Raw genomic sequence first — 114,016 nt, 5'->3', positions numbered from 1 at the left:
GATGGACACGATCTGGATTCCGCCGGACCGGACGATCTGGATCGAGTCATGAGCATTCCACGCCGACTCGTCGGCCATCACCGGCGCGTCGATGCGACGACCGACCTCGGCAATGCGCTCGATTCCCATGACCGGCTGCTCGACATATTTCAGCCGGTTCTTCTCCATCCGCCGAACGACCTGCACCGCCTCTCCCGGCGTCTTGTAGCCTTCGTTTGCATCGACGCAGATTTCGACGGCGTCGCCAGCGACCTCTCGCACGGCGTTGACCATGGCGACATCCCGGTCGGGCTCGACCCCGATCTTCACCTTGATGGTGCGCACCCCCTCCTTCACGAGCTTTGCGACCTCGAGACGGGCCTCTTCGATCGAGATCAACCCGATGGAATGCGTCACCGGCACACGATCGCGCGCCTGTCCGCCGAGCAGGGTGGAGACGGGAACACCGAGCCAGCGACCAGCCAGATCGTAGGCGGCGAATTCGACGGCGGCCTTGGAATAGGGATACCCCCTGATGATGGCATCCATCCGCGCATGCAGCTCGGCAATATTGCCGAGCTCGACGCCGACAACGGCTGGCGCGAGATAGGTGTCGATCACGGTGCGGGTGATGAGCGCGGATTCGCCAAAGTAGCGCCCGAATTCGCCGCCCCAGTCCTTAAGTGCCGGCGCTTCGCCCCAACCGACCCTGCCGTCGCTGTCCACCATCTTGACGATGACGTATCGGCCGATCACCTCGGTCAGCCCCGCCCATTTGTGCTCGCGCCGCGTCGGCAGTTGAACAATCAATGTTTCGATGGATTTGATCGTGGGCAAACCGGCCTGCCTTTATCTGTTGTCGCTGCGAATTAGGCTCGATACACTGGCATTGCGATCTCTTAGTGTGATCACACTTTATGATCATGTAAATGGAAGATCAAGTGCCGCAGCACCGAATTCTCGCCCGACATGGTGCTGCGCTGCGAAGTCGCGGCCAGAGGGGGAACGAATTGACCATCGTCGAAACAACCAACTATTTCGCCAAAGACGGCCAAGCGCCGGTGGTGCTCCAACAACGACGAAGAGCGACAGCGATCAGGCGCGCGCTCGGCCTCGAGCCCGGAGACATTTTCGTTCTGCGCGAGGGCAACGGGCCCGATGTCCGATGGGAATGCAGATTTCCGTCTCGCGAAGCCTATGAGGCCGATCTTGCCGTCCGGGGCGGCTCCGAGGCATTTGCGGAAGCGCGCCAGACGATGCATACGCTGCTCGAACGGTTCGAGCGACACGTCTACGAGATGGACGATGGTCGCTGAACTGGAGCGCCGGCGACAACTGCATGCCGTTGTCATGGGAGTGGCCGTTCTCAAACGAACGCGCGGCCTTGGCTCGCCCGGCGAACTATCGGAGATCCAGATAGTTCGCATTGAGAATGCTGATTTTTAAAACCTTTCCAACAATGGGACTTTTGCCCACCGCGTTCAACAGGCGGAGCAAAAGAGGAGCCCATGCCGTTCATTCAAAACACCTGGTACGCAGCCGCATGGTCGACTGAAGTGACCCGCAATCTGCTGGCCCGAAAGATTGCCAACGAGAACATCGTCTTCTATCGCACCGAAGCCGGCAACGTCGTCGGCCTTACCGACCGCTGCCCGCACCGCTTTGTTCCGCTGCATCTCGGACGGCTCAAAGGCGATAGCGTTGAATGCGGCTACCACGGCCTTTGCTTCGACCAGACCGGCGCGTGCACGCTCAACCCGCATGGCGACGGACAGATCCCCCGGGCGGCCAAAGTCAAGAGCTACAAGATCGCCGAGAAGCATGGCGTCGTGTGGCTCTGGCTTGGAGAAGCGAGCAAGGCCGACGAATCCACAATTGCGGACTTCAGTGTCCTGACGAACCCGAAGTTTCGCACGGTTTGCAGCTATCTTCACGTCCAGGCGAACTACCAGCTCATTTCCGACAACCTGCTCGATCTGAGCCACGGACAATACGTCCACCCGATGTTCAAGAACGCGGAGGGGCCGCCACGGTTCGAAGCCGAAAAGGATGCGCAATCCAACGAGGTCTGGGCGAAATTCTCGCGCCCCAATCAACTGCCCAACAAGTATTTTCAGATGCTCGGATATCCCGGGGATCAACGAGGAGACCATCGCAACTTCATGCGGTGGAACCCACCGTCTCTCCTCCTGCTCGACGTGGGCATGACGGGCGTCAACAGACCAGTCGAGGAAGGAATTTCGATCCCGACCTCGCACCTGCTGACGCCGGAAACCGAAACGTCGTCGCACTACTTCTGGGCGATGTCCCGTGACTTTCGCCAGAACGAAGACGACCTCAGCCAGGAATTGCTGCGGGTCGGCGTCGCCGTTTTCGATGATGAGGACAAGCCGGTCATCGAGGCTCAGCAGCGCGCGGTGAATACGAGCGAGCTCATGTCGTTGAAGCCGGTCCTTCTGCACACCGATGGACCTGCCGTCAGGGCGCGGCGGATCGTGGAAGCCCAACTCCAGGCTGAACAGAGTTAGTCGTCCCGCTGCCGCTTCGCGACAGGAAGAACTCCGGTCGCGGATGCGGTCGTCCGATTTCCTCCCAGACTTGGCCGCCACGTCTTGCTGGCGGCCACTTTTTGGGCCGCGGGTCGGCTGTCGCCAGCGCGCCCACTCTGGAGGCTCGCTGCTGGATCGGGGATTCCAACGCGAGAGTGGACTGTGCTAGATTTCGAGGACTATCTCGTCGGACAGCGAGCGTGAGCAGCAGATGGCAATCCGATCATTCGTGAGCTTCTCGGCGGCCGTTTGGAAGCTATCCCTGTGCTCAGGCTGACCTTTAAGCACTCTTGTCAGACACGTTCCGCATATTCCCTGCTCGCACGACAGATCGACGCTTATTCCATTTTCTTCGAGAACCGTCGCGATGGATTTGTCACCGGGCACCGTCAGCCTCCGGCCGCTTCGTGAAGCAACGACAGTGAACGAGTGTCCGCCTTTGACATCGCCACCTGAAAAACTTTCGGTATGCAGCCTTTCGTCCGGACAACCTGCTCTTCTCGCACCGGACACGGCAAAGTCCATAAAGCCCTTGGGACCGCAGACGTAGACTCTTGCCTGCGAAGAACCGAACTGGATATCTCTCTCGGGCAGAAAGCACTGGTCTGCCGGCCCGTTGTCGACATGTAATCGGAACTTGCTCGCAAATGGCGTCGCCGCGATTTCGTCGAGGAATGGCGCGCGATCCAAGGTACGGACGCACAAGTGAAGATCGAATTCTGCGCCAAGTGTCTGCAATCTGTACGCCATCGACAGCAGCGGAGTAATCCCGATCCCTCCCGCAAGAAGGATCGCACGTCCGCCGTCTTCAATGAGCTCGAAATTATTGCGGGGTTGCCCGATCTTCAGGCTCATTCCCTCACGAAACGTCTCGTGAACCGCCCTGGATCCTCCTCTCGAGTTCGCATCCTTCAGGATTGCAAGTCTGTAGTAGCTTGATTCAGATGGATCATTGCAAAGCGAATACTGACGCACGATCCCGTCCGATACGTGAACGTCAACGTGCGCACCAGCAGAAAAGGCCGGCAATACGCTGGAGGTTGCCGACTCGAGCTCGACGCTCACAATGTCGGTCGCGATGTGATGTACTTCTCGAATCCTCACATCCATCGTATTTCTCGAATCGACCATCGCCATAACAGCCAGATTTTGTGAAAGATCAGCTCGGCGGCCAACTGGTCGCTTGCTGACGGCGAAGGTTATTCAATTCGACTCGATGGCGGAAATTGGTTTATTGGAGCCGAACTATCGACCTGATCGATAGCTCGTGTGTTCAGGGGACGGAGGGCAGCCTACTTCTTCAGCAAATCATTGGTGTAGAAATCGGCAAGCGGCTTGGCCGACTCGAGATGCTCCGTCGCCGACAACAGACTTAGCGCATCCGATATCGTCTTGTCCTTGATCCAGCCAACGGGCTTGCCTTGCCCCGACGCCATCGTTTCCGAAGTTGCAACGATCTGAGCCTTTATCAATTCGTCGGAAGGAGCCGCACTCCAGGCCTTCTTCAGGGCGGCGGCCGCCATCGCGGGCTCCGACCTCGTCAACTCGATTGCCTCCGCAGTCGCAGCGAGAAAGCGCCTGAGCAGATCCGCCTTCTCAGTAATTCCCTTATTGCTGGCAACGACGGCCAGTCCAGGAACACCGAGGCCAAATTTCGGCAGGTCCAACACGGCAAACTTCTTGCCGGTCCGCTCTTCGACCAGAGGAAGGTCGACGTTTGTATAGACGGAGATGAGATCCACGCGCCTTTGGATGAACTGCGCGAACCTGAGCTGTGGATCGAGTTGAACCTTGTTGATCTTGTCGCAGCTAATCTTGTTCAAGGCGCAAAAAACATCGAGGTAGGTTGTGGCTGGATCCCCGACCGACACGGCGACCGACCTCCCCTCCAATTGCGCCGGTGTCGTCACCTGCTTGTCGGGCCAGGAGATGAAGGCCATTGGGGCTCGCTCCTGGTATATCGCGGCTAGCTTGACCGGCATGCCTTTCTCGATCGCCGAAATGGCGAAGATCGCCGGCACGATCACGACATCTTCGTTGTCGCGGACAAGTCCACCGAGCGCGGCTTGCGCACCCGCGCCTTCTCCGAGGACCACGTCGATTCCGTTTTTCTGGTAAAGGCCCTTCTCCTTACCGAGATAAAAGAACCCGTATTCTCCCTTCAGCTTCCAGCTAAACCTGACGTTCACCGTGTCCAACGCGCGCGCCGCCGTCGTGAAGGACGACACGGCGATTGAAGCTGCGACAAGAAGCTTGAACAGTCTCGGCATGGGTGCCTTCCTCTTTGCGGACCAGCGCGCCGGATCGCTGAACATCCCGTTGCAATCACAAACTTGATCTAATATTGTGATCACATTTAGTTCGTGTCAAGCGGTTGCGTGCCGCCGCAAGCGGAAAAGCTCAATAGCCATCCGCGTGTCGGATACATTCATGCCCGGGATGGGAGGCCAGACCTCCTTATAGTGCCATGGAAACCCCAAAGAGGACCCCCATGCGATTCCGGCACCTGGATATGAACCTGCTCGTCGCACTGGATACGATCTTGACCCACCAGAACATATCGCGGGCCGCCGAGCGATTGTTTCTGAGCCAGTCCGCCACCAGCGGAATCCTGTCCAGACTGCGGGAACATTTCGAGGACGAGTTGCTCGTGCGTCGCGGTCGCCAAATGGCTCTGACTCCTCTCGCCGAAGAACTGACCGGCCCGCTTAGGGCCATTCTGACCGAAACGGAAAAGCTCCTGGCGATGCGAAGCTCCTTTGATCCCGCGACGTCCGAGCGGCAGTTTACGATCGCGTGCTCCGACTACGTATGGGCAACGCTTATTGTCGATATCCTGGCTGAACTGCGTACGACGGCGCCTTCGGTGGACATCTTCTACCAGGGTCCAAGCACCCGTTTCTTTCGGACAGAAATCGATTTCCTGATCGTTCCCGATCGCTTCATGTTGGAGGACTGTCCATTCACTGCTCTCCCCGCAACAAGTTACGTGTGCATCGTGTGGCAGGGCAACGAGACTGTCGGGGACAGCCTGACGCTCGATCAGTTCCTCGAGATGCGCCATGCACAAGCCTATAGCGAACGGACGACGTTCATCGAGACCTGGTTCTTCAAGCAATTCGGTCGCGCTCCCCGAGCCGGGATAACCGCGCCAAGCTTCACGCTCATTCCGGAGGCCATCATCGGGACACGCTTCCTGGCGCTGATACCCGCAGACCTGGCAGAGCGCGCAGCGACCACCTTACCTATTAGGAAAGTGGAATCTCCCATATCGCTTCCGCTCATGACGGACGTCCTTCAGTGGCGCATCTCCCACGAGAGAGACCCCGGGCTGCAATGGTTACGATCTCTCATTCAAGATGTCGCGCAGCGACGACACCAGCGCCTGATTGCACGCTCGTAGAGGGACGCGCTCGGATACTGCCCCGGTATGTGCGGTGTTTCGAGCCGCATGCAAGAAGAACGCGGCTGGCTATTGTCGAGGAGTGTAGAAATCGACAATCGCGGTCACCGTTGAGTACAAAAATGGCCTCGGCGGCTGAGCTTAGTTTGAACAATTTGAACCGGGCCGCCGCTAGTCGCAATTTGCTCCTGAGCGGACAGCGAGGCACCAAGAACATCCAAACTATCTGATATTCTTTGCAGGCAATTTGCTTGCAAAACTGAGAATCGCCGAAGCGATTTTTTCCGGTTGCTCTGGTAGCATCGCGTGGCCTGCGCCATCGATATCGACCAATACGACGCGATCACCCATTGCTTCTTTCATCATATGACCATTTTCGGGCGGCGCTACAGCATCCTGCAGTCCCTGGATCACCAAGAGCGACATAGTTGAGCCAGCATTCCACCAACCTTCGACTGGAGTTGCTTTCAACGCGGACATTTGTGCTCTTGATACCTCAGGATACCAACCATCGCGCCATGCGTTCTGGTCATTGCCGGGAGCGAAGAACGCGAACTTCACATCTTGCATCCGTTTCTCAACGGGTTGGTCAAGCCGAAAGCTTCCCGCTAGAGCTTCCTGAGCACCTGGCTTAAGCGGCGCCTTGCCACCTGCGGCGATCATAATCACGGCTCGGACCAGATCCGGGCGATCAGATGCAAGGGTCCGTGCAACACGCTGCCCAAAAGCATGGCCAATTACAATGACCGGCTTAGCGGGAAGCGACTCGATGACCGCTGCGGCATCCGCGGCCAGATCATGCAATGTGATGTCATTCATCGGCCCCGTGCTCTTCCCAACCCCACGCGGCTCCGGACGAACAGTGGTAAAACCCGCATCGACCAATCGGCGTGACAGGCCGTCGAAATCGGTGGCGCCGCGCCCGAGCGATGCGATCATCAATACTGCTGGCCCGCTGCCGTCGATCTGAAATTCGACCTGCCCGCCGGTTTTGGTTGAGATAACCCGGTCGTCAGCGTGCGCGGACGTGAGCGCACTCATCGTCAGGGCTGCGAAACCAATCGCGATCAACGGCGCAACATTCTTCATGCAGCTATCTTCCAGAGCACAGTGTGACGAACCGCAGCAATGCACGAGACTCTCGAATGGGAGCGCAATTGTAGAACGATGTCGAGGATTTTCTTCCGATCGCCGAAGCTATCGATCGTCAATGTCCTCACGCGCGAGGTTCGCCAGGGACGTTTCGCCCACCGCGCGACCCATCCAACCTTGCCCGGGTCGCTGACAGCCCTCGCGGCGGCAACCGCCTGGTTGGCGCGCCCTTGCCGCCAAACAGTTACTAGTAGCCGCGAGGCGTGAAAGCTCGTTATTCAACTAGCTATGACTCAGCCACATCCATTTTGCCGCGATCATCTCAATTCGCGTCCCATAGTAGCGCAGCTCCCTAAACGCAATTCGTCGCTCCGAGCCTGGAGGAAGGCGAACGACCGAATCCGCTAATGCTCGAAATTGCTCAAACAAATTCACTAGCTCCTGCTCCCGATGCCAGCGGAAATCGGCGTCGATCATCGGGCAATTCCAAGCAGTGTGCCCCTTCTTTCCACCACTTGTCGACCTCAATGCCCACGCCCCTTCATCCGAAAAGCGAAACTTGGACTAGCCGCGCAACGCGCATTAGCGCTAAACTTGACATCTAGCCGATTACCGAACCGGCAATGCATGTGGTCAAGTCATCTCTTCAAGACGGCGCAATCATGCGCCGCTTGCCAGTGGACGAACACGACGTACGTTCGAGCAAAGCAATTCTCCGCTGTTATGAACGTTCATCGAGTTAGTTGGGCTGTTAGGATGCCATAGACCATATTAGCTCTGAACTTTCGCTCAGCGTTCGGTCCTTCGAAAAGGAGCAAGGCTCGCGTTAGAATCGGTAGCGAGCCCCCACCGTCGCATTGAAATTCGAAGTGTGAGTGTAGCCGTTGGAGAACCCACCGTTCACCCAAGTGTGAGACAGGCCGGCATACCAGTCCAGCCGCTGCGTCATCTGATAATCAATCGTTCCAGAGAGCCAATTGAGTTTGCCTGCACATTGAGCCAGCGTCGCGGTTCCGGCTCCAGGATTGGTGCAGGCTGCTCCGGCGCGCACATAGCTATTCTGGTCCACGGTGTACCACGCTCCCGCAACCACCCACTTCGGGGTGATCTGCCAACGAGCGCCAAGCCAATAGACATCCAGCTCCCTCGCCGTCGTAAAGGACGTGAAGGTGGTGGGAGTGAAGTTTAACCGGTAGCCACCGATCGTTCGGTAACCGGCCGGAAGCACGCTCGAAGGATTCGTCATCGAGATGTTTTCATAGCCGCCCATGGCGGTAACACCCGGAAGGCCGAGCGTCTTGAAATTGTAGAGCGCCATGATCGACCACGCGGTGTTGTCCGAAACCGTGGCGTTCAGGACGTCAAGATACTGACAATCAGCAAGGCTCACGCCCAGCGACTGGCAGCTCCCGGCCGCTTTGGCTGTCGAATTTGTCAGGGATGACGCAACGATGCCATCGTTAAAATGCCCCCATGTCGCGCTGAGCTTGGCTCCATCGAACAGGCCCCAACCATCGACTCCCGCACGAAGAGCCCACGCTGTACCGCCTTGATCAGCGCCCGCAAACCGATACTGAGCTGCGAAATTGAACTGGCCGATCGTTTCCTTGTACTTAAGCGAGTTGTTCCAGTGCTTGTCCTCTGTCGCACCGAAGCCTCCCGCGTATGTGCCCGACGTGCCAAAGAGCGAATTGGCAAATGACAATTTCTGCGGGTCAAAGACCGCGAAGTCATCAAACATCAAGCTGTTCTGACGTCCGAAACGAAGCTCTCCAAGAGTCGTATGCTTGAAACCGGCCCATGCTTCTCCATTGAAGATCTGCCCACAACGACTGCTGTCTGAGTTCGCGGTCGTGCCGGGAACGTTGCCGGTGCCGTTAGCACGAACGAGCGATTTGCAGGAATCCTGAATGGCCATGAACGCTGGATTGAAGCCGCTTTGCAGGTCCGAGACGAAAGACCATCCCTGAAGGCTCGGCGTCGAGAACAGTTCGTCAAGCTTCTGCTCCGTCCGAATGCCGAGTAGCGACTGGCTCATGGCATTGTTGGTGAACGCGAACCGCGGCCCATCGCTGTTCTTGGCAACGAGGTACTGTCCGTTCATGTATGGGCTCGGCGGGACGCCGTGGTCCTGGTACGATCCCGTCAGATCGAAAATTCCATAAACCGTAATACCGGCATACGACAACTTTCCAGGTTCACCGTCGAATATCGTTGAAGCGATCGAAGCCGGCGCCGTACGGGCTTCCTTGGTGGCCATATCGCCCGCATTGGCCGGACCGGCCGAGCAGGCGCCAGCCGAAAGCAGGACGGCTCCCATCAACGCGCGCCGAATCGTTGTATTTCGAGTCAATGTTATCCCCCCACGCGTAGAGATCCGTACAGATCTTTTCGCCCCGAATTCGATTCCTTGACTTTGTGCCCAGCAGTCCAATGGGTTTCAATCTCGCGGAAAGGCATAACAGTTATAGCCGGATCCCCTTGGCTCACTGTGGCAACGCACGCGCACGACCTAACGGCGTTACACTTCGGGATGAGCAGTGCGCGCGAGCCCCCAGACGAGAAACGCCGCGCACACCGCGCAAGTAGAGAGCCCATCAGCGCTTCCTGACTTCAGAGCACATGTGCTCTCTCACCAAGTTGGGCAGCCATAATAGGGCATCGATCTGGCCCGCCTTGATCAGGCACACCTCTGTACTCGTCAGCAGAGCTGAGCGAATGGTCGGAAACCGCCGGGAAACGCTGACGAATGGCCGACAAGACCGCTTTCGTTGCAATAGTCTGGGGCCTTTGCATGGATGTTGCGACAAACAGTCTGGGCACGGGAAGTGGGCCCGTTAGCCGTCGGAAATCCAGCGAGCCGTCTTGGGCCTGTGTGCGCACGACATTGAACGGCAGGATGGTGAAGACGATCTTCTCGCGCACCAACTCCAGCAGGCTTCCGGTGCCAATCACTTCCAGGCTGATCGTTAGGTCGATGCCTGATTCACGCGCCGTAGTATCCAGCGCGTTTCTGAGGCGATGGGGCCTCGGCGCGAGAGCCAGCGGCAAGTCCTTGACATGCTCCAGCGAGATATCGTCACCAAAATGAGATAGGCTGCCTGGTGCTCCTACCAGGACGAAATGGTCATCCATCAAATGGTCGATATTGAGCGTACTTGTGTTGGGTGAGTTATAGAGAACCGCAATGTCGACAACCCCGTTGGTCAACATCTCGATGGCCGTTGCGGAATATGCTTCGATAAGATTTAGGACGATATCCCGGTACTCTTGCCTGCAACGCTTGATCAAGTCGATCGTCAGCACGCTACCCGACAGAGGCGGCAGCGCAACGATCACATTTCCAGACCGCGCTCCGCTGAGTGCTCGCAATTCGTCCTGCGCATGTGAAAGGCTGCGTAGGATCGACGTCGCATGCATCAGCAGTTGATCGCCGGCTCTGGTTAGCGAAATTCCCCGGCCGTTCCGGTTGAAGAGCTGAACGCCGTGAAATTGTTCCAGACACCTTATTTCCCTGCTGAGGATCGATTGACTGATGGAAAGAGCGTACGCCGCCTTTGAAAAGCTTCCCGCTTCCGCGACCCGCACGAAAAAATAGTAGGGCTTCAGATCGAGCGCGGCTCGTTGTTTAGGAGGCAAAATCATGTGATAGACTTCACCATTTTCGGGTTGGAGTCGAACTGGAGGGAGGCATCTTAGAAGGAGGTCGGCGCTCCAGTTCTTCACTGGATAGGCCTTTCCAGAAAAGCGACGATCGTCGTTCGATTGGCTAGGGAGACAACTCCTCCAATGCTCTTCCCTTGGTCTCAATTCCACCCAGCGCGGTAATCGCGGCACCTGCCAGCAGAACGCAGGCAAAGACACCAAAGACGTACTGGATTCCAAAACTCGCGATGATCCATCCCACTACAATCGGACCGGCAGAGGAGCCGAGACGAAGCCAGGCGCTCCCGAACCCCGTTCCGATTGCGCGCAGCCGGGTTGGATAGAGCTCGGACGAGTAGAGATAGAGTGAGAATGTGATCGTCTGGACGATGGCGTAGGCGAGACCCGCAAGGACCAGGACCTGGGTCGCACCGCCGGCTCCGAGCAGGGCGAGCAAGGCCAACGGTATGGGCGCGAGCAAGAAGGCTACGACATACCAACGTTTGCGCCCCACCCGGTCGATCAATAAGGCGCATGCAACGGCAGCGACCACGCCTGCCACCGACGTCAGCAGGCCATAGCGCAGGCTGGTCTCGAGCGGCAGATTGAAGGTCTGACGGTACAGCGTCGGCAGCCAAGTGATGATGCCGTTTGCAACGAGGTATGACGAGAACCACATGCCCCAGATCGTCAACGTCCGCGCGCGGTAGATTCCCTGAAAGAGTTCACGCCAGTCGGTTACCGATTTGGTGGGCGCGCCGACTGAAGGCTGCGGGTCGACAAGAATGTGGCCGCTCGCGACCGCACTGCGCTCCAAGGCTGAGACGATGCGGTCGGCCTCGACATAGCGTCCGCGCCCAGCGAGCCAGCGCGGGGACTCCTTCATGAAGAAGCGCAGAGGGATGAGGATCGCGGCCGGGATCAGTCCGACAACAAACATCGCCTGCCAGCCGAAGCGTGGCACCAGCACGCTACCGATCAGGCCAGCTCCGACGAGGCCAAACAGGAACATGACTTCATACAACAGGAAGAAGCGGCCACGCCCCTTGGAGCTGATGAACTCGTTGATATAGGCACTTGCAACCGGCACCTCGCCGCCGGTTCCGATGCCCTGCACAAGGCGAAAGAGCATCATGGACAGGGCACCCCCGGCGAACAGGCACGCCACGTCCATGCTGACAAAGAGCAGGATCGTGCACAGCAAGATCTTGAGGCGTCCGAAGCGCTCGGCAAGGGAGCCAAAAAGAACAGCTCCAAAGACCTGCCCCAAATATCCCACCGAAAGGATCAGGCCGGTCTGTTGCGGATTAAGGCTCCATTGCTGAACCAGAACCGGCATTGCGTAAGCAATGGCAATGACGGTGTAACCATCGAAGAATGTTGCGGCCCCGATCACGTTACGGGTCCAGAAGACCGGTCGGGTCACCGGAAGCCGCTCAATTCTGGCACCAATTTCTTGTCTACCGTCCAACTGCGTGGTGGCCGAAGTCGGCACGCCGGCCTGCGCCGTCATGAGCATGATCTCCTCCGTTTTTCGGCTTTTTGCCGCTATATCTTTGCTTGGCCACGTCGTTGGCCGATCGGCGGCGGTTACCCGCCGCCGATGTTCGTCTTCGTCGCCGCGGGGAGATCAGGCAGCTTTGGCGGCACCTGGAATGAGGCCGGCCTGCGCCAACGCATCGCGGATTTCCTTTTCCGCACCGCCAGCGAGCGGCATCAGAGGCGAGCGCACCGTCGCATGATCGAGCTTGCCGCGCGCCACAAGGCCAAGCTTCAGAGCGCAAGTGCCTTCCATGTGCGAACCGCGATGATAGACCGCCTTCGTCACGGGGAGCAGCCGGTCGTGATAGGCGCGCGCAGCGTTGTAGTCGCGCGCCTTAGCGGCGGCGAGGTACTCCACGAGCGGCTCCGGTGCGAGACCGCCATAACCGACCAGCAGGCCGTCGACGTCAAACATGGTCGGCAACAGCCACTCGTCGTGACACGTCAGGATCTGCAACTCGGGAAATTCCTTCCGCAGCACCGGAATCTCAGTGTCCCAGCGCTTCATGTCGCGAACGCCATTCTTGGTGGCAACGACGCCGGGCTGTGCGGCAATCTCGACCTGGGTCTGAAGATCGTAGGAAGCCTTGGTCGCGTTCGGATACTGGAACAGGATGCATCGCAGTCCTGACGCCTCGTGGATTGCCTTGTAACGATCCTGCGGTGCGCCCTTCTGGAACCCGAAGCGAAGCCAACCGTGGTTCGGATAGACCAGTGCGCCTATCGCGCCTGCGTCGGCAGCCCGTTTGGCTTCCAGCGCGGCGACCTTCGTGCCTTCGCCGGTGATACCGGCAATGATCGGAACTTGCTTTCCGACCGCATCGACGTAAGTCCTGATCAGGTCGAGCTGCTCTTCCGAGGTCAGGAAGGTGCCTTCACCGGCATGACCGAGGATGACGAGGCTCTTCACTCCCTTCACGGAGACAAGCCAGCGCGCCAGATCTGCATTGGCCTTGTGGTCAACTGCACCATCGCGAGTAAAGGCGGTAACGGGGGCAGGGTTCAGCCCCCTGAGATCCATCACAGGCATATTCAACTCCCTTGAGTTTAGGCGGTTTTGCGAACGCTCCCTCGCTCGACTTTCATGCGGGAACGATGTCAGGATCGATCTCGGGAACGTTCCCACGTTATAATTGAGGTGCCCTTGTGTCAATCGTTAAATTTGGACTACCTGCGGGGACGCAGAATCTAAAGGCGAATCAGATGGATCGCGGTGATGAAGCCCCCGAACGGCCGGAGCGGGTGACCCTGCTCGACGTGGCCGAGGCTGCGGGCGTGTCGAAATCGACGGTGTCCCGCATCCTGGACGAGCGCCTGCCGCGATCCGAGAGCGAGACCGCGAAGCGCGTCCGCCAGATTGCCGCCAAGCTCGGCTATCTCCGAGACGTCTCGGCAAGCAGCCTGCGGCGTGGCAACACGATGACGATCGGAATGATCGTTCCCCGCCTGACCGACACCGTCATGGCAATGCTGTATGAGTCCTTTACGCACGCATGCACCCGGTCCGGACGATTCGCCATCGTAGCGACAACAGGCGACGAACCGCGTGCCGACCGTGACGCAGCGCAGACATTGTTGCAGCGTGGCGTCGACGGACTCGTGATGTCCACGGCCCGCATCGGCGATGATTTTCCCGAACAACTCGCAGCGCGGGGCGTGCCCTGCGTTCTGGCCTTGCGCACTGACGGACGCACTCTCTCCTCGGTCGCCGACGATCGTCTCGGCGGATACCTTGCAACACGACACTTGCTGGATCTTGGTCATCGACGTATCGGCCTTATCGCCGGCCCCTCCTACGCTTCAAGTAGCATCGGCCGAACCAAAGGCTATCAACAGGCGATGATAGAAGCCGGCATCGACCCGGATTCCGGCTGGATCGTCGAGTCGACATTCGGCATCGATTCAGGTGCTGACGCAACAGAAACTCTGATGCGCTGCTCGCCTGCACCAACCGCAATCTTTGCCGTCAACGACAATACGGCGATTGGCGCCCTCTCAGCCCTACAAAGGCTCGGGCTATCGGTACCGGGCGATGTATCCATCGTTGGATATAATGACATCCCAATCGTGAGCCGGCTGCCAACGCCACTGACAACGGTCCGCGTTCCCTTTGACCAGATTGCAAACGCTGCATTGGACCTTGTTGCCCATGGTCCTTCGAACGAGCAGGATCGCATTCGTGTTGCGACACCGACGCTTATTCCTCGACAATCTACGGGCAGGCCCAGATCCGCGGCTGGCTCGCCGTAACGAGGTAGTCGGTCTCCGCGTGTGGCACCTCACTCCTCCGGGCTACTAGAAGTTCGCTGCGAGACCGGAACGAGCGTTTATGGCGACAGCAAGCATGGGGACCTTCACACATCGTGCCCATCCATCACTCTCGACAGAAAAGTAAAGCGCCGTGGTCGCATGGCTCGCTTCTACCAGAGCGGTTCAAGGCATCCGTAGTACGTCCGGATGAATCAGCGGTGCGTCCTTCACCCAGAGCCTAGCCCCGCGCGGACCGGCGACCGCACGCAACGCATCACCCGCTGGCAAGCGGATCCAGCCTTGCGTCGTTAGAGTCCGATCGCCGATCGTCAGATCGCCATCGAGAACGAGCGCCTCTAACCCCCGTTGGTTCTCGATTATCGTCGCGGCGCCTGTTGCGAGAGTTTCGAATCGGACATTCTCGGATCCGTCGTTAAAGAGTTCGATCGCGCCAGGCGCAGATCGAGCCTGTAAGGGCTGGCGGACGATCTGCTGATGGTCCCCTTCTCGGAATTGCCACAGCCGCACAAAGATCGTGCAGCCCTCCGCCGAAGCGGGCACGTGAGAAGTGCCCGGCGGGTTGCGGAAATAGCTGCCGGTAGGATAGTCGCCATGCTCGTCCTGAAACACGCCTTCTAGGACGACGATCTCCTCGCCGCCACCGTGTGTATGCCGGGGAAATGCACTCCGCGGTGCGTAACGCACGATCGATGTGGCGCGAGCGACCTCGTCGCCGATGCGGAACAGCATTCGCCGATCCACGCCGGCGGCAGGGCTCGCCATCCATGGGAGCTCCGAGGCTTGGATGATCACGGGGATCGTCAGATCGTCATTGATGCGCATGGTTTGCCTCCGTCATGGTGAGTACCATCCTGAAATTCGCCTGGCCGGACCTCATCCGCGCGACCGCCTCGCCCGCCTTCTCCAGCGGCATGATTTCGATGCGGGGTCGCACTGCGGCCAGCACGCTGAAGTCCAGCGTCTTCTCGTTCTCGAAGGGCGTGCCGGTGATCGATCCAAGGATGCTGCGCTCGCCGACGACGATGTGTCCTGGGGACACCGGCAGAGGATCCTTTCCGGCTCCCAGTAGGACCAACCTCCCCTGCGGCGCGAGAGCGCCCGTCAACGCGGCAACAGCCTGGACGTCGCCGATGGTCGTTATAATGGCCTTGGCACCGCCGAGTCCTTGCAAACGTGCGACGGGGTCTTCCTTCTTCGAGTCGATGTAGACGTGCGCTCCGAGGGTGATAGCGTCGGTCGAGATATCGGCCCCGCGCCCCACGGCGACGACGCGGAAGCCCATCCGTCTCGCGTACTGGAGTGCGAGATGCCCCAGCCCGCCGATGCCCTGCACGACGACCGTGTCTCCGGCTTCCGCGCCGCACTTCTTCAGCGCATTGAATGTCGCGATGCCTGCGCAGAGCAGCGGCGCCGCCTCCTCCGACCTCAGCTCATCGGGAATCGAGACCAGCCCGGTAGCCCGGGCGATCATCATCTCGGCGTAGCCGCCGTCGCACGTCGACCCGACGAACGGCTGGTTCATGCAGAGCTGAAACTCTCCGCGGCGGCACTGGGCGCATTGGTTGCAGTGTCCGCCGAGCCTTCCGATACCGACCCTCTGACCGATCTTCCAGATCGAGGGCACGCCGGCGCCGAGCGTCGCGATGCGGCCAACGACTTCGTGACCAGGCACGCGAGCGGGGAACATCTTCGGATCGGCCCGGTCGATGTCGCCCGCGTCGGCGCCGCAGATCCCGCAGGCCTCGACCGCGATCAGAACGTCTCCCGCGCCGGGTGACGGCGTCTCGCGTTCGGCGATTTCGAGTTCGCCGGGTTTCGAAACCTGCGCGACGCGATGGGAACGCCTCATTTCATTACCTCCGATGGAGTTCCACTTCAGCCGTTCGCTGCCGACGACAGCGGATTGCTCTGCGCAAGCTTACGCCCGCGCGCGATCACGAATGCCGCGGCGCGCTCCGCCGCGTCGACGGCGCCGGGGTTGCCGCGCGGATCCGTCGATCCGATGCGCCCTTGTCCGGGGTCTCTGGCGTGCGGATGGTCCACCGTCGGAAATCCAATTCAATTGACGTCCCGGCTTCAGGCCGCAACGCTTTCTCTGGATGGCTTCGGCGACGCCACGAAAAGCGCGGCCACGGCAAACAGCAGAGGCGGAAACGAGAGCCAGAGCACCGTGTCCCAACCGTAAGCCGAGAGCAGTCCACCTGACAGGAAGGAGCCGAACGTCATCGTGCCAAACACCACGAAGTCGTTGAGCGATTGGACTCGCGCCTTTTCTTCCGGCCTATGACACTCGAGAACCATCGCAGAGGCACCGACGAAGCCGAAGTTCCAACCGACGCCCAGAAGGATCAACGTCGCCCAGAAGTGCGCGACCTGGATGCCGAGGAGTCCGACCGCGGACGAAGCAGCTGTAAGCAGCAGACCCGTCGCAACCACCTTCGAGGCGCCGAACCGGGTGATCAGACGGCCGGTCCAGAAGCTCGGCCCGTACATCGCGATGACGTGCCACTGGAGGCCGAGGTTCGCGGATTGCTGCGGCAGGTTGCAGAACTTCATCGCAAGCGGCGCAGCCGTCATGAGGAAGTTCATCAGAAGGTACGAAACCACGCCGCAAACGACCGCACCGATAAGCCGCGGCTGCCGCGCAATAATGGCCAAGGGACGCCCCTTGCCAGCATCTGTCGCCGTCGGCGCCGGCAGACGCACGCCGGCGAGGACCAGGAGCGAAATGGCCGCGACGGCAGCTTGTCCGAGATACGTCGCAGCGAACAGGTACGGCTGCCAAAGATCCATCGTGTAGGTGACGAGCTGCGGCCCAATCACGCCAGCGAAGACGCCGCCCGCCATCACGGCCGACAGTGCCCGCGGTCGCCGTTCGGGCGCAGCGCAGTCGGCGGCGGCAAAGCGAAAGGAGAGCACCACCGCGGCATAGACGCCCCCGAAGAACGTCGCGAGACAGAACAGCCAGAACGAGGCCTGAAGCACGGCCAGCGTTCCGATCAGACCACCCGCGACGCCGCAGCCGGTGCCGATCATGAAGGCGGCACGACGCCCGTGACGCTGGGCGATCGCGCCAGCCGGCAACGTGCACGCGGCCATCCCGACGACGAAAACCGAGATCGGAAGCGTAGCAAGCGCCTTTGTCGGCGCCAGCATGTCTCCGATCACAGCGCCGGTGGCGTAGATGACGGTCGAGTTCGCGCCGGCCAGCGCCTGCGCGATCGACAACCTCACTACGTTGGCGCGCTCGAACCGGGTGGTCGGCACTGCGTCTTCCAGATCTTCCACCACAACTTGGGTCATTTAGGCCTCGATTTGATGACGCCAGCGCGTGTCGCGCTGCGATGGACGGCGATGAAGACGGCGATCCAGCAGATCGCGCGCTTTGGCGGACTGCCCACTGCGCATCATCGCGAGCAGCAGCATGTCCTCGAGAATCTCCCGCTGGGCGCCGCTACCGCCGACCCGAGCGAAGTCCCTCGTCAACGGTTCGAGAATTCGTACGCACTCGGCGTAGTCGGCATTCGCGAAAGCGACGGCCGCTGAGCCAACCGCCGGGACGACGGGTCCGGCCGGCAACGCCCCGTCCGCGATACGCCGCGAGTTCGCATCGATGCGGTCGATCGCGGCGACGTGCCGTCCGGTTGTTGCCGAAAGAAGTCCCATGTGGACCTCGACGAACGCGAGTCCGGGGTTCGCGTACTTCGCGCCGGCATAGCGTTCGGCCTCGTCCCACAGACCGACCGGCACTTCGTGTCCGTACGCCTGCAACCGCCACAGCAGCGAGACCGCATCGCTTACGACGTTGATCGGAAGTCCCAGCGAGACCGAAGGACGCACATGCTTTGAATAGATCGCAAGCGCGTGCTGCGGATCGTCACGCTCAAGCGCGGACAGAGCGGCATGCCACGCCAGGTGCCCATGCAGCATGCCCGCCCGGTCGTAATCAGGAAGCCAGCCTTCAATCAGAGTCTCGGCTTCCTGCGCCGCGCCCTGCTCGAACATGGCGTGCGCGACGGCATGGGCGGCGTTGGCGTTGGCGCGCCGGCGCTCGAAACCGCGCTGCGCCAGATCGCGGCCCTTGGTGACCGCGCCGTTCTCGGCGTGCGACCAACCGCGGTAGGTCAGAAACCACCAGTCGTCCGATTCGTAGCGATCCGCCAACTTCTCGCACAGATCGACCCGTGCCTGGTCGTGATCGGCCCTTCCCGAGAAGGCAAATAGACCGAACGCGCCCAGCGGAAGCGAGAGGATCAGGACATCGCGGGGCCATTGATCGAGATGGGCGAGCGCGCTCTCCAAAGCCTTGACCGACTGCCCGGTCACCGCAAGCGAGAGAATCGACACGTGGCTGATCTCACGGGGCGCTCCGTTTCGGGCGACGAACTCCTGCGCCCTCGCGACGCTGGCGCGCGCCTCGGCCGGCTGGCCCTTGATCGCCCGCAGACGCGCGAGAGCGGCGTGCGCGAGGGCGAATTCCGGATCCAGATCGATGGCCTGGCGCAGCGCCTCGTCCGCGCCGGGCCATGCCGACAAGAGAAGATCGACGCCCGCGCGGTAGCCTGCCGCCGCTTGCGGCGAGTTCGTCGAAATCGGAAGACCGCGACTGTCGACCTCGACCATGCTCGGCTCCTACAGCGGACGGGCCCGCCGACCTGGCTGCCCCTTGATTTCGACCGCTACCAGAGCGATATCAGGCTGTCTTTCGACGTTTTGCCAATTTATGTCGAATATCCGCCAATCGGAGACGGCATGTCCTGGACTGCGATATCGCCCCCGCCAGACGCCCTTCCCCCGCAACCGATCACGATGCGGGCCCAATCGATTCCTCCGAGGCACGAATTTCCGGAGCACGCGCACAACTGGCATCAGGTCGTCTACGCCGTCGACGGTGTGCTCATGGCGATTGCGGAGAACCGGTCCTTCGTCATCTCGCCGGAACAGGCGGTGTGGTTGCCGAGCGGCATCCGCCACAGGGTCGGTTCACTTCTGGGCGCCGAATTCCGCAGCCTATGGATCTCCGTCGACTCCGGACGAAGTTTGCCGACGGCTCCGACGGTGCTGGCCGTCTCACCCCTGTTGAAGCAGTTGATCGTCGAGGCCGCCGCCATCGAAGCCAGAGAGGATGACGACGGATACACGGACCGCGTCACGACACTCATTCTCGACCAACTCGCCAGAGCTCCAGCGCTCACTGCCGGATTGCCGTGGCCGCGCAGCGGGCGCTTGCTGCGCCTTTGCGAAGCTCTCTACGTAGATCCCGCCGACGAACGCGGCTTGGACGATTGGGCGAAGGTGCTTGGTACTTCGTCCCGAACGCTCACGCGGCAGTTCGAAGCTGAGATGGGTTTGAACCTGCGATCATGGAGGCGGCGAGTACGGCTTCTGCGTTCGATCGAGCTGTTGCGCAGCGGAACCAAAGTAACCGAGACGGCCCTGCAACTCGGTTATGCCTCCACGTCAGCGTTCATCTTCGCCTTCCGGACTGAAATGGGATCCAGCCCGCATGCATATATGAGAAAGGCCCCCAACTCGCATTGATCGCGATGCTATCTCAACCTAGAGGACGGAGGGGCAGGCGCCCTTACTTCTGGGGTGCTGATTATCTATCGACCAGTAGATCTGCTGACGAGCGATCGCACCGAAACGCCTTCGAACCCACATGCGGGGCGCGGCGCACGGGGAAAGTGGGAATTTCGAATCAAAAAAGTTCGAGCTTCGCCACGAGCCGTCCCGCTCATGGGAGCAATCTAGCCGAGATAGGCATTCGCCTCGCGAAGCTTCGCTTGCATCCGCTCGACTGGCAATTCTCTTGCCCCAATATTTCCTTCGGCGATCATCGCAGCTGCGAGGCCGGCAGCATGGCCGATCGCCATCGTATTCGGCATCACGCGAGTGGACGCGTGCGCCTCATGAGTCGAGGAGATCCCGCGTCCAGCGATCAGCACGTTGTCGAAGCCGGACGGCACGATTGAGCGATAGGGGATCTGATAGCTGTGGTCCTTGCCGAGCGTCTCGAATCCCAGACCCGTGCCGGTGGCCGGGTGGACGTCGATCGGATAGGCACCGCATGCAATCACGTCGGAAAACGTCCGGCCCCGACGCAGGTCGTCGACGGTGAGGATGTAATTGCCGCTGACGCGGCGCGTTTCTCGGATGCCGAGCTGGGCCGCGAGCGCCACCAATCGTCCGCCAGCGCAGCCGGGAACATTTTCCCGGATGAAGTTTGCGGCCGCGAAGGCCTGCCGTCGCCCCTCGACTTCGGCCCGACTGAGATCGAACGGATCGGTTGCATCGACGCTGACGCGGCTAACGTTGAACCAGCCGTCCTGCGTGCCGGTGACGCGACTCTGGTGCAGCGCCGCTCGCGCCAGCGCGCCTTCATGGACGCCGCGCTGGGCCAGCGCCTGTATCTCCGGTGTGGGGATGGCGTTGAACGCCTCGTAGTCGATCGGGCCAAAGCGAAACATCATCGTCGCAGGCTGTAGCGTTTCACCTTCCTCGAGTGACAGAAACGTCGCGCCGGCGCGCGCAAGGACGTCGAGATCGCCCGAGGCATCGATCACTACTTTAGGCCGCAGCGCAATTGGTCCCTTCTTGGTCAGCACGGTTACCTCGTTGATCGTTCGCTCAGTGCGCGCGACCGACATCACGACTGTGTTGAACAGCAGATGTGCTGGCGCCCTGGTGACAAGCTCGTCCAACACGATCTTGAGGGTTTCCGGATCGTAGGAAACCTGATCCATGCGATGGCCGGTCGACATCACGAAGTGCGAGTGGCCGTCCGACGCGCCGCGAGCACGGAGGTTATCGACAATCTCCTCGGCGATGCCGCGGATCACTCTCCTGCCGGCCTCGGTTTCCCAGCCCACGAACTGACCGACGGCGGCGGCCGTCGCTGAGCCACCGAGAAATCCCCATCGTTCGACGAGCAAGGTCTCGGCACCGTTGCGTCCAGCGGCGATGGCTGCGACGGTCCCGGCCATCCCGCCACCGCAGACAAGCACGTCGATGTTGATGGGATTCATCGCAAGACCTTCAGTGCAGGATTAACGCCAATACGATCGTTCGCAGTTCCTAGAGATGGCCGCCAGCCCGGCGCACCAATTTCGAGATGATCACGGCGCTAATTGCGGCGATCGCGGTCGGGACCGTGGCAACCATGAACAAATCGCGGCTCGACCAGTGCAGGGCGATCAGCACCCCACCGACGTAAGGACCGGCGATGGCACCAAGGCGGCCGATACCCAAGGCCCAGCCTACCCCGGTCGCTCGAATGCTGGGGGGATAGACCAACGAGCTGACCGCGTTGGCCCCGGTCTGCGTGCCGATAACGAAGAAGCCGGCAATGAAGGCGACGACCATCAAATAGGCAACCGAACTGCCCGCCATAGCAATCAGAAGCAGTGCAACCGTTCCGCCCATGTAACCGATGCTCATGACGACAAAGGTGTCGAAACGCCGGGCCAGTGCGGCCAGCGTGAGGGTTCCGACTATGCTGCCGACCTGAATCAGGGAGGCGGCGACCAAGGCGGAACTCACGTCGACACCAGCTGTCGTCGCGAGCGTTGGAAACCAGGAAATCATGAAATAGAGCGAGAGAATGTTGGTGACGAACATCAGCCAAAGCCACAGCGTTCGCGGAGTTCGGCCCCCTGCAAACAACTGGGCGACGGGAAAGCCGATGGCCTTGTCTTCGACCTCAAGCACCCCCGTGGGGTCGATCTCGACGGTAGAATCGATCCGGCGAGCGTAGGCGGCGATCAAGTCGTTGCGGGTACCGCGATAGGCCAGATAGGTGATGGACTCCGGGAGCCATAGCCAGACGGCAATCAGCAACAGCAACGGCAACACTGCGCCAAGGACAAAGACGGCGTGCCAGGTCAAGATCTGCAGCAGGTACGCGCTAATCAATCCGCCTCCGGCAGCTCCGATCGCGTAACCGCAATAGATCAGCATCACGATGGTAGCTCGGCTTCTCTGTGGACTGAATTCGGCACCGAGCGCCACGGCGATCGGTGTTGCGCCGCCAAGGCCGAGACCACCGACCAGACGGACGATCATCAATTGTTGTAGGTCAGCAGCCAAGGTGGTCAGCAGCGAGCAAACGCCGAACAATGCAATGCACCCGATCAGCGCGATCTTGCGGCCAATGCGCTCCGCCAACGGAGCGATCAGCAAGGCGCCCAGCACTGTTCCCACAAGTCCTGCCGAAAATACCGGCCCCAGCATTGCTCGTTCGATGTGAAAGGCTTCCGTAAGGACCGGCGCGACATATGCGATCGATTGCACATCAAAGCCGTCGATCATGATAACGAGGCCACAGAGGACGAACACACCGATCTGGAAACGGCTCAATCGACGGGTATCAATGACATTTGAAACGTCGACCCCGCCAAGCGAGATTGCAGGTGTTTGGATATCCATTTTTCGTTTCGACCCTCGGGGAACCCTGTCATTCTGCAGGGAGCATCAATGTCTGCGTTGTGCGCGGTAACGCGACCAAGTTGCGATGCAAGCAAACGAGCCGCAACGCATAACCGCATCGAATGATTGAGACATCATCGCCTCGACGTTTCCTGTTTCTGCTCGGGGATATCTGCCCCTCTTTTTCAATAACCTTAGGAGACCTTTCGCTTTGCGCACAAATACCATTGAATAAACACGCCATAACATGGTGTTATGTCCCTCTGATCCCCTTCGCGTGGTCGGCCATGAATCTACGTCAGATCGAGGTGTTTCGTGCCGTGATGATCGCAGGTTCGGTCAGTGAAGCCGCGCGCCTGTTGCATATTTCGCAACCGGGCGTCAGCCGGATGCTGGGGCATATCCAATCACAACTCGGCATAACGCTTTTCGAGCACATCAAGGGAAGATTGAATGCTAGGCCCGAGGCACACACCCTTTTTGCCGAGGTAGAGCAGGTCTATCGAGGCGTTACCCGGATCGAGGACTGCGCCCGGAAACTGAAAACCGGAGGCGGACTCTCGCTCAAGGTTTTAGCGACTCCCAGCATGGCACTTGAACTGGTGCCGCAAGCCGTCGCGGACACCAGCGCGCATTTTCCGGCCGCCAGATTCTATACGCAAACGCAGTTGGTCCGAGAGATTCTCCATCAGCTGTTGGCGGGAGAGGCTGATATCGCCATCTCGAGCTTGCCTATCGAACACACGCTGATCCATTGCACCCCGGTCGGCCAATGGTCGTTGACTTGCGTGTTCGCCGCTTCTCACCCGTTCGCCGCACGACGCCGGATAAGTCCACGCGATATCCTGAAGGAGCGGCTGATCGCCTTCAGCCCCGATACACCCCAAGGTCAATTCATCGCAAAGTATTGCGCGAAGCTGAAAATCAAGCCGGACACTCGCATCGAGGTACGGTCGGGTCAGACGGCTTGTTCGTTGGCCGCTTGCGGAGCTGGCGTTGCCGTGGTGGACAGTCTAACGGCGCGAGCTTGGCGCAGTCCTGGCCTCGCCTTTCTGCCGATCAACGAAGGCCCAACTTTCAAAGCGTTTGCCGTGCGGAATGCGAGTATTGCCACTTCGTTGTTAGCTCAGACCTTCGTTGAGCGCGTGCGAGCAGGCTTCCAGCGACTGAAACTTTGAGAGTTAAGCTAACTCCCAGCGATTCGATGAGTCGCTCCGTTTCCGTGCCGCCGGACCTTGCACGAAACTATATCTGCGGTGCTCGATCGGCTCGTGCTCTCAATCGTCTCCCGATGACACGCCTTGAACGGCGGTGCCTGCCGTGTTCATGACCTTCTCGACGCTTACCGAAGAGAGGTGCTGCTTCATGAACTTGGAAGCATCGAGACGCCTGTCTGCCAGCAGGAGATCTACAAGTTCGACGTGTTCCCGACAGCGAATGATCGCGTATCGCCGATCGAGCGACTGCCTGTATTCCATCAACCGCCGCAGCCGGTCGACACGCTTGAGCCCATCGATAAAGAAGGAGTTCCGGCTGCACTCGATGATCGCCTCATGCAGCTTGCTGTTCATGTCGAACAGCGCGGGGCTCGAGACTGACCAAATCTCGCCGTCGACCAGGCGCTGCTGCTGTTGCCGGCAGGCCTCCAGCGGAGCACGGTCGAGCACGAAGCCTGGCTCCAGGATCGCCGCAGGCTCGATGGTGAGGCGGAAGCGATAGCTGTCCTTGTAAGCTTCGATCGAGGTGAGCATGGGCAGGAATGCCCAACCGTGTCCGGGCAGTCGCTCGATCCAGCCTTCGCTCAGGATGCGCCGCAGCAGCCGCGCCAGTTCGCCGCGCGTCAGGTCATAGCGCCGCTGCAGTTCATTCTCGGTGACACGCTCAGGAAGCAGATTGTCGAGACGATCCTGCGCAATCCGTAAGTACATGGCCTCGTCGTTGTTCGGGATCGACTCTTGCTCAGGCCACGAGGCTTCGGGAGTGTCGATGGTAATGAAGCCGCCGCTTCCCGCGACGCCGAGCATACCCTGGGTGTGGAGCAGTTGCAGGGCCGACCGGATCGGCGAGCGCGAGACGCGAAACCGCTCGGCCAATTTGCGCTCAACGAGCCGCGTCCCCGCCTGCGGATTCTCCGCGCGCAAATGCTCTGCAATCTGTTTGGCAAGCTCGCTGATCAGCGGCGTTGGCTGCATTTCAGTTCGACTCATCATTCCATCCGGTCGCCCTTCATAGCGAAAGCCACGACATCGATACAACGTGCGGCGGTGCCGTAGGTGTCGCCTCGCGCCGAGGCTCCGTGACCGCAAATGGCGGGCTGAAGCGCGCGCCATACAGGCCGTTCCGCCCGACACAACAAACCGGAACTGCAAATTCTGGCATTTTACTATTGCAAAATACCAAAAATCAACGTACGAGCTGGCCATCCCTCGCCAACAGAGGGGCCAAGGGAAGCGCTCATGATCATGCAAAACGCTCGGTTTCCGAGCCGGAGGGACGTGCTCAGCGAGGCCGCCGCGGCACTCGCGATGTCGAGCGTGATCGCCGGTGCGATCTCGCAGACGGAGGCGGCCACCGCGGCCCCAAAGGTGCAATTCCCACCGGCGGGCACCACCGACTGTCACGTCCATGTTTTTGAACCCGATCGTTTCCCCTTTGCGGAGCCAAGGACCTACACGCCGGGAGCAGCGTCCGTGACGGACCTGCAGAGCTTTCGGCGTGGCCTTGGGGTCGATCGTCTGGTCCTGGTGCAACCCAGCGTCTATGGCGACGACAATCGATGCCTGCTGAACGGCTTGCGCGAGCTCGGCCCAGGAATATCCCGGGGCATCGCAGTGATCGATCCTGACCGCATTCGTGACGCTGACCTGACGAAGCTCACCCAAGGCGGTGTCGTCGGCGTCAGGGTGAACCTCAACGTCAAGGGCGAGGACCGCGCCGCGGCGGCGGTCGCAGCGGTCGCAAAGACCATGGCGCGCGTCGCACGTCCGGGGTTGGCCGTGCAGATCTATGTCGATCTGCCGCTCGTCGAGCCGCTCGCCGAGACCATTACCGCCTCGCCCGTACCGGTCATCCTCGATCACTTCGCCGGCGCAAAGGCAGCGCTCGGTCCCGAGCAGCCGGGCTTCGCCACGCTGCTCCGCCTGCTCGATACCGGGAAAGTCTGGGTCAAGCTGTCCGCCGCCTATCGCGCCTCACAGCGCGCACCCGACTATGACGACGTAGCGGTGCTTGCCCGCACGCTCATCGCTGCCAATCCAGAGCGCCTGATCTGGGCGTCGGACTGGCCTCACACCGGCGGCGGCGCGGAGCGCCGCGAGCGCAAGCCGGGCGAGATCGAACCGTTCCGGCAGGTCGACGATGCGCACCTTTTGTCCCTGCTCTCGTCGTGGACGGACGATGCGAGCATCGATCGCAAGATCCTCGTCGACAATCCAGCGCGCCTCTACGGCTTCTGAACCCCGCCGACAAACAGCGACAAGACGATCATTTGGGAGCGAACGGGATGGCTGAGCAGACAATGTCGGTATCGCCGGGTGAGACGGATCGGAGCCAAACCGCGAGCACTCTCGGCCGCCTGTGGCGCGCGTTCATGGACACCGACGTCGGCATCATACCGGCGCCCGCCTATGTCGTTCTGATCGCATTGCTCGTGACGTTCAGCGCGACTGGCCATGTCGGCGGCGAGATCGCCATGGTGGTCGGCATCATGGCTGCCTTCGCCTTCACACTGGGCGAGATCGGCAACCGCCTGCCCGTCATTCGCCACATCGGCGGCGGCGCGGTCCTCGTCACCTTCGTCCCCTCCTACCTCGCCTACAAGGGCTGGATTCCCGCACCGGCAGTCAAGGTCGTCGGCGACTTCTTCAAATCAAGCAATGTGCTCAGCCTGTTCATCGCGGTCGTCATCGTCGGCAGCATCCTGAGCATGGACCGCACGATCCTGATCAAGGGCTTTGCCAAGATCTTCGTGCCGCTCGCCGCCGGCAGCGTTGTCGCAGCCCTCGTTGGTACCGCAGCGGGAAGCGCGCTGGGATTGGGAGCCTTCGACAGCTTCTTCTTCATCGTCGTGCCCATCATGGGCGGCGGCGTCGGCGAAGGCGCGATCCCGCTGTCGATCGGCTATGCCGGCATCACCGGCGTGTCACAGGGCGAAGTCCTCGCGCGCGTGCTTCCGGCGATCCTGGTCGGCAATCTGACCGCGATCATCCTGGCGGGATCGCTATCCTATCTCGGCAAGCGGCGCCCCTCCCTCACCGGTGAAGGACGGCTGCAGCCGGTCGGCGATGCCGACCTCACTGAACAGGCTAATACCTTGAAGACTGACGGCAACATGCAGAACTTCGCAGCTGCCGGCATGGTTGCCGTGACGCTGTATCTGTGCGGCGTCCTTGCCTTCCATCTGCTGCATTTCCCGGCGCCGGTCGTGATGCTGTTCATGGCGGTCGTCCTGAAGCTGTGTCACGGCGTCACGCCGCGCATCCAGTCCGGTTCCTACGCGGCCTACAAATTCTGCCTGACCGCCGTCGCCTATCCCATGCTGTTCGCCTTCGGCGTGGTGCTGACGCCCTGGGACAAGCTGGTTGCGGGCTTCGCGCCCGCCAACCTCATCACCATCGTAGCAACCGTCTCGGCGATGGTGCTCACCGGGTTTCTCACCGCGCGCTGGGTGAACCTTTATCCGATCGAGAGCGCGATCGTCGCGGGAACGCACAGCGGCATGGGTGGCGCCGGCGACATCGCCATCCTATCCGCCAGCAACCGCATGCGGCTGATGCCATTTGCCCAGATCGCAACCCGCATTGGGGGCGGCATCACCGTCACCATCGCGCTTCTCGCCATGGCCTATCTCAACCGCTGACCACTTCCAACAGAGCAGACACCCATGAAAATCATCGTGCTTCCCGGCGACGGCATCGGCCCCGAGATCACCGACGCAACCCTGCGTGTGCTCAAAGCCGCAGACCAGTCGCTTTCTCTTGGCCTTGAGTACGAGACCCATCAGATCGGCCTCGTCAGTCTCAAGGAACAGGGAACGACCCTACCCGACCAGGTCATGACACGGATTCCCGAAGCCGACGGCGTCATTCTCGGCCCCGTCTCGCACTACGAATATCCGTCGCGCGACAAGGGCGGCATCAACCCATCCGGGGAGTTGCGCGTCAAATTCCAGCTATACGCCAATGTGCGGCCCTGCCGCTCGCGGAAAGATCTCAGTATCCTGCGCAAGCCGATGGACCTCGTCATCGTCCGAGAAAACACCGAAGGCTTCTATTCGGACCGGAACATGTTCGCCGGATCCGGCGAGTTCATGCCCGACCCGGACATGGCGTTCTCGATCCGCAAGATCACCGCCAAGGCGTCATCGAGCGTCGCCCGAACCGCGTTCGAGCTGGCGCGCGGCCGGCGCAAGAAGGTGACGGCCGTGCACAAGGCCAATGTGGTCAAGATGTCCGACGGACTGTTCCTGCGTGAGGTGCGCCGCGTCGCCGCTGACTTCCCCGATGTCGAGCTGGAAGAGCTCATCGTCGATGCCACCGCCGCGCTGTTGATCCGCACGCCGGATCGCTTCGACGTCATGGTCACCACCAACATGTTCGGCGACATCTTGTCCGACGAAGCTTCCGAACTGTCCGGCAGCCTCGGTCTCGGCGGCTCGATCAATGCCGGTGAGAGGATCTGCGTCGCTCAGGCGCAGCACGGCTCCGCCCCCGACATCGCGGACAAGGACCTCGCCAATCCGACGTCGCTGATCCTGTCGGCCGCGATGCTGCTGCAGTGGCGCGGCCAGCGCGACGGGAATCCCCGGCTCGTGTCGGCTGCGCAACTGATCGAGCGTGCGGTCGAAGAGGTTCTCGACGATCCGACAACACGCACTCGCGACGTCGGCGGCCAGCTTGGGACGCGCGCATTCACTGATGCCGTGGTCGCGGCGCTCACCGGTCTGCTGGCGAACAACGCCGCGGCCTGATCCATTGCAGAGCCTTGAGAACGCCATGACGATCATTTCAATCAATCCCCATGACGGCGCGGAACTCGCACGTTTCCCCTCGCACTCGGCGCAACAGGTCGATGAGGCGCTCACGGCCGCCGCGGCCGCGCAGTTCCGGTGGCGCCGGGTCCCGATCCGCGAACGGATCGAGCTTCTGCGCGGCTTCGCACGCGTCTTGCGCGCCGACAAGCCGCGTTTCGCGAATCTGATCACGCGTGAGATGGGTAAGCCCATCGTGGAATCTGAGGCCGAGATCGAGAAGTGCGCCGTCACTTGCGACTACTACGCAGAGCACGCCGCGCGTATCCTCGCTGACGAGCAGACAGCCTCGAACGCCAGCGAGAGCGCCGTGGTGTTCGATCCCCTTGGCGTCGTGCTTGCGATCATGCCGTGGAACTATCCGTTCTGGCAGTTCTTTCGCTTCGCAGCCCCGGCACTCGCCGCCGGCAATGGCGCCATTCTCAAGCACGCCAACAATGTGCCGCAATGCGCGCTGGCGATCGAGGAGATCGTTCGGCAGGCCGGCGCGCCGGAGGGACTGGTGCGGACGCTGCTGGTCGATTCGTCCACAGTCGCAGGTCTCATCGCCGATGACCGGATCGCGGCCGTCACCCTCACCGGCTCGACGCAAGTCGGCGCCATCGTGGCGGGCCAGGCGGGCCAGGCCTTGAAGAAGCAGGTCCTCGAACTCGGCGGCTCGGACCCATTCATCGTGCTCGCCGATGCCGACGTCGAGGCGGCCGCGGCGGTTGCGGTGAAGGCGCGCTTCATCAATGTCGGGCAGAGCTGCGTCAATGCCAAGCGCTTCATTGTCGAGCATGCGGTGGCGGACCGGTTCGTCGCGGCTTTCGTCGAGGGTGTGCGCAAGCTGAAGATCGGCGACCCGATGGAGCGCGACACCCAGATCGGGCCGATGGCGCGCGCCAATCTGCGAAGCGACCTGCACAGCCAGGTGGAGCGAACGCTTGCCGCAGGAGGAGATCTCAAGCTCGGCGGGCAATTTGTCGAAGGACCCGGTTTTACCTATCAACCGACCGTCATCGATCACGTCACCGTCGAGATGGCGGCCTTCTGCGAGGAGACTTTCGGCCCGGTCGCCGCCATCGTTCGCGCGAAAGACGCAGACGGTGCGGTCGCGCTCGCGAATCGTACGGAGTTCGGGCTCGGCGCAGCATTGTGGACCGGCGATCTTGCTCGCGCCCGCAGGCTCGCGCGCGAGATCGATGCCGGCGCGGTCTTCATCAACGGCATGGTCGCGTCCGACGCCAGGTTGCCCTTTGGGGGCATCAAGAAATCCGGCTATGGCCGTGAGCTCGGCGTCTACGGCATCAAGGAATTCACCAACATCAAGACCCTCTGGATCGGGCCCGCCAAAGCCTGAAACTCTCTCACAGCAAAGGAAAGATCATGACGACGTCCACTGCAAAGCCTGCCATCCTGCGGCCGTCCGACATCCCGGCCCGCCAGCGCGGCGGCGGCGCCAAGACGATTCCGCTCGTCACACGCCGCACCGGCTCGACCAGCTTTATCAACGGCATCACGATCTTCGAGCCGGGTGCCGCTATCCCGCTGCACAAGCACAATTGCGAAGAGAGCGTCTTGCTGCTCGAAGGCACGGCAGTGGCGGAGGTCGATGGCATCGAGTATCCGATCCAGGCGGGCGACGTCACCTTCATCCCAGCCGAGGTCCCCCACCGCTTCCGCAATGTGTCGCAGAGCCAGGGCATGAAGATTCTCTGGACCTACGCTTCCGTCGACGCTACCCGCACCTTGATTGAGACGGGCGACACCCGCTCGATCGACGACGAGCACAAGGCTGCGCTGGCGACCTGAGAGGGCCAAGCCTCGCGATTTCAGGCGGACATGTTGTAGGGCGAAAGATGAAATCAGTCACCGTGACTTGCAATTGACCGGTGAAGCCCGAGAAACGAGATGCCGAATATGGAGGACAGCCTCTCTGCATTCCGCGCCTTTGAGGTGACTGCGCTTCTCGTCTGCTGTTCCTGAGGTACCGCAAATCCGGGCGCGACAAACCTAACCGCGCCCGGATCGTCCAGTCCAAAGCGACGCGATCGAGGCGGCAGCCGGCAGTTGTCACCCACTGGGCGCGCCTTCCTCACTGAAATTGGCGCGCGTCTAGACGAGCAGCGAGCTCGTCACTTCCAACCACGAGCGATATCGAGTAGGGCCGGAGCCGACAGCGCTGCGAAGGCGCCGATCGCCGCGACATTTTGTTCATTATACCATCCAGCTTGATGAAGCAGGTTGAGTGTTCCGATCGTCTTTCCGTTCCAGCGCACGGGATAGTTAACGGCACTTTCGCAACCGAGCGATCGGATAAGTTCATGATCGAAGAATGCGCGCTTGGTGTCCTCGTAGTCGTAACAGATGCGCGGCTTTCCGGTTAGTACGATCTCCTTATAGAAGACGCTGGACCGATCAATAGGCTTGCTCCCCCCAACGGGATAGGCCCCCGGCTGATTGGAATAATAGCGTTGATTCTGGCCGACATCCTCGTTGAGCACCAGGACGGTGAACAGCTTATGTCCGATCGTTTGTGCCAACGCCATGTCGAGCCGAGCTAAGAGGATACCAGGCTGCCCTTGCTCCGCCCCTGCTCGTGCGACGTCGTCTATCGCGGCCAGATGGGCTTTCGGATCAGATGCGAAATCTGACCCTGTCGCGGCCTGAAGCGGGTCGCATATCGGCATCGCAACAACCGCCCCCAATCCACTTACCAGTAAGCTACGGCGCGCGAAGAACGACGATTCGATGGACGACATTGTTGCTCCTTTTCCGTCGAAAGTTGGCCCAGACGTTTCCGCCTGAGAGGCGCCAACAGCCTTAGTGAGAACTTGAAACCCTTCAGATCAATCATGCTGGCGCGAGCCGCTCCGACGGACCACGAGACACCTTCCCGTACCGCCGAGCGAAACCGAGGCTTCCGAGCACGGTAAAGGCCATGGTGAAGAGCAGAAGTATGAACGCCAATGCCGCGCCCATGGGCCAGTTGTTGCTCCTTATGAACTGATCATACACAGCTGGCGCCATCATCTTGAACCGAGGACCTCCCAGGAGAACCGCGGTCGCGTAAGTGTTCATGCACAAGACGAATACGAGCGTGCATCCCGCGGCAACGCCCGGCAGCGCAAGCGGAAGAACGACTCTCCGAAAGACCACTATCGGGGAAGCCCCGAGATTGGCGGCCGCTTCCTCGAGTTGAAGGGGAATGCTCTCGATTACCGACGAAACGGTGATGATCATGTACGGCAATACCACCGCTATGATACCGAATACGACCGCTTTCGGCGTATACATGAGCTGCAGCGGGTGTGCGATCAAACCGAGCCGTGCAAGCCCCCAGTTGATGAGACCGTCGCGATCAAGCAACGCCATCCAACCTGCAGATCGGACCACGTTTCCGACCAACAGAGGAAACAGGGTGGCAATCAACACCACACTCTTCCAGCGGTTCTCGACCCGGCCAAGCCAGTAGGCCGCCGGAAACGCGATAACGAGCGTGATCGCTGTGCACAACAAGGCAACGCCGAGCGTCGTCAACACGATCTGCTGATAGTACGGATCTGTTGCAGCGCGGACGTAGTTGTCAGCGCTCAGCGCTTCCACCATCAACTGGGTCGGGCCGAGCTCGTTCAACGAGATCCGGAACATCAAGCACAGCGGGCCGACGAGCAGGCCGAGAATAAGAATACATGCAGGAACCAGCAAGATTGCCATGATCAGGCCTTGAACTGCTTGTTCCAGAAATCAAGCGTGCGTTGTGACCGCCCCGTCGAATACGCGTAGTCGAGCAGCAAGAGCCTCGTACGTTCCTCCTCGTTCAGGAGCACCTCCCGCGCCAACTCTTCCGGAAGGGTTGCATCGCGCACCGTCGGCGCGTAGCCCATCTTCTCGGCAAAGCCCGTTTGCGCCCTCGGGTCCAGCATTGCATCGAGATATGCAAATGCCTCCACCTTGTTCTTGGCGTTGCGGGGGACACCTGCCTCAAACACCACGGTAGGAGTTCCCCCTTCCGGCACAACGTGGGCGAGCGGGATTCCAGCCTTCTTCCACATGAAGCCGCGCGCGAGCCACATGACGGTGATCCAGACTTCCTCCGACTTGAGCGCGGCCGCCAGCGCCTCGTTGGACGGGTATATCTTCACGTCCAACGACCGCAGCTCCAGGAGCTTCTTTTCCGCGGGATCGAAATTGCTGACGCTGCCGCCGCCTGCGAGCGCAGCAGCAAGCGTGTTGGCGCCGTAGAGAATATCGGAAAGTCCGATCCGACCACGCCACCTCGCATCCCAGAGATCGGCATATGACCGTGGGGGGACGGGAATCTTGGTTGGGTTATAGAGGATGACTTGCGCGGAGTAGATGTGTGGAATCGAGCACTTCTTGCGCAACTGCCGGAACACCGAACCAAGCCGAGATACTTGGTCGGCTCCAACCTGCTCCAGCACATCCGATTGCGACAGCAGATACGCGTCCGTATCGGACAGGCAGGCTACATCCATCGACCCCCGACGGCTTCCGCGCTCCGCTAATAATTTAGTCTTCCTTGGATCGACATTGGCGACGTCTTGAACAACCTCGATTCCTTTGGCGGTGGCCAACGGCTTGTCTACCAGGTCGCCCAGGAGTTGGCCGTAATCGCCTCCCCACGTCCCGACCACGATCGGTCCCGCCGACGCGGCGACCGATCGAGAGTTGCCGACGAGCAGGGCAGCTCCGCTGCCACAGCTCAACGATAGGAACGTACGCCGAGAATAGCTCATCTTGTCTAGTCCTTCGCCGTTTCGGGAATCAGCCTTGGAGCTTCCGTGTCCCACGTGAGCGAGACTGGATCATTGGTCCGCACGGAGAGCATAGGATCATCCCGGACTGGCGTCGGACGAGTAACGACCACCCGCTCCGACTCACCCAGTAACACTTGGTACTCCGTATGCGCGCCGAGATACGTCACTGCCTCAAGCTGCCCTTTGATCTCTGCGTGGTGGCCAGGCTCGATTGCGATGCGCTCAGGCCGAATAGCCAGCGTGCTCGCCGAGGACGATTCATCCGCTCGTCTTCTCGACGACAGCAGAAGCCCGCCGCGCGTTCTGACGCGCTCGTCGTCTTCGCGCGTGGCCGGCAACAGATTGCAGCGTCCGACGAACTCAGCGACGAAGGCGTCTCGTGGCTCCTCGTAGAGTTCGCGCGCGGAGCCGACCTGCCGAACCCGTCCTCCCTCCATCACGACCAGCCGATCGGCCATGGTCAACGCCTCTTCCCGGTCATGCGTGACGATTAAGGTCGTCAGACCGAGGCGCTGCTGAAGCGACCGAATCTCGGTACGGACTTCCGCTCGGAGCTTGGCATCGAGATTGGACAGCGGCTCGTCCAGCAAGAACAACTTCGGACTAATCGCGAGCGCGCGAGCGAGCGCGACACGCTGCTGCTGTCCTCCAGACATCTGTTTCGGGAAACCGATCAGCCAGATGCGATAGCCTCACGAGACCAAGCGCCTCGGCGATGAGTGGCCCCCGTTGCGCGCGGCTAACGCCACGCATCTCCAGCCCGAATCCAACATTCTCAGCTACCGTCATGTGCGGGAAGAGAGCGTATGATTGGAACACGAGACCTGTCTCGCGGACATGCGGCGGGACGCGCGTGATGTCGTTTCCACCTAGCAACATCCGACCACTTGTCGGGGCAACGAAGCCGGCAATCATGCGCAAGGTGGTGGTCTTCTCGCAACCGGATGGCCCCAGCAGCGCCACCATCTCCCCCTGTGCGACCTCAAGAGTGAGCTCGTCCACCGCGATGGACGTTCCAAATTGCTTCTTGAGTCGTTCGACCGTCAACTTTGCCATCAAACGATCCTCGAGAGCTTCACAAACCGATCAGTTACAAGCATGAGCGCACCGACCAGGACAATTTGCGCCGTCGCCACCGCGGCGAGCGTCGGATCCATACGGAATTCCAAGTAGTTCAGCATGGCTACCGGCAATGTGATGCGTCCAGGTCCGACCAAGAGAAGCGTAAGATCCAAATTCTCAAAACTCTGGATGAACGAGAACATGGCGGCCGCGACGATGCCAGGCCGCATCATCGGCAGCGTTATCCTCCTAAAGACAGTGAATGGCCCTGCTCCGAGATTTGCCGCAGCTTCCTCGATCGCCTCGTCGAGACCTTGAAGGCTTGCGACAACAAGTCTGACCGTCCAAGGAATAGTGAGCATGGTGTGCGCCGCCACCAGACCGACCATTGTTCCCTTGATGTCGGTATCGAGCACATTCTCCGCGGCAACGTACATCATGTAGATTCCGGCACCGGTGACGACACCCGGAAGCGCCAAGGGTGCGAGCAAGAGCACGTTGATGCCTGCTTTTGCCGGAAACCTCGAACGCACGAGAGGTATTGCAGCCGCTACGCCGATAGGAACCCCAATTGCAGTGGTCGCCATAGCGACTTGGACACTGGTAAGAAGACCGCGTGAAAACTCGGGCCTAGCCCAGGCATTGGCGTACCAATGCAGCGTCAAGCCGTTTGCGGGAAAACTCACGATCTCTTGCGCAAAGAAACTTATAAGCACGATCATCGCAACCGGAGCGAACACCAGCAAATATGCACCGGCAACGCACGCAGCGAAGATGAAGCGCCCAAGCCTGGGGAAGCCTCGACTCATGGAACGAGACGATACCAGCCCTCGAAGTGCCTCCTCCGACATCAATGGACGATCTGACTTTTGATGTCTTTGGGAGCCTTGGTCAGAATTTCAGGCTTCCGCCCCACGACCACGGTGTCATCCATGCGGAAACCGCCGAGGCCGTAGACATAGATGCCAGGCTCTGCTGAATACACTTCATTCTCCAGAAGAGGTCGATGGTTGAACGCCATGTCGTGCGGGTACTCATGACCGAGCAACCCCATTCCGTGGCCCGTTCGGTGTCGAATGAAGCCGCCACATCCGGCATCTTCTATGATCTTTTGCGCGGCCGAATCGATCGACGACACCGGAGCATCCGTGACGGCGGCTGCTGCTGCGGCTTCATTGGCCGCGCGAGCGATCTCATAATATTTGCGCTGATCCGCCGAAGGCTCGCCGGCAAACCAGGTGCGCTCGTTTTCAATGACAATACCGTTCAGACGAGGAATGACGATATTGACCAGAACGTCGCCCTTGCCGATCTTCGCCCCGCACGAAGCGCCGTCGCCATGCGGAGACGCCGATGCGGGACCGCTTAGAGTCCAGCACCTCAAGACCTCCAGATTTGCACCGGGAAAGCGCCGCCCACCCTCTTCGACCATGCAGACCGCCATCTGGTAGTCCAATTCCTGAACGAGGCGACCCGGCCTTATGTTTTCTCGATATCGCTCCTGGATGTAGTCAGATAGCGATGCCGCATGCCGCATGATCTCCAGCTCCTCGGCATGTTTGACCCAGCGCATGGACCGCATCTCCTCCAGACACGGAACCAGCTTGAGTTCAGGCAACATTCCGGCGGCCCTAGCCAAGCTGGATTGGGTCGCATCAATGCCTATGCGAGACGCTTTCAATCCGCATCGGCCCAACAGATCATGGATCATCTCGGGAAGTTGAGGCAGCGAGAACCCACGCTCTGTCAGCTTCGGGTGCTCGAAGTAGAACTCGACGTCATCGATCCAAAATTGTGCACGCTCGCGGGCCATACGGACGTGGTGCGTCGACAGCTCATTCATGATCGCGCGCGGCTCTCCATCGAATGGCACGCAAACCAAAATCGGCCGCTCCCAAGTCTGCACGTCGACGTTGAAGTTCGTCGCGAACTGGAAGAAGTCGGCGGTGACGAATAGAAGGGCATCGAGGCGATTTCTGGCCATGACGTCTCGCATGAGTTTTCGTCGATAGTCCCAGACCGAACGGCTCAAAAACTTCATGATGCTGCCAACGCTCCACGTAGTACGATAGGTTGTCCCGGGTCATTGCCTTGATCAGGCGCATCGAGCGTGGCGATCCTGATCCGCCCTCGCGCAAACCTGCTCTCACATGACATTGGCATGATGGATGGGAACGAATGAGTGCATCCGGCGGACCCTTGCTGAAATCGGTCGATTCCTGCTTTTCTTAACCGAAGGTTCGCAGAGCGAGCTTCTAGTGCGCTCTTGTCCACGGTGGAGCGCAGAGATGGACTGGCCGTTTTGTGCTCAATGCTGCCGGATACTGCCAATTTCTGATGGCGTCACTTTACGGTCATCGTCAATTCCTGTTCGATGAATCCCACGAGATCGGTAGCCGCAATGACATTTGCGCGACCAAGGACAGGACCGGATCGATACCGATGGTCAAGTCTGCAATATCTTTCTTTGGGTGAACCTAGGTGATGATTTCAAAATCGGAGTACGCTCATCGGCTGGAGCGGCTGCAGGACAAGATCCATGACGTTGATGTGTTCATCATCACGTCGCGCGAAAGCATCTACTATCTCACCGGTGCAGGCTTCGAACCGTTGGAGCGACCATTCTTTCTGCTCGTACCAAGGAAAGGCGCTCCAACCCTGCTGACACCGATGCTCGACCACGACCATCTCGGGAAGGCGCACAATATCGAGCCGGCGAGCCTGATAGCCTATTGGGACTATCCGGCGCCGCGCGGCAGGGGGTGGCGCGAGGCCTTGCTGGATCTGATTGGTCCTTCTGCAGTGATTGGCGTGGAGCCTAGCCTTCGCATGGAGATTCGGACGGAACTTCCGGGAGAGGTCCGAATTCTACCTCTCGTCGAGGAACTGAGGACGGTCAAGTCACCGGCCGAGATCGATATGATCCGTCGCGCAGCGCGACATGCCGACGCAGCCGTGCAGCAGCTTACGGCCGCAGCCTACTTTGGTTCCACAGTTGCCGAAGGCATCGCTCGCACGCGGCACGTCACGGCAGCAATGATCCGAGAAGTCCCGGATTTCGAACTGGCCGATTCCAATGTTCTCATGGCCACTTGGGCGGCCCCCCGGAGTGCGCAACCCCATTCCATCCCTGCGCTGTCTGACAGAACCCTCAATGGCCCGCACGTGGCACTCGCGCTGACGCGCTGTAATGGTTACGCCGCGGAGTGCGAGCGAACTTTTTTCACCTCAAAACCAGGAGGTTGGGCGCTGGGCGCTTTCAAAGCTATGATGGCTGCGCGCGAGCTCGCAACGTCTCTCGTGCGCCCGGGCCTTCCGTGCGCAGAACTCGACAAGCGCGTGACCGATTTCCTGCGCGACGAAGGTTACTTCGGCGACGAAGCTCGCCTGCACCGAGTTGGCCACGGCTTCGGCCTCGGCAATCACGAGGCACCATGGATTTCCGAGGGAAGCGAGGAGATCCTGCAAGAGAACATGGTGATTAGCATCGAGCCTGGCATCTACGACAAACACGAGGGCGGCGTTCGTCACTCAGACACGATACTCGTCACCCGAGACGGCGCGGAAATGCTCACCAGGTTTCCCGACGGCTTGGATGAGCTGACCTTGAGGGGAGCGAGGCTTGGCTCTCGCATCCGTGGAGCATTGGTCACACGCGCCCTCAAAGTCTCGCAAGGAGCTGCCGTCAATTGAGACGACGATAGTCTCTTGGGGACTGGCCAACGACCGATTTGAAGACTCTGCTGAAATGCGACGCATCCTTGAATCCGCAATCCAGTGCCACTTCCAATATGTCTGCGCGGCGATCCAGCAGTTGCTCCTTGGCCCATTCGATTCTCTTAACGAGCGCGTATCGAACAGGGGATTGGCCGGTGGACAAACGGAATTGACGCGAGAAGTGAAACGGACTCATTCCGGCTTCCTTCGCCATCTCCTGCAGCGACACTCCGCTGGAGATCGTTGAAGCGATGAGATCCGTAACCCGTCTGAGCTGGGCCGGTCGCAAGCCGGACGTCGAATGCGGCGGGGTTTTCCGCGTGTATTGCTGTAGTAAATAGGCCAACAGAGCGTGCGTAACACCGCAGGCAAATTCAACGCCGAAGCGCCCGTCCTGCTGCATGGCCCACAGTAGCTGATTCCCGATCTGTAGAATCGTATCGTCGCGCGTATAAAGTGGATCGGCGAAGCGGATCCTCTCGTCGCTAGCGGTCATTTCCGCGACAGCGCTCCTTGGGATCATACAGTGGAGCAAATCGAAGCCGCTGTCGGTAAACCATTCTCGCTCACAATCCGGATCGACGATTCGCACCGAATTTGCGGGGATCGGGCCAGTCCAGATCTGCCGTCGGTCAATGAATGACCGGGCCTTCATGGGCTTCAGAACGAGTGACAGGAGATAATGGTTCGCTCGCGGAGCCTTCTGACTAAATGAATCGCCTGTCCCCATCCGCCGCCAACGGGCGAGCGTTATGCCGCTCTTCGGTAAAGGCGCCAGAAACGCGGCCGGAGGCATTCCCCACCTAGCGGTGATTTTGGTCTTAGCCTCCTCAGCAACTGATGTCATTTCCGAAGCTCCTACTTGTCCTGCGCGACCTCCGTGAGGTGCGTTACAAATGGGACGCACCTCACAGGTACGACCCCGTTGGACACCATCAAGCAAAGAACATGCCCCGGGATGTCTACTACGCAGGCTTCTCGGCACAAATAGGATATCCGCCAATTTCCGGCCATGGAAAGATGAATGCGCTTCTCACAAGCGCCCCCGGTTTGCGAGCCGATGCGAGCCCACGCGTCTGCCGCATCAAGGGGACGCAACCTCGTACCTTTTTACCGCCAACAGCCCACCCTTGATCAGAGCGTAAAGCGGACCGGCTGTCGGAAACAGGGTCTCAGGCGACGGATTGTCGATCCACGTTTTGCAACGCGCCACCATACTCGATTGTGTTCGACCACATGTGACGGCTGCCACCAAAACAAGGTCGGAACCGCCTGGCATTCCCCGTCGTCGTCGATCTCGTTGGAAAAGGCTGCACTTGGGTGAAACATGCAGCCCGTCGTTCTCGAACCTGTGATGCGCGGATTCGCAGTGGTGCTCTAGGACATCAGCATCAGACGGTCACTTGGAGCCAGTTGCTCGAGCCGCCGCCAGGACCGTTCAGGTCCTGTTGCCAAGTAAAGCGCGATCCACTCGGTGAAATCTAGGTCCTTCCCTTATGAGCCGGGGCCCTCTTGGTGTACCGATCCGCGGTCGGCTTGGCGCCAAACCGCAAACCGTCAATGAACAGACCCACCATCCGCTTCGGATCCGTGGGTTCGCCGCAGCTAGGCGGAACACACAGCATGGCGACGGCGTGAAGAAGTTCGTTTTGCTTCACCCCGGCCCTAATCTCGCCGGCGGTCGCCGCAGTATCCAGCAGCCGCTGAATTCCTGGACCTAGTTGTTGCTGAAAATAGGAGGGCAGCCCCTCCAGTGCCGGATCTCCAGAGTTCAGGGCCGCTGCGAGCCCCCGGTGGGCGGCGATAAAATCGACATAGTGGGACACCCATCGTGTAAGCGCGTCTCCAGCTGGATGGTTGGCCGCCAACACCGACAGAGTATCCACGCATTCACCGACCTCCTTACGAAACACCGCCACGACAAGGTCGGAACGCGTCGGAAAATGGCGGTAGAGCGTACCAACACCTACCCCTGCCCGCTCGGCAATCTCACGCATGGGCACATCTACTCCTGACCGAGCGAACCGCTCAGCAGCTGTCTGAAGAAGCAAATCGATGTTGCGCTGCGCGTCGGCCCGCAGGTGGCGCTTGGTACGCGCGCTGGCCGCTGCCTGCCGCTTCGACTTTTTGTCGTCGTGAGCCAATTTTACCTCTTGATAAACGGAACATCGTTCCGCATATGACAACCGGACGCACGTTCCGCATATAGCAAAAGACAAGTGGGTTTCCCACCCGCCAATAGGAGATAAAGATGCATGGAAAGCCCGTGGCTCTTGTTACCGGAGCCAACAAAGGAATCGGCCTGCAAATCGCAAAGGATCTTGCGCAAAACGGATACACCGTACTCATTGGTTCGCGCCGCGTCGAAGCGGGCGAAGCGATTGCCAACAGCGTCGGGCCCGATGCCAAAGTGGTCCAGCTCGACGTTACTGACCAAGCCTCAATCGCGGCTTCAGCCATCCATGTCCGCAAGGTGTATGGCCGGCTGGACGTTCTCGTGAACAACGCAGGCGTATCGCATGCCGGCCCGCAAAGCCGGACAGCGGAGCAAATCATGCAAGCAACCTATTTGTCCGGTGTAAGCATGGACGAATTGCGCGCCGTCTACGAGACCAATGTATTCGGCGTCGTCGCTGTCACGAAAGCGATGTTACCGCTCCTACGTGAGGCACCCGCGGGGAGAATCATCAACGTTTCAAGCATGACTGGTTCGTTGACGCTGAACGACAACCCTTCACACCCGCTGCGCCAGTATGCCGGAACTTATTCGTCATCGAAGACTGCCCTAAATGCAATCACGCAGGCGTTCGCTGTCGAGCTTGAGGGCACCAACATCAAGGTCAACGCGGTCTGTCCCGGCTTTACGGCCACTGACAACAATAAGTTCATCGGTCCCGGTACGGTCGAGGAAGCCGCGCGCGAGCCCATCCGAGTCGCTCTGCTGGGTCCGAACAGCCCTACGGGCGGCTTTTCAAATGCCCAAGGCCCGCTCCCCTGGTGAAGTAGACAGACGTTATTGGGCAGCCCGTCTGGAGCACGTCGGTAGCTCGTCGCTGATCTTGCTCTGGACGGCGGTCCTGCTGGAGGCGTCGAGACTTGCTTTGTCGAAGCACCGTCTTCTCGACATGGCGTACGCCGGATGGCCCGCCCCAGGCGGATTGGGGCAGCGGCCAAAGTTGGGGAGAAAGCAGGTTACCGACCTGCCAGCGATAAAGGAGGCGTACTCCGGAGCTACGGACTTGCTCCTCCTGGCCACTACCGCCCCTTCCATTCCGGTTTTCGCTTTTCTGCGAAGGCCTGCGGACCTTCGACTGCATCCACGGAGGCGAGCATCGCCTTCATTGCCGGGTAGTTCCATTCTTCCGACAGCCCCTCCGAAACGGATCGGGAAAGCCCGCGAAGAACCGCTTCCTTGGTGGCACGCACCGACATGGGGCTGCATGCAAGGATCTCGTCGGCCCACCGCTTGGCGGCGGCCATAAGGTCACCGCGCGCCACTTCGTTGACCAGACCGAGCAAGAGCGCCTCTTCGGCGCTGACCCGTCGCCCCGTCAACATCATGCCCATTGCTCGCTTGAGCCCGATCTCGCGAGGCAACCGCTGAATTCCTCCAGCGAGGGCTGCCAGGCCAACCCGCGGCTCCGGCAGAGCGAAGACGGCGTTCTCGGAGGCGACCACGATGTCGCACGCCAGCGCGATCTCAAACCCGCCTCCCATCGCCACCCCGTTGACGGCTGCGATGATCGGCTTCGCCAGATCAAAGCGCTTCGTTATGCCGCCGAAGCCCTTGGATGGAGTTGTGAGACCACCGCCAGCGGCTTGCTGCTTTAGATCGTGCCCTGCGCAGAAGGCTTTCTGTCCGGCTCCCGTGATGATCGCGACCCATTGTTCGTCATCCGCGGCAAACTTGTCGAAGACCGCTTCAAGTTCGGAATGGCAAGCCGAGTTCAAAGCGTTGTGCGCCTCGGGCCTGTTGATCGTGACGATCGTGCAGTGCTCCTCACGTGACACCTTGACATTTTCGTACGTCATTTCCGATCACCCTTTCGAATTCGGTACGCGGAATAACATCCTTGAAGCGGATCGCCGATGCGGGTCCGCGCAATCTTTGCAATCGCGAGCGATAAAATCTCACGATTTGTGTGGAGTTCTCGGAGCCCTCTGCCTCAAAGTCCTTGGAAGGTTGCGAATTCCGACAGGTCGGCGCGATCTGCACGCAGGCTGTTGATCGGATGTTCCGGATCCATGTAACCCAGAGCCATGCCGCAAAAGAGCATGAGATGGGGAGGCAACCCGATGAACTCGCCTACGGTTTTGTGCCAGAGCGCCCACGCTTCCTGCGGGCAGGTGCTCAGTCCCTTCTCCGCCGCGAGTAACATGATGGACTGCATGTACATACCGAGATCGGCCCATTGCCCAGGCTCCATCTGCCGGTCGATCGCAAAGAACAGGCCCACCGGGGCACCGAAGAACGTGAAGTTCTTTGCAAGCTGCTTGAGGCGCGCCGCTTTGTCCTCTCGCGGAATACCGATCGTGCGATACAGATCTTCGCCGTTCTTGAACCGCCGAGTTCTGTACGGCTCTTTCAATTCTGGCGGATAGATATTGTATTCCGACTGCTCGCCCATCGGATTGCTCTTAACCCGCTCGGCCATCAGCGCTTTGAACCGTGCGAGTTCTTGGCCGCTGAGCGCCCAGACGTGCCACGGCTGCAGATTTCCGCCGGAAGGTGAGCGGCTGGCGCCGAGCAGTATCTCTTTCACGATCTCTGCAGGGACTGGAGCGTCCAAGAACGCTCGGACAGAGGTCCGCGAATTGAGAGCGTCCGACACTTTCATGAGAGTTTCTCCAAATACCTAAATGCGGAGGATCGTCAGCCGATCCGCACGACCATCTTTCCGAGCGCCGCACGCGTCGTCATCGCTTTGAACGCTTGGTGGAAATCCCCGAATGCAAAGACCTTTCCCACCACAGGAACGAGCGTCTTTTCGCTCAACCAAGTGAATAGCTGCGCAATGACTCGATCTCGCACCTCCGGTTCGCGACGACCGATCTGCGCGAGATCGACACCAAGCAGCGCGCCCCCTTTCAGCAGAGGCAGATTGAATCGCAGCGCTGGAATCGTTCCGGAAGCAAAACCGATGACCAAATGCCTCCCATTCCACGCGATCGAACGGAACGCTTGCAGGCTCAACTCTCCTCCGACGGGATCGTAAATCACGTCGGCGCCGCGACCGTTGGTGAGTGCCTTAAGCTCGTCACGCCACCCGTCGCGCGTGTAATCGAGGCCTTCATCCGCGCCAAATTTGATGGCAAATTGTCGCTTCTCCTCGGTCGAGGCTGCCGCGATGACCCGGGCGCCCAGCAATTTTCCGACCTGAACAGCAGCGATTCCCACGCCACCCGCCGCCCCAAGGACCAGGAGCGTTTCGCCGCGCTGCAGCTTTCCCCTGGCGCTGAGTGCGTAGAGCGCCGTGAGATAGTTGGCGAAGAACGAGGCACCGACCTCGGGTTCAATGCCTTTTGGCGCCACGAAGAGGTCTGCAGCCGCCGTGCAGATATATTCGGCTAGACCGCCATTTCTGACCATTCCAATGACGGGCGTACCGGGCGGGAAGCCCTCAACGTCTGCGGCCGCCTCGTCGACGATGCCCGCAAACTCCGAACCCGGCGTAAACGGCAACGGGTCCTTGGTCTGGTACAGGCCCTGCACCTTCAAGCCGTCAACGAAGCCTATGGCAGCGGCCTGAATCCGAACGCGGACCATTCCCGCTGACAATTCCGGCTTGGCCACCTCGTTGATCGTGATGTTGTCGATATGGTCGTAGTTCTCAACCAAGACTGCTTTCATGACATCCTCTCGAGCGAGCCGATCTGGGGCGGCCAACAAGTTCACGCGATAGAGTTCGGGCACTCGGCAACCTAGAGCGCCCTGGAAATCACTTCCTTCATCATTTCGCTGGTCCCACCGTAAATACGTTGCACGCGTGCGTCGGCGTACATGCGAGCAATGAGGTACTCGTTCATGAATCCGTACCCGCCATGCAGTTGCAGACACTCATCGACAACCTTACCTTGCTGTTCCGACGCCCAGAGTTTTGCCATCGAAGCCGTGGCAGCATCCAGCGTGCCAGAAACCAGTGCTTCGACGCACTCGTCGACAAAGCATCGTGTGACCTTCGTGACTGTCGCCAGTTCAGCGAGCTTGTATTTTGTGTTCTGGAACTCAGCGATCGATTTTCCGAACGCCTTGCGTTCGCGGACGAAGGCGAGCGTGGCCTCTAGCGCACCCTCCATCGCTGCCACCGCCATCACACCGATAATGGTGCGCTCATAAGGCAGGTCAGACATCAGTTGATAGAAACCGCGACCTTCCACGCCTCCGAGGAGATTTGACGCCGGCACCATAACCTCGTCGAAGAACAGTTCGGACGTATCCTGCGCCTTCAGCCCGAGCTTATCGAGTACGCGGCCGACCCTGAAGCCGGGAGCTTTTGCCGTCTCGACCAGAATGATCGACATCCCACTCGCCCGCTCAGCCGGATTAGTCTTCGCGACAACAAGCACCAATCCTGCAAGGAGGCCGTTGGAGATGAACGTCTTGGATCCATTGATCACATAGCTGTCGCCGCACCTCTCGGCGCGTGTTCGAATGGATTGAAGATCCGAGCCCGCCCCCGGCTCGGTCATCGCGATGGCGCCGACCAGTTCTCCACTGGCCAAGCGCGGCAAATATTCGCGCTTTTGCGCCTCCGTCCCGTGGTTCAGCAGGTAGCGGGCCACAATTGTGTGCACAGACGGGTTCATCCCCGTCAGGCCGCGCCGTGACATGGCGTCGTACAAGATGGCCTCATGTCGAAAATCGCCCCCACCGCCGCCATACTCTATCGGAATGTCCGAACACAAAAGCCCGAGCGCTCCGGCCTTCAGCCAGAGTTCGTGCCCGACATTGCCTCGCTCACGCGCTTCTTCGTCCAGCGGCACCATCTCCTTCTCGATGAAGCGGGACACTGTGTCTCGATACATTTCGAGGTCAGAATCGAGCCAAGAGGGTCGAAAGTCGATCATGCGCCTTACTCATCATTGTGAACGAACGCAAAGATTGCGTTCAATGTCCCAGCATTGGCAAAATTTGGGCGATCGCGCAGGCTCGAATATCGAGCCGGATGCCCAGCTCCTGCCGGGCGACTGCTTACGGCCGTCCCGCGCACACCTGTCGACAAAGCCTCAAAATCAAAGGCGCTGTGCGAAAGGCGTGCGCGGGATACTCCGTCAAGTAATCAATCGTCCGTGTCGCCGTTGATCACGTCACCGAACAGCTCCCACTTCTCGCCGCTCAGGCGCATCAGACGCAGTTGACTGATCGGGGCAAAGTCGGTCGGCGAGGTGTTCATGTAGATCCCCGGCAAGAGCGCTTCGGTCCGCCAGTCCTTCAGGTTCGCAGCCTGCTTCATGACGTTCTCGCGAGTGAGATCGTCGCCGCACTGCTTCAGCGTCTGAGCCAGCGTCTCGGCAAGCGCGTAGCCGGTGATCAACAATATGTCCCGCTTGTTGCCTTCGGGATAGTACTTGGCGAGGAAGCTCTGAAACTCCTTCATGCCAGGATCATTGTCCCATTGCGGATCCGACGGATCCTTCAGGTAAGTGGCGGAAACAACACCTTGCGCGTTCTCGAAGCCGGCGGGCTTGATCACGCTTCCGATGGAAGAGGAAACGTTGCTGAGGATGTGCAGCGGCTTCCAGTCGATTTCGGTGATCTTCTTGATGGCCTGGGCCGCAAATTTGGGGGAGCTGATATTGACCAGCGTATCGGCGCCCGACGCTTTGAGCTTGACGATATGAGTGTCGATCGTCGGCTCGGTCGTCTCGTAGCTCTCCTCGGCGATAATCCGCGCGCCGAGTTTGTCCTTGAGACCCTTCAGATAATCCTTCCCGAGATCGTCATTCTGGAAGAACACGGCAACCTTGGCGTTCGGTTTTTCCTTGAGAATATACTTTGCATAGGCCCGCGCCTCGCTCTGGTAGGACGGCTGCCAACCCGTAGTCCAGGGAAAGTTCTTGGGGTCGTTGAACTTCGTTGCGCCCGCCGCGACGAACAGCTGCGGAACTTTCTTCGACGTCAGATATTTCTGGATTGCAGTATTGTTGGCCGTGCCCAGCGGATCGAACATGAGCAGGACCTCATCACTCTCCACCAGCTTGCGGGTCTGTTCGACCGCTTTCGGCGGCGAGTACGCGTCGTCATAGCTGATGAAGTTGACCTTGCGGCCGTTGATGCCGCCCTTGTCGTTGATCATCTTGAAGTATGCCGCCTCGACCTGGCCGATCACGCCATAGGCGGATCCTGGACCGCTATACGGCATGAGATTTCCGACCTTGATTTCGGTGTCGGTGGCCCCTGTATCGTATTTCTTCTGCGCAAGCGCGCCGCCCGAGGCGAGCGAGATGACTGCGGCCGCTAAGGCAGCCGCCCGTATAGTCCTTCCAAACATCTGAGGTCTCCTTGGTTAAGTTTCACTTCTGTTTGATTTTGGCGATCCAAGCTTCGCTTTGGACCACGACCTGCCTTGCGCCGTGGGGCACGAGGTAGATGACGAGGAACAGCAGCACGCCGAACACGGCGCCGGAGAGGCCCTTGGAGATCCCCTCTGCGATGTTCGGCACGAAGATGATGAAGGCGGCGCCGACGATCGAGCCGGGCAGCCAGCCGACGCCGCCGACGACCATGCCGAGGAACAGCTGGATCGCGAGCGTGATGGTGAAGCTGTCGGGCGCGACGAACTGCACCGCAATGGCGCTGAGGCCGCCGGCGACGCCGGTGATGGCGGCGGAGACGCCGAAGGCGAGGGTCTTGTAGAGCGCGACGTTGATGCCCATGGCGGAGGCCGCGATCTCGTTGTCGCGGATCGCCATGAAGGCGCGGCCCGAGCGGGAGCGCAGCAAGTTCACCGAGAGGATGTAGATCGCGAGCACGACGACGAGCGTGAAATAATACAGCCACATGTCCTGCGACATCTTCAGGCCGAACGGCGCATCGGGCTTGGTGACGACGAGGCCCTGCACGCCGCCGGTCCAGTGCTCGAGGAAGTTCAGCTTGAGAAGTTGCGGCATCGCGGTGGCGAGCGCGAAGGTCGCGAGCGCGAGGTAGACGCCGGAGAGCCGCAGCGCCGGCTGGCCGAACAGGAAGCCGGCGCCGAAGCACAGCACGGCTGAGACCGGAAGGCAGAGGAAGTAGGGGACGTTGAACTGCTCCATCATGACAGCGGTGACGTAGGCGCCGATGGCGTAGAACGCGCTCTGGCCGAGCGAGAACTGCCCCGAGCCGCCGGTCAGGATGTTCAGCGCCAGCACCGCGAGGCCCAGATAAAGCAACTGGGTCAGCTGGAAGATCACGAAATTCTTCGCGAACAGGGGAACGGCGATGAGAAGCAACAGCACCACCACCGAGGTGCCCGTGCCCAGCGTCATGGCCCGCTTCGGAACGGCTTCGACCGCCTCGTGGCCTTCGGCGACGACTTCTTCTGCTGCGCTCATGATCAAACTCGCTTGACGATGTGCCGGCCGAACAGACCAGCGGGTTTGACGACCAGGACGGAGATGATCAGCGCGAGCGCGATCGGGAGTTTCAGCTCATTGCCGACGCCGGGAATGTAGGTGCCGGCGAGGTTCTCGAAGATGCCGACCAGAAAGCCGCCGACCACGGCGCCGAACGGGCTGGTCAGGCCGCCGAGCACGGCCGCGGCGAAGCCGTAGATCAGCACGCCACCCATCATGTTGGGCTCGAGGAACACCACCGGCGCGATCAGCATGCCGGCGATCGCGCCGATCGCGGTCGCCATGCCCCAGCCGAGCGCTATCATCCAGCTGGTGTTGATGCCGACCAGGCGGGCCGATTCAGGCACCGAGGCGGCGGCGCGCATGGCAAGGCCGATGCGGGTGTACTGGAAGAAGAAATACAGCCCGAGCAGCAGCAGCACGGTGACGCCGATCATGCCGGCCTGGTGGGTCGAGATCAGCTGGCTGCCGAGGAACGGCGCGGAGCCGAACGGGGTCGGATATTGCTTGATGGTGAAGTCCCAGATCAGGCCGGCCGAGGAGTTGATGATCGCAAACAGCGCGATGAAGCCGGCGACGTTGGTCAGAACAGGTGCCTTCGCGAGCGGCTTGAACAGGATGCGCTCGATCGCGATGCCGGCGACGAAGGAGAACGCCAGCGTGATGATGAAGGCGCCCCAATAGGGCACGCCCCATTGCATCAGCTGCCAGGAGATGAAGGTCGAGAACATCGCCATCTCGCCCTGCGCGAAGTTGAGATGGTCGATCGCCTGATAGATCATGACCACGGCAAGCGCCATGCAGGCGTAGATGGCGCCGGTGGCAATCCCGGCCAGCACCTGGTTGGTGAACAGCTCCATCGTGCCGGCTCCCTAAAACTTGCCCAATTTGATGTGAGCTCCGACGGCGTCGGAGGTCCACCTCTCCGTTCGGGAGAGGTCGCGCCGAAGGCGCGGGTGAGGGGTTACGGTGTCACGGTGAAGCTGCGGCCCCTCACCCGGATTGCTGCGCAATCCGACCTCTCCCCGCCGGGGAGAGGTGAAGCGAGTGCACCGATACATTGTTGCCATCATCCGCTCCCTCAGTAACCCAGGTAGGATTTGCGGATTTCTTCGTTGTTCGCGATGTCCTTGGCATTGCCGGACATCACGATGCGGCCGGTCTCGATCACATAGGCCCGGTCGGCGAGCTCGAGCGCGAGCTGGGCGTTCTGCTCGACCACCAGGATCGACACCTTGTCCTCGCGGTTGATCTTGCCGAGGATGCCGAACAGGTCGCGCACCACCAGCGGCGCGAGGCCGAAGGAGGGCTCGTCCAGCAGCATCAGCCGTGGCCGCAGCATCAAGGCGCGGGCGACCGCGAGCATCTGCTGCTCGCCGCCGGAGAGCGTGCCGGCCTGCTGGGTGTGCCGCTGCTTCAGCACCGGGAAATGCGCATACATGCGCTCGATGTCGGAGACGATGCCGGCATTGTCCTTGCGGGTGATGGCCCCTAACTGCAGGTTCTCCTCCACCGTCATGGTGGTGAAGGTGCCGCGGCCCTGCGGCACATGGGCGATGCCGAACCGCACGATGCTCTCGGTCGATTTGTTGTTCAGCGGCTTGCCGTCGAACTCGATGCCGCCGGTGGAGCGCACCATGTTGCAGATCGCGCGCAGCGTCGTGGTCTTTCCGGCGCCGTTGGCCCCGAGCAGCGTCGTCAACGAGCCCTCGTTGAGCGAGAAGGACAGGCCATGGAGCGCCTGGACCTGGCCGTAATAGGCGCGCAGGTCCTTGACGTTGAGCAGCGTCGTCATTGGTCCTTGCTCCCGAGATAGGCCTTGATGACGTCGGGGTCCGCCTGCACCTGGGCGGGCGTGCCTTCGGCGAGCTTCTTGCCGAAATTGAGCGCGACGACGTGGTCGGCGATCGACATCACGAGGCCCATGTGATGCTCGACCAGCAGCACGGTCATGTGGCGCTCGTCGCGGATTTTGCGGATGAGGTCGCCGAGCACGTAGACCTCTTCGTGGTTGAGGCCGCCGGCGGGCTCGTCGAGCAGCAGGATCTTCGGGTCGGCCGCCAGTGCCCGCGCCAATTCGACGCGCTTCTGCGTGCCGAAGGGCAGGCCGGACACGACGGTGTGGGCGACGTCCTCGAGGTCGAGATAGGCGAGGATCTCGTGCACCTTCTTGTTCACGCTGCTTTCGCTGCGGCGAATCCAGGCAAGGCGCAGCGAGTCGCTGATGATGTCGCTGGAGGTGCGGGCGTGGGTTCCGACGCGGACATTGTCCATCACCGAGAGGTTCGGAAACAGCGCTACGTTCTGGAAGGTGCGGCCGATGCCGATCTCGGCGATGCGGTGCGGCGGCCGCGTCAAAATGCTCGCGCCATCCATCAGGATGTCGCCGGACGACGGCTGATAGAGGCGGGAGAGGCAGTTGAACAGCGTGGTCTTGCCGGCGCCGTTGGGGCCGATCAATCCGAGGATCTGCCCCTGGTGCATGTCAAAGGACACGCCGTTGAGCGCGACGATGCCGCCAAAGGCAACCGTCACGCCTCGAACGGAGAGCAAAGCTCCTTGATCTCTCATTTGCCTCACTTGATACATGCACTTCCCCAAACGCCGGCGCGGACCAGCACTCTCTTTTCAGACCGGGAGACCTTCGGGCTTCAACAATCCAGCGAGCCGCCCATGAATGGTGCCTCTGGCATCGGCAACGATCCGCTCGATCAGGTCCTTGCAGGTGGGTACATCGTGAATGAGCCCCTGCACTTGCCCGGCCCAGATCAGCCCCGCATCAAGGTCACCGGCCTCGAGCGCAGCGCGTCCCCTCGCCCCTGAGACCAATGGCCGGACATCGTCGAACGAGGCCTCCGGCACGCTTGAGATTTCAACGACCCTATCGGACACGCTGTTCTTGGCGACGCGGCCCGTGTTGCGAAACTTGCGAAAGATGAGGTTCGTTGCCCGTTCGTCGTTCTGAACCAGAAATTGCTTCACCGCTGCGTGTATCGGGGCCTCGACCGTCGCGCAGAACCGCGTGCCCATATTGATTCCGTCCGCCCCAAGAGCCAGGGCAGCCGCAAGACCACGACCATCGCCGAAGCCGCCACTGGCCAGCATCGGAATGGAGATCTTGTCTGCCGCAGCGGGGATCAATACGAGGCCAGGTACGTCGTCCTCGCCGGGATGGCCGGCACATTCAAAGCCGTCGATCGATACGACGTCGACTCCCATCTTCTCGGCGGATATGGCGTGCCGGACCGAAGTGCACTTGTGAATGACGATGATGCCGTGGGACTTGAACTCATCCACATGCTCTTGTGGTCGGGCTCCCGCCGTCTCGACCACCTTGATCCCGCTTTCGATGATGGCCTTGCGATACTCGGCGTAAGGCGGAGGTGTCACCGAGGGCAGTATCGTTAGGTTGACTCCGAAAGGCCTGTCGGTCATCGACCGGCAGCGGTCGATCTCCCGCCGCAGATCATCCGGCGTCGGCTGGGTCAGGGCCGTGATGACACCCAACCCGCCGGCATTGGAAACCGCGCTGGCGAGCTCCGCACGCCCGACCCACATCATGCCGCCTTGCATGACGGGATGCCTGATACCGACAAGCTCCGTGAAACGGGTTTGGAATGTCATCCCAACGCCTCAACGATGGTCACGTTGGCGATGCCGCCCCCCTCGCACATGGTCTGAAGGCCATATCGCTTGCCCCGAGCCCTCAGAGCGTGGACCAGAGTCGAAAGGAGCTTCGTGCCCGAGGCGCCGAGTGGATGACCAAGCGCAATCGCGCCGCCGTTGACATTGAGCTTTGCAGGATCGGCCTCGATCGCCTGAAGCCATGCGAGCGGTACTGGTGCGAAAGCTTCGTTGACCTCATAAAGATCGATGTCGCCGATCTTCATTCCGGCCTTGGCGAGAGCGCGACGCGTCGCGTTGATCGGCTCCTCAAGCATGATGACGGGATCGCCGGCGGTTACCGTAAAACCGACAATGCGCGCGATCGGCTTCAGGCCGTGTTCTTTGAGAGCCTTCTCACTAACGACCAGCGCCGCGGAAGCGCCATCGCAGATTTGGCTTGCATTGGCGGCGCTGACCACACCGCCTTCCTTCAAGAGCTTCACCGAGCCGATCGACTCCAGAGACGCGTCGAATCGAACTCCCTCGTCCACCGCGTGTTCGCCACTGTCGATCTTCAGCGGAACGATCTCGTTCTTGAAGGCTCCGGCCTTCGTTGCCTCTGCGGCGCGCCGATGGCTTTCGAGAGCGAACCGGTCCAATGTCAGCCGATCGAACCCGTACTTCTGTGCAATCATTTCGGCGCCCTCGAACTGGCTGAAGGATTCCACGCCGAACCGCTTCTGAATGCGGTCGCTGATCGGGCCCGTGCCAATGCCTTCCTTCTGGTGCAATGAAATGTTCGAGAACATCGGCACACGCGTCATGCTTTCCGCGCCGGCCGCTATTACGACGTCCTGCGTACCCGACATCACCGCTTGCGCCGCGAACTGCACCGCCTGCTGGGAGCTGCCACATTGACGATCGATTGTCACGGCCGGAACGGATCCCGGGAGCTTGGAGGCAAGCACCGCATTCCGTCCGAAGGCGAACGCCTGCTCGCCGGCCTGCGTCACGCAACCTAGGATCACGTCCTCGATGGCGGCCGGGTCGATTCCCGAACGATCTACGACCGCATTGAGTGTTTCCGCAGCCATGTTGGCGGGATGCCAACCAGCCAGCTTGCCGTTGCGCCTACCACCCGCGGTCCGCACTGCTTCGACGATATATGCTTCTGCCATGGCCTGTTCCTTGTCATCCTTTTGAGTTTCGACGAGCGGCGAATGCCGCGACACGGCGACGTGAGTCTTCGGAGCCGCCCAGCTCGGCAATGCTCCACATCTCCAGCTCGAGTTGCGCCTCCAACGAGCTTTCGTAGCTTTCGAGCAAGAGACGGCGTGTCGCGCCGAGCGCAGCCACCGGTTCTGCCGCAAGCTTCGCCGCAATTTCAGCGCCGGCAGCAAGCAGCTGCTCGCCATCAACGATGCGCGTAACGAGACCAATTCGCTCCGCTTCGTCGCTCGGCACGCGCCGATTGGACAGGATGATCTCCTGAGCGCGCCTGAGGCCCACCACGCGTGGTAACAGCCAGCTCATTCCTCCGTCCGGGCTGAGGCCTAAGGCGGTATAGGCAGCGCAGAAGTGCGCTGAACGCGCCGCCAACGCAAAGTCACCGATCATGGCGAGGCTCATGCCGGCTCCGGCTGCAGGGCCGTTGATAAGAGTAATCAGCGGTTTACGCATGTACATGAGCCGCACGATCGCCGCGTGCAGGGTGTTCGCCAGATCCTCCAGGAAGGCCGATACGTCGGCGCCGGCTGCGGCAAATGCGCTGACGTCCCCGCCCCCGCAAAAGAGCTTGCCTCGCCCGGTCAGCACGACGCATCGGATATCATCATCGGTGTCGCAGCGTTCGGCGGCCTGCAGGAGAGCGCCAGCCATGGCGGGATCGATCGTGTTGCCGTGCTCGGGACGCGACAAGGTCACGGTTGCGATGTTGTCGGCGCAGGAGAACTCGATAGTAGTCATGAGAGGTTCTCCAGGGCACGGACAGCCAGCGCCGCCAGCTCTGGGAACGTCTTGCCGCGTTCGATCGCCTGTGTGGATGAAGCTGTACCGCGCAGCGCGCGCCCGGCGATGCCGTGCATGATCGCCGCAAGCCGGAAGAAGTTGAACGCAACGTAGAAGTGCCAGTCCGGAATCGTTTCGCGCCCAGTCGCTCGGCAGTACCTCTTGATGTATTCCGCCTCGCTCGGAATGTTGAGGGCCGCCAGGTCGGCTGCGGCAAGACCAGCAACAATGTGCGGAGGCGTGCGATACATCATCGCGTGGTAGGCGAAGTCGGCAAGGGGATGCCCCAGGGTCGAAAGCTCCCAATCGAGTACGGCAATGACTCGCGGCTCTCGGGGATGAAAGATGAGATTGTCGCAGCGAAAGTCCCCATGGACGATCGCGATCTCCTCATTTTGGGGGATTCGTTCCGGGAGCTCTTTGACGAGGCGGTCCATGTTCGCGTCGCGCCCGGCGTCCGGGTCTTCCTGATACTGACGCGACCAGCGACTGATCTGCCGCGAGAAGTAGCTGCCTGGCTTTCCATAATCGCCCAGGCCGATCGAAGCTGGGTCAATGGAGTGGAGTTGCGCGATGACGTCGCACATGGCGTAGAAATAAGAAGGGCGCTGGCCTCGGCTTACGTCAGGGAAAGTTGCATCCCAGAAGATCCGTCCCTCGACGAGCTGCATCACATAGAATTCGCTGCCGATAACCGACGTGTCGGCGCAATAGCCGTAAATGCGCGCTACCGGAAAGCCAACTTGCGATAGCGCGCCCTGTACGCGCGCCTCGCGGTCGACTGCGTGCGCGCCGGACACAAGCGACCCTGGTGGTTTCCGCCGCAGGACATAAACGCCGTCTGCTGATTGAAGGCGGTAGGTCGGATTCGACTGGCCCCCCGTGAATTTCGAGATGCTGAGAGGCCCTCGAAACCCATCGACATTGGCCGCCATCCAGCGCGCCAGGGCAGCCTCGTCAAGACGATGAGCATCAGAGGGCGCCGCCAATCCCGAGTTTGCAGATTGATCGGGAGCGCTCACGGGGTCGCCCTCTTCTGCCAGTCGCGCTTGATCTTCTTCGCGAGCGACCATTTGTGCACTTCGGTGGGACCGTCATAGATGCGAAATGCACGAACCTCACGGAACACTTGTTCGACGATGGTTTCGTTGGTGACGCCCGATCCGCCCATCACTTGGACGCAACGATCAGCAACCCGCATGAGCGCCTCGCTCACCGCGACTTTGGCCATCGAGCTCTCGTTTGTTCCGAGTGAGCCGGTATCGAGGACGCTCGCGCACCAGGAGATCATCAACTCGGCTTGTTTGAGGTCGATCAGGTTGTCTGCGAGCATGAACCCAACGCCCTCATGATCGATGAGCGTCTTGCCGAACGCCTGTCGGCGGTTGGCGTAGTTGGTTGCGATCTCGTTCGCACGAATGCAGGCGCCCAGCCAGCGCATGCAATGCGACAGCCTGGCCGGCGCAAGCCGGACTTGCGCGTACTTGAACCCCTCGCCCGGTTGTCCGAGCATTTGGTCGGCTGGAATGCGCAGATTGCGGATAGTCACGACAGCGTGCCCGCCTGGCATCGAACTATCGATCGTATTGGGCACGTGATCGATGGTTATTGCAGGATCAGGCAGATCGACGAGGAACATGCAGGCGCCCTCTTCGGCCTTTGCCATGACGATGCCGACCCTGGCACCGCGGGCACCGGTGATGAACGCCTTGCGACCATTCACAACCCACTGGTTGCCGTCCGGTCGGCAGGTCGTCTTCATCATCGAGGGATCGGATCCCGCTCCCCCCTCTTCAGCCGGCTCGGTCATGAAGAACGCGGACCGAGCACGCCCCTCGACGAGCGGTTTGAGAAAGCGCTCCTTGATCTCCGACGAGCCGATCTTGCCCAGAAGGTACATGTTGCCTTCGTCGGGAGCCGCCGTGTTGCATGCGAGCGGACCAAGCGGCGATAGGCCGGTCTTCGCCAGAACGATTGCGGTTTCCCCCTGCGAGAGGTGTGAACCGTCGGCCAGAATGTGTGGCGTCAATACGCCCGCGGCCCGTGCCAGCTCGCGCAGCTCCGTGACCAATTCGTCCTTTGGGCAATCGTGATGATCCCGCCGGGGATCGCGCTCGAACGGGACAACGACGTCCCGAACGAAGCGCTCGACGCGATCCGCGATCTCTCGAGTACGCTCGGCGCCCACCCCGCTCATTTCGGTGCCATCCGGATTGCGCCATCGAGACGGATTGTTTCACCGTTCAGCATCGGATTGGCGACGATCGACTCGACCATTTGAGCAAATTCCGACGGCTGCCCAAGCCGGCTGGGAAATGGAACCTGCTTGCCGAGCGACTTCTGCGCTTCTTCGGGAAGCGACATCAGCAGCGGGGTAAGAAAGATGCCCGGCGCGATCGTCATCACACGGATTCCGTAGCGCGCGAATTCGCGAGCGAGAGGCAGTGTCATGCCGACGATTCCGCCCTTCGACGCGGAATAGGCGGCTTGGCCGATCTGGCCATCGAATGCAGCCACGCTTGCCGTGTTGATAATGACGCCCCGCTCCTCACCGGCAGTCTCGGCCGTGTGGAGGCGGGCGGCAAACTTCGAGAGCATGTTGAAGCTGCCGATCAGATTGATGTTGATGGTCCTGGCGAAGTCTCGCAGCGGCAGCGCCTTGCCGTCTCGACCGATCGCCTTGCCGGGCGGTCCGAGTCCGGCACAATTGACCAGGATGCGCGCCTTACCTTGCACGCGCTCTGCTGACTCCAGAGCCTGTTCGACGCCATCTTCGTCAGTCACATCGACCTTGATGAAGTGCCCACCGATGCTCTTGGCGTGCGCCTCGCCCAACTCAGCATTGAGGTCCAGGATGGTGACCTTGGCGCCCGCAACCCCCAGTCGCTCCGCTGTCGCGCCACCGAGGCCAGACGCACCGCCGGTCACAATCGCGGCTGTTCCGTTGATTTGCATGATGCTTCCTTGTTTTTCCGATTTCAGATCTCGATGGCCATCGCCGTCGCTTCGCCGCCGCCGATACAGAGGCTGGCCACGCCGCGCTTGAGTCCGCGCGCCTTGAGCGCGGCGAGCAAGGTGACGATAATCCGCGCGCCGCTCGCGCCGATGGGGTGGCCGAGGGCGGTCGCACCACCGTTGACGTTGAGCTTCTCGGCCGGAATATCGAGCTCCCGTGCAGCGATCATCGCCACCACGGCAAAGGCCTCGTTGATCTCGTAGAGATCAACGTCCGAAGCAGACCAGCGGGCCTTGGCGAGAACCTTCTGGATTGCAGGAACGGGAGCGGTTGTGAACAGAGCCGGCGCGTGGGCGTGGGCAGCATGGGCCCGGATCGTCGCGACAATCGGCAGGCCCAATCGCTCGGCGACGCTGCGCCGGGTCATGACCAGGGCGGCGGCTCCATCGGAAATCGACGATGCGTTGGCAGGGGTGATCGTGCCGTCAGGAGCAAATGCCGGCTTGAGGAGCGGTATCTTCTCCGGCTTGGCCTTTCCGGGCTGCTCATCGGTATCAACCACCAATCCCGCCTTGGGTGCCGGCGGCAGTGCCACGATCTCATCGGCGAATGCTCCGCCTGAAATGGCGACCTTGGCCCGGTCCAGGGACCGGAGCGCATATTCGTCCTGAGCGCTGCGACTGAATTGAAATTCGCGCGCGGCATCTTCCGCAAACGCGCCCATTGCCTTGCCAGGAGCGTACGCGTCCTCCAATCCATCCATCATCATCGTGTCGACGATGCGGTCGTGCCCGATGCGCGCGCCACCGCGATGCTTGGGCAGGGCATACGGAGCGTTCGTCATGCTTTCCATGCCGCCCGCAACGACGACGTCGGCGGATCCCACTGCAATTGCATCGTGAGCCAGGATCGCGGCCTGCATCCCCGAGCCGCACATTTTATTGACGGTGGTTGCCTGAGCACTCAGCGGCAAGCCCGCCCCGAGCGCGGCTTGTCGAGCAGGCGCCTGCCCAAGGGCGGCTGGCAGCACACACCCCATGAGAACCTGATCTATCTTTTCGGTCGCGACGCCGGCCCGTTCGACCGCCGCCTTTACCGCTGCAGCGCCTAGCTCGGTGGCCTTGAAGCGAGCAAGCGATCCCTGAAACGACCCGATGGGCGTTCGTGCGTAGCCCGCGATGACGACTGGATCGGACATGGAGGCGCCTCCGGATATCTCGGTGCTAGTCACGTGCTGCCGCAGCTTTCGCGAGGTCACGCGCAATAACCATTCTCTGGATATCCGATGTGCCTTCATAGATCTGGCAGACACGGACATCGCGATAGATTTTGGCGATGGCAAAATCTTCCAGGTAGCCGTAGCCACCAAAGGTCTGCAGCGCACCGGAGACCACTGCCTCGGCTGTTTCTGAGGCCACGAGCTTGGCCATCGACGCTTCTTTTAGACACGGCAGAGCCGCGTCCTTCATCGCAGCAGCATGCAACACGAGCTGATGAGCGGCCTCAAGCCTTGCAGCAAGATCCGCAAGACGAAACCCGACAGCCTGATGAGAGATGATCGGGGCTCCGAAGCTCTTGCGCTCGCCGGCGTACCTCACCGCCGCATCGAGAGCGGCCTGCGCCATCCCCACGCATTGAGCCGCAATACCGATGCGGCCAGCCTCAAGATTGGAAAGTGCGATTGAGTAGCCCGCACCTTCAGAACCAAGCCGCATTCCCTCTTCGACGAAAACGTCATCGAATCGAATGGCACAAGTATCGGATGCTGCCTGCCCAAGCTTGTGTTCGATTCTCTCGACGCCGTAACCAGGACTGTTGGTGCGAACGAGGAAAGCCGAGATGCCGCGCTTGCCCGCGGCGGGATCGGTTACGGCGAACACGATCGCAAGACCGGCAGTTCTCCCCGACGAAATGAACTGCTTGGCTCCGTTTAGCTTGTACCCACCGTCTGCGCGAACAGCACGCGTCCTCAACGCCGATGCATCCGAGCCCGCTTCCGCTTCTGTTAGCGCGAACGCGCCAATCATTTGCCCGCCGATGAGCGAGGGCAGGAATTTCGCTTGCTGCTCCGGCGTACCATCCTTCAACAGACCTGATACGATTAGGCTGTTTTGAATGCTCAGTATCGTAGAGAGCGCGCCGTCCGCTGCGGCGATCTCGATGAGTGAAGCCGCATAGGATACGTAATCCGCACCGGCTCCGCCGACGGCTTCGGGAGCGGTCATTCCCATCAGCCCCAGACTCGCGAGCTCCTCAAAAAGCTCTGAAGGATATCCCTTGGCTTCTTCGTACGCGCGCGCGTGAGGGGCAATGCGCTCCTGGGCGAACTTGCGCACCTCGTCACGGATAGCAGCTTGCGTCTCATTCAGGATCACGCCGCAGACCCCACCGTATATTCGTCAATGCCGGGAAGAGAGCAAACGACCGCAGGGACGCGGGGATTAAGAGAACGATGCAATGAAGACGTTGCTTTCATTGGCTCTTTTGCCGAGTTGCTCGGCTCCTCCCCTGTTGAATTTCCGCGCTTCTGGACCGGCGCCAAAAAGTGATATTGACGTCATATTACTGGCAGTCGCCGCCGTCAAGGCTTCGCGTTACTGCCGCAAGTCACTTTCCGGCAATGAGCGCTCGACCGCTGCTGGCAGCCTCTGCCCGCCAAGCACAACGCGCCTCGTTGCCAGCAGCTCGCGGGGGCGTATTTGATGGTCGACCGCGTCCCCAGCGACCGGATCAATCGATGACGATAGGCGGCAACCCTGTGCGGTTACGTTGCCTTATTCGCGCATTGCTCTCGTGCACGGGTCAATTGTCAGTCGGCAGGCAACCAACTTACTACCGTCAAAAACTTCCGGGGAAGAAGCGCAGACCGGACAACGGCACTCGCCTATTTCGCCTGGCTGTGACGATAATTCGAGGCGACGAAATCCAGAACAAACGACATCGCTCGTTTCATGTCACACCGGTCCAGACCGAGATGTCATAACTTTCGAAACGCCGAGTGCGGCCAAACGAGGTGACCTTTGGTGCTGCCGTCAGATGCCGTTAAGCGCAGGACACTAATTTGGAGCAGCGTGAACTTCGCTGGGCGCGCCGAACACGCCCCGATACCAGATCTTCCCGCAATGTGAGCCTATATGCTCAATCTCGGCTTCGCTCGGATCATTCGCGGCGAGATCAAGCTTCATGTAGGAAACTTGCTCCATCGTAGCTCCGAGCACTTCGGCAGCCATCTCTGGATCAAGCTCACGACTTAGTTCGCCCAATCCTTGAAGGCGCGTCAACCAAGTGGAGGTGCGCCTTACGAAGCGACTACGTTCCGTGACATAGAGAGACAGAAATGTCGCTTTCTCGCCGCGAGCTGCCGCCTCGCGCATCACGCGCAATAGCTTGCGGTGTCGAGCGTAGATCTTGAGGTAGGCGATCGTATTCTCAACGAACTCCGCCTCGGTTGCCTTGAGCGAGCGGCCAATTCGGCGCTTGCTCGCAACGTAGATCTCGTCGACCAAAGGCCGCAATACGGCCAGCAAGATCTCGTCCTTGTTTCGAAAGTGCCGATAGAAATTGCCATAGGAGGTGCGAGCAATCTTGACGATGTCCTCGACCCGAGTGGCCTCGTATCCTTTGCGTGCGAATACACGTGCCGAGGCGTTGAGCAGCCGCTGACGCATCGCCGCCCCCTTTGCCGTTGCAGGGGCTAAGGGCTCCAAAGCAGAATCATCGGTCTCCAGCATTTGCCATCCATAGCATTGCAGCAGCTTGACCACCAGCGCACAATCAGTAATGTGACATCAATATCATTTCTTGCACAAGCTCGAACTTCAAGCAAATCAAAGGGTGGGAAGGCGCGGAGGGCGTTAGCCGCCTGACCAAATCAGTGACAAAAGGCATTGGCGCGAGGGAGGGTCCGGCTCACGGGTGATCAATTCGATGATCCCGAACCTCACCAGCCGATTTCGTTCGAAACCAAGACCGCCACTTCGTCGGAAGGGCGACATCCAGGGAGTGCTTATGTATCCGGGGATTCATGCGCTTACAAATCCGGACCGCCCTGCTCTCATCATGACGGCAACCGGCGAGGTCGTGACCTATGCCGAACTCGAGGATCGGTCACGGCGGGTTGCGAACTGGCTCTTTGACGCGGGTCTGCGGCCTGGCGATGTCGTGGGTGTCCTCTCCGACAACAGCCCCTGGATCTTCGATATCTACTGGGCCACTCAGCGTTCGGGTCTGTACCTGATGCCGATAAACTATCGGCTGAGCCCGGATGAAGTCGACTACATGCTCGCCAATTCCGGTGCCGCGGCGTTGTTCGTAGGCCGAGGCGGCGCCGAGACGGCATCGAAACTTGGCGGACATGGCCAGCTCAAGCGTCGCGTCAGCCTCGAAGGGGACTTGGCAGGTTACGAGTCGTACCAGCAGATCCTCAAAGCTGCTCGCACCACCTTGCCATCTTCGCAGCCTCGTGGCGCCGACATGCTTTACTCCTCCGGCACAACGGGCAGGCCCAAAGGCGTAAAGCATGCGTTGCCGGAGCGACAGGTTTCCGAGCCGGGCGACACCATGGCGCAGATGTTTTCGTCGAACTTCGGCTTCAATGACAAAACCATCTACCTGTCTCCCGCCCCCCTGTATCATGCCGCGCCGCTCCGAACCTGCGCGACCGTCCAGGCGCTGGGTGGCACGGCTCTCGTCATGGACAAGTTCGACGCCGAAGCGGCTTTGGCCGCTATCCAACACTATAAGGTGACTCATAGTCAGTGGGTTCCAACCATGTTTGTCAGGATGCTCAAACTCCCTGAATCAATCCGTAACCGATATGACGTCAGCAGTTTGCAAATCGCCATTCACGCCGCCGCACCGTGTCCGGTTGAAGTCAAACGAGAGATGATGACGTGGTGGGGGCCAGTCCTATGGGAGTATTACTCCGCCACCGAAATGAACGGGATGACCGTGATTGGACCAGAGGAGTGGCTGAGAAAGCCCGGCTCTGTCGGCCGCACGGTTCTTGGAACAATCCATATCTGCGACGAGGAAGGCAATGAACTTCCGATGGGGCAGACGGGCGTCATCTATTTCGAACGCGACAGGTTGCCGTTCGTCTACCATGACGAGCCGGAAAAGACGCGAGCCGCTCAACATCCTGCGCATGCTTTCTGGACAACGGTCGGTGATATCGGACACGTCGATGCGGATGGCTATCTTTTCTTGACTGACCGCAAGGCGTTCATGATCATCTCCGGCGGAGTGAACATCTACCCTCAAGAGATCGAGAACGTCCTGGTCGTTCATCCCGCTATCGCAGACGTGGCCGTGATCGGTGTTCCGGATCCAGAAATGGGCGAACAAGTGAAGGCGATAGTGCAACTCATGCCTGGCCTCGGAGGGAGCGATAACCTGGCGCAAGAGATCATCGCATTCGTGAAGGCTCGTGTTGCCGGCTACAAGGCACCCCGCACAGTCGACTTTGTGCATGAAGTCCCGCGTTCGCAGACGGGCAAGCTTATGAAGCAGGAGTTGCGCAAACGATATTGGCCGCAGATGACAGGCTAACGCCCGCTGCCGGGGCAACCGAGGCGACACGCGACGGATAGGCCGCGCGAGGGACTGCGTCAGCGCCGCTAGACGGCGCCTCTCCAACGATCCGTCGTGGCAGGACCACTGGTGGGACCGACCCGCTCCGTCTCAGCATCTACGATGACCGACTCTTCCCTTCGCGGGATGAGGTCTCGCCTTCGCCAATTCATTGCGTCGAAGGCACAATTCTTCGATCTTCGCCAGCATTCTGCTTACAGTTGCCTCCGCCGAGTTGACGCGTATTCCAGCACGTTGGAGACGGGCAATCTCTCGGCGATGGCGCCCAACCTGAACGCGCATGCGATCTATTTCGTGACGGATCAATTCAAGAGTTGGCATGCTTCAAGCTCGGCTACGCCGCCGCCTCGCTGTGCCCGAGCCGGGCATTCAGCTTGCGGATCAGCTCTTCGGCAGCGTCCGCGATCACCGTGCCGGGCGGGAAGATGGCCTCGGCGCCGGCCGCACAGAGCGCATCGTAATCCTGCGGCGGCACCACGCCGCCGACGATGATCATGATGTCCTCGCGGCCCTGCTTCTTCAGTGCGGCCTTCAGCTCCGGCACGGCGGTGAGATGCGCGGCGGCGAGCGAGGAGACGCCGAGAATGTGGACGTCGTTCTCGACCGCCTGTCGCGCCGCCTCGTCGGCGGTGGCAAACAGCGGTCCGATGTCGACATCGAAGCCGATATCGGCAAAGGCAGACGCAATCACCTTCTGGCCGCGGTCGTGGCCGTCCTGGCCGATCTTGGCGACCAGGATGCGCGGACGGCGGCCCTCGGCCTCCTCGAAGGCGTCGATCAGCGCCTGAACCTTCTCGACCTGGTTGCCCATGCTGGACGCCTCCCGCTTGTAGACGCCGGTGATGGATTTGATCTCGGCGCGGTGGCGGCCGAACGCTTTCTCCATTGCATCAGAGATTTCGCCAACGGTCGCCTTGGCGCGCGCGGCGTCGATCGCGAGCGCGAGCAGATTGCCGTTGCCTTCGCCGGCCGAGCGCGTCAGCGCGGCGAGCGCGGCGTCGACGTCCTTCTGATTGCGCTCGGATTTGAGCCGCGTCAGCTTGTCGATCTGCAGCCGGCGCACATTGGTGTTGTCGACCTTGAGGATGTCGATCGGCGTCTCGTCGGTCGGCTTGTACTTGTTGACGCCGATCACGGCCTGCTTGCCGGCATCGATGCGGGCTTGCGTCTTGGCCGAGGCCTCCTCGATGCGCAGCTTGGGTACGCCGGCTTCGATGGCTTTCGCCATGCCGCCGAGTTCCTCGACTTCCTGGATGTGGCCCCACGCCTTCGCGGCGAGGTCGCGCGTCAGCCGCTCGACATAGTAGGAGCCGCCCCAGGGATCGATGATGCGGGTGGTGCCGCTCTCCTGCTGCAGGAATAGCTGGGTGTTGCGGGCAATGCGGGCCGAGAAATCGGTCGGCAGCGCCAGCGCCTCGTCGAGTGCGTTGGTGTGCAGCGACTGGGTGTGGCCTTGCGTCGCCGCCATCGCCTCGACGGTGGTGCGCATCACGTTGTTGAACACGTCCTGCGCGGTCAGCGACCAGCCCGAGGTCTGAGAATGCGTGCGCAGCGAGAGCGATCGCGGATCTTTTGGATTGAACGGCTTCAGGAGCTTCGCCCAGAGCAGTCGCGCGGCGCGCAGCTTGGCGACTTCCATGAAGAAGTTCATGCCAATCGCCCAGAAGAACGACAGCCGCGGTGCGAAGCGGTCGACGTCGAGACCCGCAGCAAGTCCGGCGCGCAAGTATTCGACGCCGTCGGCGAGCGTATAGGCAAGCTCGAGATCCTGCGTCGCGCCGGCCTCCTGCATGTGATAGCCGGAGATCGAGATCGAATTATATTTTGGCATCTTTTGCGACGTGTAGGCGAAGATGTCCGAGATGATCCGCATCGAGGGCGCAGGCGGATAGATATAGGTGTTGCGCACCATGAACTCTTTCAGGATGTCGTTCTGAATCGTCCCTGAGAGCTTCTCCGGCGGAACGCCTTGTTCCTCGGCGGCCGCAACGTAGAGCGCGAGGATCGGCAGCACCGCGCCGTTCATAGTCATGGACACGCTCATCTGGTCGAGCGGAATGCCAGCAAACAGCGTGCGCATGTCGTAGATGGAATCGATGGCGACGCCCGCCATGCCGACGTCACCGCCGACGCGCGGATGATCGCTGTCATAGCCGCGATGGGTGGCGAGGTCGAAGGCGACCGAGAGGCCCTTCTGTCCGGCCGCGAGGTTGCGACGATAGAAGGCGTTGGAATCCTCCGCCGTGGAGAAGCCGGCATATTGCCTGATAGTCCAGGGCTGGTTGACATACATGGTCGGGTAGGGGCCACGCAGGAACGGCGCGATACCCGGATAGGCCTCGAGGAAATCGAGCCCGGCCACATCGGCCTCGCCATAAGCGGGCTTCACCGGAATGCCCTCGGGCGTCAGCCAGGGCTCGGCGCTGCCCGACGGCGCGGCGATTGCGGTTCGCTCGAAGGCGACGTCGGCGAAATTGGGAATGCGGGTCATGTCACGTCCATCCGTCGATACGCATCGTCCAGCGTGGCAAGCGCATCGCCGCTGGCGAAGACAAAACCCGTAACACCGGCGGCCCGCAGCGCCGCCTCTGCATCGGTCGGACGGCCTGCCAGATAGACCGCTCGCGCACTTGCGGTTTGCAGGGCCTTCGCCGCAGCTTGTGCCTGACCAGCGTAGACCTTGTCGCTGGAACAAAGGCAGGCGAGCTCCGCGCCGGACGCCTTGAAGGCGTCGGCCAGCTTGGCCGGATCGACAAAGCCCTCGCTGTCGACGGCCAGAATGCCGCCGGCCTCGAAAAAGCTTTTGGCAAAGGTCGCGCGCGCCATGAAATCGACGGGCGTCCCGAGATTGGCCAAAAACACCTTTGGCCGGTTGCCGTCCGCCATCAGCTTCGTATCCGATTTATCGCGCAGCTGCTCGAACGATACGGCCAGACGCATCGGCGAAAGGGAAGCGAACCTGAACTTCTCCGCGCCGTAGGGGGCGAGCGCGATCGGCTTGGCCTCGAGCACCTCGACGTCGAGCTCGTGCAGGTTCGGAAACTCGCTTGAGCCGGTCAGCACGTCGCGCCGCCTTGCAATATTGGCCTCACGCGCCTTGCGCGTCGCCGCGACCTTGCCCTGAAATAATCCCTGTTGGAGCGCTGCGAACGCGCCGCCCGCCTCCTCCGTCTCCTGGAACAGTGCCCAGGCAGCGTCACAGAGCTCTGACGTCAGCGTCTCGACGCCGCCCGCGCCGGCCGCGGGATCAGAGACCTTGGCGAGATTGCTCTCCTCGAGCAGCAGAAGCTGCGTGTTGCGCGCCACGCGGCGCGCGAACCGATCGGGCAATCCGAGCGCCAGCGTGTGCGGCAGCACGGTGATCGCGTTGGCCCCGGCAAGCCCGGCGGCGAATGTCGCCATGGTGGCGCGCAGCATGTTCACGTAGGGGTCGCGCTGGGTCAGCATGCGCCAGGCGGTGTCGGCGGCGATGAACAGCGGCTTGGGCGTGAGGCCGCAAGCCTGCTCGATGCGCGCCCACAGCAGCCGCAGCGCGCGGAATTTCGCCATGGTCAGGAACTGGTCGGCGTCCGCGGAGAGCCGCGCATAAACCATGGCCTGCGCCTGCTCGAGCGGAACGCCGGCTTCTTCGATGGCGCGCAGATAGGCGACGCCGCAGGCGAGCACGAAGGCGAGCTCCTGCACCTCCGAGCCGCCGGCATCATGGATCACGCGTCCATCCGCCGAAGCAAACGGCCCCTTGAAGCCGAGCCCAGCCAGCCCCTTGATCCCGCTCGTCACGGCGACCTTGATCTCGTCCCACGTGTATGGGCTGTGGCCCCACACCGCGCCGGCCGCGAGCGGATCGAGGCCGAAGCGGATGTTGCAAGCCGCCGGATCGATGCCCATCGTCTTGACGTACTCCGCGACGTGGATCGCGGCCATCCGCGATTGCGGGCCGACCTGCAGCTCGATGGCAATGCCGGCATCGACATGGACATCCTTCAATACCTTCGCGACCGCATCGGCGGAAGGCTCAAGACCGAACCCGTGAGCGCCGCTGCCGGCCGCGAACACCAACGCAAGCCCCGTTGCGCCATTCTCGAGATCGGTCAGCGCCTGCGCATTCGCGAGTGCCACATCGGGATGATCGATCCGCTGCATGATCTGCCACGGCGCGGCTGGCGGCCGCCCCACCACGGGCGCAGTATCCTTGGCGCGCTGATAAAGCGGCTCGATCTTCAGGCCGTCATAGGTCTTGCCGACCAGCTTCTCGAATGGCGCCCCCTTCAGCACGCCGTCGACCAGCTTACGCCAATCCGCAAGCTGCCCCTCGGGAAGCTCAGCAGCCTGCGGCACGTCATCCCGCGTCACGTTCTCACCCTCCTCACACATCGGCGCATATTGCAAGTCGCATCTCCACGGCAGCAATTGACCATCGGAACAACGACCTATCGTTCGCCCTTCCAGGAGCCCAGGATCTCTGCAAGCGACAGTTCTTCCGGCTCGCGAGCCATTGAGGGGGTTCTTGAGAACCGCGGCGCAGGAGCAGGCTGGAGGACACCGTGGCGAGTAAGGAAGACTTCACGGGACACCATGTGCTCGTGTCGCGATGCTTCCGTCATCGTCAAGACTGGAGCGAAACATACGTCGCTGCCTTCCATGACCTTGCACCATTCTTCGCGGGTCTTGCTCTTGAAAACTGCGGCAAGCTTTTGTTTCAGCTTTGGCCAAGCTCGGGGATCCATTTGAGCGTCGAATTCCGCGTCATGCAGGGCCGCCTGCTGCCGCAAAATCGCGTAGAATTGCGGCTCGATGGACCCGATCGAGATGAAATTGCCGCACGCGCATTCGAAGACACCGTAGAAATGAGCGCCGCCATCCAGCATATTTTTCTCGCGGCCTTCGACCCAATTCCCCGTAGCTTTCATGTCGAAAAACATGGTCATCAACGAGGCTGCTCCGTCACACATTGCAGCATCAACCACTTGTCCTTTGCCTGACTTCTTCGCCTCAATCACGGCGGCAAGGACTCCAACGACAAGGTAGAGCGCGCCTCCACCGAAATCACCGACCAGATTAAGCGGGGGGATCGGCCTTTCGCGTGGACCGATCGCAGCGAGCGCGCCTGTGATCGAGATATAGTTGATGTCGTGACCAGCGGCGTTGGCCAGAGGCCCATGCTGGCCCCAACCGGTCATTCGTCCGTACACAAGTCGAGGATTGCGGCCAAGAATCACGTCTGGCCCGAGCCCTACACGCTCCATCACACCCGGACGGAAACCTTCGATGAGAACGTCGGCCGTACTGAGAAGCGCGATTATCTCGTCCCTGCTTTTTTCATTCTTCAGGTCGACATGGACCCACTTGCGCCCCCGTGAGGCAACTCCCTTCAGGTTCCGGGGAGCACCCACACGGTCGAGCGTCACAACCTCCGCACCCATGTCTGCCAACATCATGCACGCGAAAGGGCCGGGACCGATGCCTGCGAATTCTACGACACGAACTCCAGCAAGCGGGCCGTTGGCTCCAGTCGTATTCGAGCCTGAAATAGCTACCATGTTGGATCCCCCATCAGGCAATTTGTGACCGCCGGCTAATCGCCTGGTGAACGCGACTATCCGAACTCCAGGATCAGCGCGTCGACCGCGAGCGTCGCGCCGGCACTGGCGTGGATCTTCTTCACGGTGCCGTCCTGCTCGGCGCGCAGCACGTTCTGCATTTTCATGGCTTCGACCACCGCCAGCGTCTCGCCGGCCTTGACCTCCTGGCCTTCGGTCACCGCGATGGAGACGATGAGACCGGGCATCGGACACAGCAGCTTCTTGCCGGTGTCGGAGGCCGTCGTCACCGGCATCAACCGTGCAGAGGCCGCTTCCGCCTCGGTCCAGACATAGACCGGCACCTCGACGCCCTGATGCGCAAGACGAATGCCGTTGGCGATCGGGCGCGCCTGGACCGCGACGAAGTGACCGTCAATGGTGCCCTGCCAGACCGGATCGCCCGGCTTCCATGCGGACTGCAACAGATGCGCGTTGCCGGCCTTGCCGTCGGCATCGACGAAGCGGATCGCAATGGCATCGCCCTCACGCGCGACCTCGAGCGAGATTTCCTGGCGGTCGAGCCAGACCGCGCGCCGGCGCTCGCGCTGCACGACGCGGCCGCCAAGCTGACCCGAGATCTGCCGCTTGCGCTCCCCTAACACATGATCGATGGCAGCGCCGACCGCAGCGACGCGACGCGCGACCTCGCCTTCGGGCACGCGTACCGCAAAGCCCTTGGGGAATTCCTCGGCGATGAAGCCGGTCGAGAGCCGGCCCTCGCGCCAGCGCGGATGATGCATCAAGGCCGACAGGAACGGGATGTTGTGCCTGATGCCGTCGACATAAAACGAGTCAAGCGCGGTCGCCTGCGCCTCGATCGCGGCCGCCCGCGACGGCGCGTGCGTGACCAGCTTTGCGATCATCGGATCGTAATGGATCGAGATCTCGCCGCCCTCCTGCACGCCGGTGTCGTTACGCACCGTGATGCCGTCATGGCTCGCTTCCGCCGGCGGGCGATACTTCACCAGGCGCCCGATCGAGGGCAGGAAGTTGCGGAACGGGTCTTCGGCATAGAGACGCGACTCCACGGCCCAGCCGGTCAGCGTGACGTCCTTCTGCGCGATGCCGAGCTTCTCCCCGGCGGCAACGCGGATCATCTGCTCGACGAGGTCCACACCGGTGACGAGCTCAGTGACGGGGTGCTCGACCTGGAGGCGCGTGTTCATCTCCAGGAAGTAGAAGCTCTTGTCCTGGCCTGCGACGAACTCGACGGTGCCGGCGGAATCATAGTTCACGGCCTTGGCCAGCGCCACCGCCTGCTCGCCCATCTTGCGGCGCGTGGCCTCGTCCAGCAGCGGCGACGGCGCCTCCTCGATGACCTTCTGGTTGCGGCGCTGGATCGAGCATTCGCGCTCGCCGAGATAGATGACGTTGCCGTGCTTGTCGCCCAGCACCTGGATCTCGATGTGGCGGGGATCGACGATGAACTTTTCGACGAAGACGCGGTCATCGCCGAACGAGGCCCTGGCCTCGGCCTTGGCGAGGTTGAAGCCCTCGGCGACCTCGGCCTTGGAATGTGCGATGCGCATGCCCTTGCCGCCGCCGCCGGCGGAGGCCTTGATCATCACGGGGTAGCCGATCTCGTCGGCGATCTTGACCGCGTGCTTGTCGTCCTCGATCACACCGAGATGACCCGGCACGGTCGAGACCTTGGCCTTGGCGGCCGCCTTCTTGGATTCGATCTTGTCGCCCATCGCGGCGATCGCGCCCGGGTTCGGGCCGATGAAGACGATGCCGGCGGCTTCCAGCGCCCGCGGAAACGCCTCGCGCTCGGACAGGAAGCCATAGCCGGGATGCACGGCCTCGGCGCCCGTCTTGCGGCAGGCCTCGACGATCTTCTCGATCAGCAGATAGCTCTCGGCCGCTGCCGGCGGGCCGATCAGCACGGCCTCATCGGCCATCTCGACATGGAGGGCATCACGGTCGGCCTCGGAATAGACGGCGACCGTCTGAATTCCCATCTTGCGCGCGGTCTTGATGACCCGGCAGGCGATTTCGCCGCGATTGGCGATCAGGATTTTCTTGAACATGATCACAGAGGCAAGTTGTCGTGCTTCTTCGCGGGCATTTCCGTCTTCTTGTCCTTCAGCATCGCCAGCGCCCGCGCGATCCGCTTGCGCGTCGAGTGCGGCATGATGACGTCGTCGATGTAGCCGCGCTCGGCCGCTATGAACGGCGACAGGAAGCGGTCCTCGTATTCCTTGGTGCGGGCGGCGATCTTGTCGGGGTCGCCGATGTCGCTGCGGAAGATGATTTCCACCGCGCCCTTGGCGCCCATCACCGCGATCTGGGCGGTCGGCCAGGCGTAGTTCATGTCGGCGCCGATTTCCTTCGACGCCATGACGTCAAAGGCGCCGCCATAGGCCTTTCGGGTGATGATCGTCACCAGCGGAACGGTACACTGCGAGTAGGCGAACAGCAGCTTTGCGCCGTGCTTGATGAGACCGCCATATTCCTGCGCGGTGCCGGGCAGGAAGCCCGGCACGTCGACGAAGGTGACGATGGGGATATTGAAGGCATCGCAGAAGCGGACGAAACGCGCGGCTTTCCGTGAGGCGTCGCTGTCGAGCACGCCCGCCAGCACCATCGGCTGGTTGGCGACGAAGCCGACGGTGCGGCCGGCGATGCGGCCAAAGCCCGTGACGATGTTCTTGGCGAAGGCTTCCGCGATCTCGAAGAAGTCGCCCTCGTCCACGACTTTCAGGATCAGCTCCTTCATGTCGTAGGGCTTGTTCGGATTGTCGGGGATCAGCGTGTCCAAGGACATGTCGATGCGGGCGGTGTCGTCGAAGCTCGGCCATTCCGGCACGCCGTCGGTGTTGTTGGACGGCAGGAAGTCGATCAGGCGACGCATCTGCAGCAGCGTCTCGACGTCGTTCTCGAAAGCCCCGTCCGCGATCGAGGAGCGCGTGGCGTGTACCGAGGCGCCGCCGAGCTCTTCCGCCGTGACGACCTCGTTGGTGACGGTCTTCACCACATCGGGGCCGGTGACGAACATGTAGCTGGTGTTCTTCACCATGAAGATGAAGTCGGTCATCGCGGGCGAATAGACGTCGCCGCCGGCGCAGGGGCCCATGATGACGGAGATCTGCGGGATCACGCCGGAGGCAAGCACGTTGCGGCGGAACACGTAGGAATAGCCGGCGAGTGCTGCCACGCCCTCCTGGATGCGGGCGCCGCCCGCATCATAGAGACCGATGATGGGCGCCCGCGCCTTCATCGCCATGTCCTGGAGTTTTGTAATTTTCAGGGCGTGCGTTTCCGAGAGCGAGCCGCCGAACACCGTGAAGTCCTTGGCGAACACAAAGGTCTTGCGGCCGTTGACGGTGCCCCAGCCGGTCACGACGCCATCGCCCGGCACCTTGTTCTTCTCCATGCCGAACTCGGTGGAGCGGTGCTCGACGAACATGTCGAACTCCTCGAACGATCCCTTGTCGAGCAGGAGCTCGATGCGCTCGCGCGCGGTCAGCTTGCCGCGGGCGTGCTGCGCCTCGATGCGCTTCCCCCCGCCGCCGAGCCTGGCGCCGGCACGTCTGCCTTCGAGTTTAGCCAATGTCGTCACAGCAGCGTAGTCCTCACAGTCAGGTTCGACTTGCTCCGAACCAAAAAAAGAGCTCTCTCTAGGGAGAGGGTGTAGCGTCGCTCTGATCCCGGGCGCGAACCGCGGGCTCTGCGATCATTTTCCCAAAGTCTCGCAAGTCGGCAGCCCCGGCGGGATGAGTCCGCAGCGGCCACAATCTTCCGAACTTCCAAATTGGGCGGGTAGGCCAGTTCTCTATGCCGGAGCATCGAGGCCTTTGCACCTCACCCGAATGTATGCAAACTTAGCAAACTGGCGCTCAGGGGGGGCTCAATAAGTGCATAAAACTGCTGACGGCCCGATACTTTTTGTAAAGTATGTAAAGTGACCAGGCACCACAAGATCTTTGCCGGCGATCGGCTGCGGCGGATGCGCGAACAACGCGGGACAACACAAGCCGAACTCGCGGACGCTCTTGGCATTTCGGCTGGCTATCTGAGCCAGATGGAGGGAGATCAGAGGCCGATCACGCGCAAGCTGCTGATGCGGCTCAGCCGGCTGCTCGGCATTGAACCGAACTATTTCGCAGCCGATGACGACTTGCGGCTCGCAAGCGAACTTCGCGAAAGCGCCAGCGACCCGCTCTTCGGGTCAGCCATCTCGACCGACGAGGCGAGCGCGGCCGTCCGGGTCGCACCTGACATCGCGCAGCGTTTTCTCCATCTCTATCGAGGCTATCTCGCGCTCGAAGAGGAGCATCGTTCCCTGCAAACGCGCGTCGCGCAGAGCGACGTGGGAGCTGCGAGCCGCTTTCCTTACGATGAGGTCCGGGACTGGGTGCAATCGAAGCGAAACTATTTCGATGCGCTTGACCGCGCCGCCGAAAGACTCGCTGAGGCACGAGACTTCCATCCCGAGAACCGCAACGAAGACTTCATCAAGTACTTGCGCGACGCGTATGGGATCCGAACGGGCCAAGCTCGAGAGGATCTTGGTAAGGGGATGATCTGGCGGCTCGATAACAACGCAAAGACCCTATTTCTGTCCGAAAATGCCCCCGTAGAAAGCCGGCTGTTCTGGATCGCTCACGTTATCGGTCTGCTCGAACAGCGAGACAGCATCGAGCGCCAAATCAGACAGGCTCGACTGAGTAATGAGGAGGCTGCGTCGCTGGCGCGTGTCGCTCTCGCCAACTACTTTGCCGGTGCACTTGTCATGCCGTACGAATCATTCCTCGCCACCGCGCGCGAAGTTCGGTACGACATCGAGCGCCTTCAGCGGCGCTTCGGCACGAGCTTCGAGCAGGTCTGCCATCGCTTGAGCACGCTTCAACGTCGGAGTTCGCCCGGAATTCCGTTCTACTTCTTGAAGATCGACATCGCCGGAAATGTGCTAAAGCGCAGCAGCGCTACTCGCTTCCAGTTCGCCCGCTTCGGAGGTCCCTGCCCCCTCTGGAACGTGCATCAATCATTCTCGCAGCCTGGCCGCATCTTAATACAATTGGCTGCCACGCCGGACGGAACGAGGTATCTTTCCTTGGCTCGAACCGTGAGTCTCTCGGCAGGCTCCTATCTTAGCCGCCCGCGCGCCGTTGCGGTCGGACTCGGGTGCGAAATTGCCTATGCAAACGAGACGGTTTACTCGAAAGGTCTGGACCTGGACGACCTGGATGCGACCGATCCCATCGGCCCAGGATGCAGAGCCTGCGAACGCAAAGATTGTCGTCACCGCGCGCTACCGCCGATCGGACATCCACTCGACGTGGGTACAGTCGAAAGAGGCGTCGTCCCGTACCAAATCGACACCAAGATTTCGCGAACCGGCGGCATCAGATGACGGCACAGGAGCCGGCCCGGCGACAGCCTGCCGACAGATCCCGCTCGACGGAGCGGTCCAAAGATCGGAAGCATATCCTTCGTCAGGAAGGTATTGCCGCGCAGACATGGGACACGGAGAAGTCGAAATAAACTTCGCACCGAGAAACCCAGAACCACGCTCTTAGCGAATTACGTCCAAGCGACGAGATATTGCGACCGCCTCTGCTCGGCCGCGGGCTCCCAACTTCCGGTTGATGTTTCGAAGATGCGTGCGGACCGTGCTGTCCGTCGCGCCAACCTTCGCGGCGATGTGCGTGTTAGAGCCCCCCTCGGCGACGCGCTCAAGAATTTCGATTTCCTTAGGCGTCAATGGTTCTATGAGATGATCCACGCCATCGAGATTTTCTGCTTCGACGTAAGCCTCACCTGAGGCCTGCACCAGCTCTTTCAGATATCCAAGCAGGATCGGATCGCTGGTCTTCGATGCCCCCTTTGGCTGCAGTGCTTGAAATCGCCTGACGAGGCGCATGATCGGCTCACCCTGATCTAGAACAAGGCGCATGAGCCCTTCTCGACTGGCTTGCCGGAGAACGCCCGCAAGGACGTCCATTGCGGCTGCCGGCTTGCCGCTTCGTTGCAGTGAGAGGCTCTTCAGTAGCCGCAACACCAAAGCACGTCGATGTCGTCCCTGGCTCGCACACCGAGCAATTTCCTCGTCAACCGCGCAGATACTCAGTCCCGTACGTCCGGTCCAGATTTCTAGCCGAAGATGTCCAATCAGAATATCTTCAGTCTCATGTGCGAGCAGACACTTGTCTCGAGTGCGCGACCACACTTCGGAGTCGCTTGCGCGTTCCAGCTCCGTTCGTGCTCCGTCAGGATTCTCCTGAAGCAGGAACAACCGGGCTCGCTCAAGCTTCGCACTGGCTACAAGACGGGGTAGTTTGCGGGCATAACCCACATTTTCCATGCCAACGAGCGTCCCAAAAGCCTGATCGATGTCGCCATTCAGGTAGGCCAATCTGCTGCGGATCGCGTGTCCCAAGATGATATGATCGGGAAGTCCGACCTCCAAAGCGACTGGCATGTACACGTCAAGCAACCGCTTGGCGCCTTCTAGATTATTGCGCTCATAAAGCGCTACGGCATACAGGATACCTGCCCATGCATTGCCGGTTAGATCGTTGTGCGTGTTGTCGGTGGTCGCCAGCGCGGACTTAAACCGGCTAATGGCCTCGCTAAGCCGCCCAGCCTGAAAGGCCAAAAGTCCACTCAGCGACTCGCTATACATTTGAACGAAGGGGCTTTCTGCACCTGAGCACCTTGCCGCCTCCAGCAACTGACGTGCTTCCACTTCCTCTCCAGCGACAGAAAATAGGTAGGCGGCGGCATTACATAGCACGCCATCGGCAAACGAGTTCGCGGTAGGAAGTCGCGCCAAGGCCGCCTTGGCGGCTGGAACAGCCTCTTCGTAGCGGTCTTCAATTCCTAGCAACAATGGCGTCAAGGTATTCATATATCCTGTAAGACAGGGAACATGATTGCCCTCGCCTTGCCGAATTAGAGTCAGCCGGTTTGCGGCTTTGTCCGCCCCGCGGGTGAAGAGCGTCGCCCAAACCGAGATAGCGGCTAGAACGCGGTATCCATGAAGCTTTTCAAGAGAGATTACATCGAACCATCTGCCAAGGGTTCGAAATCGCCCCTGTTCGAGAAGGCGAGGAGCGCAACGATCAAGCAACGACAGTGCTCGGGCATCATCGCCCGCCTCAAGAGCATGATCAATCGCTGGGATCGGTCGATCGTGGCTGTCATACCAAGCCGAAGCAGCGAGGTGGAGAAGCGGTACATCGTGCGGGTGATCTCGTAGTAACCGTTCTCTCAAGAAGTCGACGAACAGATTGTGATACCTATACGAGCGTTGCTCCGTTCCAGCGGCCACTATGAAAAGGTTGCGCTCTTTGACGGCCTCAAGTAGCTCGCCGGCGTTCATCCCGGACAGAAGGGCTTGGCATACGGGCAACTCCAATCGCCTAAGAATGCTGGTTCGAAGCAGGAATTGTCGAACGGCCTCCGGTTGACTTGCAAGGACATCCTCTGCCAAAAATTCGGAAATGACCTCAGTAGATCCCGAGAATCGTTCGAGATAGCGGGCTACATCCTTTTGCTGAGCCAGGGAGAGAGAGGCGAGCCAAATGGCCGCAATCCAGCCTTCGCACCTCTGGTGCAGGAAGCCAATTTGGTCCGCCGAAAGATCCAGCTGCCGACCCTGGAGCAGATACTCCTCCGTCTCACTCAAATGAAACCTTAGGTTCTCCGCTGACATCTCGAGGAGATGTCCTCTTGCGCGCTGCTTGGCCAACCCGAACTGAGGAAGATTCCGGGATGCCATAAAGATCCGAACAGATCCGTTCAGACGCTCAATAAGCTCGCGAACAACCGACAACGCGGCGGGATCATGAAGCACCTCACAGTCATCAAGAAATAGAGCGACGGGATTTCCGCGAGCCGCAATCTTACCAAGCGCCGCAGCAGGATCAGCCCTTGAGATCCCTTTGGCGATGCGTTCTAGAGAAGCACGAAGCGACGCAAGAAGGCGCACAACGTCATTATCAGCAAGATCAAGCGTCAACCAAGCGGTTGTAACACCATCGTTCTCTAGGCGTTCCCGAAGCTGCCGCATTGCGGTTGTCTTGCCAAATCCCGCAGGCGCTTGCAGCAGAACCAGCTCCGCCCAGCTGCTATCACAAACAGCGCTTATGACGTTCCGTCGCGCAACTTGAGCATCTTTTCCGACTGGGCGATCGACTCTCCCAGAGGAGTCCGGAGGGCTTGGTAGAGCGCCAGATGGGTCTTTCTTTCCAATCCGGGTGTCCAACTTCCTGTTTTCTCTGGTCATTGACGCACCGCACAGCGGAATGAGTTTTGGCTGTGCATTTGATCAAATCACGATCGCTCCAGATCAACAAGGACGCTCTGTCTTCTGCGTCGATTCAGAATTCTAACGCGAGTTCGATCAGGTCTCGCCATATCATTGACGTAGGGCGATTAGGGCCTTGTTGTCAGGAACGGGGGCTTGAGATTTCGAGCGCCCCCGTTTCGACTTGGTGGTCGTCAGGATTTACCGAATCCCGTCCTGACTCTTTTCAGTGCTGGTCGTGGTCTGAATCGGGCCGGCACTCAAAGCTCGCTGCATCGTTGGTGTCAACGCCGGTATAGACCGCTATTTGCGGATAGGGACATAGTGGCCGCGTAAACGGCTTGCTAGGACTAAAAGCGTTGTTCGTTCCTGAGGCGACAATTGCATGAGGTGGGCTCCCTTTCTCGACCCAATATTCGAGTGCTGCAATAATATCGCTTCCGGGGTTGCCACCCGGCAGCCCGCCATCAAACGAGCCAAAGTAATTTGGTCCTTCCCCGCCAAAGCAGTGACCCATGCCGGGAACAAGGTACAGGCGGTAGAAATCCTGCGTCTCGGTGAGTGGATTGGCGCCGCCCTGACCATTTCCGTCGTTGCGATCTCTATTCTCGCCACGACCATCTCGATTCTTGCGATTAAAGTCGACGACCGAGTTGTAATAATCAATCGCGAACTTGGGGGTCACTTGCGGGTCGGCGAGACCAGCATACTGAATCATCTTGCCGCCGCGCGCCTTGAATTTCCGAAGATCAGGATCTACCGCATCCACAATTTTTCCTAGATCGTTTACGAACCCCTGCCAATCGGTGTCGAAGTTGAACCCCGCCAAGGTGACGGGCGGTCTCAACCAATAGCTGAAGACGGCGGTATCCAAGAATGCTTGCGATGTAGTGGGCGTTGCCGGCGGTGTCTGAGCGTCATTGATGATGGTGCCCACCCACCCCGCGAAATCAGGTTCGTAGCCAGGCGCAATTTGACGGCCGTAGCTGGTGCGGGGGCCCTCAAGCACCGCCTTGACACCATTGATCTGCGGATAGGTCAAGCAACTGTTGTTGGACGCGCCAGTGCAGACCAGCTTGCTGAAGTCGATGCGGCACTTGTCGGGATAGGAGAGGAAGCGGTCCGTAGGCACCGCCTTGGCATGCTTGCATTGTTGATCCATAGCCGGAATCAGCGCACCCGCCACCTTGGCTGCCGGCACGAAACCTGGAGTATTGAGCTGAACAGCTTGAACGTTCAAAGCCCAACCAGTGATCAGGCCCGTCGAATTATTTGTAGCTGCGCCGCCTAGGATTCCATCGAAATCGTCGGGATGACGCTGCGCAGAAAAGTGAGACTCACCTCCGCCCTTTGAACAGCCGGTGAAGTATGAGTACTGGGGTCCCTTGCCGTAGAAGGCCTGGATGAGCGCTTTGGCATTGACGTTCGTCATATGCACCGCGCGCGATTCATAATCCTCAAGCTTGTCGCGAGATTGACCGAACAAGCCCGCTGGCTGCCCCGGCAGTTGGCTGCTGCCGTCGTCGGTGCCTGCGACGACATTGTTCTTGCTTGCGCCGAAGGACATGAAAATTGCAGGAACAGTTCCAGCCAAGCCACTGTTACCAACCTGCTGGTATCGACCGCTCCAATTCGAGTTGGGTAACCAGACCTCGAAATTGATGTTTGAGGCCGCCGTCGGCGTGGCCATGCCAACCACCCGGCATAGATCGACGGGCGCTACAACACCCGGTGCTAGAGTTTGGCCAGCGGAATAGGACTGGGCTGAGGAAAGGGTCGTATTGGGGAGTGTCAGAAGCACCAGGTTTGAGCAGGTCGGCGCGGCAGCTGCCGCGGACGAAATGCTTGCTGTAAGCACGGCCAGCGAAACGCTCGAATACATAGCCAAGGCCGAGCGTGGATTTTTCTCGGAACGCATCAATCCCTCCCAATGTTGTTTTTTAGCGTCATATACGGATCAGAATATTCTTCCTATCGTCGGATTCGACGATGCCGCTCCCGGGACAGGATCGCCGTTGGTGGGAATCCGACGATCGTCGCGGCAGCATTGGCGTGGCATCTTTTTGATAATGAAGGTGCTGGCGATCTTGATAGAGTGCGCGTCGTGAGATCCACGTTCACCGGACCGATCATACTGCGCGCCCGCAAAAGAATAGGATCTCGGCCCCGGTGAGAGGTCGGCTTCAGGGTGCCTTTCGCAACACCCGGTGGCTTGCGATCGATCTAAGAAAGAACAGCTATGATCGCCGCTCGGGCCGAAATCATCGCTAAGACGAACAAGTTTTTCACCCGAGGTCCGGGTCCGTGCGGTTCGGATGGTTCTGGATCACGCGAGCGAGCAACCCTCGCGCTGGGCGGCGGTGACCTCCATTGCGGCCAAGATCGGCTGCACGCCGCAGACGCTGCATGACTGGGTGAAGAAAGCCGACATCGACAGCGGGCAGCAGGCCGGCGTTCCGACCGACGTGGCCGAGAAGCTGAAGGCCCTCGAGCGAGAGAACCGCGAACTCCGGCAGGCCAATGAGATCCTGCGCAAGGCAAGCGCTTATTTTGCGATGGCGGAATTCGACCGCCGGTCCGAGCCATGATCGCCTTCATCGACGATCATCGTGGGGCGCATGGGGTCGAGCCGATCTGCAAGGTCTTGCCGATCGCTCCCTCGACCTACCATGCCCATGTGGCCAGGCGGCGCGATCCGGACAAGCTGTCGGCACGCGGCAGGCAGGATATCAGGCTGAAGATCGAGGTTCGTCGCGTGTTCGATGAGAACTTCCGGATCTATCGCGTGCGCAAGGCCTGACGGCAGCTCAAGCGCGAAGGCTTCGATGTTGCCCGTTGCACAGTGTCGCGACAGATGCGGGACATGGGCTTGCAAGGAGACATCCGCGGCAAAATCCGTCAAGACTACAGTCAGCGACAAGGCCGCACCATGCCCGTTGGATCACGTCAACCGAAAGTTCAGGGCGCCGCGGCCGGGTGTCCTTTGGCTCTCCGAGTTCACCTATGTCGCGACCTGGAGCGGCTTCGTCTACGTCGCCTTCGTGATCGACGCCTATGCCCGCAGGATCGTCATAGCGATAGTGGGAGCCAATACGTCTCTATCAAGTACACCGAGCGCCTGGCTGAAGCTGGCGTCGAGCCTTCCGTTGGCAGCGTCGGAGATTCCTACGACAACGCTCTCGCCGAAACCATCAACGGTCTCTACAAGGCCGAGGTGATCCATCGGCGCGGACCATGGCGAAACTTCGAGGCCGCTGAGTTCGCAACCTTCGAATGGGTCGATTGGTTCAACAACCCGCGGCTCCTCAGCCCATTAGCAACATACCGCCAGCCGAAGCCGAGCAACGCTATTGCGCCATGCTGGAACAACCGGCCAGGGCGGCATAACTTAAACCAAAAGGCCTCCGGCAATCCCGGGGCGGTTCAACTTGATCCGGTCGCTTTTCCGAGAGTCTTTTTCGCCTGCAGCCGAATGTGATCTCGGCCCAACCCCAGGGGCTGGGCGTCAATCGGCATCATCCACCATGCTGGGGTTAAGGTAAGCCAAACCCGCTGCAGAAGTCTGCGGTCGCCAGTTGCAACTCTTACGAATCTTGTACGAGGAGGACTTTCAAGCGGTCGACGCGGAGAAGGTGTAACGCCGAGAATTTGATGAATAACGAACAAGATCAATATGGTAGCGGGAGAGGGACTCGAACCCCCGACCCCAGGATTATGATTCCCGTGCTCTAACGGTTTGGATCCTTGATGAGTCCTTGGGGCGGGTATCTTGCGCCAATTCGGCCGAAAAGGTGGTAAAAACTGCACGCCGCCAGGGACTTGCACGGGTGATTTTCCGCCCCTCCCCGGCCCTTGGTGCTACGATAGCGCTACGGGCAGGGGCCATGGAGGTGGCCATGTCACGCGCACGCAAACCGCCTGAGAAGTCGACGCGGGTCCTGATCAGCGACGCGACCGTGACCGCGGCGCTGACCCGTGCGGCGCGCGCCAAGGATTCGGAAGAGGTCTACGACTACTGCGACACGCAGCAGCGCTATTTGATCCTGCGCCAGCGAGGGCCCCGCATCGGCTGGTTCGTCCGGGCCAAGCCGCGGATGCAGCGGATCGGCAACGCCAAACGCGAGCCTGGCGACGACAGTTATCTCACTGTGAAAAAGGCGCGCGACATCGCCGGCGCGCGCTACTATGCGATGCGGTCGGGCCGACGCCCGCACACAAAGGGGTGGAGCTGGGCCGACCTCGACCGCCAATTCCAGGCCTCGCGACGCGTCAAGCGCAAGAAGGGCAAGCGCGTCAAACCGCCGGCGCCGAGCACCTTGAGCGACATCGCAGGTTGCTTCGACAAGCCCCAGTTCGCCGCCTGGCAGACCAAGAGGCTGACCAATCTGACCGACGTCGACCTGATCGAACTGCTCGATGCCGTCCACCGCGAGCGAGGGCACGGCGCCTGCTGCAAGACACTCGCCTGGGTGCGGGCCGCGCTGACCTGGGCCCGTTCCGAACGAACCATCGAGAGCGGACTCGTCGGCGTCGTACCCTGGTGGGAGGAGATCAAACCACCGCAGCCGACCGCCGATGAAATCGAAGAGATGGAGGACCGCGATCGCGAATTCAACGCCGCAAGGGCGGCGTTCAAGGTCGAGGCGCTGGGTCAGCTGCTCGTCATCCACGAACGCTATTGCGCCGGCCGCAGCGGAAACCGCAAAGTCTCGCCTGCAGTCCGGGCCAGCCTGTGGTGGCTGGTGTTCACGCTCAACCGAAAATACACCTGCACCCAGCTCAGGCGGAGCAAGCTGCAATATGTCGATCCGCTGAACCTGTATTCCACGGCCGCTCAACCCTGGGGCACGGCGGAATGGCCCGCGGAGGGCGTCAAGAACAAGCGGCGCTTCATGCTCCCGATCCCGCCCTTCCTGCTGCACATCGTACGCTGTTGCGAGCGAGATTTTGAAGCGCTCATCGCCAAGAAGCGCGGCCTGCGCAGCAGAAGCGATTGGATGTTCGCCTCCTCCCGAAGAAGGAGCCGCCGCAATCACCCCCAAAACCCGGATCTCGGGCTCTATCCTAGCAGCCTGAATGCGCATTTGCGCGCCATGGGCGGCAGGAAGAAGAACAGCAAAGGAGAGTACACGGAAAACTATTTGCGGGATCTGCCGCGCTTCTGGCCCCACCTCGTGCGGACTATAGGAACAGATTTCCTGAAGGAGCATCCCGACAAGGTCTCGGGGGCGGCCGTGTCGGCCCTGCTCGGCCATGTCCTGCCGCACGACCGCAGCGATCCGGACGACGAGATGTCGGAGGTCACGCGGGAGTTCTACCTCACGAGCCAAGAGATGCCATTGAAGACCGAGGCGATGAAATTGTGGAGCGACGCGGTGCTGCTGGCCTATGTCAAGGCCGGCGGCACGTTGCCCATGCCGCACGAACTCGACCCGAACAGCCCGGCGAAGCTCGGCTGGCCGCTGCCGAAGCTGCCGCAGGTCCCAGGACCGCAGCAGCACCGGGGCCGCTCGCAGCCTCGCCGCGACCGCGGTTCACGACCGGCGGCAAACCGCGGCAAACGGCAGCAACGCCAAGGGCGGCTTCGCAGCGCGTGAACTTGGCGCTGCCGGACCGCCGCTGTCGGAAACACCGGCGGCCCTCCTGACCCGAGTCCAGCGCTCGGCCGTTCGCCGAGGGCATTGCCCCAGCGACCGCATTTGTTCACTGCGGAACAGAAAAGGACTAGGACGCGTACAAACGGTGACGGACGGTCAAGACGCACTCACGCCACGATCTGCCCAGCGACCGCATCGTAGATTTTGACTTGCAGCATGGGAAATCGCCGCTTCAGATCCCGCGCCGCGATCTCCACCCCCATCTCTCGTCGCGAACTCGGTCTTCACAAGGCCATCGATCATGATTGCGTAACCGCTGGTGGGCAGATTTCGGCTCGGCTTTGGCATCTTCGGCTCACGTACGAACTTGGTAGCTGGTTCTTGGTTAGAGTGAGTCTACCGCCTCGGGCAAGCACGGCATCGATCCTCCGCAGCCTTTCGATGTTCGTTTCAACGATGCAATCGAATTTTTCATCCACCGCAAGGATTCGTTCGACCCTGCTCATGTCGATCAAAATTCATCGAGGAACGCTACATTCCCAAAGATTTCGCCGATCTCATTTGACCTAGCGAAAAGCGACTGTTGCACATTTGCGGCCGAGCCGGGTTGGAGACCTGTGGCCGTCCGTTTGACTCTGCTATTTGAAGTCGGGGACGGACGAAATGCTCGGTCGGAAATGTGGCGCCGTCTCGCCTAACATGTCAAACTGCGGTCCTTCCAAACCAAGGATTCCGGGAGTGAGCGCTTGGCGACATCTGAATCCTTCCTTGAGGCTCAATCGCAGCTGCGGGCGACGCTGGCCCGCAGGGTCAAGGAGCGGCGGCAGTTATCGAACTTGAGCCAGCGGGATCTGGCCGAACGAGCCGGGGTCCGCCAGGCGCTGGTCAGCCAGATCGAGCTCAGGGAGGCCAACGTAACGCTGGACTCCCTTGTTAGAATTGCAATCGCGCTGGACGTTGATCTTGCCGGCTTGTTCGCGGCGAACAGCGGCGATCCGCGGGTCGGATCCGGGCATTCCTGAGCCACCGCCCATTTGGCGCGGAAATTTGGGCTATCCGGATTGTCGTGTTGGAGGCCTCACGAGCCTGAGCCTTTTGCCCGTGTAGAGTTTCCGCGGAGAATCCACGCCTCTTCGGCATCGTCTCCAGCGATCTCATCGAGATCCCTAACAATCTCGTGCATTCTCTCCACATCTCTCAGCTGCATTTGGAGCAGCTCGTTTATGTAAGTCTCGACGTGTTTTCCTTCGCGCGATGCCGCAGTGGCCGCGCGCGCGTACAGGTCGGCGTCGATTTGAACCGGCTTTGGCATAGCTAGATCCTCGATCACACAAAGCGGGAGAAGGCGGCTGCACCAACCTAGAGAATATCACGCGATAATCCGAGCTGCACGATCGCTGGATCACCACGATCTCAACACGATCATCAGGATAGCCGAAATTTAGCTGGTTGATCAGTCAGATCTTCGACACTTTATAGCGTGTCATCGTATGCGCCAGTGGAACCGGGAGGAAAGATCGTTTTCGGAATCGTGTTGGATTGGCTAGACCCAGATCAGTCAAACCTCGGATTATCGTGTTGAAGCTTGGGGATTGGAACGAACTGTCGGCCGAACGCGGGCGGCGTCTATGAGAACGAGGACGGTTGCTACTGGAGTGGTGTGCGCGAGTGGCACCGCCACACGCTACGGCCCCTGCCACCACGCCGCAGGGATCCGTCGGCGTCGCCCAACATTGCGGTTCGCACGATTTTCCGCTGTGGTGGCTGACCGCCATATCTTTGGCGCAATTTTGTGACACGCTTTAACGTGTCATCGACCAAACCTCCGAGCTGGCCTCTTGACATTTGGGTCCTACAGCATGCGACCCGGCAGAACAGCACTGTTGTTGAACTGACGCACTCACAAGTTCGCCTCGCATTCAGCACATCGAAAGCGCTCGTCCTGGGCAACCAGACCTCGCTCGTACTCGGCTTCGCTTGTCCGGCGCGGTCCGCCGAAATCGGTCTTTTCGAATTCACCTATGGAAGGAACGCGCTCATGTTCATCGATCATCACCGTCGTCCGGAACGTCGCCGTCTGCTCCGCCAACGCGTTCAGGACACCGTGTCATGCATGGCAACCAACCCCTTCGCAAGGCAACATCGACCACCTTCTCCGGCCCGAAATGCAAGGTCGCCATTCCCGTTGAAAGCCTCCTCCTCCGTGACGCGCTCCAGGAGGCGAGCCTTGATGCGCAGGTACGCGCGCTTCAGTATCGGAAGGCTCCGAACCCATATGGTACGCCGCCCACGCTGATGAGCGTGGTGCTGCAAAGGATCGACGGAGATTTCCTGCTCGCCGTCTGCGAAAGGCGACCGCAGCGATCCGCAGCCGACTACCAGCGACTCAGCGAGGTGCTGACGTCGGAAGGGCTGCGCCTTCTGGAACGCGATGCCGAGGACATCAGACGCGAGCCGATCTACTCCAACGTGCGAGAAGTCTGGTCCAACGCGCGCTTCCACGTATCTATCAGGGACCGACTGAAGATCGCAGCGGCGCTCGCCGAAGATGGCCCGCAAACGATACTTGAAATCGAGGAGCGCGCCCGCCCGTGCTGCGACATCTTCGCCGCCGTGTGTGCGTTGGCGTGCGAAGGGCTGGTGGAAATCGAGATCCACGACGGCCCCTTAGGGCCGCGCAGCGTGGTGCGTGAGCGTTAGAGAGACACCTCGACGGCTGCACGAAAGAGCCGGGTCCGCACTCCGGTAGCGATCACCGGATCGATGTCATTCGCCGGCTCGTCGACAGGCACAACTCTTTTCGTCACGAGACACTTCGATGGTCAATTCCAACGATTGGCGGGCCAAGCTGGTTGACGCTTATCCCGATATCTTCCACCCGGTCGGCGATCCGCCCTTGGCGCAGGGCTGGCCCGAGGTCGGCAACGGCTGGCGCGACCTCCTGGAGCGGTGCTGCGGCCGGATCCGGACGGCGGTCCAGGCCGAGGGCGGGACGTTTCAAGCCACGCAAATCAAGGAAAAGTTCGGCACGCTGCGATTCTATTGGCACCGCATCAAGCAGAAGTTCGGGATCCTGCGCATCGGCTGGGAAGGCAATGTCTCGGAGGAGACCAGGGCCAGCATCCTTCGGTTCGTCCTGCATGAAGTCGAACAGCCGAACGGGTGGTGCCGGCCATCGTTCATGCTGAGACCGCCAGTCTCAAGATCGAAGCCCTCGCTGATCGGTGCCGCACCGGCTGGCGCCCGGGATATCCGGACGAGATCGACCGGGATATCTCCCAACGGACGCTGCGGCGCGCGCGGTTCGGCATCGATCTGATCCGCTATCCGGATGAGGAAGAGTTCTACAGCCCGGCCACGATCTTGATGGGCATCGAGACGGGCACGGGACCATCGACGAGCCTGGTCGGGAAGAGCCACGGAACGGTATGCGTCACCGGAGAGATCCTCTGGATCGCTGCCGCACGCGAGTGGGCGGTCTGCGAGGACGGCTTCTGGTGGACCCCGGCGGAGGAATAGCGATGGCCAGATTTCGCTGCCGCGCCTGCGCCCGGGAAGGCGAGTTCACCTACGATCCGAGGCGGCACGAATGCCCGCGCTGCGGCTCGCCCAACGTGCAGTTCGCTCTTGGCATCGACGAGATGCCGGACGAGCTCATCGACCGGATCGTCCAGTCGCGACGACAGTAGCCGATTGAAGCAGAAAGACTCAGATCGAACGAGAAACGACAGTAGTTCTTCGAGTAGGGCCGACACTTCTTCGGAGATGCCTCCTTATGCGAATATCGCAGGGGGAGCCTCTTTCGATCTTGGCTGGATCTGAGTCATTCGCGCTGGATTCGATTCTGCATCCCTACGGGCGCTGCGCCTGCGGAACACGGCCAGGCGAACTCGTCGCGAGAGACACGGTTCGCGTAATGAACCTTATGAAGACCGTGGAGGTCTATGACCACCCTGCTCCCTGCGGAGTTCGTCACCCTGGTTCGCCAGATCAGGGACCACGGCGCGGCAACGATCCCTATTCGCGGATCTGATCGATCGGCTTGAAATGGTCGCCCTCGACCGCATTGACGAAGATCACGGCGGACTTGTTGTCGCCCTTCTCGGTCCACTGCACCGGCCTCGCATAGGCGATGCCCTGGAAAGTCAGCTTGCGAAGCGCCGCCACGACATCGGCGCGCGTCGGCACACCTTGCTTCGCCTTGGCGGCATCAGCGATCGCAACCATCAGCACGCGCGCCGAATCGTAGGAGCTTGCCGCATAGTTGTTGATCGGCCCGTACTTCGCCGTGTATTTCGCGCCGAACTCGGCGCTGCCGGGAACGGTCCCGATCGCGGGCGCGGCGGAGAGAATGCGAACACCTTCTGCTTTCGTAGCGGCGCCTTCGGATGCCTGAATGAACGCTTTGGTGTCCCAGCAGCCGTCCCCGCAGGTGAACAGTTGCGTCAGTCCTTCTGCGCGCATCTCTTTCAGGATCAGCGCGCCTTCGCGAATGCCGGCAAAGAACACCACGTCGAAATCCTTCGGCCACGACTTGACGAAATCGGCAAAATCCTTCTCGCCCACCTTCACTGATTTGCGCGCCACCACCGTGCCGCCGCTGCCAAAACCGGCGACGAACTGATCGGCCAGTCCGACACCATAGGACGTGCCGTCGTCGACCACGAGCGCGCGCTTCTTGCTCATGTTCTCGATCAGATAGCGTGCCAGACCCGGCCCCTTCCTGTCGTCGCGGTTGGTCAGGCGGAAGACGGTGGCAAAGCCGCTCTCGGTCACTTTCGGGTTCGACGCCATCGGCGTGATCACCGCAAACGAGCAGTCCGCGTAAATCTGCCCCGTCGCGATGGCAACGCCGCTGTTGACGTGGCCGACCACGCCCAGAATGGCCGGATCATCGCAAAAGCCCTTGGCCACCGCCTTGCCGGCTTCGGGGTCGGCTTTGTCGTCCACCGCCACGGCCAACACCCTGGCGCCGGCGATGCCGCCGACCGCGTTGCGCTCATCGACGGCGAGGTCGACGGCCTGTTTCATCTCGACGCCGAAGCCGGCCGAGGTCGTCGTCAGCGGCCCGCCAATGCCGATCTTGACCTCCATGCCGGCCATTTGCGCGGCGGCGGGGGCCGCGACCGCCAAGGCAACCACAGACCCAACAAGAACGGACACAAGCAGGGGGAGAGCGCCGCGACAACGGGTCATGGTAACCTCCAAACGACGTTTTGCCGGTCACAGGCTGTCACGCACCTCGCTTCCCGTCAATCATCGATAGACGGTTACATTTCCTCCCTTGCGCCGCCGCGCGAAAACGCCTGAGATGGGGCGCTTTCGTTGCGCGGTAGATCAGCGCGGGCTCCCAAAACGCAGTTTGATGGTTACACATGAGCAACCATAGCCGGACCAGAACCGTGCTCCCGCCCTCACGTGCCGGCAGCCTCGATCTGGTCGGCGGGGAACTGGCATGGGATTTCACCAACACGTCCTCGGCGCGCGGCTTGCCGGCCCACCAGGAGCACTTGAGGGATTTCGACACGCTGATGCAGTGGGTCGAGCACGCCCGCATAATGCCGCCCTCCGACTGCGCCCACATACGTTCCACGCTGTCAGGCCATCCGCGTCGGGCGCGCCGCATCTTCGAACGCGCGATCGAGTTGCGCGAGCTGATCTGGACGATCGGCACCGCGCTCGCCGAGCAACGTCCGGTCTCGGCCAGACTGCTCGACCTGCTCTCAGCCGCGCACGCTGCGAATCTGCGCCACGCCGAGATGCGGATGCGTCTCGGCAGCTACATCTGGGTCTTTGATCCGCGTCGCGACATCGAAGCGGCGATCCTGGGTCCGATCACGCTGTCGGCCCTGACACTGCTCATGGAAAAGGACCTCTTGCGCACCAGGCGCTGCGCAGGCCAGGAATGCGGCTGGCTATTCTTCGACACCACCAAGAACAACGTCCGCCGCTGGTGCGAAATGCGCGTCTGCGGCAATCGTGCCAAGGTGCGGGCCGCCCGCGACAGGCAGAGACGCACGCCGCGGCAAGATTGAATGATCTCCCGTCATAAACGCGCGGCACCCGCATCAGACCAGTGAGGACATCAGCGAGGAACGCGACGAGTACGCCATCTGGGAGATCGTTGACCGAGAGTTCGCAGGGGAGGAATTTCGCTGCCCGACGTGCGATCTATCCCTCTACAGCAGCGCCGAGATCGCCGCTGCCGGGCTGGACACGGGCTACAGGATCGACAAGAGCGAGAGATGGAGTACGAGTCCTGATTACGGGAATGACTAACTCTCGCGACCTTTGCTCGCTAGACCCCGCGCCGCAAGCATAGCGTTCTGCACAGTCGGTGCGGAACAGGTGGACAAGCCGCAGCCCTGCCGATTGCGAATCCCTGCCCCGTGCTAACCGCCCGGAACGAGCACCGGGTCGTAAGGATTCGCCCCCGGCAGGAGCCAACGCGATGCTGATGACCAAGGAACGACGGCCCGCCATAAGGACCCTTCGTGGATGGGCCATTTCCGTGCTGCAGCAAGCCAGCGCTGTCCGCGAGTGCGAAGAGCACGGTTGGATGCAGGACCGGGCCGACCCGCACGCCCGTGAACGCGCTTTTGAGATCGCCAGGCAGGATCCGCCGACCGGGTGCTCGCCGACCGACGCCGCCGAGGAAGTCCGGGACGTACTGGATTCGATCGGCGACACCTGTCCGGAATGTCTGGGCGGATAGCGGCCCTGTGATGGGCCTATTCCCTCGCGCGGCGCACCGCATCCTTGAGCTTCTCCCTCCGGGCTTCCCAGCGCCTGTCCTCCGCCTCGATCCGCTTCTCGAGATCACGCCGCTCGGCTTCGAGGTTTCGCGACCGTTCGTCATGCTCCCGCTGGGCAGCGTCCAGCGCCGCCTGCGCTTTGGTGACTAGCTTCTCGCGCTTGGCCTGCTCCTTCTCCCGAGCCGCCTCCTCCTTGCGGCGCTGAGCATCCCGGCGCTTCTCTTCGCGCTCGAACTCCGCAGCGGCCTTGCGCGACTCCTCGACGCTGATCTCCCGTCGCTTCGTCGAATGACGGACCTTCTACGGCGCTCTCGGCTCACCGTCTAGATCGGGAAGTTCGGCATGCTCGGCGAAGCGTCCGTTAGATCCCACCGGGCGCTTCAGGACCACGCCCGGCTTCGCCATAGTCGCGGCGATGACCTCGGGATCATCGGTTGCTCTGGCGGCCCGTTGATGAAAGAGATTGCCGCCGGCGCCCCAGGCCTCGAGGGCGGCCTTCATCGATGGCGCCGCGATTGCGAGATCGTCGAATCCGAGCGAAGTCTGGTAGGTCCTCAGTTTGCGCGGCATGAAGGCTCAACTGCGAAATGGCGTCATCTTGTGGTACCATGACGCATACGGGGTGTTCTTGTGTGGATCGGCGTGGCTTTTGACCCCCGACCGGCGCCCAAGGTTGACCCCGCCTCTTACGCAGTAAGTGGCTCAATCCATTTCGGATCAAAGCGGTTTGCCGGGGTCAATGTTGGAAGCCGAAAGGGGTCAATATTCGGGGCCGCGACACACCCTAGCGATGGCGCTTTGCACACATGCAAACAAAGCCAACACTGCAATAATACTTCGCATCGAATTTCCCTTTTTACGCATGTGGTCGATTGGCGCATGGTTACGAAACCAAAATCTACTTCCAGGAAGGCCACTCCCATCCGACACTTTTCGAGAAGAGCCAACGGGCATAAAATATCACTTGTCCCGTCGCAGGCTCCTGCACTGATCGTTGCGCCACCATCTCGCTGAAATCGAGAGTTTGCTGCCATGGTCCGATCTTTCGGTTCGGCCGCCGCCGCAATTGTCTCGATCTTTCTCGATTCAGACATAACGCACGCCAGTCCTCATTGCTGAAGAAGCAGTGACGCAAAATAGACATCAAGGCATCGAGTCGAACTCAGCCGGCACCCTACCTGCTCGAAAGAACACAGTCGGCTGGTCGTCGTAGTCGCCCGTCTCGGTATCCGAGCTTGTCGGGAAGGCAACGACGCCTGCCTTGCTCATGGCAAGCCTTTCGGCAGTTGACGCGCACTTTCCTCGCTCCGGCACGCAATTGGCGCATCGGCCTTTAACTGATCGCCTTTCGCAGGGTCAAAGGATTGAACGAGAAAGTGCGTCTGGCGCGACATCGTGACCGCTCTTCAGGACCGTCGTCCATTTTCTACCGACCAGCTATGCATTTCCTGACGCGCAGTCTCGATCCGACCAATTGAGCTCAGATTGACGCACCTGCGATTCGTCACGTTTCGGCTTCATCGGCTGCCGTCGCGGGTGCCTCCGCTTCGTTAGCGCACAGAATCGAGCCGGCGTCATCCGCACCTCATGAAGCACGAATGGCAATCTCGGGTCGCAATCCTTGACCCGGCTTGCTGGTACGCTCGTCAACTCTTTGTCGCTGCGTTTGCGAGTTCCGTTTCGATCCCGGTGGCACAAGCCTTTGCGAACGAGTAATCCATGCTGGTGGATGCCACATTCTTCACGAATTCGCTGACGACGTTCTCTTTGGAATAAGCGCTTGCCGCCTTGAATTTGGCGAGAGCGCCGTCCGCGGCTGTGAACTGAGCGACGCAAAGCGGTACCAGAACGGACATCCGGCCGCTGGTCTCCGCCGTAGTGCGCATGATTCTAGCGCTTTCCCCTGTGACCCAACCGCCCCAGATAAATCCAATCGCCATGGTCGCCACCGCGCCGAAGGCAATCCCCTGAAGGAAGCGGGTCCGTGCCTCGCCTTGCAAGATTGCAGGAGGTTTCATGAAGGTCGCCTTTCTTGAGCGCGCGCAGAGACGCACCTGCGACGCTGGGGCGCTGTGATAAACACAATGTTATGATTGCGCCTTCCGATGGCACGTGAGCTGCTGCTACGACGACGACTGGCGGCGACTTCGGAAGTCGCTACTTCATGGGCAGCTTCGAGGTGAGCATTTTGCTAACCTGTACGCGGACGCTATATGGCTAGCTTGATGGTGTAAAGGGCGTTCTGCTCTGCGGCGGGCTGCGCACGCAGGTTGTCACTCGTGTCGTGAACGCTACTGGAGAGGGATTGCGACCGTTGGCTACTTCCACTGCTCATCGGATAAAGTCCTCGACGATTGGCCCGCTTTGCGAAGCACCATGTGGCATGCCCCGTCACCGCCGGTCAGCGCGACGACCATCCCGACAAAACACTCCTCCGCAGTGTGCAATTCGCGAAGAATAGCGATGGCTCGCTTGTCGCTCATTCGCGGCAGCAACATCACGGTATTAGCACCTGACATTTCGAGCACTGAAAGCTGCTGGTCTCCGGATCAATGCAGGCAAACCCGGCCGGCACATGATCGGCGCGTGTAGCGATGTCCCCCCTCACATAGGCGTAGCCATCCGCCTGTGAGAGACGTGCCACGTCGAGCCTCCCACAACGTGGACACTCAAGGTCTACGGTCCATTCGTCGCGCGTGGTCATTCGCTGCTTTTCGGGACGAAACCACGCGACCCCAGCTCATCGGCCTGGCCAGAATCAATGAATTCCTGGGCCTGCGCCTTGGTGGCGAAGGTGATGAGTCCATTGCCGACTACACCACCCTCAAGCAGTTCGGCCACTGCGTATTTGCCGCCAATGGAGGGGCAAGTCGTCCAGCCGATGCGGTTTTTCATTCGTCGAGTATGCACCCTGGCCGGTCAACATACCAGCCCGAACCTCACCACAATCCGAACTGACCCATCGTCCAAGATTGAGGAATGCTTGGAAGTCGGCTAGCTTGGCAACCATCACCGATCCGACCTGGGCATTTTCCGGTGACAGAGAGACGCTACAGCGCTCCCGCCTTATTCGGGAGCAATTGCATGCGTAGGTACTTTTTCGATCAGCGCGAAGGTGACGAGATGATCCCCGACGAACAGGGGATAGATCTCGTTTCGCTGGAGGCTATGCATCACGAAGCAACCTTGGCGCTGGCACACTTGGCCAAGGATGAAGTTCGACGCTGCACTATCGATGCTCCTGCCCGCCGTCTTGCAATCAACGTTCGTGACGAAGATGGACCGGTCTTACGGGCGACGTTCACCTTCGAGATTAGACGTTTCCAGTGAGGCCCTATATCCGCCTCTCGCTCGGTGCGAGGGGTCGGCCAACGCCCGATGCGGGCAACAGAGCTATCACAGTAATCAAAAGCAGGAGAAACAGTGGGGCGACCACCGGCGGCACAATAAAGTGGACCTACGCGAAGCTATGAAAATGGACGCTCCTCGTCTTTGGCGGGAGCAAACTTAACTCTCAGTGACCGATGGATGCCGACGAATTGGCGGTTATGGGACGTCATGACGCGTCCTTCGGCGGAACAACGAGCGCTTGAGGCGTTCCGCGCCGCGACATCGGACGGTGAGAAAGCGGTGGCTAATGCGGCTGAAAGAGCGCATGGTTGCTTATGGGCGAGCCGACATCGGCGCCCGAGCATTGGTAAAAGGCGGGCGTAAATGAAAACTCGCTCGCGACGGGAAGTGGTCACCTTCAAGCATTCGTTCCAGATCAGAGGTATCGATCACCCTCTCCCTGCCGGACGCTACGAGGTCATCACTGACGAGGAGATGATCGAAGGGCTTTCCTTCGCGTCTTATCGCCGCGTGCGACCATGATGATCGTGCCGGCAGCCTCGCACGGCGCCAGGATGGAGATGTTTTCCATCGGTCCGGTCGATCTGGCGGATGCACAACGGATCGACGCGAGCATGCCAGATGAGTGACGAACCGCTCGATCTCGACAAGCATCGCGGGATGGCGGCGCAGAAGGCGACGGAAATCCGCCGCGCAATGACGGATGTCGAAGGCCGTGCGCGGGAGCTGCGCGAACGGCAAAGCGTGCTGGAAAGCGGACTCATGTCGGTCGCCGCGACCTCTTGGCCGGAAGCCGCCGCCAAGGCACGGTACGTGCTGAATATCTACGCTGCGAGCCTGTTGCCTGACGACACAAGGCATCGCGATCTCGTCGCGGCGATTCTGGCGGATTTTGCCCGGCTCGATGGGCAGGGCTGAGCCGGCTTCGGCCAACGGCAACGGATTAGTCGCATGGCACTTGAACAAGCTTGTTTCACCAGTTTCGAGTACGACCGCATGATCGTCCAGTTCTCGATGCGCGACGGCGCGAAGGTCGTCCCCTGCGCGATCTCGACCTCCGCAATGGATGAGCTGGAAGGCGCGGGACGCGCAGCATCGAGCGAGCGCGAAGCACAGTTCATGCGACTCCGAGCGCGCATTGAAGCCCGCGCCACCGTCAAATACATGGCGGGCGAGTTCGAAGGTGTGCCCGCCGGGATCATCCTAAGAAGCATCGACTTCAGGAAGCAGTAAGGGTCGCAGGCCACCGAGGTCGCGAAACCAAGGGAGACCACGCTTGAAGGGCGACATAGTCAACAGTGATGGCGTGCACGTCGCCGTGGTGATCGATTCCGCTATTTTCGACCTTAAGGGGCGGAAGCTTTACGACCTGAAGGGCAGCAGGATTTATCGGCTCTCCGGTGAACTGGTCGGTCACCTCAACGAAAGCGGCGGCTCCTTAAGACGGCTCGACAAGGCGACGGACAGTTTGTTCTAGCAACTTCAGCACGGAAGCACTGTCGCTAGGAACCGGAATGACACCAGGACGTTCGACGAAGGCGGCGCGAGGTCAAGACTCGTAAGGCCGCGGCCGGTGACGGCGAACGCACCGAGGCCTAAGTCGAAGTCGCGTCTCCCAGTCCCGTCTCATAACTCAGGAATGATGGAGTGCCAGGGATGATCAAAGATCGAGCCTTCCGCCGCCAGGATTCAACCGCCGCGGTGCGAGACAGGGTAGAGATGTCCATCGTCTCGGATGTCGAAGAAATAACGGATCATGGTTGGCTCTCCCGTTCCGTTAGAGGCGGGAGCGCATCGCGTCTCTCAGCCCCCAGCGCCCAAGGACTTCGTGCCGGTGATGTCCTTACAAACGAAACTCTCGCGGGTTCGTTTCTACCGATTGCTCGAAGTCCCGAAACTGGGGGATGTCGGCCCATTCTTCCCATTCCGCCAACTGAGGCGGGTTTACTTCTGTTCGGGACGCAATTCGCGCTTCTGATCTTCGTAATGTTTGGTCAGAAGGGCCATCCCCGCTAAGGTCAGCTCATCGGTTACATTCGGGGACAGCGCTTTTAAATGCGCAATCTTGCCGTCAAGTTCGACGCATTTTTCGCACATGACACGCTCCCAGTCCGTGAAAGGCGGGAGCGCAAACCGGTCTCTCTGCCACCGGCGCCCGGTGTAGTTGTCGGTGATACCGGGATAACAGGGGCCGCCATGGATGCGTTCCTGTAGAATTCGTCTGGCCAGCAAGGGTTTGACCGGAACTCCGTTCACCCATGGAGAACTCCCGGAGACATACCTTGCTTCAATGGGTCATCGGCGGCGGTATCGAACCGATCAAGCGCATATCCTCACTGCGGACAGTGACGGCGCGCCCGGTCTCTCGTGCGATCTTCCGGGCGGCCCTCATGGCGGCATCAAAAACGCGACAAAATGAACAATCTACCAAAGTAGTGCTAGAGCGAGAACTTGGCTTATAAGAACAGTCGCAACGAAGCGTCCGAATTTGTCACCAAACCAGCCTGAGAAGACCGACAAGCAGTCCCGACAGGCTTATCGTGAGCGCAACATCAACAAGGAGGAGCAGCCCTGCAAGAATGCTCCGGTTCAATCTCACCTTATCAATTCCTTGCGGACTGCAGCAGCAGAATTGCCTACCTTGTTCATTACCTGCTGTAGGCGAGCGCGCGTGATGCCGAGTTGGCGGGTCCAATATTTGACCTCATAATCCTCGTCCATGTTGATCTTGCTGCGGTCAGGTTGCCCCGCCTGGTCAGCTTATCCATGTGACGTCCCTATTCGGGCTGCGGAAATTTTCGTAACCTGCGCTGGATAACCGGAAATCGCTCGGCGAGTGGCCCACTACAAGAATGGGCGATCGTTCAATCCACTACGCGATCTCGTCAGTCCAGACCCTAAAGCTAACCAGAGAATTCTGCCCGAATGTCTGGGTAATGGGAACATCAGCGGCGTCGCGCTCGTATGCGATCAAACTGAAGTGCGCTCAATTTGGCTCGGAGATAGCCTCTCGAACCAGTTTGACCAGCGATGGCATCGTGTAGGGTTTTGCCAGCCAGCCTAGCGGAGCGAAGGGCTCGGCTCTCACACGCGTCTCATGATCGTCATGTGCTGTTGCGAATACGCACCTCAAGCCAAGTTCGTAAAACAAGTCTCGCGCGGCATCGATACCATCGCGCGGGCCGGCGAGGCGAACGTCCATAACGACGAGGGCGGGCTGGCGCTGCTTCGCGAATGCAAGGGCCTCTTCGGCCGTGGTAGCGATACCGCTCACGGTAAAACCGGCGTCAATCAACGCGATCTCGGCTTGCATCGCGATGAGGAAGTCGTCTTCAACAATAAGGATTATGCGGCCTTTGCCGTTTTCCTTAGTCGTTTCTTCTTGTTTTCGTGCAATTCTTTCATCGTCTGAACGATCGGATGATGCTGCGGCGGCCAAGGGCGAATAAGCAAAATCCGAATTAGGCATTATGCGCCTCTTCCAGAGGCGAAACGCAGGCTCGCTCGCGAGGGCGTTCTTGTCACCTCGAAATCGGCATGAAGCTGGCGCGCGAGGCCAAACACAAGGCGTAGTCCGGAGGAGCTATGACGGACCTCATTCAGATCGAACCCGGGCCCATCGTCTTGGACATGAAGCTCGAAACGGCCGTCGCGCTCCGCCAGCCCAACCTGCACCGTGTTGTTTGCAGAGTCCTTGACACCATGCTTCGCCGCGTTGGTTACAAGTTCATTCAAGATCAAAGCCAGCGGCATGGCGATGTCATTGGAGAGAACGCCATTTGCCTGGGTTCGAGCGATCTTCACGCCCGCCGGCAACGTCTGTTGTATGGTCTCTACGACGGCACCCAGGAACTGGTCAGGCGAGAAGTTGTTTGCGTCGGTGGTGCCATAGAGGACACGTTGCGCGGCCGCCATCGCCGCGATTCGTCCACTTGCTTCTTCAAGGACATGACGTGCTTCCTCGCTCCTGGCATTTCTGGACGCCGCGGCCAATAGCGATTGCAGAACCTGCATGTTATTCTTGGTGCGATGGTTGAGCTCGTTAAGCAGCAGGCGCTGCTGGGTTTCGGCCTGCTTTCGCTCGCTTAAATCAACCAGCATGTTGATTGCGCCGGTGATCCTTCCGGAGGCGTCTCGCAAAGGAGTGGGAAACGGTATAAACGGCACGCGCGTGCCATCGGGCCGCTCCGCGACGGCTTCCGCGCCGCGAATTGGTCGACCTTCTCTCAACGCGATCGCCATCGGACACTGATCATGAGGCAGGGGCGTACCATCCGGATTGTAGAGCTTCCACGTCACGCACCATTCGTCACTGCCGAGGATCGGGGTTCGACCGGCGAATTCGACCGCGGTCTGGTTAAAATAGGTGATCTTGCCTTCCGCGTCCGTTGTGTAGATCGCGGCCGGAATCGCCGCGAGGAGTTCCTGCAGCCGCCGCTCGCTTTCCTGCAAGCGTGATTCGGCAAGTTTACGCTCTGTGATATCGCGCGCGATCTTCGACGCGCCGACGATGCGGCCGGAGCGATCCCGTATGGGAGATATGGTCAAGGAGATGTCGATCAGGCTGCCATCCTTGCGCTTGCGCACGGTTTCGTAGTGTTGAACACGATCGCCAGCTCTGATCTTCGCTAGAATTTCTGGCTCCTCGTCCTGCCGGTCGGTAGGTATAAGCATGGTAATCGACTGCCCTAAAGCTTCGTCCTTGCGATAGCCGAACAATCGCTCGGCGCCGTCGTTCCAGGACTGAATGACCCCGTCGAGGTTTTTGCTGACGATCGCATCGTCGGAAGATTCGACGATGGCTGCGAGTTGTTGCGCGTCGCGCTCGGCGGTCCTGCGCGTTTCCTCCCCCGCCAGTCGCGAGAGGCTGAAACCGAGGAGTCGAGCCAACGCAAGCGAGGCGGCGATTTCCGGCTCGCTGAAGCAGTGTGGCACACGATGATACGCCATGAACTTGCCGGTCAACCGGCCGTCCTGCATAATCGGAATGAAGGCGGCTGAACCGATGCCTTCGGCGATGATTGATTGCTTCAATTCGTCGGAGAACTTGGCGCTCTCGATATCCTCAACGCAGACTGGGTGCGGATCGGTTTCATCCGGCGTCCATGGGGAATGCCCTTCGACCGCGCGCCGGTATGGTTCAGAGAGTCCGCGCCACGCGACGAAGCGCATGACGCCGGCCTCATCGAACAACAGAATGGATGCTCGATCGCACCCCAAAGCTCGGGTGATAGCGGCAAGCGCAGCTTCATGGACTTGTGCGGCCGACGTACAGTGCTGGAGTCGCTCCGAAAATGCAAACAGCGCGGCCTGTTCCTCCATCCGCCGGGCGAGCGCCTGCTCCGCACGCTTGCGGTCAGTGATATCGTGCTGGACGCGAACCGCGTAAAGGAACTTTCCTGCGGCATCGCGGATGCTCGAGGACGTCACCGACGCCCAGAAATGGCCGCCATCCTTGCGGTAGATGCGCTTCTCGATGGTGTATCGCTCCACCTCACCCGCAAGCTGACGATGGAATTGATCGCGATCTTCGGACACGTCCTCGGGAAGCGTCTCCTGAAAAATCGTTCTTCCAAGAAGCTCGGAAGCCGTATAGCCCGTCAATTGGCAAAGCTGCTGATTCACCCGTAGCATTCGGCCATCCTGGTCGATCTCGACGATGCCGGCTCCGACATGCTCATAGGTTGCGGCAAGGCGGTCGTCTCTGGCTCGCAGCCCATCATCCGGGTGCGCATCAGGAAGCTCCAGCTGACCGCCACCAAGGCGCTCATGGAAGCAATTGATGGCGCCGGCCGTGTTGCCCTCTTCGTCGACGATCGGCGCGATATGCACGATGGCCCAGATGTGAGATCCGTCGGGTCTTTCTACGCGGCTCTCGACTCCGCGGATGGGGATACCCGTCCGTAGCACTTCTGCCATGGGAGTCTGTTCGCGCGAAATGGGGCGTCCATCGGAGACCGGTTTGTATGAACCGCAAAAGAGCTCGCTGTCGTCGCCAATGCGCGGTAAGCGGCCCCACAGTTCTACAGCGCGCGAGTTGAACCAGAGGATGCGGCCTTGCATGTCGCAAGCGTAAATAGCAATTGGGAGTTGCTCGACAAACTCCGCTGAGGGGTTTCGCCAGACGATGGAAGCGAGGGATGTAATGTCGCGAATCGGATGTCTCGTCTGATCCTGGATATTCATACGCCTGATCCTACAGACCCAAAGAGATTGCTTTGCTTGGATTATGCCCTGGTGCCGATTGGCGCCATCGACAGCTTTGTGAATCGAGCGAACATTTCCTAAATGTTGGAACCGGAAAAGGTTCCACTGATAGGCAATTTTCGACCCCAGCCGACTGCACTTTGGAGGGCAGGCGAGCGGCGGGCCAAAGCTAATCCATGAAATCTCGAGGTATTAGCCAAGGTCACGTAATGGCTCTCTGCTCCCGAACCCCCCGGTCACTGTCGATCTGAAATGCATCGTGTAACGGTCGATTACGGCGGTGCATCGCCATCGCACTGATAAGCGCGCCCCGTTGAAAAACGAATAGAAGGTCTCGGGGTTGGAACGCAGGCATTCGCCAACGGTTGGCTTGCGAAACAAATTCAGGAGGTAACGCCATGGACTGGAATCGGGTTGAAGGTAATTGGAAGCAGGTGAAGGGCAAAGTAAAGGAGCAATGGGGCAAGCTGACCGACGACGACATCGACGTTATCAATGGCAAGCAGGATCAGCTCGAAGGCCGACTCCAGCAGCGGTATGGTTACGCCAAGGACCAGGCGCAGAAGGAGATCAACGACTGGTACGATCGCCAGAAGTGGTGAGCCTTGGCGAGCTTGCCGGCTGAACGCTCAACCGCGAGGCTCGTTAACTGGCATGCCGTCTCACGCAGCGGCGTGTCGAGAGAGCCACATATTATGGAGGCCGCCATGCCCCGAGGCGACAAGTCGAGTTACACCGACAAACAGAAGCGTCAGGCTGAACATATCGAGGAGGGGTACGAGGACCGCGGGGTTCCCGAGAAGGAAGCAGAGCGCCGCGCTTGGGCGACCGTGAACAAGGAGACCCATGGCGGCAAGAAGAGCGGCTCAGGCCGCGGCGCGCCCGAAGACCACTCCGCCTCTCGAAAGGGAGGACATCTGGGCGGTGCCGCATCAGCGAGCCGCCCGGCGGCAGAACGATCGCGATCCGCCAAAAAAGCCGCTCAGACGCTAAAGAGACGCGCGGGTTGAGCAGGATGCTAAGGCAAGCAGGGCGCGGATAAGGCGCTTCTTGCGGGAACGGCGCCTGGTGAGTGAGTTACTCATCTTGCACCATTGGCTAACGGTTATCCGGTCCACAAAGGTCATGGCACTTCATGAGCCCCTCGGAGCAGACCGCGGTGGACGCCAGCAGGATACATTTTGTCAGAGTGAGGACCGACGACCGGACGTAGCAGTTGTGGGCCGCGGCAGCGCCGCGCAACGAGGCGGTCGACCGTGTCCTCGATGCCATCCCCGAAGGGTGGACCGCGCGTCTTTTAGAGGAGCAGTTAAAGCCACCGCCCGACGCCATATCGAATATGGTACCGGGTGAAGTACGAAAGCTAGGCGAAACGAAGGACTGGTCTGATCTGAATTAAAAGGCATCGCATGGCAAACATCCGCATTTGCACAAAACTCTGTTGTTAGTCGGAGATTGTGATGCCAAATACTCCGGCATTGCGTGCATGTCATTCTCCGTCTGCTAGCTTGCTACCCAGAACTAGCTATCCTGCGACGGCTTGGCGCTCCCCACCCTCTCGGTTCAGCGCGCGGGCGAGGGTTTCTGCAAGCTCTCCAACCTCAAAGGGCTTGCCCATCGTCTGTGCCTTACTGATGCTGGCAAGCTGCGCTCGATCGGCATAGCCGGTCACGAATACGATCGGCAGCTTTGGATAGCGCCTCAGCACCCGATGCGCGACTTCGGCGCCACTCATGCCGGGCATGGCGAAATCCAATAGGAGTAGTTCGATTTTCTGGGATTCCAGAATATCAAAGGCGGCCCCGGCGCTGCCGACTTCTACTACGTCGTAGTCAAGCTCGTACAGCATGTCAGCGGTCACTTGTCGTACCGCATCATCGTCATCGACGAGAAGAATGCGCGCCTGCACACCAGGGCTGAGCGCTCGCCCCTCTGCAACGATGTCGTTCTGCGGAACGAGTGTTGAGCGCGGCAGGAAGATACGGATCGTGGTGCCGTTATTTTCAGCCGTATCGATGCGCACGCCGCCGTTCGATTGCATCGCGAACCCCAATACCTGGCTCAGACCGAGCCCCGAGCCCTTTCCAATCTCCTTGGTCGTGAAGAAGGGTTCAAAAACACGCGCGCGGACGCTTGGGCTCATACCAGATCCAGTATCAGATACACATATTTCTACATATTCGCCTGCGGCCGGCTCTTCGGGAGCCATGGGTTCACCAAGAGAGGCGTTGCTGGTAGAGACCTTCAAAAGGCCTCCAACACCCATCGCATCTCGGGCATTAATCGCCAGATTAAGCACGGCGAGTTCAAGCTGGGTAGGGTCGACCAACGCATGCCAAAGTCCGTCCTCGAGTGAGGTCTCGATGCGGATGCTGCCTCCCATCGTGCTCTGCAGGAGATCGCGCATGCCTGCAATAGCACTGTTAAGATCGAGAACTTTTGGCTCGAGGTGCTGGCGTCGGGAAAAGCTCAGCAATTGGTCGGTGAGTTTCGCGCCGCGTTCAGCTGCGGCTCGCATGAACTGCAGTCGTTGAGACAGCTTGCCGTCGATGCCTCGCACGGCGAAATCCTTTTCCATGAAGGAAATGTTGCCCAAAACAACGGTCAGCAAATTGTTGAAATCGTGTGCCACGCCCGAGGTCAGTTGCCCAACGGCTTCCAGACGCTGCATCTGGCGCAACGTGCTCTCGACACGTTCACGCTCCTCCATTTGGGCCAGCAGCTGCCGGTTCGCCGCCGCGAGTTCGTGAGTCCGTTCCTGGACCCGCAATTCAAGTTCCTCATTGAGCCTGCGGCACTCGTACTGGCGGCGCCGGCCACGCAAATGCGTACGGACTACGCTGATCAGCGTGGTTGGATGAAACGGGCGCTCAAGAAAACTAACGCTGCCAAGCGCCTCCGTAAGCCGTGCAGCCTGGGGGTTTCGTTCCAATCCGCCGCCGTGCCCTGTAAGCACGATGAACGGAAAATCCGACCAGGCCGGCTGTTGATTGACCCAGCTCGACAGGAGCCGCACGTCAACGTCGCGCAGCGATTCCTCGGTGAGGATGGCCAGTTCACAGCCTAACTCAATGCGGGAGAGGAGATCAGGAAAGGAATTGCAGATGTCTGCACGAAGATGGGCCTCGCGCAGAATACCTTGCGCGATCGCGGCGTCTCGTCCGCGCGGTGCAAGTATAAGGGTGCGCTCACCCGTCTTTGACAAATCCGCTTTACTCACGGGTTCTCCATCAGCGGCGCCTTGCTGCCAAGATAAGTCGGGATCCCGCGCAAGACACCCTGAAACTCGACGAGGGGTTGGCCTACGGTGATGCCTTGCTCGCCAATCGTAAATTCGCGTATCGTGTCCTCGTGGGAGCCGGTGCGCTTTTTGATCACAGAGATGGCGCGGCGCACCCGGCCCATCGCCTCAAAATAACGGAGCATGAGGACGGTGTCGGCAAGATAGGTCACGTCCACGGGCTGCCTCATGTCACCCATCATGCCATGCTGCGCGACGGTGAGTAGCGTCGCAGCACCCCGCCGGTTGAGGTATTGAAGCAATTCATGCAGGTGGAGAATAAGAAATTGCTCCTCCGGCATTGATGCCTGATAGCCATTTAGGCTATCGACGGCAACGGTGCGAATGTTTTCCTGATCCACGCATCGACGAACCCGGTGGCTGAACTCGCCTGGCGACAATTCGGCGGCATCGAGTTGCTCGATGAACAGCTTTCCCTCACCTTTCATGGCTTCGAGATCGATGCCGAGGCTCTTGGCGCGAGACAGCAAAAGACCAAGCTCCTCATCGAAAACGAAAAGAGCTGCTCGCTCGCCGCGACGGACGCTCGCTGCAAGGTACTGAAGGGTGAGCAGCGACTTCCCGGTTCCGGCCGGTCCAATAATCAGCGTGCTCGAACCGGCGGTCAGGCCGCCGCCAAGCAGTGCGTCCAGCTCGGCAATGCCGCTCTTCAGAACGGAGCCCGAAAAACCGACCCGGTGTTCTGCGGCGACCAACCGCGGAAATACCTGCACGCCACCAGCGCCGATTATGAAATCATGATAGCCGCCGCGAAAGCTTTGGCCTCTGCATTTTGCCACCCGCAACCTCCGCCGCTCGGCCCCGTAGTTCGGCGCGAGTTGATCGAGGTGGATTACGCTATGCGCAATGGAGTGCACGGCGCGATCGGTACTTTCGGTGGTGAGATCGTCGAGCGTGATAACCGTGGATTTGTTGCGGGCGAAGTAATGTTTTAGCCCGAGAATTTGGCGACGGTACCTCAACGAGCTTTGAGCAAGTAACCGGATTTCCGACAGACTGTCGATAACAATGCGCTGGGGCCTGTGCTGTTCGATTGCGGAGAAGATACGTTCAACCGTCTCACCGAGTTCAAGATCGGACGAGTAGAGCAGACTTTGATGCTGGTCTGGATCGAGCACACTTTCCGGGGGCACCAACTCGCAGATTGTCACCCGCTTATCGATTGACCAGCCATGCGACGCTGCTCCCGCCCGCAATTCCTCTTCGGTTTCTGCAAGGCTCACGTAAAGGCCAGTCTCCCCAGAGCGTGCTCCAGCCAGAAGGAATTGCAGGGCGATGGTCGTTTTTCCGGTGCCCGGCGTGCCTTCCAACAAATGCAGCCGGTTCTGGGCAAGGCCCCCTTCAAGGATGTCATCAAGGCCGTCGATTCCTGTTGCGGAGCGCGGCAGAGTTTGGCGTGCTGAAATCATTGGTTAGCGTGAAAATGGGTCTAGGCACTTCGCTTAACGCTCTGGCAGTATTGCCGGTTCCTTTACCGGCTGGTCGGGGACCGCATGCTAATGAACTTCGGAAATGCAATTAAATCTGAAATGGTTGGCTCGCTGGTGAAGGGAAACGCGCTAGGGGCTTTACTCGGTCTCCTGCGCCAACCTTGCCCACTCTTCGGCAAGCTCCAGCCAACAGTCTTTGAAGGGGCTCACGGTTGCTCGAGCCATTTGATGGCATAACTCAGCTTGCAAACGGTAGTGCTCCGCTAGAACCGCGGAGGGAGTCACTTCAGATAGGCGCAGTCTCGTCGCCGAGGGTGCCTTTCGGGGCGATCGCATCATTGCTGAATGTTTTGATTAGCGCCCATTGGCACGCATGCTGGGGCTGAGGCCAGTCCGCGACGAGTCTGAGCCTAAGACCTGTTGTCGCTTCTTCTTGTCCTCAAGCCACTCCACGTACTGAACTTTGTAGGCCTTGGTGCCGCCTGGCGCCTCGACCAGCACGGTTGCTCCCTTGGTCTTGCCGATCAATGCCCTGCCAATGGGTGACGTTACAGAAATCCTTCCTTTACTCGCATCGGCTTCCGGCTCGCCGACGATCTGCCAAGTTCGTTTCTCCCCGGTATCTTCGTCGATCAGCGTCACGGTGGCGCCAAATTTAATCGTGTCGCCGGAGAGCTTGGATACGTCGACGATTTCGGCCAGCGCTAGCTTGTCTTCCAACTCGGCGATCCTGGCCTCATTGACGTTCTGCTCCACTTGCGCAGCCTGATATTCCGAGTTCTCAACCAGGTTGGCGTCGTCGGCGATCGCCTGCTGAATTCGCTGAATCAGACGAGGTCGTTCGATTCTGATGCGGCCCTTCAGTTCATCTTCAAGGGCGGCGTGACCTGCAGCCGTCATAGGAAACCTTGTCATCGCATCACCAATCTGCCCCACCGAGTCTGCTTCAGAATTTTATGGCCAAAGGGAATGCAGACGCCAACAGCCCTTCAAAGGTTGACAGCCGTTCACGAAGGCGTTTCTCCACAATCTCTCGCTCAGCTTCAGCGAGCTCAGTTTGGAGCAGCCTGCGATAGCGCCAGATTTCGTTACGAACGGATCTGATCTCACTGATGCTGTCATCAATGGTAGCCATCACCGAACCGATCCCACTGACCCTCAAGACCTGTCAGCTCCGCAGTTCTTCAGCGAGCCGCCGCTCTATGAAGGTGCGTTCAACATCGGTCAATTGCGTGTTCAGGAGCTTTCGGTATCGTCGCACGTTTGCGTCGCGCGTCCATCGCGAATGATTTGCTGTGCGCGGCGCTGGCATTGGCCGATGCCGCCTCGTCGCTGCATGCCTTCCGAACACACGCTGCGGTTCGACGGGCGCCGTGCAATCAAGCGTGCTGAGACGAGGCAGCCGCATGGCCAATGCCCCACGTGGCGGCGGATCGTCCTCGTCGTCAAGCTGCTTCAGCGCCGCCAGGATGTCGTCCAGATGCAGCCGGTGCGGGATTCCGGGGACTTCGCGAAGCGCGGGGCGCGATTCGACGACATACATATCCGATGCCCAGGACGACAAGATGACTCGCTTCTCGTCGGTCGACAGCTTGACATCGCTCAAGACATCGTCAGGTGAATTGTAATGAGATACCGGGTGGAAAAAGGGGCCAACATTGTTGGCGGTACGATTGGCCTGGCTCATGTTGTGTCTCCTATTGCTCCTTTCGTCGAGAGACAGGTTGATTTGAGAGGATCTCAAAGGCGGCGGCATTGTGCCGCCGCCTTCGGTTCTCAGTTGGTGTTGATCGCGATACGCTTGACGTTGCGGTTTGACTGCTCAGACTTCGGAAGTGTTACCGTGAGCACGCCGTTCTTGAAGTCCGCTTGCGCCTTGTCTTCTTCGACGCCCTCCAGCGAAATCTGGCGTTCGAACGAACCGTAGTAGCGTTCGCTAACGAATTTGGAGTCGTCGCTGCGCTCGGCCTTTTTCTCGCCGCGGATCGAAAGAACGCCATTGGCGATCTCGACCTCGACGTCCTTTTCGCTGAGACCCGGAAGTTCGGCGGAAACCGTCACCGCCTTGTCAGTTTCACTGAGTTCGAGCCGAGGCCAGGTGAATTGGCCCTCCATCAAGGGATTGCCAAGACGACCTAGCGAGCCGAACCCGCGAAAGGCGTCGTCGAAAAGCCGGTTCATCTCGCGATGAAGCGTGAGAAATGGATCGAAAGGCTCTCGACGGGTGGGGAGCTGCTGACCTTTCGTCCACGGAACAAGATCACGAATAGCCATGATATCCTCCTTGACATGAAGCTAGTCGACGCGCGGACGGACAATTTGCGGCCCGCGCGACGAGATCAGGCGAAAGGCGGGCTAAGCTGCCTTCTGCGTGATTTGCCCGGCTGAGGCACCGCCGCCGATGGCGATGCGCCGGGGCTTCATGGCCTCGGGGATTTCCCGGACGAGCTCGATCCGGAGCAAGCCGTCGTCGAACGTGGCAGTCTTCACCTGCACGTAGTCAGCAAGGTTGAATTGCCGCTTGAACGGCCGAGCCGAGATGCCCTGGTAGAGATATTCGTGCTGGTCCTTGCTGCCCTTGCGGCCTTCCACGGTGAGCACGTTCTGCTCGGCCGTCACCGCGATCTCATTAGGGCCGAATCCAGCCAGAGCCAGTGAGATTTGATAGCGATCTTCGCCAAGCCGTTCGATGTTATAGGGCGGGTAATTATCCTCGGTCCTCTGCTGAGTTTCGTCGAGGAGATCGAAAAGGCGATCGAAGCCGATGGTCGAACGCCACAGGGGAGCGAAATCGTGAGTCCTCATAGCCAAGTCCTCCTGAGAGCAAGATGGATACGAAGGAGCGCAAGACACCAGGGTCTGGCGCCCTGTTCAGTTCACCGGACCCAAAGCTGGCGCCCGGCACCGCTTCAAGCGGCAAAAAACGACTTAGAAGAAGGGGAATCAATTTCAAGGGCATCCCGAAAATTTTTGCGGCGATTTTTCTTCGGCTAATTTTGCGTTGCAGCGTATGTAGCGATGCTTCAAACCGGGCTTCGGCCTCGCTGACCAAGTGCATCGGCCGGCGTTGTTCTTCCATCAGTAGGCCGGGATTGTCGAACAGTTGTTTTGCAATGCAAACTAGCTAGCCCGGCGCTCGCTCGAGATCAGGAAACTACGAATCGGGTCGCCTGCTGGCGGGCAAGACCATCCGGATGGGGAAGACGATCCTGATAGAGTTTGCAATGCCAATACGAGCAAGAAAGCTTTCAGCGCAATGCGCTTTCGCGTCATCAGACGCGGCGGCCAGCAGTCGCCAGTGAAGCCGGTTTCGCCCACTCAGGGCTTTAATGCAACCCAAGGGCATGGCGCCATTCTCGGCGCCAATGCCGAGGTCATCGAGCCGAAATTCCGAAGCCACGCAGCCTTACGATTGCAGGCCGCGCTAACTCACCTGAATCTTGCGCGGCTTGGCCTGCTCCGCCTTGGGCAGCACAATCGTAACCACGCCATCTTTCATTTGGGCGCTGATCTTGCTCTGGTCGACCTTGTTGGAAATCTGAAAGCTTCGCGCGTAGTGACCTACGTTGTATTCGGTGTAGACGGGCTGCATCCCCTCATATTTCGAGAAATCAATCCGACCTTCAATAGTGACGACGTCGTCCTCGACGCTCGCCTCGATGCTGTTACGGTCGACGCCCGGCATCTCCAGCACAACCGTCAGCGCTTCGGGGGTCTCAAATATGTCCGTCACCGGCACGAATGCCCGTCCCGGCGTGGTGCCCTCAGTTTTCTTCTCGACTTCGCGCTTTTGCTGGACCTGTAGTTCCTGGGACTCTGCCATGGTAGCCTCCCTTAGCTTACCTTGATGGAACGCGGCTTGTCGGCCTCTGCCCGTGGTATGAACAGCGCGAGGATGCCGTCGCGACATTCAGCCCTGATTCGATCAGGTTCGATCCGAATCGGCACCGATAACGTTCGGTCAAATACGCCACTGATACGCTCGCGACGATGGAGGCTCGCCTGCTCTCCATAGGCGATCGTCTTTTTGCCCCGGATACGAATGGTATTTTCCTTCGCTTCGATTTCCAGATCGTTTTTGTCGACACCTGGCAGCTCGACGACCGCGACAAGGTCGTCGTCCTTCTGGAATATATTGATTGGCGGGAAACTGCCGATTGCAGCGGTTCCACGTCCGATCCAGTCGCTTGCGACGCGTGCGTCGAGTGCGCGCTGTAGAGCCAGCAGCGCTTCAAATGGGTCACTAAAGTTTGCGAACATCTATTCCTCCATTGACGGCCTTAAAGGGCAAGCACAAGACTGCTATTTGACCAAGCAACGTGGACAGCAAGTCGCTGCCCGCATTGCTGATGAAGCAGCAATCAACTCAATGTCGACGAAGGCAGATCCTGAGGCGATTTCGGGACACCCCAGGGCGTGATGCTCGGGGACATGAGCGTATCGATCCTCAATGCCGGCGCCGATGCCTTCCAGTTCATCCAAGGCATCGAATCGAGATATCGGATTGGTGGCAAACGCAGCATGTCGCCAGCTCTCGCCCTATCCCGGTCCGGCGAACTCTCAGTTCCCCAAGCTGCCAGCGACGGCAGCATCAAGGCCGATGCAAGCAATGCCGTCATCAGACGTTGCACGATGCGACTGTCGGCTTGATCTTTCTCCGCACGAGCGGAGCCAATGGTTTGATCTTTGATCATCTCATCCTCCTATCGTTCGAAAACTTACCCATGCGATGGTTGCAAAGCCTTGGGGTCAGCACGAGCCAATTCAGGCAGCCCCACTCTTGCGCAACAGAGCTTCGATCTGGGTGCTATTTTGGATCCTCGTCCCTCGTTGTGTTGGCGATCTCCTTGCTTAGAGATGGACCGAGCGCCCGGCCGTCGGACGGCCGGGCGCAAGTCTTGTCAGAAGTCCATCGGCGGCGCGGCGGCCGCGTGAGCCTCGGATTTCTTTGGCTTGTCGGCGACCAACGCTTCCGTGGTGATCAATAGAGCGGCGATCGAGGCTGCGTCCTGCAACGCCGTACGGACAACCTTTGCGGGGTCAATCACCCCGGCCTTGACCAGATCCTGATATTCACCAGTCGCAGCATTGAAGCCCCAGTTGTAGCTGGCGTTCTCAAGCAGCTTGCCGACCACTAGCGAGCCGTCCTCGCCGGCGTTCTGGACAATCTGGCGCGCCGGTACCTGGATCGCCCGGCGCACGATGTCGACGCCGGCCTTCTGGTCCGCGTTCGCCGTCCTGACGCCATCGAGCGCCTTGAGCGCGCGGAGCAGCGCGACGCCACCGCCGGGGAGGATGCCTTCCTCGACTGCAGCGCGCGTGGCATGGAGCGCGTCGTCAACGCGGTCCTTCTTCTCCTTGACCTCGACCTCGGTGGCGCCGCCGACGCGGATCACCGCAACGCCGCCAGCGAGTTTCGCGAGCCGCTCCTGCAGCTTCTCGCGGTCATAGTCCGAGGTGGTTTCTTCGATCTGCCCCTTGATCTGGGCGACGCGGGCTCCGATGTCCTTCTTGGCACCAGCCCCGTCGACAATGGTGGTGTTCTCCTTGTCGATGACCACTTTCTTGGCGCGCCCGAGCATGTTGAGCGTGACATTCTCGAGCTTGATCCCGAGATCCTCGGAGATCGCGGTACCACCGGTAAGTGTGGCGATGTCTTCGAGCATGGCCTTGCGGCGATCGCCGAAGCCCGGCGCCTTCACCGCAGCGATCTTCAGGCCACCGCGCAGCTTGTTGACGACAAGCGTTGCCAGTGCTTCGCCCTCGACGTCCTCCGCGATGATCAAAAGCGGCTTGCCGGTTTGCACGACAGCCTCCAGCAGAGGAAGCATGGTTTGCAGCCCGGACAGTTTCTTCTCGTGGATCAGGATATAGGGGTCTTCGAGCTCGACCTTCATCTTTTCGGCGTTGGTGACGAAATAGGGCGATACATAGCCGCGGTCGAACTGCATGCCTTCGACCACTTCGAGCTCGGTATTGAGGCTTTTGGCCTCCTCGACCGTAATGACGCCCTCGTTGCCAACCTTCTGCATTGCATCGGCAAGGAAACGGCCGATCTCCGTGTCGCCATTGGCCGAGATCGTCCCGATCTGCGCGATCTCGTCATTGGACGTGACCTTCTTGGCATGCGCCTTCAAGTCGCTAACAATTGCCTCCACTGCGAGATCGATACCGCGCTTGAGGTCCATCGGATTCATGCCGGCGGCAACCGATTTCGTGCCTTCCTTGACGATGGCCTGCGCCAGCACGGTGGCCGTCGTGGTACCGTCGCCGGCCAGATCGTTGGTCTTGGACGCCACCTCGCGCACCATCTGGGCGCCCATGTTTTCGAACTTGTCTTCCAGCTCGATTTCCTTGGCGACGGTGACGCCGTCCTTGGTGATGCGTGGTGCGCCGAACGACTTTTCGATCACCACGTTGCGTCCCTTGGGACCGAGCGTGACCTTCACCGCATTCGCCAGTGTATCCACTCCCCGCAGCATGCGCTCGCGGGCCTCGGTCGAAAACTTCACGTCCTTGGCAGCCATGTTCAAGATCTCCTTTCCTTTATGACTGTCAGTTTTTCAGCGGGGTCAGGCGGCCTTCTTCAACTTGCCGCTTTGTTCGACGATGCCCAGGAGATCGCTCTCCTTCATGATCAGGAGATCCTGGCCATCGATTTTCACCTCGGTGCCCGACCATTTGCCGAACAAGACCCGGTCGCCGGTCTTCACATCGAGCGGGACCAATTGACCTTGCTCATTCCGCGCGCCCGGACCAGCAGCGATGATCTCGCCTTCCTGCGGCTTCTCCTTTGCGGTATCGGGAATGATGATGCCGCCGGCAGTCTTCTCCTCGGCATCGATGCGGCGCACGAGCACACGGTCGTGCAACGGACGGAAATGCATGCACATCCTCCTTAACAGTCTAGCGATGTCATTTAACCGGGGCCGGTAACCAGCCCCCGGCGGAAAAACGACCTAGGAACCGAAAAAATCCAATTCAAGAGGGGCGGCTAAAATTTTTGGCACTCCCAACAAAGGACTGCCAATGCGCTCTTGAACAGCTTGCCGCGGCGACCCAACCGGACGCACGACAATCCTTGTAAAATATTGTTATTAAATGAGAAATTTCGCTTGTCTTGGTTGGCGGTCCGAATCGGTGCGGGGCGATCTCTGCTGCCCATATGGTCCCGGATCACGCTAGTCCCGGGAGTGTCGTTGCTGGTAGCGCCTCGCGCATTGCCGCTGCAAGCGACTATGACCTGGCCGGCATCAGGACCTACGCGTCGTTGGTGGTGATCGAAATTGGTGCCTGGTGACTTGGAAACAGATCGCGGGTCACTAAGTGCTAGAACCGAAAGTGCGAACCCTACGGTTAGGACCCGTAAGCACGAGGTGGTGTCATGAAAATTCGCCGCCGTTTTAAGCAAACCGTCACCCTCGAAGGACGTACGCATACGACGAAGGCCGCCTGATTGACGCATGCGCGCGGGCGTGGCGAGCTGTATGATAGCGTTGGGTGAAGGTCAGGCGGCTTGCTGATCGTCGGGCTTGCCGGCTTGGCACAGAAGCCTCCATTCCCAGGGCAGCAGTTCGTGCAGACGCGATGCGGGAAGATCGGCGATGCGGGCGAGCACGTCGGCGAGCCAGGCTTTCGGATCGACGTCGTTGAGACGACAGGTCGTGATCATCGTCAGCATGATGGCGGCACGGTCGGCGCCGCGCAGGCTACCGGCGAAGGTCCAGTTGCGCCTGCCCAACGCGATGCCGCGCAACGCTCTTTCAGCGGCGTTATTACTGAGACAGATCCTGCCATCGTCGAGGAAGCGGGCGAAGTCGTCCCAGCGCCTGAGCATGTAGTTCATGGGCTTCAGGACCTCGGAGGAACGCGATAGGGTTTCTCGCTCGCGGAGCAGCCAGGCGTGCATGTCGTCGAGAAGCGGCTTGCTTCTCTCCTGGCGCACGGCACACCGCCCGTCGGCACTGCTGCCGTTGAGGGCGCGCTCGATCTCGAACAACACATCCAGACGCCTGACCGCCTCCAGCGCGATCGGGGAGACCGGTTTGCCTTTCTGTCCGTCCCGGGCGGTTTTCTCGATGTCGGCCAGTTCGAAGAAGCCCCGCCGCGCGTGGGCGAAGCAGAATGCCGGCGTGATCGGCAGCACCTTCCTCTGCGGGTCGAACAGAGGCTCGAAGCCGTTGTAGCAATCCGCCTGCAGGATGCCGGTGAAGGCAGCCAGATGCTTCTGGGGATGCTCGCCCCGTCGGTCGCTCGAGGCGTAATAGACTGCCGCCGGCGGCGCAGGCCCACCGTAGGGCCGATCGTCGCGCACATAGGTCCAGATCCGGCCGGTCGTGCACTTGCTCTTGGCCAGGATGCGGATGGTGGTGTCGTCGCCATGAAGGCGCTCGGCCGACAGCACATGGCGCTCGATCAGCTGGAAGAGCGGCATGACGGCGAAGGTCCCGTGGCCGACCTGGTCGGCCAGCGTCGACAGCGGCAGGTCGATCCTCTCGGCCTTAAAGCGCACACTCTGGCGGTTGAGCGGGATATGCATGCCGAACTTGTCGAACAAGATCGTCGCCAGCAATTGCGGACCGATGAAGCCGCGCGGCGTGGCATGGAACGGTGCCGGCGGCTGGCTGATCTTCTCGCAATCGCGGCAGGTGAACTTTTCCCGCACCGTCTCGATCAGCTTGAACCGGCGCGGGATCTCCTCCAGCGTCTCGGTCACATCCTCGCCCAGCTTCGCCAGGCGCGATCCGCCGCAGCATGCACAGCTCGTCGGGGCCTCGATGACGATGCGCTCGCGTTCGATGTCGTCCGGCCACGGCTTGCGTACCGGCCGCTTACGCGTGAAGGCGCGCACGGCCTGGGTTTTCGTCGCCGCGGCCTGAGCGGCAAGCTCGTCCTCGCTCGCCGTGGTAACGAGTTCTTCGAGCTCCAATTCCAATTGCTCGATCAGCCGCGCCGTGCGCTCGGAGCGCTGCCCGTACAGTTCGCGCTTGAGCTTCTCGATCCGCAGCTCAAGATGCGCGACCAGCGCCTCGTTGGCCGACAACTCCGCCCGCGCACTGGCAGCTACTGCCTCGGCTTGCAGCCGCGCCTCACGCTCGGCCTGCAGCGCCGCCAAGGCACTCGCAAGATCCGATGGATGGTCGTCCGGCTTCGACATCATGAAGCCATTGAATCAGATCAAGCAGCAGAAGCAAAGAAGCAAGCCGTAAAACGACTATCCGACCCGCGTCGGACGGTGGGTTTCTTGAGGGGTGCGCCAATCGATTCCGGACAACAGGTAGCTCATCTGCGCCGGCGAGATCGTCACTGCTTCGCCGGCAACCGATGGCCAGATGAACCTTCCTCTCTCGAGCCTCTTGGTGAACAGGCATGCTCCCTGGCCATCGTGCCAGATCACCTTCACAAGATCGCTTCGGCGACCGCGGAAGACGAACAGATGACCGCTGAGCGGGTCCTTGCGCAGCACCTCCTGCACTTGGAGTGCCAACGACGGAAAGCCTCGGCGCATGTCCGTGTAGCCCGTCGCGAGCCACACTCGCGCGCCCGTTGGAACCGGGATCATCGGCGTACCAAAGCATCGAGAACGCGACGTAGCGCGTCTCCATCAACGTCGCCATCGACCCGGATGCGGTGCCCGCTACCAAGATCGATCTCGATGATGCCCTGGCTCTTCCGTCGACGCGCCGCCGTCGTCGTCAATGGCGCTTCGGCCACCTCCCGCGGCGGCACAGACGGCCCAATCTCGACCGGCACGAACGGCGCTATACTCGCTTCACCTTGCTTACAAAGCTCTTTGCGCCACCGGAACAGCTGGCTCACATGAAGGCCGGCCATGCGAGCCACCTCGGAAACATTGGCTCCGGGCTCGAGCGATGCTGCTACTAGCCGTTCCTTCTCATCCTGCGACCACCGGCGCCGCCGCTCGACCGATGTGATCACCTCCGCCCTCGAAATCGTCATAGCGCTTCTCCTAGGATTACCCCTAGGACCTGCAGCGATCGCGTTCGTCAAACAAGGCGGCCTTTGGCGGAGGGATACCGAAGGACGGCTCGCCGACGAAGCCAAACGCATTAGAGACGAAGCAAAAAAGCTTCCTCCAGGGCCGGATCAAGCAGAGCTTCTACGAAAGGCTCGCGAAAACGAAATGGTAGCCGAAGTAGCTGGCTGGATCACATCTCGCGGACTACAGCCACCGAAGTGAGACGACTTCCTTTAACGGCTTCAGATCATTCGTCTCTGACAGCCTTACATGCCCGGCGCGCTACCCTCCGAAATCCGCGTGAATTCCTAAAGTACTGGCTCAACGCGGCAAGCAAGCCTTTACTTCGGTAAGACAAGCATCCAATTGCGCCTTTATCTCACGCACCTGCTCCTCCAACGCTGCGAACGAGCCTTCACGGGCCGTGAGCACAGTCCTACCGTCCTGGTCAAGAGAGCCAGCTGCAACTCCAAGATAAGCTCTCGGTGGCAGCTTACCTTGGCCACACTCAATGACAGTCTCTATACGGATTGCCATGGTCAAACCTTGATCTTCCCCCGAAAAAGTGGACGGGCTTAAGCTGCTTTTAGCTCCATTTCGATCGGGGCGATATATCCGATGGCGGAATGGAGCCTGGTTCGGTTGTAGAAGCCCTCGATGAAGGCGAAGATATCGCGCTGGGCCTCGGCGCGGGTGTTGTAGTCGCGATGATGGACCAGCTCGGTCTTCAAGGTATGAAAGAAGCTTTCCATCGGGGCATTGTCGTAGCAATCGGCCTTGCGGCTCATCGATGCGGTGATGCCGGCGCCGGTGAGAGCGTTGCGATAGGCGTGTGAGGCATATTGCACGCCGCGATCGGAGTGGTGGATCAATCCGGCCTGCGGGCGTTGCTGGCGGATTGCCATCGTCAGCGCCGCAGATGCGAGTTCGATTTGCATATGATCCCGCATGGCCCAGCCGACGATCTTTCGGCTGAACAGATCCATAACGGCCGCCAGATACAGCCAGCCCTCCGCGGTCGGGATGTAGGTGATATCAGCGAGCCAGACCCGGTTCGGGGCATCCGCCGTGAAGTCGCGCGCGATCAGGTTCGGCGCGATCGGCAGGTCGTGACGGCTGTCAGTGGTGCGAACCCGACGGGGTCGCGCCATGATCGCTCGAATGCCATATCGACGCATTAGCCGTTCGATCCGGCCGCGGCTGGCACCGCGTCCCTGTGTCCGCAGAGCGGCATGAACGCGAGGACTGCCGTAGCGTCCGCTGCTGTCGCGATGGACCTGCTGGATCTCGGCCAGGAGCGCGGCATTGGATTTTGTCCGTTCGCCCACCGGGCGATCGCGCCAGGCATAATAGCCGGCCGGCGAGA

General features: G+C 60.3%; 103 protein-coding genes, 6 pseudogenes and 1 other annotated feature (2 of these 110 running past the window's edge). Of the genes and pseudogenes, 30 read left to right on the top strand and 79 right to left on the bottom strand.

The features are described from left to right. Nucleotides 1–816: the 5' portion of a mandelate racemase/muconate lactonizing enzyme family protein gene (locus ACWAT4_RS08710; protein WP_449730362.1), read on the bottom strand. 345 nt of this gene lie to the left of the window's left edge; only the first 816 of its 1,161 coding nucleotides appear in the window; it begins with the start codon at nt 814–816; the stop codon falls past the left edge of the window. 173 nt (nt 817–989) lie between these two features. On the opposite strand from ACWAT4_RS08710, the gene ACWAT4_RS08705 reads away from it, so the two are divergent. Continuing rightward, nucleotides 990–1,295, top strand: a complete 306-nt coding sequence (locus ACWAT4_RS08705; protein WP_449730361.1) for a hypothetical protein — start codon at nt 990–992, stop codon at nt 1,293–1,295. A 240-nt stretch (nt 1,296–1,535) separates the two neighbouring features. Further along, complete coding sequence (locus ACWAT4_RS08700; RefSeq protein WP_449730360.1) at nt 1,536–2,507, top strand: Rieske 2Fe-2S domain-containing protein; 972 nt, start codon at nt 1,536–1,538, stop codon at nt 2,505–2,507. 186 nt (nt 2,508–2,693) lie between these two features. Here ACWAT4_RS08700 and ACWAT4_RS08695 read toward each other — a convergent pair whose 3' ends face one another. Continuing rightward, nucleotides 2,694–3,638, bottom strand: coding sequence for a PDR/VanB family oxidoreductase (locus tag ACWAT4_RS08695; RefSeq protein WP_212427163.1), 945 nt, complete (start codon nt 3,636–3,638; stop codon nt 2,694–2,696). A gap of 182 nt (nt 3,639–3,820) precedes the next feature. Beyond that, nucleotides 3,821–4,843: an ABC transporter substrate-binding protein gene (locus ACWAT4_RS08690; RefSeq protein ID WP_449730359.1), complete on the bottom strand. Its 1,023-nt coding sequence runs from the start codon at nt 4,841–4,843 to the stop codon at nt 3,821–3,823. 197 nt (nt 4,844–5,040) lie between these two features. Between ACWAT4_RS08690 and ACWAT4_RS08685 the strand changes: the two genes are divergently transcribed. After that, nucleotides 5,041–5,931: a LysR family transcriptional regulator gene (locus ACWAT4_RS08685; RefSeq protein ID WP_212427161.1), complete on the top strand. Its 891-nt coding sequence runs from the start codon at nt 5,041–5,043 to the stop codon at nt 5,929–5,931. Nucleotides 5,932–6,153: 222 nt separating this feature from the next. On the opposite strand, the gene ACWAT4_RS08680 is transcribed toward ACWAT4_RS08685, so the two are convergent. The 6 genes from ACWAT4_RS08680 to ACWAT4_RS08655 all read right to left on the bottom strand — a co-directional run bounded on the left by ACWAT4_RS08680 (nt 6,154) and on the right by ACWAT4_RS08655 (nt 13,240). After that, entirely contained in the window at nt 6,154–7,020 is an 867-nt protein-coding gene (locus tag ACWAT4_RS08680) for an alpha/beta fold hydrolase (RefSeq protein ID WP_449730358.1), read from the bottom strand. 285 nt (nt 7,021–7,305) lie between these two features. Continuing rightward, on the bottom strand, nt 7,306–7,500 hold the full coding sequence (locus ACWAT4_RS08675) for a hypothetical protein (RefSeq protein WP_449730357.1): 195 nt from the start codon (nt 7,498–7,500) through the stop codon (nt 7,306–7,308). 349 nt (nt 7,501–7,849) lie between these two features. Further along, nucleotides 7,850–9,343: a porin gene (locus tag ACWAT4_RS08670; RefSeq protein WP_212427159.1), complete on the bottom strand. Its 1,494-nt coding sequence runs from the start codon at nt 9,341–9,343 to the stop codon at nt 7,850–7,852. A 293-nt stretch (nt 9,344–9,636) separates the two neighbouring features. After that, nucleotides 9,637–10,668, bottom strand: a complete 1,032-nt coding sequence (locus tag ACWAT4_RS08665) for a LysR family transcriptional regulator (protein WP_449730356.1) — start codon at nt 10,666–10,668, stop codon at nt 9,637–9,639. Nucleotides 10,669–10,792: 124 nt separating this feature from the next. Beyond that, a complete protein-coding gene (locus ACWAT4_RS08660; RefSeq protein WP_449731186.1) occupies nt 10,793–12,181 on the bottom strand; it encodes an MFS transporter in 1,389 nt (462 codons plus the stop codon). A 117-nt stretch (nt 12,182–12,298) separates the two neighbouring features. After that, nucleotides 12,299–13,240 carry a dihydrodipicolinate synthase family protein gene (locus tag ACWAT4_RS08655; protein ID WP_449730355.1) on the bottom strand — a complete coding sequence of 314 codons (942 nt, stop codon included), beginning with the start codon at nt 13,238–13,240 and terminating at the stop codon, nt 12,299–12,301. A 173-nt stretch (nt 13,241–13,413) separates the two neighbouring features. Between ACWAT4_RS08655 and ACWAT4_RS08650 the strand changes: the two genes are divergently transcribed. Next, nucleotides 13,414–14,460 carry a LacI family DNA-binding transcriptional regulator gene (locus ACWAT4_RS08650; RefSeq protein WP_212427156.1) on the top strand — a complete coding sequence of 349 codons (1,047 nt, stop codon included), beginning with the start codon at nt 13,414–13,416 and terminating at the stop codon, nt 14,458–14,460. 183 nt (nt 14,461–14,643) lie between these two features. Here the strand turns inward: ACWAT4_RS08650 and ACWAT4_RS08645 are convergent, their stop codons facing one another. The 5 genes from ACWAT4_RS08645 to ACWAT4_RS08625 are packed head-to-tail and all read right to left on the bottom strand — an operon-like array spanning nt 14,644 to nt 19,104. Next, nucleotides 14,644–15,303, bottom strand: a complete 660-nt coding sequence (locus tag ACWAT4_RS08645) for a cupin domain-containing protein (RefSeq protein ID WP_449730354.1) — start codon at nt 15,301–15,303, stop codon at nt 14,644–14,646. Further along, nucleotides 15,290–16,330, bottom strand: a complete 1,041-nt coding sequence (locus tag ACWAT4_RS08640; protein WP_449730353.1) for a zinc-binding dehydrogenase — start codon at nt 16,328–16,330, stop codon at nt 15,290–15,292. The genes ACWAT4_RS08645 and ACWAT4_RS08640 overlap by 14 nt, the downstream gene beginning before the upstream one ends. Before the next feature lie 26 nt (nt 16,331–16,356). Continuing rightward, nucleotides 16,357–16,524: a hypothetical protein gene (locus tag ACWAT4_RS08635; RefSeq protein WP_212446763.1), complete on the bottom strand. Its 168-nt coding sequence runs from the start codon at nt 16,522–16,524 to the stop codon at nt 16,357–16,359. 33 nt (nt 16,525–16,557) lie between these two features. Continuing rightward, a complete protein-coding gene (locus ACWAT4_RS08630) occupies nt 16,558–17,784 on the bottom strand; it encodes an MFS transporter (protein WP_449730352.1) in 1,227 nt (408 codons plus the stop codon). Continuing rightward, the gene (locus tag ACWAT4_RS08625; protein WP_449730351.1) at nt 17,785–19,104 is read right to left on the bottom strand and encodes a tetratricopeptide repeat protein; all 1,320 of its coding nucleotides are present in this window, start codon (nt 19,102–19,104) and stop codon (nt 17,785–17,787) included. 129 nt (nt 19,105–19,233) lie between these two features. Between ACWAT4_RS08625 and ACWAT4_RS08620 the strand changes: the two genes are divergently transcribed. Further along, entirely contained in the window at nt 19,234–20,022 is a 789-nt protein-coding gene (locus ACWAT4_RS08620) for an AraC family transcriptional regulator (RefSeq protein WP_212446760.1), read from the top strand. Between the two features lie 209 nt (nt 20,023–20,231). Here the strand turns inward: ACWAT4_RS08620 and ACWAT4_RS08615 are convergent, their stop codons facing one another. Then, nucleotides 20,232–21,509 carry an FAD-dependent oxidoreductase gene (locus ACWAT4_RS08615; RefSeq protein WP_449730350.1) on the bottom strand — a complete coding sequence of 426 codons (1,278 nt, stop codon included), beginning with the start codon at nt 21,507–21,509 and terminating at the stop codon, nt 20,232–20,234. Nucleotides 21,510–21,558: 49 nt separating this feature from the next. Beyond that, nucleotides 21,559–22,908: an MFS transporter gene (locus tag ACWAT4_RS08610; RefSeq protein ID WP_449730349.1), complete on the bottom strand. Its 1,350-nt coding sequence runs from the start codon at nt 22,906–22,908 to the stop codon at nt 21,559–21,561. A 287-nt stretch (nt 22,909–23,195) separates the two neighbouring features. Between ACWAT4_RS08610 and ACWAT4_RS08605 the strand changes: the two genes are divergently transcribed. Continuing rightward, on the top strand, nt 23,196–24,086 hold the full coding sequence (locus tag ACWAT4_RS08605; RefSeq protein ID WP_449730348.1) for a LysR family transcriptional regulator: 891 nt from the start codon (nt 23,196–23,198) through the stop codon (nt 24,084–24,086). A 99-nt stretch (nt 24,087–24,185) separates the two neighbouring features. Here the strand turns inward: ACWAT4_RS08605 and ACWAT4_RS08600 are convergent, their stop codons facing one another. Further along, nucleotides 24,186–25,100, bottom strand: a complete 915-nt coding sequence (locus ACWAT4_RS08600; RefSeq protein ID WP_212427264.1) for a GntR family transcriptional regulator — start codon at nt 25,098–25,100, stop codon at nt 24,186–24,188. A 264-nt stretch (nt 25,101–25,364) separates the two neighbouring features. Here ACWAT4_RS08600 and ACWAT4_RS08595 point away from each other — a divergent pair, with 264 nt between their 5' ends. From ACWAT4_RS08595 to ACWAT4_RS08575, 5 genes are read left to right on the top strand one after another with little or no spacing between them, the layout of a single operon-like run. Beyond that, nucleotides 25,365–26,363, top strand: a complete 999-nt coding sequence (locus ACWAT4_RS08595; RefSeq protein WP_449730347.1) for an amidohydrolase family protein — start codon at nt 25,365–25,367, stop codon at nt 26,361–26,363. A 47-nt stretch (nt 26,364–26,410) separates the two neighbouring features. Then, nucleotides 26,411–27,766 carry a 2-hydroxycarboxylate transporter family protein gene (locus ACWAT4_RS08590; protein WP_449730346.1) on the top strand — a complete coding sequence of 452 codons (1,356 nt, stop codon included), beginning with the start codon at nt 26,411–26,413 and terminating at the stop codon, nt 27,764–27,766. A gap of 24 nt (nt 27,767–27,790) precedes the next feature. Then, a complete protein-coding gene (locus ACWAT4_RS08585; RefSeq protein ID WP_449730345.1) occupies nt 27,791–28,876 on the top strand; it encodes an isocitrate/isopropylmalate dehydrogenase family protein in 1,086 nt (361 codons plus the stop codon). A 25-nt stretch (nt 28,877–28,901) separates the two neighbouring features. Next, a complete protein-coding gene (locus ACWAT4_RS08580; RefSeq protein WP_212446755.1) occupies nt 28,902–30,278 on the top strand; it encodes an NAD-dependent succinate-semialdehyde dehydrogenase in 1,377 nt (458 codons plus the stop codon). Nucleotides 30,279–30,304: 26 nt separating this feature from the next. Continuing rightward, a complete protein-coding gene (locus ACWAT4_RS08575) occupies nt 30,305–30,730 on the top strand; it encodes a cupin domain-containing protein (protein WP_212427143.1) in 426 nt (141 codons plus the stop codon). A 323-nt stretch (nt 30,731–31,053) separates the two neighbouring features. Here the strand turns inward: ACWAT4_RS08575 and ACWAT4_RS08570 are convergent, their stop codons facing one another. The 7 genes and pseudogenes from ACWAT4_RS08570 to ACWAT4_RS08540 form a co-directional block, all read right to left on the bottom strand. After that, nucleotides 31,054–31,680 carry a GAF domain-containing protein gene (locus ACWAT4_RS08570; RefSeq protein WP_212427142.1) on the bottom strand — a complete coding sequence of 209 codons (627 nt, stop codon included), beginning with the start codon at nt 31,678–31,680 and terminating at the stop codon, nt 31,054–31,056. 91 nt (nt 31,681–31,771) lie between these two features. Then, nucleotides 31,772–32,635, bottom strand: a complete 864-nt coding sequence (locus tag ACWAT4_RS08565; protein WP_449730344.1) for an ABC transporter permease — start codon at nt 32,633–32,635, stop codon at nt 31,772–31,774. A gap of 2 nt (nt 32,636–32,637) precedes the next feature. Beyond that, nucleotides 32,638–33,678 carry an extracellular solute-binding protein gene (locus ACWAT4_RS08560; RefSeq protein ID WP_449730343.1) on the bottom strand — a complete coding sequence of 347 codons (1,041 nt, stop codon included), beginning with the start codon at nt 33,676–33,678 and terminating at the stop codon, nt 32,638–32,640. A gap of 5 nt (nt 33,679–33,683) precedes the next feature. Next, nucleotides 33,684–34,289, bottom strand: coding sequence for an ABC transporter ATP-binding protein (locus ACWAT4_RS08555; RefSeq protein WP_449731185.1), 606 nt, complete (start codon nt 34,287–34,289; stop codon nt 33,684–33,686). A 42-nt stretch (nt 34,290–34,331) separates the two neighbouring features. After that, a pseudogene (locus ACWAT4_RS08550) lies at nt 34,332–34,665 on the bottom strand (ABC transporter ATP-binding protein); the annotation flags it as partial. An 89-nt stretch (nt 34,666–34,754) separates the two neighbouring features. After that, nucleotides 34,755–35,570 carry an ABC transporter permease gene (locus tag ACWAT4_RS08545; protein ID WP_212446839.1) on the bottom strand — a complete coding sequence of 272 codons (816 nt, stop codon included), beginning with the start codon at nt 35,568–35,570 and terminating at the stop codon, nt 34,755–34,757. 41 nt (nt 35,571–35,611) lie between these two features. Continuing rightward, nucleotides 35,612–36,802: a M24 family metallopeptidase gene (locus tag ACWAT4_RS08540; RefSeq protein ID WP_212427138.1), complete on the bottom strand. Its 1,191-nt coding sequence runs from the start codon at nt 36,800–36,802 to the stop codon at nt 35,612–35,614. A gap of 443 nt (nt 36,803–37,245) precedes the next feature. On the opposite strand from ACWAT4_RS08540, the gene ACWAT4_RS08535 reads away from it, so the two are divergent. Next, the gene (locus ACWAT4_RS08535) at nt 37,246–38,454 is read left to right on the top strand and encodes a M24 family metallopeptidase (protein ID WP_249149416.1); all 1,209 of its coding nucleotides are present in this window, start codon (nt 37,246–37,248) and stop codon (nt 38,452–38,454) included. Here the strand turns inward: ACWAT4_RS08535 and ACWAT4_RS08530 are convergent. Next, nucleotides 38,447–39,325 (bottom strand): helix-turn-helix domain-containing protein, encoded by an 879-nt coding sequence (locus ACWAT4_RS08530; protein ID WP_212427136.1) that lies wholly within the window; start codon nt 39,323–39,325, stop codon nt 38,447–38,449. The two genes, ACWAT4_RS08535 and ACWAT4_RS08530, sit on opposite strands and share 8 nt — an antisense overlap. A gap of 634 nt (nt 39,326–39,959) precedes the next feature. After that, on the bottom strand, nt 39,960–40,622 hold the full coding sequence (locus ACWAT4_RS08525) for a TetR/AcrR family transcriptional regulator (RefSeq protein WP_212446749.1): 663 nt from the start codon (nt 40,620–40,622) through the stop codon (nt 39,960–39,962). 107 nt (nt 40,623–40,729) lie between these two features. On the opposite strand from ACWAT4_RS08525, the gene ACWAT4_RS08520 reads away from it, so the two are divergent. Continuing rightward, nucleotides 40,730–41,479: an SDR family oxidoreductase gene (locus tag ACWAT4_RS08520; RefSeq protein ID WP_449730342.1), complete on the top strand. Its 750-nt coding sequence runs from the start codon at nt 40,730–40,732 to the stop codon at nt 41,477–41,479. 254 nt (nt 41,480–41,733) lie between these two features. On the opposite strand, the gene ACWAT4_RS08515 is transcribed toward ACWAT4_RS08520, so the two are convergent. From ACWAT4_RS08515 to ACWAT4_RS08430, 18 genes are all read right to left on the bottom strand, one after another. After that, the gene (locus tag ACWAT4_RS08515) at nt 41,734–42,510 is read right to left on the bottom strand and encodes an enoyl-CoA hydratase-related protein (protein WP_212427133.1); all 777 of its coding nucleotides are present in this window, start codon (nt 42,508–42,510) and stop codon (nt 41,734–41,736) included. 134 nt (nt 42,511–42,644) lie between these two features. After that, entirely contained in the window at nt 42,645–43,316 is a 672-nt protein-coding gene (locus ACWAT4_RS08510; RefSeq protein ID WP_449730341.1) for a nitroreductase, read from the bottom strand. 35 nt (nt 43,317–43,351) lie between these two features. After that, entirely contained in the window at nt 43,352–44,329 is a 978-nt protein-coding gene (locus ACWAT4_RS08505; RefSeq protein ID WP_449730340.1) for an NADPH:quinone oxidoreductase family protein, read from the bottom strand. Between the two features lie 71 nt (nt 44,330–44,400). Further along, nucleotides 44,401–45,546, bottom strand: coding sequence for an acyl-CoA dehydrogenase family protein (locus tag ACWAT4_RS08500; protein ID WP_449730339.1), 1,146 nt, complete (start codon nt 45,544–45,546; stop codon nt 44,401–44,403). A gap of 212 nt (nt 45,547–45,758) precedes the next feature. Continuing rightward, a complete protein-coding gene (locus tag ACWAT4_RS08495; protein WP_449730338.1) occupies nt 45,759–46,970 on the bottom strand; it encodes an ABC transporter substrate-binding protein in 1,212 nt (403 codons plus the stop codon). A 22-nt stretch (nt 46,971–46,992) separates the two neighbouring features. Continuing rightward, complete coding sequence (locus ACWAT4_RS08490; protein ID WP_212427129.1) at nt 46,993–48,012, bottom strand: branched-chain amino acid ABC transporter permease; 1,020 nt, start codon at nt 48,010–48,012, stop codon at nt 46,993–46,995. 2 nt (nt 48,013–48,014) lie between these two features. Further along, on the bottom strand, nt 48,015–48,893 hold the full coding sequence (locus tag ACWAT4_RS08485) for a branched-chain amino acid ABC transporter permease (protein ID WP_212298423.1): 879 nt from the start codon (nt 48,891–48,893) through the stop codon (nt 48,015–48,017). Between the two features lie 221 nt (nt 48,894–49,114). After that, nucleotides 49,115–49,828 (bottom strand): ABC transporter ATP-binding protein, encoded by a 714-nt coding sequence (locus ACWAT4_RS08480; protein WP_449730337.1) that lies wholly within the window; start codon nt 49,826–49,828, stop codon nt 49,115–49,117. Next, the gene (locus ACWAT4_RS08475) at nt 49,825–50,604 is read right to left on the bottom strand and encodes an ABC transporter ATP-binding protein (RefSeq protein ID WP_449730336.1); all 780 of its coding nucleotides are present in this window, start codon (nt 50,602–50,604) and stop codon (nt 49,825–49,827) included. The genes ACWAT4_RS08480 and ACWAT4_RS08475 overlap by 4 nt, the downstream gene beginning before the upstream one ends. 57 nt (nt 50,605–50,661) lie before the next feature. Continuing rightward, nucleotides 50,662–51,657 carry an NAD(P)H-dependent flavin oxidoreductase gene (locus tag ACWAT4_RS08470; RefSeq protein WP_449730335.1) on the bottom strand — a complete coding sequence of 332 codons (996 nt, stop codon included), beginning with the start codon at nt 51,655–51,657 and terminating at the stop codon, nt 50,662–50,664. Next, nucleotides 51,654–52,817 (bottom strand): acetyl-CoA C-acetyltransferase, encoded by a 1,164-nt coding sequence (locus ACWAT4_RS08465; protein WP_212428583.1) that lies wholly within the window; start codon nt 52,815–52,817, stop codon nt 51,654–51,656. Before ACWAT4_RS08465 ends, ACWAT4_RS08470 begins: the two co-directional genes overlap by 4 nt. 13 nt (nt 52,818–52,830) lie before the next feature. Continuing rightward, the gene (locus tag ACWAT4_RS08460; protein ID WP_212428579.1) at nt 52,831–53,604 is read right to left on the bottom strand and encodes an enoyl-CoA hydratase/isomerase family protein; all 774 of its coding nucleotides are present in this window, start codon (nt 53,602–53,604) and stop codon (nt 52,831–52,833) included. Beyond that, complete coding sequence (locus ACWAT4_RS08455; protein WP_449731184.1) at nt 53,601–54,581, bottom strand: phosphotransferase family protein; 981 nt, start codon at nt 54,579–54,581, stop codon at nt 53,601–53,603. The genes ACWAT4_RS08460 and ACWAT4_RS08455 overlap by 4 nt, the downstream gene beginning before the upstream one ends. 83 nt (nt 54,582–54,664) lie before the next feature. Beyond that, nucleotides 54,665–55,843: an acyl-CoA dehydrogenase family protein gene (locus ACWAT4_RS08450; RefSeq protein WP_449730334.1), complete on the bottom strand. Its 1,179-nt coding sequence runs from the start codon at nt 55,841–55,843 to the stop codon at nt 54,665–54,667. Then, on the bottom strand, nt 55,840–56,601 hold the full coding sequence (locus tag ACWAT4_RS08445; RefSeq protein ID WP_449730333.1) for an SDR family NAD(P)-dependent oxidoreductase: 762 nt from the start codon (nt 56,599–56,601) through the stop codon (nt 55,840–55,842). The genes ACWAT4_RS08450 and ACWAT4_RS08445 overlap by 4 nt, the downstream gene beginning before the upstream one ends. Before the next feature lie 23 nt (nt 56,602–56,624). After that, entirely contained in the window at nt 56,625–57,800 is a 1,176-nt protein-coding gene (locus ACWAT4_RS08440; protein WP_449730332.1) for an acetyl-CoA C-acyltransferase, read from the bottom strand. A gap of 25 nt (nt 57,801–57,825) precedes the next feature. Then, complete coding sequence (locus ACWAT4_RS08435) at nt 57,826–58,977, bottom strand: acyl-CoA dehydrogenase family protein (RefSeq protein ID WP_449730331.1); 1,152 nt, start codon at nt 58,975–58,977, stop codon at nt 57,826–57,828. A gap of 681 nt (nt 58,978–59,658) precedes the next feature. Beyond that, nucleotides 59,659–60,333, bottom strand: a complete 675-nt coding sequence (locus ACWAT4_RS08430; protein ID WP_212428573.1) for a TetR/AcrR family transcriptional regulator — start codon at nt 60,331–60,333, stop codon at nt 59,659–59,661. 277 nt (nt 60,334–60,610) lie between these two features. Between ACWAT4_RS08430 and ACWAT4_RS08425 the strand changes: the two genes are divergently transcribed. After that, the gene (locus tag ACWAT4_RS08425) at nt 60,611–62,152 is read left to right on the top strand and encodes an acyl-CoA synthetase (protein WP_449730330.1); all 1,542 of its coding nucleotides are present in this window, start codon (nt 60,611–60,613) and stop codon (nt 62,150–62,152) included. Between the two features lie 376 nt (nt 62,153–62,528). On the opposite strand, the gene scpA is transcribed toward ACWAT4_RS08425, so the two are convergent. The 5 genes from scpA to ACWAT4_RS08400 form a co-directional block, all read right to left on the bottom strand. Then, nucleotides 62,529–64,685 carry a methylmalonyl-CoA mutase gene (scpA, locus tag ACWAT4_RS08420; protein ID WP_449730329.1) on the bottom strand — a complete coding sequence of 719 codons (2,157 nt, stop codon included), beginning with the start codon at nt 64,683–64,685 and terminating at the stop codon, nt 62,529–62,531. After that, nucleotides 64,682–66,547, bottom strand: a complete 1,866-nt coding sequence (locus tag ACWAT4_RS08415) for a methylmalonyl-CoA mutase family protein (RefSeq protein WP_449730328.1) — start codon at nt 66,545–66,547, stop codon at nt 64,682–64,684. Before ACWAT4_RS08415 ends, scpA begins: the two co-directional genes overlap by 4 nt. Nucleotides 66,548–66,624: 77 nt before the next feature. Further along, complete coding sequence (locus ACWAT4_RS08410; RefSeq protein ID WP_449730327.1) at nt 66,625–67,734, bottom strand: CaiB/BaiF CoA transferase family protein; 1,110 nt, start codon at nt 67,732–67,734, stop codon at nt 66,625–66,627. 56 nt (nt 67,735–67,790) lie between these two features. Beyond that, entirely contained in the window at nt 67,791–69,806 is a 2,016-nt protein-coding gene (locus tag ACWAT4_RS08405; protein ID WP_449730326.1) for an acetyl-CoA carboxylase biotin carboxylase subunit, read from the bottom strand. Nucleotides 69,807–69,808: 2 nt separating this feature from the next. Further along, on the bottom strand, nt 69,809–71,338 hold the full coding sequence (locus ACWAT4_RS08400; protein ID WP_449730325.1) for an acyl-CoA carboxylase subunit beta: 1,530 nt from the start codon (nt 71,336–71,338) through the stop codon (nt 69,809–69,811). A gap of 342 nt (nt 71,339–71,680) precedes the next feature. Between ACWAT4_RS08400 and ACWAT4_RS08395 the strand changes: the two genes are divergently transcribed. Next, nucleotides 71,681–73,132, top strand: a complete 1,452-nt coding sequence (locus ACWAT4_RS08395; RefSeq protein WP_449730324.1) for a helix-turn-helix domain-containing protein — start codon at nt 71,681–71,683, stop codon at nt 73,130–73,132. A 162-nt stretch (nt 73,133–73,294) separates the two neighbouring features. Here the strand turns inward: ACWAT4_RS08395 and ACWAT4_RS08390 are convergent, their stop codons facing one another. Together ACWAT4_RS08390 and ACWAT4_RS08385 are read right to left on the bottom strand one after the other, a co-directional pair. Continuing rightward, on the bottom strand, nt 73,295–75,793 hold the full coding sequence (locus ACWAT4_RS08390; protein WP_449730323.1) for a helix-turn-helix transcriptional regulator: 2,499 nt from the start codon (nt 75,791–75,793) through the stop codon (nt 73,295–73,297). A gap of 463 nt (nt 75,794–76,256) precedes the next feature. Continuing rightward, entirely contained in the window at nt 76,257–77,948 is a 1,692-nt protein-coding gene (locus ACWAT4_RS08385) for a tannase/feruloyl esterase family alpha/beta hydrolase (RefSeq protein ID WP_449730322.1), read from the bottom strand. Nucleotides 77,949–78,345: 397 nt separating this feature from the next. Between ACWAT4_RS08385 and ACWAT4_RS08380 the strand changes: the two are divergent. From ACWAT4_RS08380 to ACWAT4_RS08370, 3 genes and pseudogenes are all read left to right on the top strand, one after another. After that, nucleotides 78,346–79,417, top strand: a pseudogene (locus ACWAT4_RS08380) (IS3 family transposase). Further along, nucleotides 78,573–78,689 (top strand) — a sequence feature (AL1L pseudoknot). Its footprint overlaps the pseudogene before it by 117 nt. 509 nt (nt 79,418–79,926) lie before the next feature. Further along, nucleotides 79,927–81,627 (top strand): site-specific integrase, encoded by a 1,701-nt coding sequence (locus tag ACWAT4_RS08375; RefSeq protein WP_449730321.1) that lies wholly within the window; start codon nt 79,927–79,929, stop codon nt 81,625–81,627. 746 nt (nt 81,628–82,373) lie between these two features. After that, nucleotides 82,374–82,649 carry a helix-turn-helix domain-containing protein gene (locus tag ACWAT4_RS08370; RefSeq protein ID WP_449730320.1) on the top strand — a complete coding sequence of 92 codons (276 nt, stop codon included), beginning with the start codon at nt 82,374–82,376 and terminating at the stop codon, nt 82,647–82,649. Between the two features lie 56 nt (nt 82,650–82,705). Here ACWAT4_RS08370 and ACWAT4_RS08365 read toward each other — a convergent pair whose 3' ends face one another. Then, entirely contained in the window at nt 82,706–82,939 is a 234-nt protein-coding gene (locus ACWAT4_RS08365; RefSeq protein ID WP_141937296.1) for a hypothetical protein, read from the bottom strand. A 588-nt stretch (nt 82,940–83,527) separates the two neighbouring features. Continuing rightward, nucleotides 83,528–83,680, bottom strand: a complete 153-nt coding sequence (locus ACWAT4_RS08360) for a hypothetical protein (protein ID WP_449730319.1) — start codon at nt 83,678–83,680, stop codon at nt 83,528–83,530. Between the two features lie 56 nt (nt 83,681–83,736). Between ACWAT4_RS08360 and ACWAT4_RS08355 the strand changes: the two genes are divergently transcribed. Beyond that, complete coding sequence (locus ACWAT4_RS08355; RefSeq protein ID WP_449730318.1) at nt 83,737–84,327, top strand: hypothetical protein; 591 nt, start codon at nt 83,737–83,739, stop codon at nt 84,325–84,327. A 103-nt stretch (nt 84,328–84,430) separates the two neighbouring features. On the opposite strand, the gene ACWAT4_RS08350 is transcribed toward ACWAT4_RS08355, so the two are convergent. Further along, nucleotides 84,431–84,769, bottom strand: coding sequence for a hypothetical protein (locus ACWAT4_RS08350; protein ID WP_449730317.1), 339 nt, complete (start codon nt 84,767–84,769; stop codon nt 84,431–84,433). Nucleotides 84,770–84,792: 23 nt separating this feature from the next. Between ACWAT4_RS08350 and ACWAT4_RS08345 the strand changes: the two genes are divergently transcribed. Together ACWAT4_RS08345 and ACWAT4_RS08340 are read left to right on the top strand one after the other, a co-directional pair. Next, a complete protein-coding gene (locus tag ACWAT4_RS08345) occupies nt 84,793–85,146 on the top strand; it encodes a hypothetical protein (protein ID WP_449730316.1) in 354 nt (117 codons plus the stop codon). A 2-nt stretch (nt 85,147–85,148) separates the two neighbouring features. Beyond that, nucleotides 85,149–85,316, top strand: coding sequence for a hypothetical protein (locus ACWAT4_RS08340; protein ID WP_449730315.1), 168 nt, complete (start codon nt 85,149–85,151; stop codon nt 85,314–85,316). 328 nt (nt 85,317–85,644) lie between these two features. Here ACWAT4_RS08340 and ACWAT4_RS08335 read toward each other — a convergent pair whose 3' ends face one another. Beyond that, the gene (locus tag ACWAT4_RS08335; protein ID WP_449730314.1) at nt 85,645–86,823 is read right to left on the bottom strand and encodes a branched-chain amino acid ABC transporter substrate-binding protein; all 1,179 of its coding nucleotides are present in this window, start codon (nt 86,821–86,823) and stop codon (nt 85,645–85,647) included. 179 nt (nt 86,824–87,002) lie between these two features. Between ACWAT4_RS08335 and ACWAT4_RS08330 the strand changes: the two genes are divergently transcribed. Together ACWAT4_RS08330 and ACWAT4_RS08325 are read left to right on the top strand one after the other, a co-directional pair. Next, the gene (locus ACWAT4_RS08330; protein WP_449730313.1) at nt 87,003–87,662 is read left to right on the top strand and encodes a CGNR zinc finger domain-containing protein; all 660 of its coding nucleotides are present in this window, start codon (nt 87,003–87,005) and stop codon (nt 87,660–87,662) included. 416 nt (nt 87,663–88,078) lie between these two features. After that, nucleotides 88,079–88,342: a hypothetical protein gene (locus ACWAT4_RS08325; RefSeq protein ID WP_449730312.1), complete on the top strand. Its 264-nt coding sequence runs from the start codon at nt 88,079–88,081 to the stop codon at nt 88,340–88,342. Nucleotides 88,343–88,358: 16 nt separating this feature from the next. Here ACWAT4_RS08325 and ACWAT4_RS08320 read toward each other — a convergent pair. The 3 genes and pseudogenes from ACWAT4_RS08320 to ACWAT4_RS08310 form a co-directional block, all read right to left on the bottom strand. After that, a pseudogene (locus ACWAT4_RS08320) lies at nt 88,359–88,952 on the bottom strand (cell envelope biogenesis protein TolA). A gap of 1,076 nt (nt 88,953–90,028) precedes the next feature. Beyond that, the gene (locus ACWAT4_RS08315; RefSeq protein ID WP_449730311.1) at nt 90,029–90,400 is read right to left on the bottom strand and encodes a hypothetical protein; all 372 of its coding nucleotides are present in this window, start codon (nt 90,398–90,400) and stop codon (nt 90,029–90,031) included. A gap of 682 nt (nt 90,401–91,082) precedes the next feature. Further along, nucleotides 91,083–91,277: a hypothetical protein gene (locus ACWAT4_RS08310; protein WP_253592948.1), complete on the bottom strand. Its 195-nt coding sequence runs from the start codon at nt 91,275–91,277 to the stop codon at nt 91,083–91,085. 189 nt (nt 91,278–91,466) lie between these two features. Between ACWAT4_RS08310 and ACWAT4_RS08305 the strand changes: the two genes are divergently transcribed. From ACWAT4_RS08305 to ACWAT4_RS08285, 5 genes and pseudogenes are all read left to right on the top strand, one after another. Then, nucleotides 91,467–91,712, top strand: a complete 246-nt coding sequence (locus ACWAT4_RS08305; RefSeq protein ID WP_253592951.1) for a DUF6894 family protein — start codon at nt 91,467–91,469, stop codon at nt 91,710–91,712. 384 nt (nt 91,713–92,096) lie between these two features. Next, nucleotides 92,097–92,362, top strand: a pseudogene (locus tag ACWAT4_RS08300) (hypothetical protein). Next, entirely contained in the window at nt 92,355–92,651 is a 297-nt protein-coding gene (locus ACWAT4_RS08295) for a hypothetical protein (protein ID WP_449730310.1), read from the top strand. The pseudogene ACWAT4_RS08300 and the gene ACWAT4_RS08295 overlap by 8 nt, the downstream one beginning before the upstream one ends. Nucleotides 92,652–92,684: 33 nt before the next feature. Continuing rightward, entirely contained in the window at nt 92,685–92,966 is a 282-nt protein-coding gene (locus ACWAT4_RS08290; protein ID WP_449730309.1) for a DUF1488 family protein, read from the top strand. 43 nt (nt 92,967–93,009) lie between these two features. Continuing rightward, entirely contained in the window at nt 93,010–93,210 is a 201-nt protein-coding gene (locus ACWAT4_RS08285; protein ID WP_449730308.1) for a hypothetical protein, read from the top strand. Nucleotides 93,211–93,677: 467 nt separating this feature from the next. Here the strand turns inward: ACWAT4_RS08285 and ACWAT4_RS08280 are convergent, their stop codons facing one another. The 5 genes and pseudogenes from ACWAT4_RS08280 to ACWAT4_RS08260 all read right to left on the bottom strand — a co-directional run bounded on the left by ACWAT4_RS08280 (nt 93,678) and on the right by ACWAT4_RS08260 (nt 97,919). Beyond that, nucleotides 93,678–93,989, bottom strand: coding sequence for a hypothetical protein (locus ACWAT4_RS08280; RefSeq protein ID WP_449730307.1), 312 nt, complete (start codon nt 93,987–93,989; stop codon nt 93,678–93,680). Nucleotides 93,990–94,328: 339 nt separating this feature from the next. After that, entirely contained in the window at nt 94,329–94,454 is a 126-nt protein-coding gene (locus ACWAT4_RS08275) for a DUF3606 domain-containing protein (RefSeq protein WP_449730306.1), read from the bottom strand. 151 nt (nt 94,455–94,605) lie between these two features. Further along, nucleotides 94,606–94,707 (bottom strand): annotated as a pseudogene (locus ACWAT4_RS08270) (transglutaminase family protein); the annotation flags it as partial. Nucleotides 94,708–94,719: 12 nt separating this feature from the next. Continuing rightward, the gene (locus tag ACWAT4_RS08265; protein WP_449730305.1) at nt 94,720–95,202 is read right to left on the bottom strand and encodes a response regulator; all 483 of its coding nucleotides are present in this window, start codon (nt 95,200–95,202) and stop codon (nt 94,720–94,722) included. Beyond that, nucleotides 95,202–97,919 (bottom strand): PAS domain S-box protein, encoded by a 2,718-nt coding sequence (locus tag ACWAT4_RS08260; RefSeq protein ID WP_449730304.1) that lies wholly within the window; start codon nt 97,917–97,919, stop codon nt 95,202–95,204. Before ACWAT4_RS08260 ends, ACWAT4_RS08265 begins: the two co-directional genes overlap by 1 nt. A gap of 419 nt (nt 97,920–98,338) precedes the next feature. Between ACWAT4_RS08260 and ACWAT4_RS08255 the strand changes: the two genes are divergently transcribed. Together ACWAT4_RS08255 and ACWAT4_RS08250 are read left to right on the top strand one after the other, a co-directional pair. Further along, the gene (locus ACWAT4_RS08255) at nt 98,339–98,542 is read left to right on the top strand and encodes a CsbD family protein (RefSeq protein WP_212298437.1); all 204 of its coding nucleotides are present in this window, start codon (nt 98,339–98,341) and stop codon (nt 98,540–98,542) included. 105 nt (nt 98,543–98,647) lie between these two features. Continuing rightward, complete coding sequence (locus tag ACWAT4_RS08250) at nt 98,648–98,950, top strand: plasmid stabilization protein (protein WP_449730303.1); 303 nt, start codon at nt 98,648–98,650, stop codon at nt 98,948–98,950. 515 nt (nt 98,951–99,465) lie between these two features. On the opposite strand, the gene ACWAT4_RS08245 is transcribed toward ACWAT4_RS08250, so the two are convergent. The 16 genes and pseudogenes from ACWAT4_RS08245 to ACWAT4_RS08170 form a co-directional block, all read right to left on the bottom strand. Then, nucleotides 99,466–101,160 (bottom strand): response regulator, encoded by a 1,695-nt coding sequence (locus ACWAT4_RS08245; RefSeq protein WP_449730302.1) that lies wholly within the window; start codon nt 101,158–101,160, stop codon nt 99,466–99,468. Further along, nucleotides 101,157–102,647 carry an ATPase domain-containing protein gene (locus tag ACWAT4_RS08240; protein WP_449731183.1) on the bottom strand — a complete coding sequence of 497 codons (1,491 nt, stop codon included), beginning with the start codon at nt 102,645–102,647 and terminating at the stop codon, nt 101,157–101,159. Before ACWAT4_RS08240 ends, ACWAT4_RS08245 begins: the two co-directional genes overlap by 4 nt. 468 nt (nt 102,648–103,115) lie before the next feature. Next, nucleotides 103,116–103,586: pseudogene (gene greA / locus ACWAT4_RS08235) on the bottom strand (transcription elongation factor GreA); the annotation flags it as partial. A gap of 31 nt (nt 103,587–103,617) precedes the next feature. Further along, the gene (locus tag ACWAT4_RS08230) at nt 103,618–103,806 is read right to left on the bottom strand and encodes a hypothetical protein (protein ID WP_449730301.1); all 189 of its coding nucleotides are present in this window, start codon (nt 103,804–103,806) and stop codon (nt 103,618–103,620) included. Between the two features lie 33 nt (nt 103,807–103,839). Further along, on the bottom strand, nt 103,840–104,358 hold the full coding sequence (locus ACWAT4_RS08225; protein WP_449730300.1) for a hypothetical protein: 519 nt from the start codon (nt 104,356–104,358) through the stop codon (nt 103,840–103,842). 89 nt (nt 104,359–104,447) lie between these two features. Further along, on the bottom strand, nt 104,448–104,945 hold the full coding sequence (locus ACWAT4_RS08220; protein WP_449730299.1) for an Hsp20/alpha crystallin family protein: 498 nt from the start codon (nt 104,943–104,945) through the stop codon (nt 104,448–104,450). 81 nt (nt 104,946–105,026) lie between these two features. Continuing rightward, nucleotides 105,027–105,476 carry an Hsp20 family protein gene (locus tag ACWAT4_RS08215; protein WP_449730298.1) on the bottom strand — a complete coding sequence of 150 codons (450 nt, stop codon included), beginning with the start codon at nt 105,474–105,476 and terminating at the stop codon, nt 105,027–105,029. A gap of 619 nt (nt 105,477–106,095) precedes the next feature. Then, complete coding sequence (locus tag ACWAT4_RS08210; RefSeq protein WP_172648795.1) at nt 106,096–106,494, bottom strand: Hsp20/alpha crystallin family protein; 399 nt, start codon at nt 106,492–106,494, stop codon at nt 106,096–106,098. Nucleotides 106,495–106,505: 11 nt separating this feature from the next. Then, entirely contained in the window at nt 106,506–106,931 is a 426-nt protein-coding gene (locus tag ACWAT4_RS08205) for an Hsp20/alpha crystallin family protein (RefSeq protein ID WP_449730297.1), read from the bottom strand. 101 nt (nt 106,932–107,032) lie between these two features. Then, on the bottom strand, nt 107,033–107,365 hold the full coding sequence (locus ACWAT4_RS08200; RefSeq protein WP_449730296.1) for a hypothetical protein: 333 nt from the start codon (nt 107,363–107,365) through the stop codon (nt 107,033–107,035). Nucleotides 107,366–107,572: 207 nt separating this feature from the next. Beyond that, nucleotides 107,573–109,198, bottom strand: a complete 1,626-nt coding sequence (gene groL, locus ACWAT4_RS08195; protein WP_449730295.1) for a chaperonin GroEL — start codon at nt 109,196–109,198, stop codon at nt 107,573–107,575. A 45-nt stretch (nt 109,199–109,243) separates the two neighbouring features. Then, nucleotides 109,244–109,558 carry a co-chaperone GroES gene (gene groES / locus ACWAT4_RS08190; RefSeq protein ID WP_449730294.1) on the bottom strand — a complete coding sequence of 105 codons (315 nt, stop codon included), beginning with the start codon at nt 109,556–109,558 and terminating at the stop codon, nt 109,244–109,246. Between the two features lie 620 nt (nt 109,559–110,178). Next, nucleotides 110,179–111,831, bottom strand: coding sequence for an IS66 family transposase (tnpC, locus tag ACWAT4_RS08185; protein ID WP_449730293.1), 1,653 nt, complete (start codon nt 111,829–111,831; stop codon nt 110,179–110,181). Between the two features lie 54 nt (nt 111,832–111,885). Next, nucleotides 111,886–112,206, bottom strand: a complete 321-nt coding sequence (gene tnpB / locus ACWAT4_RS08180; RefSeq protein ID WP_449730292.1) for an IS66 family insertion sequence element accessory protein TnpB — start codon at nt 112,204–112,206, stop codon at nt 111,886–111,888. Nucleotides 112,207–112,229: 23 nt separating this feature from the next. Continuing rightward, a complete protein-coding gene (gene tnpA / locus ACWAT4_RS08175; protein ID WP_449730291.1) occupies nt 112,230–112,631 on the bottom strand; it encodes an IS66-like element accessory protein TnpA in 402 nt (133 codons plus the stop codon). 594 nt (nt 112,632–113,225) lie between these two features. Then, nucleotides 113,226–114,016 (bottom strand): IS3 family transposase gene (locus ACWAT4_RS08170; RefSeq protein ID WP_212298635.1) (it continues 378 nt past the right edge of the window). Within the gene, nt 113,226–114,016 belong to an annotated coding region that runs on past the window's edge; the region does not span the whole gene.

This window comes from Bradyrhizobium sp. T-1 (assembly GCF_053592855.1).
The sequence above is the reverse complement of the archived record's forward strand: the minus strand, read 5'-3'. Positions and strand labels throughout refer to the sequence as shown.

What these genes read in the sequence shown, in the direction of transcription:
- ACWAT4_RS08695 (WP_212427163.1), bottom strand. Translation starts at nt 3,638, where the DNA reads ATGGATGTGAGGATTCGAGAAGTACATCACATCGCGACCGACATTGTG.
- ACWAT4_RS08690 (WP_449730359.1), bottom strand. Translation starts at nt 4,843, where the DNA reads ATGTTCAGCGATCCGGCGCGCTGGTCCGCAAAGAGGAAGGCACCCATG.
- ACWAT4_RS08685 (WP_212427161.1), top strand. Translation starts at nt 5,041, where the DNA reads ATGAACCTGCTCGTCGCACTGGATACGATCTTGACCCACCAGAACATA.
- ACWAT4_RS08680 (WP_449730358.1), bottom strand. Translation starts at nt 7,020, where the DNA reads ATGAAGAATGTTGCGCCGTTGATCGCGATTGGTTTCGCAGCCCTGACG.
- ACWAT4_RS08675 (WP_449730357.1), bottom strand. Translation starts at nt 7,500, where the DNA reads ATGATCGACGCCGATTTCCGCTGGCATCGGGAGCAGGAGCTAGTGAAT.
- ACWAT4_RS08670 (WP_212427159.1), bottom strand. Translation starts at nt 9,343, where the DNA reads ATGGGAGCCGTCCTGCTTTCGGCTGGCGCCTGCTCGGCCGGTCCGGCC.
- ACWAT4_RS08665 (WP_449730356.1), bottom strand. Translation starts at nt 10,668, where the DNA reads ATGATTTTGCCTCCTAAACAACGAGCCGCGCTCGATCTGAAGCCCTAC.
- ACWAT4_RS08660 (WP_449731186.1), bottom strand. Translation starts at nt 12,181, where the DNA reads ATGACGGCGCAGGCCGGCGTGCCGACTTCGGCCACCACGCAGTTGGAC.
- ACWAT4_RS08655 (WP_449730355.1), bottom strand. Translation starts at nt 13,240, where the DNA reads ATGCCTGTGATGGATCTCAGGGGGCTGAACCCTGCCCCCGTTACCGCC.
- ACWAT4_RS08650 (WP_212427156.1), top strand. Translation starts at nt 13,414, where the DNA reads ATGGATCGCGGTGATGAAGCCCCCGAACGGCCGGAGCGGGTGACCCTG.
- ACWAT4_RS08645 (WP_449730354.1), bottom strand. Translation starts at nt 15,303, where the DNA reads ATGCGCATCAATGACGATCTGACGATCCCCGTGATCATCCAAGCCTCG.
- ACWAT4_RS08640 (WP_449730353.1), bottom strand. Translation starts at nt 16,330, where the DNA reads ATGAGGCGTTCCCATCGCGTCGCGCAGGTTTCGAAACCCGGCGAACTC.
- ACWAT4_RS08630 (WP_449730352.1), bottom strand. Translation starts at nt 17,784, where the DNA reads ATGACCCAAGTTGTGGTGGAAGATCTGGAAGACGCAGTGCCGACCACC.
- ACWAT4_RS08625 (WP_449730351.1), bottom strand. Translation starts at nt 19,104, where the DNA reads ATGGTCGAGGTCGACAGTCGCGGTCTTCCGATTTCGACGAACTCGCCG.
- ACWAT4_RS08620 (WP_212446760.1), top strand. Translation starts at nt 19,234, where the DNA reads ATGTCCTGGACTGCGATATCGCCCCCGCCAGACGCCCTTCCCCCGCAA.
- ACWAT4_RS08615 (WP_449730350.1), bottom strand. Translation starts at nt 21,509, where the DNA reads ATGAATCCCATCAACATCGACGTGCTTGTCTGCGGTGGCGGGATGGCC.
- ACWAT4_RS08610 (WP_449730349.1), bottom strand. Translation starts at nt 22,908, where the DNA reads ATGGATATCCAAACACCTGCAATCTCGCTTGGCGGGGTCGACGTTTCA.
- ACWAT4_RS08605 (WP_449730348.1), top strand. Translation starts at nt 23,196, where the DNA reads ATGAATCTACGTCAGATCGAGGTGTTTCGTGCCGTGATGATCGCAGGT.
- ACWAT4_RS08600 (WP_212427264.1), bottom strand. Translation starts at nt 25,100, where the DNA reads ATGCAGCCAACGCCGCTGATCAGCGAGCTTGCCAAACAGATTGCAGAG.
- ACWAT4_RS08595 (WP_449730347.1), top strand. Translation starts at nt 25,365, where the DNA reads ATGATCATGCAAAACGCTCGGTTTCCGAGCCGGAGGGACGTGCTCAGC.
- ACWAT4_RS08590 (WP_449730346.1), top strand. Translation starts at nt 26,411, where the DNA reads ATGGCTGAGCAGACAATGTCGGTATCGCCGGGTGAGACGGATCGGAGC.
- ACWAT4_RS08585 (WP_449730345.1), top strand. Translation starts at nt 27,791, where the DNA reads ATGAAAATCATCGTGCTTCCCGGCGACGGCATCGGCCCCGAGATCACC.
- ACWAT4_RS08580 (WP_212446755.1), top strand. Translation starts at nt 28,902, where the DNA reads ATGACGATCATTTCAATCAATCCCCATGACGGCGCGGAACTCGCACGT.
- ACWAT4_RS08575 (WP_212427143.1), top strand. Translation starts at nt 30,305, where the DNA reads ATGACGACGTCCACTGCAAAGCCTGCCATCCTGCGGCCGTCCGACATC.
- ACWAT4_RS08570 (WP_212427142.1), bottom strand. Translation starts at nt 31,680, where the DNA reads ATGTCGTCCATCGAATCGTCGTTCTTCGCGCGCCGTAGCTTACTGGTA.
- ACWAT4_RS08565 (WP_449730344.1), bottom strand. Translation starts at nt 32,635, where the DNA reads ATGGCAATCTTGCTGGTTCCTGCATGTATTCTTATTCTCGGCCTGCTC.
- ACWAT4_RS08560 (WP_449730343.1), bottom strand. Translation starts at nt 33,678, where the DNA reads ATGAGCTATTCTCGGCGTACGTTCCTATCGTTGAGCTGTGGCAGCGGA.
- ACWAT4_RS08545 (WP_212446839.1), bottom strand. Translation starts at nt 35,570, where the DNA reads ATGAGTCGAGGCTTCCCCAGGCTTGGGCGCTTCATCTTCGCTGCGTGC.
- ACWAT4_RS08540 (WP_212427138.1), bottom strand. Translation starts at nt 36,802, where the DNA reads ATGAAGTTTTTGAGCCGTTCGGTCTGGGACTATCGACGAAAACTCATG.
- ACWAT4_RS08535 (WP_249149416.1), top strand. Translation starts at nt 37,246, where the DNA reads ATGATTTCAAAATCGGAGTACGCTCATCGGCTGGAGCGGCTGCAGGAC.
- ACWAT4_RS08530 (WP_212427136.1), bottom strand. Translation starts at nt 39,325, where the DNA reads ATGACATCAGTTGCTGAGGAGGCTAAGACCAAAATCACCGCTAGGTGG.
- ACWAT4_RS08520 (WP_449730342.1), top strand. Translation starts at nt 40,730, where the DNA reads ATGCATGGAAAGCCCGTGGCTCTTGTTACCGGAGCCAACAAAGGAATC.
- ACWAT4_RS08515 (WP_212427133.1), bottom strand. Translation starts at nt 42,510, where the DNA reads ATGACGTACGAAAATGTCAAGGTGTCACGTGAGGAGCACTGCACGATC.
- ACWAT4_RS08510 (WP_449730341.1), bottom strand. Translation starts at nt 43,316, where the DNA reads ATGAAAGTGTCGGACGCTCTCAATTCGCGGACCTCTGTCCGAGCGTTC.
- ACWAT4_RS08505 (WP_449730340.1), bottom strand. Translation starts at nt 44,329, where the DNA reads ATGAAAGCAGTCTTGGTTGAGAACTACGACCATATCGACAACATCACG.
- ACWAT4_RS08500 (WP_449730339.1), bottom strand. Translation starts at nt 45,546, where the DNA reads ATGATCGACTTTCGACCCTCTTGGCTCGATTCTGACCTCGAAATGTAT.
- ACWAT4_RS08495 (WP_449730338.1), bottom strand. Translation starts at nt 46,970, where the DNA reads ATGTTTGGAAGGACTATACGGGCGGCTGCCTTAGCGGCCGCAGTCATC.
- ACWAT4_RS08490 (WP_212427129.1), bottom strand. Translation starts at nt 48,012, where the DNA reads ATGAGCGCAGCAGAAGAAGTCGTCGCCGAAGGCCACGAGGCGGTCGAA.
- ACWAT4_RS08485 (WP_212298423.1), bottom strand. Translation starts at nt 48,893, where the DNA reads ATGGAGCTGTTCACCAACCAGGTGCTGGCCGGGATTGCCACCGGCGCC.
- ACWAT4_RS08480 (WP_449730337.1), bottom strand. Translation starts at nt 49,828, where the DNA reads ATGACGACGCTGCTCAACGTCAAGGACCTGCGCGCCTATTACGGCCAG.
- ACWAT4_RS08475 (WP_449730336.1), bottom strand. Translation starts at nt 50,604, where the DNA reads ATGAGAGATCAAGGAGCTTTGCTCTCCGTTCGAGGCGTGACGGTTGCC.
- ACWAT4_RS08470 (WP_449730335.1), bottom strand. Translation starts at nt 51,657, where the DNA reads ATGACATTCCAAACCCGTTTCACGGAGCTTGTCGGTATCAGGCATCCC.
- ACWAT4_RS08465 (WP_212428583.1), bottom strand. Translation starts at nt 52,817, where the DNA reads ATGGCAGAAGCATATATCGTCGAAGCAGTGCGGACCGCGGGTGGTAGG.
- ACWAT4_RS08460 (WP_212428579.1), bottom strand. Translation starts at nt 53,604, where the DNA reads ATGACTACTATCGAGTTCTCCTGCGCCGACAACATCGCAACCGTGACC.
- ACWAT4_RS08455 (WP_449731184.1), bottom strand. Translation starts at nt 54,581, where the DNA reads ATGGCGGCCAATGTCGATGGGTTTCGAGGGCCTCTCAGCATCTCGAAA.
- ACWAT4_RS08450 (WP_449730334.1), bottom strand. Translation starts at nt 55,843, where the DNA reads ATGAGCGGGGTGGGCGCCGAGCGTACTCGAGAGATCGCGGATCGCGTC.
- ACWAT4_RS08445 (WP_449730333.1), bottom strand. Translation starts at nt 56,601, where the DNA reads ATGCAAATCAACGGAACAGCCGCGATTGTGACCGGCGGTGCGTCTGGC.
- ACWAT4_RS08440 (WP_449730332.1), bottom strand. Translation starts at nt 57,800, where the DNA reads ATGTCCGATCCAGTCGTCATCGCGGGCTACGCACGAACGCCCATCGGG.
- ACWAT4_RS08430 (WP_212428573.1), bottom strand. Translation starts at nt 60,333, where the DNA reads ATGCTGGAGACCGATGATTCTGCTTTGGAGCCCTTAGCCCCTGCAACG.
- ACWAT4_RS08425 (WP_449730330.1), top strand. Translation starts at nt 60,611, where the DNA reads ATGTATCCGGGGATTCATGCGCTTACAAATCCGGACCGCCCTGCTCTC.
- scpA (WP_449730329.1), bottom strand. Translation starts at nt 64,685, where the DNA reads ATGACCCGCATTCCCAATTTCGCCGACGTCGCCTTCGAGCGAACCGCA.
- ACWAT4_RS08410 (WP_449730327.1), bottom strand. Translation starts at nt 67,734, where the DNA reads ATGGTAGCTATTTCAGGCTCGAATACGACTGGAGCCAACGGCCCGCTT.
- ACWAT4_RS08405 (WP_449730326.1), bottom strand. Translation starts at nt 69,806, where the DNA reads ATGTTCAAGAAAATCCTGATCGCCAATCGCGGCGAAATCGCCTGCCGG.
- ACWAT4_RS08390 (WP_449730323.1), bottom strand. Translation starts at nt 75,793, where the DNA reads ATGCGGCAGCTTCGGGAACGCCTAGAGAACGATGGTGTTACAACCGCT.
- ACWAT4_RS08385 (WP_449730322.1), bottom strand. Translation starts at nt 77,948, where the DNA reads ATGCGTTCCGAGAAAAATCCACGCTCGGCCTTGGCTATGTATTCGAGC.
- ACWAT4_RS08375 (WP_449730321.1), top strand. Translation starts at nt 79,927, where the DNA reads ATGTCACGCGCACGCAAACCGCCTGAGAAGTCGACGCGGGTCCTGATC.
- ACWAT4_RS08365 (WP_141937296.1), bottom strand. Translation starts at nt 82,939, where the DNA reads ATGCCAAAGCCGGTTCAAATCGACGCCGACCTGTACGCGCGCGCGGCC.
- ACWAT4_RS08360 (WP_449730319.1), bottom strand. Translation starts at nt 83,680, where the DNA reads ATGATCGATGAACATGAGCGCGTTCCTTCCATAGGTGAATTCGAAAAG.
- ACWAT4_RS08355 (WP_449730318.1), top strand. Translation starts at nt 83,737, where the DNA reads ATGCATGGCAACCAACCCCTTCGCAAGGCAACATCGACCACCTTCTCC.
- ACWAT4_RS08350 (WP_449730317.1), bottom strand. Translation starts at nt 84,769, where the DNA reads ATGCAGGACGAACCGAAGGATGCTGGCCCTGGTCTCCTCCGAGACATT.
- ACWAT4_RS08340 (WP_449730315.1), top strand. Translation starts at nt 85,149, where the DNA reads ATGGCCAGATTTCGCTGCCGCGCCTGCGCCCGGGAAGGCGAGTTCACC.
- ACWAT4_RS08335 (WP_449730314.1), bottom strand. Translation starts at nt 86,823, where the DNA reads ATGACCCGTTGTCGCGGCGCTCTCCCCCTGCTTGTGTCCGTTCTTGTT.
- ACWAT4_RS08330 (WP_449730313.1), top strand. Translation starts at nt 87,003, where the DNA reads ATGAGCAACCATAGCCGGACCAGAACCGTGCTCCCGCCCTCACGTGCC.
- ACWAT4_RS08325 (WP_449730312.1), top strand. Translation starts at nt 88,079, where the DNA reads ATGCTGATGACCAAGGAACGACGGCCCGCCATAAGGACCCTTCGTGGA.
- ACWAT4_RS08315 (WP_449730311.1), bottom strand. Translation starts at nt 90,400, where the DNA reads ATGAAACCTCCTGCAATCTTGCAAGGCGAGGCACGGACCCGCTTCCTT.
- ACWAT4_RS08310 (WP_253592948.1), bottom strand. Translation starts at nt 91,277, where the DNA reads ATGAAAAACCGCATCGGCTGGACGACTTGCCCCTCCATTGGCGGCAAA.
- ACWAT4_RS08305 (WP_253592951.1), top strand. Translation starts at nt 91,467, where the DNA reads ATGCGTAGGTACTTTTTCGATCAGCGCGAAGGTGACGAGATGATCCCC.
- ACWAT4_RS08295 (WP_449730310.1), top strand. Translation starts at nt 92,355, where the DNA reads ATGAGTGACGAACCGCTCGATCTCGACAAGCATCGCGGGATGGCGGCG.
- ACWAT4_RS08290 (WP_449730309.1), top strand. Translation starts at nt 92,685, where the DNA reads ATGGCACTTGAACAAGCTTGTTTCACCAGTTTCGAGTACGACCGCATG.
- ACWAT4_RS08275 (WP_449730306.1), bottom strand. Translation starts at nt 94,454, where the DNA reads ATGGACGAGGATTATGAGGTCAAATATTGGACCCGCCAACTCGGCATC.
- ACWAT4_RS08265 (WP_449730305.1), bottom strand. Translation starts at nt 95,202, where the DNA reads ATGCCTAATTCGGATTTTGCTTATTCGCCCTTGGCCGCCGCAGCATCA.
- ACWAT4_RS08260 (WP_449730304.1), bottom strand. Translation starts at nt 97,919, where the DNA reads ATGAATATCCAGGATCAGACGAGACATCCGATTCGCGACATTACATCC.
- ACWAT4_RS08255 (WP_212298437.1), top strand. Translation starts at nt 98,339, where the DNA reads ATGGACTGGAATCGGGTTGAAGGTAATTGGAAGCAGGTGAAGGGCAAA.
- ACWAT4_RS08250 (WP_449730303.1), top strand. Translation starts at nt 98,648, where the DNA reads ATGCCCCGAGGCGACAAGTCGAGTTACACCGACAAACAGAAGCGTCAG.
- ACWAT4_RS08230 (WP_449730301.1), bottom strand. Translation starts at nt 103,806, where the DNA reads ATGGCTACCATTGATGACAGCATCAGTGAGATCAGATCCGTTCGTAAC.
- ACWAT4_RS08225 (WP_449730300.1), bottom strand. Translation starts at nt 104,358, where the DNA reads ATGAGCCAGGCCAATCGTACCGCCAACAATGTTGGCCCCTTTTTCCAC.
- ACWAT4_RS08220 (WP_449730299.1), bottom strand. Translation starts at nt 104,945, where the DNA reads ATGGCTATTCGTGATCTTGTTCCGTGGACGAAAGGTCAGCAGCTCCCC.
- ACWAT4_RS08215 (WP_449730298.1), bottom strand. Translation starts at nt 105,476, where the DNA reads ATGAGGACTCACGATTTCGCTCCCCTGTGGCGTTCGACCATCGGCTTC.
- ACWAT4_RS08210 (WP_172648795.1), bottom strand. Translation starts at nt 106,494, where the DNA reads ATGGCAGAGTCCCAGGAACTACAGGTCCAGCAAAAGCGCGAAGTCGAG.
- ACWAT4_RS08205 (WP_449730297.1), bottom strand. Translation starts at nt 106,931, where the DNA reads ATGTTCGCAAACTTTAGTGACCCATTTGAAGCGCTGCTGGCTCTACAG.
- ACWAT4_RS08200 (WP_449730296.1), bottom strand. Translation starts at nt 107,365, where the DNA reads ATGATCAAAGATCAAACCATTGGCTCCGCTCGTGCGGAGAAAGATCAA.
- groL (WP_449730295.1), bottom strand. Translation starts at nt 109,198, where the DNA reads ATGGCTGCCAAGGACGTGAAGTTTTCGACCGAGGCCCGCGAGCGCATG.
- groES (WP_449730294.1), bottom strand. Translation starts at nt 109,558, where the DNA reads ATGCATTTCCGTCCGTTGCACGACCGTGTGCTCGTGCGCCGCATCGAT.
- tnpC (WP_449730293.1), bottom strand. Translation starts at nt 111,831, where the DNA reads ATGATGTCGAAGCCGGACGACCATCCATCGGATCTTGCGAGTGCCTTG.
- tnpA (WP_449730291.1), bottom strand. Translation starts at nt 112,631, where the DNA reads ATGACGATTTCGAGGGCGGAGGTGATCACATCGGTCGAGCGGCGGCGC.